At 70.4% G+C, this 115,343-nt stretch carries 94 protein-coding genes, 1 tRNA gene and 6 pseudogenes (2 of these 101 only partly in view); 67 read left to right on the forward strand and 34 right to left on the reverse strand.

The window, feature by feature from the left end; all coding sequences use genetic code 11:
• The 4 genes in view from OG689_RS42125 to OG689_RS42140 are tightly spaced (at most 27 nt apart) and all read left to right on the forward strand, a layout consistent with a single transcriptional unit that may run on beyond the window.
• Positions 1 to 535, forward strand: partial view of a hypothetical protein gene (locus OG689_RS42125; protein WP_266328590.1) — the final stretch only. Its footprint begins 704 nt before the window's first position; 535 of the gene's 1,239 nt are visible here — the last part of the coding sequence; its start codon lies beyond the left edge, outside the window; the stop codon is at positions 533 to 535.
• A gap of 2 nt (positions 536 to 537) precedes the next feature.
• Positions 538 to 1,260 carry a creatininase family protein gene (locus OG689_RS42130; RefSeq protein ID WP_266328592.1) on the forward strand — a complete coding sequence of 241 codons (723 nt, stop codon included), beginning with the start codon at positions 538 to 540 and terminating at the stop codon, positions 1,258 to 1,260.
• A gap of 23 nt (positions 1,261 to 1,283) precedes the next feature.
• Positions 1,284 to 2,612, forward strand: a complete 1,329-nt coding sequence (locus tag OG689_RS42135; RefSeq protein WP_266328594.1) for a hypothetical protein — start codon at positions 1,284 to 1,286, stop codon at positions 2,610 to 2,612.
• 27 nt (positions 2,613 to 2,639) lie between these two features.
• On the forward strand, positions 2,640 to 3,353 hold the full coding sequence (locus OG689_RS42140; RefSeq protein ID WP_266328596.1) for a 2'-5' RNA ligase family protein: 714 nt from the start codon (positions 2,640 to 2,642) through the stop codon (positions 3,351 to 3,353).
• Positions 3,354 to 3,415: 62 nt separating this feature from the next.
• On the opposite strand, the gene OG689_RS42145 is transcribed toward OG689_RS42140, so the two are convergent.
• The 4 genes from OG689_RS42145 to OG689_RS42160 all read right to left on the reverse strand — a co-directional run bounded on the left by OG689_RS42145 (position 3,416) and on the right by OG689_RS42160 (position 7,305).
• On the reverse strand, positions 3,416 to 4,423 hold the full coding sequence (locus OG689_RS42145) for an aldo/keto reductase (RefSeq protein WP_266328598.1): 1,008 nt from the start codon (positions 4,421 to 4,423) through the stop codon (positions 3,416 to 3,418).
• Positions 4,420 to 4,917 (reverse strand): ATP-binding protein, encoded by a 498-nt coding sequence (locus tag OG689_RS42150; protein WP_266328600.1) that lies wholly within the window; start codon positions 4,915 to 4,917, stop codon positions 4,420 to 4,422. Before OG689_RS42150 ends, OG689_RS42145 begins: the two co-directional genes overlap by 4 nt.
• A 663-nt stretch (positions 4,918 to 5,580) precedes the next feature.
• Positions 5,581 to 6,066, reverse strand: a complete 486-nt coding sequence (locus OG689_RS42155) for a hypothetical protein (RefSeq protein ID WP_266328602.1) — start codon at positions 6,064 to 6,066, stop codon at positions 5,581 to 5,583.
• 15 nt (positions 6,067 to 6,081) lie between these two features.
• Positions 6,082 to 7,305: a helix-turn-helix transcriptional regulator gene (locus tag OG689_RS42160; protein WP_266328604.1), complete on the reverse strand. Its 1,224-nt coding sequence runs from the start codon at positions 7,303 to 7,305 to the stop codon at positions 6,082 to 6,084.
• 247 nt (positions 7,306 to 7,552) lie between these two features.
• Here OG689_RS42160 and OG689_RS42165 point away from each other — a divergent pair, with 247 nt between their 5' ends.
• The 23 genes and pseudogenes from OG689_RS42165 to OG689_RS42275 all read left to right on the forward strand — a co-directional run bounded on the left by OG689_RS42165 (position 7,553) and on the right by OG689_RS42275 (position 29,450).
• Positions 7,553 to 8,167, forward strand: coding sequence for a hypothetical protein (locus OG689_RS42165; protein WP_266328606.1), 615 nt, complete (start codon positions 7,553 to 7,555; stop codon positions 8,165 to 8,167).
• The gene (locus tag OG689_RS42170; protein WP_266328608.1) at positions 8,164 to 9,609 is read left to right on the forward strand and encodes an ATP-binding protein; all 1,446 of its coding nucleotides are present in this window, start codon (positions 8,164 to 8,166) and stop codon (positions 9,607 to 9,609) included. Before OG689_RS42165 ends, OG689_RS42170 begins: the two co-directional genes overlap by 4 nt.
• Positions 9,602 to 10,033, forward strand: a complete 432-nt coding sequence (locus OG689_RS42175) for a roadblock/LC7 domain-containing protein (RefSeq protein WP_266328610.1) — start codon at positions 9,602 to 9,604, stop codon at positions 10,031 to 10,033. Before OG689_RS42170 ends, OG689_RS42175 begins: the two co-directional genes overlap by 8 nt.
• A 46-nt stretch (positions 10,034 to 10,079) precedes the next feature.
• Positions 10,080 to 10,409, forward strand: a complete 330-nt coding sequence (locus OG689_RS42180) for a DUF742 domain-containing protein (protein ID WP_266328612.1) — start codon at positions 10,080 to 10,082, stop codon at positions 10,407 to 10,409.
• 7 nt (positions 10,410 to 10,416) lie between these two features.
• Positions 10,417 to 10,992: an ATP/GTP-binding protein gene (locus OG689_RS42185; RefSeq protein WP_323189408.1), complete on the forward strand. Its 576-nt coding sequence runs from the start codon at positions 10,417 to 10,419 to the stop codon at positions 10,990 to 10,992.
• Between the two features lie 10 nt (positions 10,993 to 11,002).
• Positions 11,003 to 11,602 (forward strand): GAF domain-containing protein, encoded by a 600-nt coding sequence (locus OG689_RS42190; RefSeq protein WP_266328616.1) that lies wholly within the window; start codon positions 11,003 to 11,005, stop codon positions 11,600 to 11,602.
• Between the two features lie 105 nt (positions 11,603 to 11,707).
• Positions 11,708 to 13,054 (forward strand): acyl-CoA dehydrogenase family protein, encoded by a 1,347-nt coding sequence (locus OG689_RS42195; protein WP_323189409.1) that lies wholly within the window; start codon positions 11,708 to 11,710, stop codon positions 13,052 to 13,054.
• An 11-nt stretch (positions 13,055 to 13,065) separates the two neighbouring features.
• A complete protein-coding gene (locus OG689_RS44980; protein WP_323189410.1) occupies positions 13,066 to 13,704 on the forward strand; it encodes a DUF5999 family protein in 639 nt (212 codons plus the stop codon).
• On the forward strand, positions 13,701 to 14,636 hold the full coding sequence (locus tag OG689_RS42205) for an SAM-dependent methyltransferase (protein ID WP_266328618.1): 936 nt from the start codon (positions 13,701 to 13,703) through the stop codon (positions 14,634 to 14,636). The genes OG689_RS44980 and OG689_RS42205 overlap by 4 nt, the downstream gene beginning before the upstream one ends.
• Positions 14,633 to 15,349 (forward strand): hypothetical protein, encoded by a 717-nt coding sequence (locus OG689_RS42210; protein ID WP_266328620.1) that lies wholly within the window; start codon positions 14,633 to 14,635, stop codon positions 15,347 to 15,349. The genes OG689_RS42205 and OG689_RS42210 overlap by 4 nt, the downstream gene beginning before the upstream one ends.
• The gene (locus OG689_RS42215) at positions 15,346 to 16,113 is read left to right on the forward strand and encodes a Scr1 family TA system antitoxin-like transcriptional regulator (RefSeq protein WP_266328622.1); all 768 of its coding nucleotides are present in this window, start codon (positions 15,346 to 15,348) and stop codon (positions 16,111 to 16,113) included. Before OG689_RS42210 ends, OG689_RS42215 begins: the two co-directional genes overlap by 4 nt.
• Before the next feature lie 135 nt (positions 16,114 to 16,248).
• Positions 16,249 to 18,099 (forward strand): annotated as a pseudogene (locus tag OG689_RS42220) (glycoside hydrolase family 15 protein); the annotation flags it as partial.
• A gap of 332 nt (positions 18,100 to 18,431) precedes the next feature.
• Positions 18,432 to 18,968 carry a hypothetical protein gene (locus tag OG689_RS42225; protein WP_266328624.1) on the forward strand — a complete coding sequence of 179 codons (537 nt, stop codon included), beginning with the start codon at positions 18,432 to 18,434 and terminating at the stop codon, positions 18,966 to 18,968.
• Positions 18,965 to 20,074, forward strand: coding sequence for a hypothetical protein (locus OG689_RS42230; RefSeq protein ID WP_266328626.1), 1,110 nt, complete (start codon positions 18,965 to 18,967; stop codon positions 20,072 to 20,074). Before OG689_RS42225 ends, OG689_RS42230 begins: the two co-directional genes overlap by 4 nt.
• 417 nt (positions 20,075 to 20,491) lie before the next feature.
• Complete coding sequence (locus tag OG689_RS42235) at positions 20,492 to 21,484, forward strand: hypothetical protein (RefSeq protein WP_266328628.1); 993 nt, start codon at positions 20,492 to 20,494, stop codon at positions 21,482 to 21,484.
• Between the two features lie 375 nt (positions 21,485 to 21,859).
• On the forward strand, positions 21,860 to 22,600 hold the full coding sequence (locus OG689_RS42240; protein WP_266328630.1) for a GNAT family N-acetyltransferase: 741 nt from the start codon (positions 21,860 to 21,862) through the stop codon (positions 22,598 to 22,600).
• A 43-nt stretch (positions 22,601 to 22,643) separates the two neighbouring features.
• Positions 22,644 to 23,252, forward strand: coding sequence for a hypothetical protein (locus OG689_RS42245; protein WP_266328632.1), 609 nt, complete (start codon positions 22,644 to 22,646; stop codon positions 23,250 to 23,252).
• A gap of 12 nt (positions 23,253 to 23,264) precedes the next feature.
• Positions 23,265 to 24,149, forward strand: a complete 885-nt coding sequence (locus OG689_RS42250; protein ID WP_266328634.1) for a hypothetical protein — start codon at positions 23,265 to 23,267, stop codon at positions 24,147 to 24,149.
• Complete coding sequence (locus tag OG689_RS42255; RefSeq protein ID WP_266328636.1) at positions 24,142 to 24,606, forward strand: hypothetical protein; 465 nt, start codon at positions 24,142 to 24,144, stop codon at positions 24,604 to 24,606. Before OG689_RS42250 ends, OG689_RS42255 begins: the two co-directional genes overlap by 8 nt.
• The gene (locus OG689_RS42260; RefSeq protein WP_266328638.1) at positions 24,603 to 25,388 is read left to right on the forward strand and encodes a class I SAM-dependent methyltransferase; all 786 of its coding nucleotides are present in this window, start codon (positions 24,603 to 24,605) and stop codon (positions 25,386 to 25,388) included. The genes OG689_RS42255 and OG689_RS42260 overlap by 4 nt, the downstream gene beginning before the upstream one ends.
• Positions 25,385 to 27,328: a phosphoribosyltransferase gene (locus tag OG689_RS42265; RefSeq protein ID WP_266328640.1), complete on the forward strand. Its 1,944-nt coding sequence runs from the start codon at positions 25,385 to 25,387 to the stop codon at positions 27,326 to 27,328. Before OG689_RS42260 ends, OG689_RS42265 begins: the two co-directional genes overlap by 4 nt.
• Positions 27,328 to 27,939 carry an HAD hydrolase-like protein gene (locus OG689_RS42270; RefSeq protein WP_266328642.1) on the forward strand — a complete coding sequence of 204 codons (612 nt, stop codon included), beginning with the start codon at positions 27,328 to 27,330 and terminating at the stop codon, positions 27,937 to 27,939. The genes OG689_RS42265 and OG689_RS42270 overlap by 1 nt, the downstream gene beginning before the upstream one ends.
• Before the next feature lie 140 nt (positions 27,940 to 28,079).
• The gene (locus tag OG689_RS42275; protein ID WP_266328644.1) at positions 28,080 to 29,450 is read left to right on the forward strand and encodes a hypothetical protein; all 1,371 of its coding nucleotides are present in this window, start codon (positions 28,080 to 28,082) and stop codon (positions 29,448 to 29,450) included.
• An 89-nt stretch (positions 29,451 to 29,539) separates the two neighbouring features.
• Here the strand turns inward: OG689_RS42275 and OG689_RS42280 are convergent, their stop codons facing one another.
• On the reverse strand, positions 29,540 to 30,886 hold the full coding sequence (locus OG689_RS42280) for a helix-turn-helix transcriptional regulator (RefSeq protein WP_266328646.1): 1,347 nt from the start codon (positions 30,884 to 30,886) through the stop codon (positions 29,540 to 29,542).
• A gap of 684 nt (positions 30,887 to 31,570) precedes the next feature.
• Here OG689_RS42280 and OG689_RS42285 point away from each other — a divergent pair.
• Positions 31,571 to 33,760, forward strand: coding sequence for a radical SAM protein (locus OG689_RS42285; protein WP_266328648.1), 2,190 nt, complete (start codon positions 31,571 to 31,573; stop codon positions 33,758 to 33,760).
• 53 nt (positions 33,761 to 33,813) lie between these two features.
• Here OG689_RS42285 and OG689_RS42290 read toward each other — a convergent pair whose 3' ends face one another.
• Positions 33,814 to 34,419: a hypothetical protein gene (locus tag OG689_RS42290; RefSeq protein WP_266328649.1), complete on the reverse strand. Its 606-nt coding sequence runs from the start codon at positions 34,417 to 34,419 to the stop codon at positions 33,814 to 33,816.
• 84 nt (positions 34,420 to 34,503) lie between these two features.
• Here OG689_RS42290 and OG689_RS42295 point away from each other — a divergent pair, with 84 nt between their 5' ends.
• The 9 genes and pseudogenes from OG689_RS42295 to OG689_RS42335 form a co-directional block, all read left to right on the forward strand.
• A complete protein-coding gene (locus OG689_RS42295; RefSeq protein ID WP_266328651.1) occupies positions 34,504 to 35,571 on the forward strand; it encodes an aldo/keto reductase in 1,068 nt (355 codons plus the stop codon).
• Positions 35,568 to 36,392 (forward strand): endonuclease/exonuclease/phosphatase family protein, encoded by an 825-nt coding sequence (locus tag OG689_RS42300; RefSeq protein WP_266328653.1) that lies wholly within the window; start codon positions 35,568 to 35,570, stop codon positions 36,390 to 36,392. Before OG689_RS42295 ends, OG689_RS42300 begins: the two co-directional genes overlap by 4 nt.
• Positions 36,389 to 37,573, forward strand: coding sequence for a hypothetical protein (locus OG689_RS42305; protein ID WP_266328655.1), 1,185 nt, complete (start codon positions 36,389 to 36,391; stop codon positions 37,571 to 37,573). Before OG689_RS42300 ends, OG689_RS42305 begins: the two co-directional genes overlap by 4 nt.
• Positions 37,574 to 37,593: 20 nt before the next feature.
• Positions 37,594 to 38,205 (forward strand): ATP-binding protein, encoded by a 612-nt coding sequence (locus tag OG689_RS42310; RefSeq protein WP_266328657.1) that lies wholly within the window; start codon positions 37,594 to 37,596, stop codon positions 38,203 to 38,205.
• A complete protein-coding gene (locus OG689_RS42315) occupies positions 38,202 to 40,121 on the forward strand; it encodes a PEP/pyruvate-binding domain-containing protein (protein ID WP_266328659.1) in 1,920 nt (639 codons plus the stop codon). The genes OG689_RS42310 and OG689_RS42315 overlap by 4 nt, the downstream gene beginning before the upstream one ends.
• Before the next feature lie 57 nt (positions 40,122 to 40,178).
• Complete coding sequence (locus tag OG689_RS42320) at positions 40,179 to 40,694, forward strand: NUDIX hydrolase (protein WP_266328661.1); 516 nt, start codon at positions 40,179 to 40,181, stop codon at positions 40,692 to 40,694.
• 279 nt (positions 40,695 to 40,973) lie between these two features.
• Positions 40,974 to 41,405, forward strand: coding sequence for a hypothetical protein (locus tag OG689_RS42325; protein ID WP_266328663.1), 432 nt, complete (start codon positions 40,974 to 40,976; stop codon positions 41,403 to 41,405).
• A gap of 325 nt (positions 41,406 to 41,730) precedes the next feature.
• Positions 41,731 to 42,900 carry a hypothetical protein gene (locus tag OG689_RS42330; protein ID WP_266328665.1) on the forward strand — a complete coding sequence of 390 codons (1,170 nt, stop codon included), beginning with the start codon at positions 41,731 to 41,733 and terminating at the stop codon, positions 42,898 to 42,900.
• Between the two features lie 403 nt (positions 42,901 to 43,303).
• Positions 43,304 to 44,137, forward strand: a pseudogene (locus OG689_RS42335) (NUDIX domain-containing protein); the annotation flags it as partial.
• 557 nt (positions 44,138 to 44,694) lie between these two features.
• Here OG689_RS42335 and OG689_RS42340 read toward each other — a convergent pair.
• The gene (locus OG689_RS42340) at positions 44,695 to 45,957 is read right to left on the reverse strand and encodes an ISL3 family transposase (RefSeq protein ID WP_266328667.1); all 1,263 of its coding nucleotides are present in this window, start codon (positions 45,955 to 45,957) and stop codon (positions 44,695 to 44,697) included.
• Here OG689_RS42340 and OG689_RS42345 point away from each other — a divergent pair.
• From OG689_RS42345 to OG689_RS42355, 3 genes are all read left to right on the forward strand, one after another.
• Positions 45,947 to 46,339, forward strand: coding sequence for an isochorismatase family protein (locus tag OG689_RS42345; protein WP_266328669.1), 393 nt, complete (start codon positions 45,947 to 45,949; stop codon positions 46,337 to 46,339). The genes OG689_RS42340 and OG689_RS42345 overlap by 11 nt on opposite strands.
• On the forward strand, positions 46,336 to 47,703 hold the full coding sequence (locus OG689_RS42350; RefSeq protein ID WP_266328671.1) for an MFS transporter: 1,368 nt from the start codon (positions 46,336 to 46,338) through the stop codon (positions 47,701 to 47,703). The genes OG689_RS42345 and OG689_RS42350 overlap by 4 nt, the downstream gene beginning before the upstream one ends.
• A 213-nt stretch (positions 47,704 to 47,916) precedes the next feature.
• Positions 47,917 to 48,117, forward strand: a complete 201-nt coding sequence (locus tag OG689_RS42355) for a methyltransferase domain-containing protein (protein WP_266328903.1) — start codon at positions 47,917 to 47,919, stop codon at positions 48,115 to 48,117.
• 448 nt (positions 48,118 to 48,565) lie between these two features.
• Here the strand turns inward: OG689_RS42355 and OG689_RS42360 are convergent, their stop codons facing one another.
• On the reverse strand, positions 48,566 to 49,111 hold the full coding sequence (locus tag OG689_RS42360) for a hypothetical protein (RefSeq protein WP_266328673.1): 546 nt from the start codon (positions 49,109 to 49,111) through the stop codon (positions 48,566 to 48,568).
• A gap of 2,021 nt (positions 49,112 to 51,132) precedes the next feature.
• On the opposite strand from OG689_RS42360, the gene OG689_RS42365 reads away from it, so the two are divergent.
• The gene (locus tag OG689_RS42365; RefSeq protein ID WP_266328675.1) at positions 51,133 to 52,038 is read left to right on the forward strand and encodes a hypothetical protein; all 906 of its coding nucleotides are present in this window, start codon (positions 51,133 to 51,135) and stop codon (positions 52,036 to 52,038) included.
• 178 nt (positions 52,039 to 52,216) lie between these two features.
• Here OG689_RS42365 and OG689_RS42370 read toward each other — a convergent pair whose 3' ends face one another.
• The 3 genes from OG689_RS42370 to OG689_RS42380 form a co-directional block, all read right to left on the reverse strand.
• A complete protein-coding gene (locus OG689_RS42370) occupies positions 52,217 to 52,801 on the reverse strand; it encodes a hypothetical protein (RefSeq protein WP_266328677.1) in 585 nt (194 codons plus the stop codon).
• 540 nt (positions 52,802 to 53,341) lie between these two features.
• A complete protein-coding gene (locus OG689_RS42375) occupies positions 53,342 to 53,983 on the reverse strand; it encodes a hypothetical protein (protein ID WP_266328679.1) in 642 nt (213 codons plus the stop codon).
• Positions 53,984 to 54,164: 181 nt separating this feature from the next.
• The gene (locus OG689_RS42380; protein WP_266328681.1) at positions 54,165 to 54,650 is read right to left on the reverse strand and encodes a hypothetical protein; all 486 of its coding nucleotides are present in this window, start codon (positions 54,648 to 54,650) and stop codon (positions 54,165 to 54,167) included.
• Between the two features lie 163 nt (positions 54,651 to 54,813).
• Between OG689_RS42380 and OG689_RS42385 the strand changes: the two genes are divergently transcribed.
• Both OG689_RS42385 and OG689_RS42390 read left to right on the forward strand, forming a co-directional pair.
• Positions 54,814 to 54,887: transfer RNA gene (locus OG689_RS42385), tRNA-Met, on the forward strand.
• A gap of 183 nt (positions 54,888 to 55,070) precedes the next feature.
• Positions 55,071 to 55,883 carry a hypothetical protein gene (locus tag OG689_RS42390; RefSeq protein ID WP_266328683.1) on the forward strand — a complete coding sequence of 271 codons (813 nt, stop codon included), beginning with the start codon at positions 55,071 to 55,073 and terminating at the stop codon, positions 55,881 to 55,883.
• Between the two features lie 911 nt (positions 55,884 to 56,794).
• Here OG689_RS42390 and OG689_RS42395 read toward each other — a convergent pair.
• Entirely contained in the window at positions 56,795 to 58,207 is a 1,413-nt protein-coding gene (locus OG689_RS42395) for an NF041680 family putative transposase (protein ID WP_266317147.1), read from the reverse strand.
• A 277-nt stretch (positions 58,208 to 58,484) separates the two neighbouring features.
• Between OG689_RS42395 and OG689_RS42400 the strand changes: the two genes are divergently transcribed.
• Together OG689_RS42400 and OG689_RS42405 are read left to right on the forward strand one after the other, a co-directional pair.
• On the forward strand, positions 58,485 to 59,336 hold the full coding sequence (locus OG689_RS42400; protein ID WP_266276092.1) for an IS5 family transposase: 852 nt from the start codon (positions 58,485 to 58,487) through the stop codon (positions 59,334 to 59,336).
• 182 nt (positions 59,337 to 59,518) lie between these two features.
• Entirely contained in the window at positions 59,519 to 60,931 is a 1,413-nt protein-coding gene (locus tag OG689_RS42405; RefSeq protein ID WP_266317147.1) for an NF041680 family putative transposase, read from the forward strand.
• A gap of 8 nt (positions 60,932 to 60,939) precedes the next feature.
• On the opposite strand, the pseudogene OG689_RS42410 reads toward OG689_RS42405, so the two are convergent.
• The 3 genes and pseudogenes from OG689_RS42410 to OG689_RS42420 form a co-directional block, all read right to left on the reverse strand.
• Positions 60,940 to 61,719, reverse strand: a pseudogene (locus tag OG689_RS42410) (lysine--tRNA ligase); the annotation flags it as partial.
• Positions 61,720 to 62,032: 313 nt separating this feature from the next.
• Positions 62,033 to 62,401, reverse strand: a complete 369-nt coding sequence (locus tag OG689_RS44985; protein WP_323189412.1) for an ATP-binding domain-containing protein — start codon at positions 62,399 to 62,401, stop codon at positions 62,033 to 62,035.
• Positions 62,381 to 62,533, reverse strand: a pseudogene (locus OG689_RS42420) (transposase); the annotation flags it as partial. The pseudogene OG689_RS42420 and the gene OG689_RS44985, both read right to left, overlap by 21 nt.
• A 227-nt stretch (positions 62,534 to 62,760) precedes the next feature.
• Between OG689_RS42420 and OG689_RS42425 the strand changes: the two are divergent.
• Positions 62,761 to 63,369 (forward strand): TetR/AcrR family transcriptional regulator, encoded by a 609-nt coding sequence (locus tag OG689_RS42425; RefSeq protein ID WP_266328685.1) that lies wholly within the window; start codon positions 62,761 to 62,763, stop codon positions 63,367 to 63,369.
• Between the two features lie 69 nt (positions 63,370 to 63,438).
• Here OG689_RS42425 and OG689_RS42430 read toward each other — a convergent pair whose 3' ends face one another.
• The 5 genes from OG689_RS42430 to OG689_RS42450 form a co-directional block, all read right to left on the reverse strand.
• On the reverse strand, positions 63,439 to 64,227 hold the full coding sequence (locus OG689_RS42430; protein ID WP_266328687.1) for an antibiotic biosynthesis monooxygenase: 789 nt from the start codon (positions 64,225 to 64,227) through the stop codon (positions 63,439 to 63,441).
• 2 nt (positions 64,228 to 64,229) lie between these two features.
• Entirely contained in the window at positions 64,230 to 65,501 is a 1,272-nt protein-coding gene (locus OG689_RS42435; RefSeq protein ID WP_266328689.1) for an amidohydrolase family protein, read from the reverse strand.
• A 26-nt stretch (positions 65,502 to 65,527) separates the two neighbouring features.
• The gene (locus OG689_RS42440; protein ID WP_266328691.1) at positions 65,528 to 67,015 is read right to left on the reverse strand and encodes an FAD-dependent monooxygenase; all 1,488 of its coding nucleotides are present in this window, start codon (positions 67,013 to 67,015) and stop codon (positions 65,528 to 65,530) included.
• 145 nt (positions 67,016 to 67,160) lie between these two features.
• Positions 67,161 to 67,517 carry a nuclear transport factor 2 family protein gene (locus tag OG689_RS42445; RefSeq protein ID WP_266328693.1) on the reverse strand — a complete coding sequence of 119 codons (357 nt, stop codon included), beginning with the start codon at positions 67,515 to 67,517 and terminating at the stop codon, positions 67,161 to 67,163.
• Between the two features lie 39 nt (positions 67,518 to 67,556).
• Positions 67,557 to 68,297, reverse strand: a complete 741-nt coding sequence (locus OG689_RS42450) for an SDR family oxidoreductase (RefSeq protein WP_266328695.1) — start codon at positions 68,295 to 68,297, stop codon at positions 67,557 to 67,559.
• A 144-nt stretch (positions 68,298 to 68,441) separates the two neighbouring features.
• On the opposite strand from OG689_RS42450, the gene OG689_RS42455 reads away from it, so the two are divergent.
• Complete coding sequence (locus OG689_RS42455) at positions 68,442 to 69,284, forward strand: helix-turn-helix transcriptional regulator (RefSeq protein WP_266328697.1); 843 nt, start codon at positions 68,442 to 68,444, stop codon at positions 69,282 to 69,284.
• Here the strand turns inward: OG689_RS42455 and OG689_RS42460 are convergent.
• On the reverse strand, positions 69,261 to 70,325 hold the full coding sequence (locus OG689_RS42460) for an aldo/keto reductase (protein WP_266328699.1): 1,065 nt from the start codon (positions 70,323 to 70,325) through the stop codon (positions 69,261 to 69,263). The genes OG689_RS42455 and OG689_RS42460 overlap by 24 nt on opposite strands.
• A 256-nt stretch (positions 70,326 to 70,581) precedes the next feature.
• On the opposite strand from OG689_RS42460, the gene OG689_RS42465 reads away from it, so the two are divergent.
• From OG689_RS42465 to OG689_RS42475, 3 genes are all read left to right on the forward strand, one after another.
• Complete coding sequence (locus OG689_RS42465) at positions 70,582 to 70,914, forward strand: EthD domain-containing protein (protein ID WP_266328701.1); 333 nt, start codon at positions 70,582 to 70,584, stop codon at positions 70,912 to 70,914.
• Positions 70,915 to 72,770: 1,856 nt separating this feature from the next.
• Positions 72,771 to 72,956: a hypothetical protein gene (locus OG689_RS42470; RefSeq protein WP_266328703.1), complete on the forward strand. Its 186-nt coding sequence runs from the start codon at positions 72,771 to 72,773 to the stop codon at positions 72,954 to 72,956.
• Between the two features lie 243 nt (positions 72,957 to 73,199).
• The gene (locus OG689_RS42475; protein WP_266328705.1) at positions 73,200 to 73,574 is read left to right on the forward strand and encodes a hypothetical protein; all 375 of its coding nucleotides are present in this window, start codon (positions 73,200 to 73,202) and stop codon (positions 73,572 to 73,574) included.
• Between the two features lie 98 nt (positions 73,575 to 73,672).
• Here the strand turns inward: OG689_RS42475 and OG689_RS42480 are convergent, their stop codons facing one another.
• Positions 73,673 to 74,446, reverse strand: coding sequence for a hypothetical protein (locus tag OG689_RS42480; RefSeq protein ID WP_266328707.1), 774 nt, complete (start codon positions 74,444 to 74,446; stop codon positions 73,673 to 73,675).
• A 1,409-nt stretch (positions 74,447 to 75,855) separates the two neighbouring features.
• Between OG689_RS42480 and OG689_RS42485 the strand changes: the two genes are divergently transcribed.
• A complete protein-coding gene (locus OG689_RS42485; RefSeq protein ID WP_266328709.1) occupies positions 75,856 to 76,707 on the forward strand; it encodes an SDR family oxidoreductase in 852 nt (283 codons plus the stop codon).
• Positions 76,708 to 76,754: 47 nt separating this feature from the next.
• Here OG689_RS42485 and OG689_RS42490 read toward each other — a convergent pair whose 3' ends face one another.
• Entirely contained in the window at positions 76,755 to 77,996 is a 1,242-nt protein-coding gene (locus OG689_RS42490; protein ID WP_266328711.1) for a pyridoxal phosphate-dependent aminotransferase family protein, read from the reverse strand.
• Positions 77,997 to 78,355: 359 nt separating this feature from the next.
• Here OG689_RS42490 and OG689_RS42495 point away from each other — a divergent pair, with 359 nt between their 5' ends.
• Together OG689_RS42495 and OG689_RS42500 are read left to right on the forward strand one after the other, a co-directional pair.
• Positions 78,356 to 78,511 (forward strand): hypothetical protein, encoded by a 156-nt coding sequence (locus OG689_RS42495; protein ID WP_266328713.1) that lies wholly within the window; start codon positions 78,356 to 78,358, stop codon positions 78,509 to 78,511.
• 496 nt (positions 78,512 to 79,007) lie between these two features.
• Positions 79,008 to 79,163, forward strand: coding sequence for a hypothetical protein (locus OG689_RS42500; RefSeq protein WP_266328715.1), 156 nt, complete (start codon positions 79,008 to 79,010; stop codon positions 79,161 to 79,163).
• 1,380 nt (positions 79,164 to 80,543) lie between these two features.
• Here OG689_RS42500 and OG689_RS42505 read toward each other — a convergent pair.
• The 4 genes from OG689_RS42505 to OG689_RS42520 form a co-directional block, all read right to left on the reverse strand.
• Positions 80,544 to 80,693, reverse strand: a complete 150-nt coding sequence (locus tag OG689_RS42505; protein ID WP_266328717.1) for a hypothetical protein — start codon at positions 80,691 to 80,693, stop codon at positions 80,544 to 80,546.
• A gap of 446 nt (positions 80,694 to 81,139) precedes the next feature.
• Entirely contained in the window at positions 81,140 to 81,868 is a 729-nt protein-coding gene (locus tag OG689_RS42510) for a hypothetical protein (protein WP_266328719.1), read from the reverse strand.
• Between the two features lie 590 nt (positions 81,869 to 82,458).
• On the reverse strand, positions 82,459 to 83,292 hold the full coding sequence (locus tag OG689_RS42515; protein WP_266328720.1) for a YhjD/YihY/BrkB family envelope integrity protein: 834 nt from the start codon (positions 83,290 to 83,292) through the stop codon (positions 82,459 to 82,461).
• A 35-nt stretch (positions 83,293 to 83,327) separates the two neighbouring features.
• Positions 83,328 to 83,765, reverse strand: a complete 438-nt coding sequence (locus OG689_RS42520; protein WP_266328721.1) for a DUF1206 domain-containing protein — start codon at positions 83,763 to 83,765, stop codon at positions 83,328 to 83,330.
• 140 nt (positions 83,766 to 83,905) lie between these two features.
• Between OG689_RS42520 and OG689_RS42525 the strand changes: the two genes are divergently transcribed.
• Positions 83,906 to 84,271: a four-helix bundle copper-binding protein gene (locus tag OG689_RS42525; protein WP_266328722.1), complete on the forward strand. Its 366-nt coding sequence runs from the start codon at positions 83,906 to 83,908 to the stop codon at positions 84,269 to 84,271.
• Between the two features lie 386 nt (positions 84,272 to 84,657).
• Here the strand turns inward: OG689_RS42525 and OG689_RS42530 are convergent, their stop codons facing one another.
• On the reverse strand, positions 84,658 to 84,969 hold the full coding sequence (locus OG689_RS42530; RefSeq protein ID WP_266328724.1) for a hypothetical protein: 312 nt from the start codon (positions 84,967 to 84,969) through the stop codon (positions 84,658 to 84,660).
• A gap of 287 nt (positions 84,970 to 85,256) precedes the next feature.
• Positions 85,257 to 85,601, reverse strand: a complete 345-nt coding sequence (locus OG689_RS42535) for an STAS domain-containing protein (RefSeq protein ID WP_266328726.1) — start codon at positions 85,599 to 85,601, stop codon at positions 85,257 to 85,259.
• A gap of 819 nt (positions 85,602 to 86,420) precedes the next feature.
• On the opposite strand from OG689_RS42535, the gene OG689_RS42540 reads away from it, so the two are divergent.
• The 5 genes and pseudogenes from OG689_RS42540 to OG689_RS42560 all read left to right on the forward strand — a co-directional run bounded on the left by OG689_RS42540 (position 86,421) and on the right by OG689_RS42560 (position 92,691).
• On the forward strand, positions 86,421 to 87,572 hold the full coding sequence (locus tag OG689_RS42540) for a pentapeptide repeat-containing protein (RefSeq protein ID WP_266328728.1): 1,152 nt from the start codon (positions 86,421 to 86,423) through the stop codon (positions 87,570 to 87,572).
• Between the two features lie 285 nt (positions 87,573 to 87,857).
• Positions 87,858 to 88,040 carry a hypothetical protein gene (locus OG689_RS42545; RefSeq protein ID WP_266328730.1) on the forward strand — a complete coding sequence of 61 codons (183 nt, stop codon included), beginning with the start codon at positions 87,858 to 87,860 and terminating at the stop codon, positions 88,038 to 88,040.
• A 362-nt stretch (positions 88,041 to 88,402) separates the two neighbouring features.
• On the forward strand, positions 88,403 to 88,546 hold the full coding sequence (locus tag OG689_RS42550) for a hypothetical protein (RefSeq protein WP_266328732.1): 144 nt from the start codon (positions 88,403 to 88,405) through the stop codon (positions 88,544 to 88,546).
• A gap of 62 nt (positions 88,547 to 88,608) precedes the next feature.
• On the forward strand, positions 88,609 to 89,205 hold the full coding sequence (locus OG689_RS42555; RefSeq protein ID WP_266328734.1) for a hypothetical protein: 597 nt from the start codon (positions 88,609 to 88,611) through the stop codon (positions 89,203 to 89,205).
• 2,132 nt (positions 89,206 to 91,337) lie between these two features.
• A pseudogene (locus OG689_RS42560) lies at positions 91,338 to 92,691 on the forward strand (IS110 family transposase).
• Between the two features lie 85 nt (positions 92,692 to 92,776).
• On the opposite strand, the gene OG689_RS42565 reads toward OG689_RS42560, so the two are convergent.
• Entirely contained in the window at positions 92,777 to 93,505 is a 729-nt protein-coding gene (locus OG689_RS42565; protein ID WP_266328735.1) for a DUF429 domain-containing protein, read from the reverse strand.
• Between the two features lie 1,876 nt (positions 93,506 to 95,381).
• Here OG689_RS42565 and OG689_RS42570 point away from each other — a divergent pair.
• The gene (locus tag OG689_RS42570) at positions 95,382 to 96,131 is read left to right on the forward strand and encodes a transposase (protein ID WP_266328054.1); all 750 of its coding nucleotides are present in this window, start codon (positions 95,382 to 95,384) and stop codon (positions 96,129 to 96,131) included.
• A gap of 821 nt (positions 96,132 to 96,952) precedes the next feature.
• Here OG689_RS42570 and OG689_RS42575 read toward each other — a convergent pair.
• From OG689_RS42575 to OG689_RS42585, 3 genes are all read right to left on the reverse strand, one after another.
• A complete protein-coding gene (locus tag OG689_RS42575) occupies positions 96,953 to 97,357 on the reverse strand; it encodes a hypothetical protein (protein ID WP_266328737.1) in 405 nt (134 codons plus the stop codon).
• A gap of 706 nt (positions 97,358 to 98,063) precedes the next feature.
• The gene (locus OG689_RS42580; protein ID WP_266328739.1) at positions 98,064 to 98,417 is read right to left on the reverse strand and encodes a hypothetical protein; all 354 of its coding nucleotides are present in this window, start codon (positions 98,415 to 98,417) and stop codon (positions 98,064 to 98,066) included.
• A gap of 386 nt (positions 98,418 to 98,803) precedes the next feature.
• Positions 98,804 to 100,042 (reverse strand): RNA-guided endonuclease TnpB family protein, encoded by a 1,239-nt coding sequence (locus OG689_RS42585; protein ID WP_266328901.1) that lies wholly within the window; start codon positions 100,040 to 100,042, stop codon positions 98,804 to 98,806.
• 25 nt (positions 100,043 to 100,067) lie between these two features.
• Between OG689_RS42585 and tnpA the strand changes: the two are divergent.
• From tnpA to OG689_RS42615, 6 genes and pseudogenes are all read left to right on the forward strand, one after another.
• A pseudogene (gene tnpA / locus OG689_RS42590) lies at positions 100,068 to 100,513 on the forward strand (IS200/IS605 family transposase).
• Positions 100,514 to 100,935: 422 nt separating this feature from the next.
• Entirely contained in the window at positions 100,936 to 101,148 is a 213-nt protein-coding gene (locus OG689_RS42595) for a hypothetical protein (RefSeq protein ID WP_266328741.1), read from the forward strand.
• Positions 101,149 to 101,343: 195 nt separating this feature from the next.
• Positions 101,344 to 109,344: a hypothetical protein gene (locus tag OG689_RS42600; protein ID WP_266328743.1), complete on the forward strand. Its 8,001-nt coding sequence runs from the start codon at positions 101,344 to 101,346 to the stop codon at positions 109,342 to 109,344.
• Between the two features lie 889 nt (positions 109,345 to 110,233).
• Positions 110,234 to 111,499: a group II intron reverse transcriptase/maturase gene (ltrA, locus tag OG689_RS42605; protein WP_266328745.1), complete on the forward strand. Its 1,266-nt coding sequence runs from the start codon at positions 110,234 to 110,236 to the stop codon at positions 111,497 to 111,499.
• Positions 111,500 to 112,033: 534 nt separating this feature from the next.
• Positions 112,034 to 112,252: a hypothetical protein gene (locus OG689_RS42610; protein WP_323189411.1), complete on the forward strand. Its 219-nt coding sequence runs from the start codon at positions 112,034 to 112,036 to the stop codon at positions 112,250 to 112,252.
• A 195-nt stretch (positions 112,253 to 112,447) separates the two neighbouring features.
• Positions 112,448 to 112,912 (forward strand): transposase family protein, encoded by a 465-nt coding sequence (locus tag OG689_RS42615; protein ID WP_266328747.1) that lies wholly within the window; start codon positions 112,448 to 112,450, stop codon positions 112,910 to 112,912.
• Between the two features lie 33 nt (positions 112,913 to 112,945).
• On the opposite strand, the gene ltrA (OG689_RS42620) is transcribed toward OG689_RS42615, so the two are convergent.
• The gene (gene ltrA, locus OG689_RS42620) at positions 112,946 to 114,211 is read right to left on the reverse strand and encodes a group II intron reverse transcriptase/maturase (protein WP_266328749.1); all 1,266 of its coding nucleotides are present in this window, start codon (positions 114,209 to 114,211) and stop codon (positions 112,946 to 112,948) included.
• A 462-nt stretch (positions 114,212 to 114,673) separates the two neighbouring features.
• On the opposite strand from ltrA (OG689_RS42620), the gene OG689_RS42625 reads away from it, so the two are divergent.
• A protein-coding gene (locus OG689_RS42625; RefSeq protein ID WP_266328751.1) for an ISAs1 family transposase crosses the window boundary here: on the forward strand, positions 114,674 to 115,343 show its 5' portion. The gene runs 113 nt beyond the window's last position; 670 of the gene's 783 nt are visible here — the first part of the coding sequence; its start codon is at positions 114,674 to 114,676; the stop codon falls past the right edge of the window.

Here is a 115,343-nt window from a genome sequence, read left to right on the forward strand (position 1 = left end):
CGCCGTCGATATGGGCCGCGGCGGCCCCCGCGACCGGGCCCTGTCCGCACTCAGACTGGCCCAGGCTTTCGCCTTGGCCGGGAACGCCACAGGGAGCGAGAAGGCTCTGCGGGATGCCTCCCGGCTGGTGGACGAGGCCGACGACTTCGGAGCCGACGACGACCCGGGCACCATCGGCCGCCACTGCCAGCAGGCCTACGTCCAAGCCCATCGGGGTCACTGCCTCCTGCTCCTGGGCAACTACGCACAGGCGGCGCGGATGCTGGAGGACACGCTCGGCTCCTGGCCCCAGGAACTTCGCCAGGACGAGCAGCTGACCCGGGCCTGGCTGGCGCTGGCCTACGCCGGCAGCGGCCGTGTTGCCGAGGCCAGCACAACCGGCGCCGAACTCCTCGCGCTGAACGCCTCCCACGGATCGGTCCGCGTCGTTCGCCACCTGCGTCAGCTGGACCGATCCCTTGCCTCACACTCCGGTCCTCCGGCCGAAGTCACGACCTTCCGCACCGCAATGGCCGCCCTGGCCCCCAGGATGTGAACATGAACCTCCTTCCCCCCACCACGATGACCGATGTCGCCAATCAGGCACCGGCCGTCGCCGTGCTCCCCGTCGGCAGTTTCGAGCAGCACGGTGCCCACCTTCCGCTGGCCACTGACACGCTGGTCGCCAACGGCATCGCCAACGCCGTGGCCTCCGCCTACCGGCTACTTCTCCTGCCACCCGTCTCCATGGCCTGCTCCCACGAGCACGCGGCCTGGCCTGGGACCGTGAGTATCAGCGCGAGCACCCTGATCGCGGTCGTGACCGACACCGCCCGTTCCCTGGAGCGCTCCGGAATTCACAAGCTCGTCATCGTCAACGGCCACGGCGGCAACTACGTTCTCTCCAACATCGTCCAGGAGGCGAACGTCGACGGACCGCGGATGGCACTCTTCCCCCGCGGCCAGGACTGGCAGGCCGCGAGGGAGGCCGCCGGGCTGGAGAGCAGCGCCCACGACGACATGCACGCGGGCGAGATCGAGACCTCGCTGCTCCTGCACCTGTGCCCCGACATGGTGCGGGACGGATTCGAGAAGGCCGACCACGTGGCGGACCGACCGCACCTGCTGGTGCACGGGATGGCGCCGTACACCGAGAGCGGAGTCGTGGGCCGGCCCTCCCTCGGGACCGCCGTCAAAGGAGGCGCCGTACTGGACGCCCTGACCGCCGCCTTCACCGAAACGCTCGGCGCGCTCATGGCACCCCGATCCGCCCGGCACTGACCTTCGAAGAGCGGAACACTCAGATGACCATCAGGAAGGTCCCCCGGATCCGGCAGCTGGCCGCCGAGGCCGGGTGGAACAGCTTCGAGAAGTTCAGCACCCACTACGCCCTGGCCGCGAAGCGGGCCGCCGCCCAGGAGGGAAACCGCCGACTGGCCTCGGAGACTGTCCCGCGCCGCAGCTACGACCGGTGGATCAACGTCGGGCTCAAGACCGCGCCGCGCGACGCGGCGGCCCTCGTCCTCACCCACATGTTCGGCATGCCGCCCGAACGACTGTTCGCCCTCGTCGAGGACACCACCCCCGCAGGCTTCGACTTCGCCGATGCCGGGCACGCCCAGGCGCCCGGCCTGGAGTTCGACGACCCCCTGGACGTCATCAGCCAGGCCCGCGACCTGGCCGCCTCCAGCGTCCCGGAAACCGTGCTCGAAACCAGCCGCTCCGCGATCGCCAGCATCGTCGCCCGGTACGAGACCTTCGGCCCCCAGCACCTGGCAGGCGAGGTCCGGATCCTCCGCCAGATGCTGCACAGCCTCCTCCGGGGCCCGAGCGCACCCCCCCAGCGGATGGAACTGTTCCGGCTCACCGGGCAAGCCGCCGGCCTCTTGGGCTACATGGCCGTCAACGCGGGGCAGCCCGACGCCTCGCGGGCCTACAGCACCGAAGCCGAGCTCCTGGCCGCCGCCGTCGGTGACACCGAGCTGCGCATGTGGGCTCTGGGGACCCAGTCGCTGGCCCTCTACTACCACGGCCGTTACCGCGAGGCGGACGACGCGGCCAGCGCGGGCGTCGCCCTGGCCCCGGACAACGGCCAGGCGATCCGATTGCTGGTGAACGGACGATCCCGGGCCCTTGCCAGGATGGGCCGCGCCGCGGAAGCCGAGGCGGCCATAGGCCGAGCCCTCGAGCTGTCGGACCGGTGCACCGTTCCCGACGGCCTCACCTCCTGCATCAGCTTCGAGCCGTACTCCCTCGCGCGGACCCTCGCGAACGCCATCACAGCCCACCTCTCCCTCGGCCGGCCGGCCGCGGTGTTCGGCTACGCCCGCCAGATCTCCCCTCTCGTGGGTCAGTCCCAGTCGGACTGGAGCCGCGCCCTCGTCGGCCTGGACGTGGCCACCGCCCACCTCGTCGACGATTCACCCGACGTCGAGCAAGCGATGCACCTCGGAACGCGGGCCTTGAAGGCCGGCTCCTCCACGCCGATCACCTCCGTCTGGAAGCGCGCCCGGGAGCTGTACCAGCAGGCTGAACCCTGGCGGGGCGACAAGGCCGTAGGGGACTATGCGGAGGAACTTCACCAGTGGCGCTCCCGTCCCCTGGCCGGCCAGATCACCGGCGGCGCCCTCTGATGCCCGACGCCGTCACCAAGAGGACATGTGGACCTGCTCACCGCCAACGCCCGATCCTTCCCCGCCGACCCCCCGCCCGCCGACAACGCCCACGCCATCACCCGCACCGACTGGCAGGCGTTCGCGGCCCTCACCCGTATGAAGGACCACTGGGACCGCCCGGGCTGGGAGGACCCGCACCGGCGGGTCTACTACTGGATGCTCACCTTCGACGGCCATGGCGACCTGCTCGATCTCACCCGCCGCTGCCAGCGCCCCCTGGAGCCGCTCGGCCTCGACCTCATCCCCGCCGCCGGCCTGCACGTCACCATGCTCCGCATCGGGGACCGCCGCCTGGTGGACCGGCCCGTGCTGCGGGACCTGGCCGCCACCGTCGAGGGACTGGGCGTGCGCACCTTCACCCTGCACGCCCATCCCATCGCGGGATCCCGCGGCGCGATCCGATACTCCCTCTCCCCGTGGACGCCCCTCGTCCGCCTCCACGCAGCACTCACCCGGGCAGGCCGACACCACGGCGTCCCGGGTGGGGCCGACACCGCCAGCTTCCGTCCCCACCTCGGCATCGCCTACAACCACGCCGAGCGCGACGCCCAACCGGTGATCGAGGCCGCCTCGCACCTGCGCCAGCTGCCGCCCCTGCCCCTGACGGTCTCAACTATCGACCTCGTCGAACTGCGCCGCGAAGGCAGGCGCTACCGGTGGGACACCATCCGTACGATCCCCCTTGTGACTGCTCTCTGACGCGTGAGCATGCCGGTGCCCCAGCACTTGGCGCGGCGCTGGGGCACGGTGAGGCCGACTGATCAGGCCAAGACCTTGAGAGCTCTGGGCGCCGAGGCTGAAGTTAGCTCCTCGCGCAGGCCTCGGAAGACCGCCCCGGCGAACTCAAGATCGTCGGCACACGACGGCGCGGCCGTCAGGTTGTCGAAGTTCTCCGCGAGCTGGCGCTCGCTGCTGAAGCCGGCGACCACCGCTGAGTGCGGTGCCTGCGCGAGGCAGTACTGCAGGGCAGCGCGGGCGACCAGCGCCGGGTCGTCACCCAGCCTCGATCGCAACCGCGCCAGGCCGGCCGCGACCACGGCCCGCGCCGCCGGGTCCATCCCCACCTCGACTCCCACGCGATCCCGGCCGGCGAGGACGCCACCGGCGAACGGTGCGAAAAGGAGCAGACCGATACCGTGTTGTGCGGTGAACGAGAAGAGGTCTTCGCCGTCGAGCGTCACGGCGGGGGTCAGCGCGTTGAAGCGAGCCAGGACGACGTCGGGGTTCACCAGGCGCAGCAGCTGGAGGAAGCGTCCGGCCAGGGCTTCCGAGGCCGGCTTGCCGGGGCAGGGGTGGGGTCCGCGCAGCCCGATGGCGCCGATCATGCCCAGTTCGCGCAGGGTGTGCATCTGGTCGATCGCGGGGCCGAGATAGCGGTCGTTGTCTCCGAAGTCGAAGCTGGGCAGGACGTAGAGGTCCATGCGCTCCACGCCGAGGTTCTCGATGCTCTGTTCGAGCTGGTGGCGCAGGTGAGGGCCCGCGTAGGGGTGCGGAGCGGAGCCTCGGTGGCCGACCTTGCTGCTGACCTTCAGGTCGGCCGCGGGGTATCGGCGCAGAACCTGCCCGATGAGGCGCTCGGCGCGGCCATCACCGTAGGTGTCGGCCGTGTCGAACAGATCTGCGCCTCGTTCGACCGCCGTGTGAAGGGCGGCGGTCCACTCGGCGTCGCTGACGGCGGGTTCGGAGCCGATGCGGCGGCTGCCGACCACGAGCGGTCGGGTGGTCAGGCCGGGGGCCAAGCGGCGCCGGTCCAGATCGAGGATGGTCACGAGGCTACGGCCTGGGGGTAGGCGATGGTCGCCCGGACGGCCTTGCCGCCCGGGCACCGCCGCACGTCCCATGACGTCGACATCTCCTCGACCAACAGCAGTCCCCTGCCGCCCTCGCCGATGGCGGCCAGTACTGCGTCCACGCTCCACCCCTCCATGTCGTTGTTGCGGGTCACGGCCCGCTTGGCGCAGCGCAGCAGGCTCTCGACGCTGTCGCCGCGATCGCGCACCTCGACGGTGAATCCGTGGTCGTACAGGTCCATCACGAGGTCGACCAGCCCACAGCCGTGGGTGGCGGCGTTGGTGACGAGTTCAACGGTGACCACCAAGGCGTTGTCGAGAATCTCCGGCCTGGCGCAGGCCAGGAAGCTGCGGGCCGCGCGCCGCGCGCCGGCGGGAAGCTCATCGCCGAGGTCCGAACCCGCAACCCTGCGGTGCGCCAACCGGCGCCCGAGTCGGAACTGGTCGTGAACGCTGCTTGCTGCGTCGGTCACCTTCGCCTCCTTAGGCGGTTGGCTGGCCGCTCGGTGGCAGACCTCGGAGCCTCTCCCAGGTTGGTGGACCCCAGGCGGCGTATCCAGGCCGCCGCTACGCCACTTCATGGCCACTTGCGCTCCGCGACGGGCTCGCGGCGGGTCCTGAGGGCCGGGCAAATCGCCATGAATGCATCAGCGGCGGTGAGGGGGCTCGTGCCGCCGAGGGCTACATGTGGCGGAGAAGTGGCGTAGCGGCGGCCTGGTGGTGCCAGCGGCTCGAGGTCACGGTTGAGATCCGGCTCCGACGGCGCTCAGCACCGCGGCCGGACTGAGACCCAGAGCTCCACTGACACCGCAGAGAACGGAGTCGACCACATGCGCACGTTCAGGCAACCACTGCTCAGCCGTCGCCGTCGTCCGTCGGCTGTCGTTCCCGGGTTCCACTGGTGGGTCGAGGATCTTCGCGGCCCGAGTCCACTCCTCCCCTTTCCGGGCCGTGCGCCCGTGGGCAGATGGGGCGGGGTGATCGTGGCGCCCGTGTCAGCTCACGATGCGCGACAACTGCGGTCGGCGGTACACGTTTTCGTCCTGCATGCCGAGGTCGAGATTTGGATCTGGGGTCGGGCCCCCCAGTATGCCGCCCGGCCCGGCCTTGATCGGACGAACCGTGGAAGCTGCGGTTCAGCTGGCGGCCGGCCGGGTCGCTCCCTCCGGCCAGATGACCTTGACCGGCACTCCGATGCTTGTGGCGTAGGCGACTACGTCGGCGGTGCCGCCGTACCCGCGTGCCGGCTCGCCGTCCCAGACCGCCAGGAGAACGTCGGACTGCGCCACGAGGATCTCGCTGGCCGCCATGTGAGCCTGGTCAGTGGACTCGGGCAGGCCGGTCTCCTCGACCTCGAATGCCTGAGCCAGGAGGCGGTCATAGTCGGCGTGATGCCACTGGGGCAAGTCGGTGCGGTAGCTGCGGGCAGGGATGACGACCGCGAGGCGGCCGTGGTGGGCCAGGACAAGGTCAGCCGCCCACGAGTCGGGGCCGTCGGCGAGGCAGGTGACGAGAACGAGCTCTCCACCGCCGTGGGCGGCGATGGCCTGGTCGAGGAGTTCGGTGATCCGCTGTCGCAGGGGTTCGTCCAGGCCGCGGTGACCGGTGATGCCGATTCGCATGATGTTCGGGTTCCTCTACAGGTAGACGTCGTGGAGCCGGTCGTCGAAGGCCCGCACAACGGCCGGAGTGCTGGTGGGGACCGTGCGGCGTACGGTGCGGGCGCGTTCGACGATGCGCCCCGACTGGTAGGCCAGGCCGGTGTCGACCGCCTGGGTGGCAAGGGCGAACCCGCTGTCGAGTCGTCCCACGCTCAGATGGGCCTGGGCGAGGTCGAGCAGGGCAAGGGCGCGTTGCTTGACGTGGGCGCCGGCCAGGATGGCGGAGCTGTTGGCGAGGGTCCACGACGGCCGCTCGAGCCGGGCGCCGCAGGCCGCGCGGATCGCGTCGACCTTGGCTTCATCGAAGGCGAACACCCATGGCCAGGGCGGCGGTTGGTCATCGGTGAGGGTGCTCGCGATTCGGGCGCTGTGGCGCAGTGCCTCGTCGCACGTGTCGGCGTCGCCGTCGATCGCGTGCCCCAAGGCTTCGGTGCCGTAGAGCCAGGCGTCGGCGACGGGTGGTGCTTGGTGGCCGAGGAGCCGGCGGGCCTTGGCCGCCAGTGTCAGGCATCCGGGCGCGTTGCCGGAGTGGGCCTCGAACTGGGCGAGGCTGCCGACCTGGTAGGCCGTCAGCAGGTCGTTTCCGCTGGCGCGGGCCGCTTCGATCGAGCGGCCGTAGTTGGCGCGGGCCGACCCGTGGTCGCCCATGTCCCAGGCGAGCCATCCGGTGAAGCTCGCCGTCTCGCTGGCGACCCCCGCAAGCGCGCGCCGCTGGTCCGGTACGGCGCCGGCCGACACCGCGTGGATCAGACGCAGATGGGTCCGCGCCGACTCCACGAGGTCTCGTGCGGGCGTACTGGCGTCCAGGCGCCGGAAGGCGCTGGTGGTCACCCGCAGTGCCGCGGCCTGGGTGCCACTCTCGCCTGGCTGGAAGAGCGGTGCGGTGGCAAGGGCCGCCGCTCCCGTGAGGAAGGTCCTGCGCTGCACCGTCGGTCCCTCCTGTCCTGCGTAGCTCTCCGCGAGGCCGACCAGGCGCAGCGGAATCTCCAGCTGCGTGGCGACCCGGCGCAGAAGGTCCATCGGGTAGGACCTGTCGCCCCGGTTCTCCAGCTGACGCGAGAGTGTGGACTGGTTGGTGCCGCACAGTTCGGCGAGCGTCCGCTGCGACAGGCGCTGCTGCTCCCGTGCCTCCCGGATCACCATCCCGTAGTTCCCGGCCCGTGCTGCGGCCAGGGCTGCCGTCGTCGGCCTCCACGCCACCTTCGTCCTCCCCGGAACTGTATGGACCGCCGAGGGCGAACCACCTCGCGCGATGCGGCCGGGGCATCACGTGATGCCCGAACCGCATCAACGATGGTGCCACGTCTGTCATCGCCCGTTGACTGAGCGTCAAGAACGAAGATCCTTACCCGGCACGCAGGCTCCCCGAAGCACCTGCCCGAGCTACCCAATCACACCCGTCTCGTCGGCCACGGCGAGTTCTTCCACCACGATCCCTGGGGGGACGATGAGCAACACCTGGGTCCAGAGGGGCCGTACGCGTCGTGGCCTGCTGTCGCGTCTCGGCGGCCGGCTGCCGAGCTACCCGCCGGGCTCGCCCGGCGGCCGCCACCGGCACAGCGCGGATGCCGCTTCCGGTCCGGTCCGGGTACGGGCGACCGCCGTCCACGCCGCGGTGCCGGTGGCGGACCCTTGGCACGAGGTCACCCTCGACACCGTGCTCCGCGAGACCCTGGTCCGCCTCGCGAAGGCCGTGGAGCGCAAGGACCATGCGCTCACCCGGTCCGGCCACTACGCGGCTGGCGAGGCGGTGGTCGTGGACGCCCGTCACGCTGTCATCGAGCTGCTCGCGCTGGTCGGCGAGCACGGGTGGCCGACCCTTGCCAGGGTGGGGCGCGATGGATGCGACGCCGCGCTGGTGATCGCCTACCACGCCCGCACCGACGAGAAAACCCGGATGCTGCCCGCGCTGGCCCGGGCCGCCGCCAGCGGCGGAGTTCCGGAGTCTCACCTGGTGGACCTCAGCGTCCTGATCTCCCTCGCCTCGGGCGCAGCGCTGTACGACCCGACCGGCACCGACCTGGGTACGAGCCGCCTCGAAGCTGCGAGCACGGCGCGATGACCTCCTACGACCGGCCGGGCGGCCCGAACGGCAGCCGCCACCGCAAGGCCCCACCCTCCGGCACTCCCGCCACCGGCATGAGGTCGCGGCTGACCCGCCTGGCCCTGGTGCCCGCGGCCACGATGACGGTGCTCGGCGCGACGGCCTGCGCCGTCCCCTTGCTGACCAGCTCTCCGGTCCTGGACGCGGCGGCTCCCGCAGGGTTTGCCCTGGGGGCCGTGGTCGTCCTGGCGGCAGCCGGGCGCGCGGCCCGCACGCTGGCCCTCCAAGCGGACGCGACCAGCAACTCCCGGGAGGAGGCGGAGCAGAAGATCGCTCATCTGACCCGGCAGCTGCAGGACGCGCGGGCCGCGGCGGTACGGGCCGAGGGCGATCACCTGGTCAGTGTGCTGCTCAACCTGGCCCGGCGGATCCAGGCCCTGGTCTCCAGGGAGCTCGACGAGCTGGACGCGCTGGAGCTGGAGGTGGAGGACCCCGAGCTGCTGGCGTCACTGTTTCGGGTGGATCACCTCGTCACGCGCTCCAGGCGCCATGTGGAGAGCCTCGCGGTGCTCTGCGGCGCGGTCCCGCGACGCGCCCACGGCCCGGTGCTGCTGTCCACGGTTCTCCGCCAGGCGGTGGCCGAGATCGAGCACTACAGGCGCGTGCGGATCGTGGCCCCGGTCGAGTGCACGGTGCACGGCCACGCCGTCGCGGACGTCGTCCACCTGCTGGCCGAGCTGTTCGAGAACGCCACCAGGTTCTCGCCGCCCGACCAGCAGGTCACCGTGCGGGTCAGGGAAGCGAGCGCCGGCCTGGTGGTGGAGGTCGACGACCACGGCCTGGGGATCCCGCCGGAGCGGCTCGCCCAGGTGGAGCGCGTTCTGGCGGCCCCCGACGACGCGCCCCTGGGTGAGCAGTTGCGCGACGGTCGCATCGGTCTGCTCGTCGTCGCCCGGCTCGCCCGTCGGCACGATGTCCTGGTCCGGCTGCAGCCCAACTTCTACGGCGGAACGCAGGCTCTGGTCCTGCTGCCGTACGCCCTGCTGCAGATCGGTCCGGGGACCGCCGCCGTCACGCCTCAATTGACGCCACAGCCCGCCGTCCTCACGGCCCCGGTGACCTACCGCGCCCCGGCCGGCGCCGGAATCGCAGCGGGGCACCGCCCGCCCGGCCACCCCATCGACGCGGCACCCGCCCCAGCCGCCAGGCCGTGGCCCGCCGGTGTGCCGCAGGCCCTCCCGGCGGGCGCGCCGCCCGTTGCCGACGGCGCCAGACCCGCCCTGCCACGGCGGGTCGGCACCCACCTCGCTCCCCAGCTGTACCGGCAGCCCGCGAGCGCGGAAGACGCCGTGGTGGTGCCGGACACCGGTTTGATGGCCCGCTTCGCAGACGGTGTCCGCCGTGCCACGCCCGATCCCCTCCAAGCCCACACCTCTCTCCCCAGGAGTTTCGATGAGTGACGCCTTCCCCCGCCGGTCCACTGACCTCGACTGGCTGCTGGCCCAGTTCATCGCCGAGACCCCGAACGCCAGGTCGGCCGTGGTGGCGTCCACCGACGGCGTGCGCAAGCACACCCACGGCCTGAGCGACGATGACAGCGACCGGATCGCCGTCGTCGTCACCGGTCTCGTCTCCGTCAGCAGGGGTGTGGGCCAGCTGGCGGGCCCCGCATCGGGCCCGGTCGCCCAGGTGATCGTCCAGTTCCAGGGCTGCTACCTGTTCGTGGTCGCGGCCGGGGCCGGCACCGTGCTCGGGGTGGTCGCCGACGCCGCGGCCGATCCGGGTCAGATCGGCAACGCCATGACGCTGCTGGTCAGGAGCATCGAGCCGTTCCTCACCACGCCGGCCCGGAGCCCTCGCGCCTCCGCCGGCACCCCCGGGTGAGGTGACGATGCGCCCCGCCGACCCGGCGCCCTGGATGGTCGAGGCCGTGAGTGGCCCTCGGCCCTACGTCGTCACCGGCGGCCGTACCCACTCCACCCACGACCTCGACCTCGCCTCACTGGTCAAGGCCAGCCGGGCCGGACACGGCATGACGCTGGAGAGCGAACACGAGCACGCGTTCACGCTGTGCCTGCACGGGCCGGTGTCAGTGGCGGAGTTGGCTGCGCGGATGCGTCTTCCGGTGCAGGTCGTGAAGGTCCTGCTGTCCGACCTGCTGTCCGCGGGCGCCATGGTGCCGGCGATGCCGACTGTCACCGTCAACCCGGCCGACCCCATCCTCCTGGAGGCACTCCTTGCCGGCCTACGAGCGCTCTGACGACGCGTTGACCCCGTTGAAGATCGTCGTCGCCGGCGGCTTCGGGGTCGGCAAGACCACCATGGTCGGCGCCGTCAGCGAGATCGAACCGCTCACCACCGAGGAGACCCTGACGACCGCCAGCGCCAGCCTGGACCGCCTCGACGGCATCGACCGCAAGACGACGACCACCGTCACCATGGACTTCGGCCGGATCACCTTCCCTGCCCACGGCCTGGTGCTGCTGCTGTTCGGGACACCGGGCCAGGAGCGGTTCTGGTTCATGTGGGACGACCTCGCCAACGGCGCCGTGGGCGCGATCGTCCTCGTCGACACCCGCCGCCTCCAGGACGCCTTCTCCGCTGTCGAGTTCTTCGAGCGGCGGGCCACCCCCTTCGTCATCGCCGTCAACCAGTTCGACGGCGCCCACCGCTACACGCCGCAGGAAGTCCGCGAGGCCCTTGGCCTTCGGGCGGACACCCCGGTTTTGACCTGCGACGCCCGGTCCGTGGAGTCGGCCCGCTCGGTCCTCACCTCCTTGGTCGGCCACGCCCAGCGGCTCGCCGTCCCGCACCACCCCCTGCCGTCCGCCTCACCCGCATAGGGAACTCGCCTTGACGACATTCGACTTCGCCGCCGGCCACCAACCGCTCACCCCCGACGATCCCGACCTTGACCGCCGCCGCGCACGACTGAAGGCCCTCGGCCTCGGAGATGACCAGCCCCGTCCGGACCTCGACCGCCTTGCCCGGGAGCTCGCCCGCACGGCAGCCGACCTCGTCGGCATCACCACCGCCCCCTACGCCATGGTCAATCTCATCACCGGCCACCAGTTCTTCGCCGGACTGTACGAACCCGCCCCGGCCGCAGGCGGCGTCGGACCCCAGGCGGCCACTCCGGCGAGCAGCGTCGGGCGGGTCATGTCCCGCGACCACGGGTACTGCCCGCACACCCTCAACCGGCTCCACCCCCTGATCCTGGACGACGTGTGCGCCTCCCCGCGATTCGACTCCAACCCGGTCGCCGACCTGCTCGGCATCCGCACCTACATGGGAGCCCCGCTGGTTGACGAGGAGTCGGGCACCGTCCTGGGAACGGTGTGCGTCGTCGACACCCAGCCGCGCCCGTGGGGCCGTCCCGGGCTGGCCCTCATCAAGGACTTCCGCGACCAGGCGATGGCCCGCATCCGCCAGGCCGGCCACCACACCTGGTAGCGCCCGCCGACCATGCAAGAGCGCCGGAAGAGCGGCCCGCACGTCCACGCAGCCCCAGTCCACAGACGCTGACCGCACGACCGGCCGAAGCGAAAGGAGCACAGAGTGACCACCGACCGTCACGCAGATTTGCGCCGCACCGTGGAGGAGTTCGCCCGGCAGGAGGTCGCCCCGCGCATCGCGGCGATGGAGCACGGCCAGGCCGTGGACGCCGAACTCGCCGCTCTGATCGCCGGCCAGGGCTGGGTCGGCGCGACCATCGCCCCTTCCTGGGGCGGCATGGGCGCCGGGCACGAGGCCAAGACGGTCATCATCGAGGAACTCTCCCGCGTCAGCGGCGCAGCGGGCGCGATCGTGCAGGCGTCCCAGCTCGGCGCCGCGAAGATCATTCACTTCGGGAGCCCGGAGCAGCAGCGGACCTGGCTGCCGGCGATAGCCGCAGGGGACGTGCTGCCCACGATCGCGGTGACCGAGAGAGTATCCGGCGGTCATGTCCTCGGGATGCAGTCCACGGCCCGGCGCACCGGGAGCTCCTGGGTGCTGGACGGGGAGAAGGTGTTCGTCGGCAACTCGCACGTCGGACACTTGCACGGTGTCGTCGTCCGCACCGGCAAGGGCCCGAAGGACCTCACCGCCTTCCTCGTGGAGTCGGATCGGCCCGGTGTGTCCGTGCTGCCGCATCCGTCGGTTCTCGGGCTGCACGGGTTCAGCTTCGGCACCGTCCGCCTCGACCGGGTGAAGGTTCCGGCATCGGCCGTCGTGAGCGACGTGGGTGGCGGCCTGGCGGTCGCCTACTCCTCCAGCGTGCTCTACGGGCGCCCGAACCTGACGGCGGTGGCCCTCGGCCTGCACCGCGCCGTCGTCGAACGCGCCGTCACCGAAGCTACCAACCGCACCCGCTACGGCGGACACCTCGGTGACCTCGCGGTGGTCCAGCACAAGATCGGCCAGATGGCGTCGAGGCTCGCCGCCGCCCGCGCCCTCGCCTACGGGGCTGCCGCCATGCTCGACCGCGGGCAGCCCTGCGACGGCGAGCTGATGGCAGCCAAACACCAGGGCATCGAGTTGCTACTGGACTCCGTGCGCCAGGCCATGGAGATCCATGCGGCCGCCGGACTCGACGCCGCTGGCGAGATGGCCCGGCTGATGCGGGACAGCTGGTGCATCAACCCCCCCGGCCGGGACCGGCGACATACAGGTACACCGCCTGGCCGAGCAACTCCTCCACCCGGGACGCCACCTGGACTGGTCGCAACGACTGGCCGGCGCCCTGCGCCTGCCGCCGGCTGCGGAGGACCACGTCGATGCGGTCCGGACCCGCATCTCCTGAACCGTCTCATGACGACGAGCCCGCCCGGTACCTGGCTGCGGCCACACCGTCCTACTTCTGCCGTACCCAACGCAGTGGGCGACCTCGCGCCCGATCCGCCCCGATGCCACCCGACCGCCTAACCGGAGCACCCGTGCCAACAACCGACCTCTTCAGCGCCCCGCCCGCGGCAGCGGGCCCCGCCTGGCCCATCGCCGTTCTGGTCGGCCGCCGGCTGGCTGCCACCGCCGCGCAGGAGGACCGCGACGGCCGGCCGGTCGCGGTCACCCGGTACGAGGACGGATCCTGGACGGCCGTCCACGGCCCCGGTCACCCGCCGCTCGCCCTGCTCGCAGCGGGCGCCGTCCCAGAAGGCCTCGCCCTGTTCGGCTCCCTCACCGTAGCCGGGCAGGAAGTGGAGGCCGTCGAAAGCCGCGGCCCGGAGTGGGTCGCTCGCGCCTGTCATTGGAACGGCTACGCCCTCGTCGTTATGTGCCCCGCCGACGACCCGAGGATCCCGCACCTCGCCCCGATCCTGGTCGCCGCGCCCGCCAGCGCACCCAGCCCGTGCACACCCGATCCGGAGAGCGCCGTGACCTGCACCCACAGACCAAAATGCCCCGCATCCGAGGAGCCCGACGCCGGTGCCGCCGCGATCATCGCCAGCCACCCTGGTCAGGGCTGGTGTGTTAACGGCGTCCTGCTCTTCGACGACACCGGTGCGGTACTGCCCGACGGGCACGTCCAGCCGCCCGCGGGTATGGGCGCGCGCCGTTCGGAGAGTGCCGCATGACCCGACCCGGCAAGACCCGCCCCGAGGCCGTACGCCGGCCGGCCGGCCATGCCCCGGCGCCGCGATCGGCCGGCATCGTACAGATCGAGGAACCGCTGCGGGAAACCGTCGCCCCGGCCGAGCCGTGGAACAGCCCATGGGACTGGCCGTGGCTGCCCCAGGCCGCCGCCGCGCAGCTGCGCACGGACGTCGCCGCCTCGGCCCGGGTCACGAGCGTGGTCCTTGGCGGAAAGGACCACGTCGGCATCGACCGGGACGTCGCCCACCGCCTGCTCGAGGCCGACCCCGACTGGGCAGGGACCGCCGAGTCCGCCAGACGGGCCGTACTCGGCATGGCGGCCGCGGTTGCCGGCCTGGGCGTCGGCCAGTTCGTGGACCTGGGCTGTGGCCTGGCCACCGGAACGTCCGACAGCGCCCTCGCGCCGCTGCACACTGCTGTCCTTGCGGCCCGCCCTGCCGCACGCATCCTGTACGCGGACCAGGACCCGATGGTGCTGGCCCACGCCCGAGCCCTTCTTCGGATCCCCGCGCCCGCATCCGTCGGGCACCTGCAGGTCGATCTCGCCGACCCCGCCGCACTCCTGGCGGCGCTGCGCGAGGAGACGAACCTGGAATGGAGCAGCCCGGTGGCGGCGGTCCTGTCCGACGTCCTCCACGAGCTGACGGACACCCAAGCCCGTCGACTGCTGGCGACGCTGCTCGAGGGCCTGCCGCCCGGCAGCGTCCTGCTGCTCACCCACCGGGCCCCGGGCACGGGCGGGAGCGCAGTGGCGCTCGCCGACGCACACACCGAGGCGGGTCTGGCGTGGCACCCGCGCAACGACGAGCAGGTCGCAGCCGTGACCGGTGGCTGGCAGCCCCTGCCACAGGTCGGTCCCGTTCGGTGCGCCGGCTTCACCACCGCGGTCCTCACCAACAGGCGGCCCGCATGACCGCCACCAGCACGGCCGTCCCCGGCACGAACGATGCGAAGCCGACGGCTGCCGCCCGCGTAGCGGGCCCCCAGGTGCCGACGGTCACCCGCTGGAGCGGCGAACTGCTCGACCCGAGCCTGATCGTCGACACCGGCCCGGACGGCGCCCGGCTGGCCTACCGGGAGGAGACACAGGCCGACCGTGTGAACGGCGTGCTGGTGCTGCGCTTCACCGGCAAACCGGGCCAGGGCCAGCCGCTTTGGAACGCCAGCCACCCGGGCCGTCAAACCCGAGCGATGGGCGGCTTGCTGTGCCGCGTGTGCGGGGCGCCGGCCGATCGGACCGAGGACGGTGTGCTGTGGCTGCTCCCTCACCCCACAACACCGGGCGGGCGGCGGCGCACCCTGGACCCCTGCTGGCCGGAGGGCGCGGTCGTCGAGCACCCGCCGATCTGCGCCCCGCACGCCCTCTCTTCTCCGCGCCTGTGCCGTGCACTGGACGGCGCGCTGCTCCTACGGGTGGCCAACGCCCCCGTGTACGGCTTGGCGGGCCTGCGCTTCGACACCGGGGAGGGCGGACCGCAAGCGCCAGTGCGTGGGCAGTTCGCCCTCGATTCGGCGGAGCTGCGCTGGGTGGCTGCCACCCACCTGCTGCGCACCCTCACCGGCTGCACCCGCATGTCCGAGGAGCACCTGCGCGTCGAACTCGCCCGCCGCGGGGAGGAACGGTGACTCGTACCCAGGTGGGCGCGGCGGCCCGCGTCGCAGAGCTGTGGTTGCACGGCCTCGCGGACGCCCCGGTGGCGCCGCAGCACATCGAGGACCTTGCGGACCGGGCGGGCCTGCCCGCCGGGCACCCAGACCGGCGCGCGTTCCTCGCGATGGCCGACCACGGTCACAAACGAGCATCAAGGACGCGGGCGGTGGCCGTCGACACCGGTGAGGGGCGACAGGACCGGTTGCAGGCACTGGCCGGGCACGCCGTACGGGTGCGCTCGGCAGGCACGCTGGTGCCGTGCGGGCTGCGTACCGCCCGGTACGCGGGCCTTATCGGGGCCACCGAAGCCGGTAGCCGCCTTGCCCCGCCGTGCGGGAGCCGGGTCAAGCACCGGGGGCAGGTGGCGCTGGACGAGTCCGCCCTCCACCAGTCCTACGGCAACCCAGCAGTGGTCGCCGACCAGTTCGGCAGCCTGACCGTAATGGCCCACGCCGGGCAGCTGAGCGTCACGATCGTGCCGACCCGCAACCCTCGTCACGCGGTGTGCGTCACCCACCTCGCGTTCGCGGACGGCGGGCAGCCCCTGATCGCCGTGGAGCACCCCGAGCGAGTTGCCTACCTCCTTCCGGAGAGCGGTCTCGGGCTGCGGGCAAGGGCCGTTCTTCGCCGCTGGCTTGGACAAGGGCAGGGTCCGGCCGACTCCATGCGTCAGCTGATGGTGGCCCGCAGCGTCCTCGGATCGGTGCGACAGCGGCCTACCACCGGGCCCGGCCCCTGACCTACTGGTGCACCTTCCCGAACGCCACGACCACCCCGAGCTTTCCACCACCCACCCTTGAGACCAGGACGACCCATGCCCACCATCCCCACCCAGGCCGCTACCCCCGCTTCGCCCGACTGCGCGAGCACCGACCTGCCCGCCTGGCGGAGCCCGCGCCTGGAAGACCTCGCCCACCTTGGTGACCTGCGCGCGAGCGTCCACATCGACCCGCACGGCCGTGTGCTGTGGGGCGCCGGGCCCCGCCCCGACTCCCCGGCCGTCTTCGCCGCACTTCTCGGGACCCCCGCCCACGGCCACTGGAGCGTGCAGCCCGCCACCGGGCCGACACTGGCCGTGCGGCACACCTACGACCCAGACGGCGCCCCCGTGCTGGTGCAGGAGTGGGCGACGGAGGGCGGCCGGCTGCGGGTGACCAGCTTCATGCCGCCCTACACCGCCAGTGACACGGCGGGGCCGCGGCTGATCCGGATCGCCGAAGCACTCGAAGGGCAGGTGCAGGTCCGCTCGGTGCTGGCGCCGCGCCCCGACTACGGCGCGACCGTGCCGCTGATGGCTGCCGGCCCCGACCGGGAAGGCACCCACCGCCGCTTCGTCGCCTCGGCCGGCCCGGCCGCACTGGTGCTGGACGTCCGCCACCCCGCCGCCGCGGGCGTAAACGAGGAACCGACCCGGGTTGCCGCCGCCACCGCGGTCACCGACCTGGTCCTGCGGCAGGGCGAGCAGCTCACCCTCAGTCTGACCTGGAGCGGGGAACAGCACAGCGGCCAGCCGCTTCCCGACCCGCGCGCCGAACTGGCGCGCACCCGCGCGTTCTGGACCGCCTGGACGACGACCCTCATCGCGCGCGGCCCATACGCGCGCGAGGCCATCGCTGCGGCGGTGCAGATCAAGGCCCTCACCTACGCCCCGACCGGAGCGATCATCGCCGCCCCCACCACCTCCCTGCCCGAGGAAGTCGGCGGCGAACGTAACTGGGACTACCGCTACTGCTGGCCGCGCGACGCCGCCCTCATGTGCATGAGCTTGCTACGCCTGGGCCGCACGGCCGAGGTGGAGGACTGGCTCCGCTGGCTGGCCCGCGCGGTCGGCGCCGACGCCCGGCAGATGCGCGTGATCTACCGGGTCGACGGGACGCACGACCTCACGGAGCAGACCCTGAACCACCTGCCCGGCTACGCGAACTCGACGCCGGTACGCATCGGCAACGGCGCCGCCGGCCAGCTGCAGCTCGACGTGTACGGCGAGGTCCTCGACCTGATCTGGCACGCCCACCAGGCGGGAATCCACCTCACCAGGCCGGTCACCGCACTGTGGACGCAGTTGGTCACCCACCTGGAAGAGCTGTGGGAGCAGCCGGACGCCGGGATCTGGGAGGTCCGCGGCCCGCAGCGTCACTTCGTCCACTCGAAGGTGATGTGCTGGGTGGCGCTCGACCGGGCAGTTCGCCTGGCCCAGGCCGGTGCCGCCAGCGTGCCGCAGGAGACCGTCGCCCGGTGGGCCGCCACCCGCGACGCCGTCCACGCCCAGGTCTGCGAGCAGGGATACGACAGCGAGCGCAACACGTTCACCCAGTACTACGACGGCGCAGACCTGGACGCCGCGCTGCTGCTGATTCCCCGGATCGGGTTCCTGCCGCCGGACGACAAGCGGGTGATCGGCACCATAGAGGCCATCCAGCGTGAGCTCACCACCACCGGCGGGTTCCTCCTGCGCTACCCGGGTGCCGGCCGCCACGGCGAGCACCAGGTCGACGGCCTGGCCGGGCACGAAGGCGCGTTCCTGCTCTGCGGATTCTGGGAGGTCGACGCCCTGGCGATGATCGGCCGCCGCAAGGAGGCCATCACGCGATACGAGCGCCTCCTCGCCCTGCGCGGCACCACCGGGCTGCTGGCCGAGGAATGGGACTCAACCGCCGGACGCCTGCTCGGCAACCTGCCCCAGGGCTTCACACTCGCCGCGCTGGCCGACACTGCTCTGCTGCTTGCCGACCTGACGACCAGGCCCACTCTGCCCAGTGTGGGATCCCGTTCGGCGTGTCCAGATCTCATTTCCAATGTCCACGCAGGGGCGGAATCGACACCGGTCCGGGAGCCCGCAGGTGAAACGTCTGCTTCCGCCCCCGGCGCAGTGCGCGGACCGAAGAAGTGGACACGGCAGTGGGACGAAGGCCTGCGGACAGCTGGTGGATCAGCTGTGGAATCTGCTGGTCCGAGCGATGCCGGTGGACAGCCCGATGCGGAACCTACACCCAGCCAGCGGACCCCGGCCGACGCCAAGACGGGCGTGGGCGCCACCCACCAGGTCGTGGCGCTGTCATGACCTGCACCACCCACACCCCGGCCGCCGACGTTCCCCCGTCCCTGCCCGCGCTGCCCGCCCTCGACAAGGACAGCTGGCAGCTGGTGCGCTTCGTCCTGACACCGGGCCGGCTCAAGGACCGCGCTCAGCTGGTCGGTCTGACTTCCGCGCAAATCGCGGGCGCCGCCAACCGGGTGTGCGACCTGCTAGGCGCGCTGCACCTGCCGCAGGCCGGCGCGATGGTCGCCGCACACCGCCGATTCACCAGCGCGGACCTCGCCTTGCCCAACCTGCGCGGCCCGCTGCACCTGGCGCCTCGCCGACGGCGCGCACTGGAACTGCTGATCTCCGGGCTGGAGGAGGAACAGATCGCCGAGCGCCTTGAGGTGTCGCGGGACACCGCCCGGGGCTACCTCACCGACGTGGTGGCCGAGCTCGGAGGCCCCCGCCGGCCCCAGGCGGCGTTCACCGCGATCGCCTCCGGCACCCTGGCCCTGTCGGCGATCTCCCCGCTCTACCCGGACGTACGACTGGCCCCCGGAGCAACTCAATGACGGACAACCCGACGACGGTCGAACCGGACAGGGCCGACACCGCGCACTACCGCATCCGCGCCGCGCTGCTTCTTCTCACCCCTGAGGGCCGGATCGTGCTCGTACCGACGCCCTCGCCGGACGGCAGCACGCGCCCGGCACTGCCCGGCGGGATCGTCCCCACCGGCGTTGTGCCCAAGACGGTGGCCGCCCGACGCACTGCCGAAGCGACGAACCTGATCGGGCTGACGGCCGGTCGGCAGCTGGCCGTCTCGCTTCAGCCGGGCGGCGCCGGTCAGGTGGGCGAGGCCCTGATCGTCCACGACCACCCTGTACTCAGCGGTGCGCAGGTCGCGGCACTCACGGCCGATGCCGGCAACCGGGCCACCGCCGTGCTGGTCGCGCCTTGGGAGCTGGAGAGGAGCATTCCGGGCGAGGCACGGGAGATCCTGGCCGCGCTGGCCGCCCGGATCGAGGACATCACAGCGTTCCTGGAGTACGGGCACCCCACGATGGCCGCCGAGGTGGACCTGCCCCGTCTCCTCGCTACCCCGCCCAGGCCAACCGTGGGCACCTGGTGTCCCGGCCCCGCAGCCGATGCACACACCGTCACCGGTGTCGGCGGCTGGCTACTGACCCCGGACGGGCGGGCCGTGCTGGTTCACGACCCTGCCACCGGCCACGCCCGCCTGCCAGGCGGACCGGTCGACAGCACCGATCCGACAACTGCCCTCACCCGTGCGGGCGCTCTGCTCGGACTCCACATCGACCCGGTCCGAACCAGGCTCCTCGGCCATCACCACAGCGAAGCCCGGATCGCCACCGTCGTCACCCACATTGGAGCGCAGCCCAAGCAACCCGGCCCGACCCGCCTCGCACGGATCCTGGCCACCCCTGCGCAGGTACAGGAGCTGTGTCCGGGGCAGGTGGCCGACCGTGAGTTGGAAGCGCTGGTGAGCGCTGCAGCCCAGCTGGAAGTGCCGACAGCCCTGCGGCGCCCCGTCACGCTGGTGCCCAACATCGGCATCATGCCGGGGAGGGGGGCTCGTAGCCTCAGCGGTGACGGGCCGCCCGGAGCGGCGGTCGTGAACAGTCCCGACGCCGCCCAGCGCAACCGGGCGGGGTAAGGCAGGTGGCCGATTCCCTTCAGGGGGCCGCCGTGCTGGACGCCCGCGACCTCCGAGTCGTGGCGCTCGCCACGACGATGGCGCAGCTGCTGCGACTGTTCTGCGACCACTTCCAGGACGTAGACGCCCTGATCGGCTCCGACGAAGGCCGACTGCCCCAGGTCACCACGACCGTGTTCGGGGTCCAGGCGGAGGACGGAGCTGCGCAGACGGCCATCCACCGTTTGTGCTCCGACTCGCCCGAAGCAGTCGTGGGTCGTCAACGAGCCGGCCGGACCGGAGGGCGTGCGCGCTGCCCCGGTGGCCGGACCCCACGGGTGCGTACCAGCGGATGCTCTCCAGCGCGCGATCCGCCTGACGCACACCGGGCTCGCCGCCGTTCCCGCTGCCACCCCCTACTCGACGAAGGACGTCTCCTTGCCCACCCGCACCACCTCCGGCACCGACCAGGTCCACTCCCTTCAGACTGTCGTTGTCCTTACCGCTCCGGACGGCCGGGTGGCCCTTCGTCCGGCCGGCGAGCACCTCGAACCGTTCGCCATGCCCGTCAAGAGCGGGGAGAGCCCGCACGACGCGGCCGTGCGTGCGCTGCTCGCACCGACCGGACACGACGCGGTGCCTGGCCGGTTGTTGGCCGTCGACTGGACCGCTCCCGCGCCGGAGACCACGGGCAGTGCGGAGATCGTCCACCTCTACGGGGGAGAGTCGACTGCTGCTCGACATGCCGAACTCGAGGCGGGTGGCCAGGCTCGGTTCGTCGCGCCGGGCGACCTGGACAAGGTCCTTCCCCCGCGATGGTCACGCCGGCTGCTGGCTGCTCTGCACGCCCGCGTGGAGGGCACCGTCACCGAGCTCGAACACGGCAGGCCGCGCCATCCTGGCGCGCTCGACCGCCACAGCGTCCTGGCCACCCGCACCGTGGCCGCGGAGGGCCGATGGATGCTCGGCTACAGCTGGGACGGAACACCGACGCACGTCCGGGGCTGGCTTTTCGCACCGGACGGCCGGGTCCTGCTGCTCCACGACCCGGCCACCGGCCGCACCGGTCTGCCCGGCGGAGCAGGAGGGGAGGATCCGATGATGGCACTGGGAGCAGTGGCCGCGACCACTGCCCAGGCGACGCTCAGTCAGGACCGCGAGGTCTTCGGGCACCACCTGATCGGCGACGAGGCAACGGCGAGCGTGGCGGCGAGGCTGAGGGTCGTCGGTCCACTGGTCCCGGCACCCTGCGCGCCGATGCCGATCCGGCTGCTTGCCGCTCCTGAGCAGGCCCGCGAGTTGGTGCCGGATGCAGCGGTGACGCACTTCGAGCTCCAGGCCGTGATGCACCTGGCGCACTCGGAGTTCGAGCTCCCCGCCGCCGACCGTCGTCCGGTCACCGAGATCCCCTCCACCGGTGGCGTCCTGTGAGATCCCTCATCGCGCGTCCACACGCCGCGGCCCGGCCGTGACCAGCACGGCGCCCTGCACCAGTGACTGGGCGGCCATTACCCGCTACGGGCGTCTTCCCTACCGCCCGGCCCGCCGTCTACCCCTGGTCGAGCCCCAGTCCTGTCCCGCCGTCCCTACGAAGAAGGAGTGTGGTGCGCGATGAGCAATCACCACGTCGGTCGGCGTCCTTCCCCGCTCAGTGCCGCACCAGTTCCCCCGGGCACCGTCCCAGTCGATCCGTGTCGAATTGGCCTCGTCGATGGGCTGGAGGATCGCCTGTGTGAGGAGCTCGCGGTCCTCGCCCAGAGGTGTATCGCCGGTTTCAGCGACGACCGTCCGGTTAGCTCCTCGCTGGTGCGGTCCAGGCTGGCCAACGCGCTGACCGGGGAGCCTCCGGTGTTGGCGGTGGCGCGGGACGGCCAGCAGATGGTCGGCTGGTGCGCGGTGCGCCGCCCCGAGCCGGGTGAGAGGCGGGCACGCCTCTGGGGCCCCGTCGTCGCCCCTTCGGTCCGCCGGGCCGGCCTGGGCACGGTTCTGCTGAACACGATGGTTGACGCAGCCCCGTGGCCGATGGTGACCACGGACGTGCCAGCGGACCGGGAGGGCGCCGCCGACTTCTTCACCCGGTCCGGCTGGAAGCAGCTCGACACCATCACCGTGCTGCATGGGACACCGGCCGCAGGTGCCTTCGACGCCGTCACCGCCGAAAGCGTCGAGGACCTGGACACCTACGTGGCGGCATCAGCCTTCCGGCTCGGCCACCATGAGCCGGCGTTCGCCGGGGCCACGCTGCGGCGGTGGCGCGACGACGCCCGGTTCCTGCTTCAGAACCTGCTGCTGGACCCACCCACCGGCTCGCTGCTCCTGGCACTGGCCCAGCGCAACGCAGTGGGCAGTGAACTGCTGCTCGCCGACGTGTGGGCCGGCGGTCAGGGGGTCCGCCGACTGCTGATCACCGCGGCGCACACGGCAGCAGCAGCCCAACACCTGGCCACCGTGCGGGCGGTGACCAGGCAGGACCCGGCCGACTTCGTTGCCTGTGGTATGCGCATCACCGGCCGCTGCCTCACCTTCACCCTTCCCCGCGAACTCTGACCTGCGCATTGCCGGACCCGAACCCACCCGACAGGAGGGCCCCGTGCCCGCATCCGTGAAACACTCGCTCGTCCACGCGGTCGACGTCGTCGCCAGCGCGGACGAGGCCCGTCACCTGACCGCAGACTTGGCCGCCCGCCTCGAGGCCAGCCCCGACGTGCGCAGCGTGCAGTGGGACGAGGTGTCGGCGTCGTGGCTGTGCACGCTCGCCGACGGCGGCCGCGGGCGGGTGGCGCTGGCCACCCCGGCGGACGCGGCAGCCGCCGTCCAGCACACGCACCGTCTCATCGCCACCTTCGAACAGGGCGCGCCGGCCGAGGCGCAGGCCTTCTTCTCGGTCGCACGGCACCTGCCGTTCACCACCACGGAGATCGCCGCGGCCGTCTGCGAGCTGCCGCTCACCAGCCGCCTGGCCGAGCGTTGGCCGGACAAGCCGCTGGCCGACGTCGGCGTACTGTTGACGATCCACCACATGCGCGACTTCCTGGTCCTGGTCGAGAGCCTGCTCGCCCTCGGGGTGGACCCGGCACACATGACGGTGATCGACAAGGAGTACCCCTACGCTCACACCCACCGCGTGGACGCTCACCTCGTCCACCGCCATGGCGTCGCCGTGTGGCGCTACCGGGACCTGCGGGCAGGGATCGAGTAGCACATCGCCCGCGTGTCCGCCGCAGGCAAGCAGAGCGTGGTCATGGACGACGGCGGCTACGTCCTTCCCGTCGTGCTGCGCGATCTCCCCGGGCAGGCCTCGCACTTCACCGGGCTGGTGGAGCAGACGACCTCCGGCATCCGGAAGGTGGATGGCTTCGAGCTGCCGCTGCCGCTGTTCAGCGTGGCCGAGAGCGACATGAAGGGGATGATCGAGTCCTACGGCATCGCCGACTCGGCGGTCCGCAACACGCTGCAGCTGCTGCCGGACGAGAAGTTCGAGGGCCAGGCCGCCCTCGTGCTCGGCTTCGGCCGGATCGGCCACGAGGTGGCCCGGGTCCTGGAGAGCCGGCGGATGCGGGTCGCGGTGTTCGACTCCGACATCACCCGACTGGTTGCCGCGCACGAGGAGGGCTTCCTGACCGGCCGCTCACTCGAGGCCCTCGTGGAGGCCCACCGGCCGCGGCTGGTGGTCGGCTGTGTCGGTGCCCGTAGCTTCGGCCTCGCGCAGGCCCGGCTCCTGCCCCCGCGATCGTTCCTGGTCAGCACCACCAGCAGGAACTACGAGTTCGGCCTGGACGAGCTGCGCGAGGGCAGCATCACAGTGACGGACCGGGGCGTGCTCGGCACCAGCTACCAGCTGGCCGATGGCCCGGACGTCCTCGTCCTCGGGCACGGCATGCCGATCAACTTCCATTACGCCGAGTCCCTGTCCAACAGGTACGTCGACCTGGTCCTGGCCGGGTTGGCGGTCGGCGCCGTCGCCCTGGCCGGCGGCGACGCGCGGCTGCAGCCCGGACACAACCTGGCCGCGACCAACCAGCTCCTCGCCGAGTCCGGCATCGTCGACGACTACTACCGGCTCTACGGCCCGGCCGCCGGCAGCGGTCGTGGCTGAGCGGATCTTCACCCTCGACGACCTGACCGGCGCCCGCTCGGTGTGCGGATGCCTGACCTGCCGCCTCAGCTCCGTGTTCGCCGGCCATCTCAGCGCCCTGCGCACCGGTTACCCCGGCACCGTCACCATGCTGGGCCACCGCACAGCCGCCCCCGGAGCGAGCGCCGTGCCGCACTTCCTCACCGTGCTGCTGGGCGAGGTGGCCGCGGACGTCGTGGTGTGGGAGGAGATGCGCCCCGACCAGCTGACGGCCTGGCTCCCGCAGGCCGATGCCCGTGAACGGGTGCCGCAGCTGGCCGGCCGGATCCCGCGCCTGGTCGCCATCCGCCAGGCCATCCGCGCGGGCACATTCGCCCCTTCGGGACCCGCGGGTGCCGCCCTGGCCGACGGCCGCTACCCATCGTTCCTCTACCTCGCCCAGTACTGGCCCACCCTGACGAAGGAGTTCACACCATGACCACCGATCCCTCCACCGACTTCGCCGCCGTCCAGACCGGCTACGCCGCCTATTCCAGCGGCGGCCGCGGCCGCCTGCGGCACGACATCACCGCACGCCGGGTCCTCGACGAGCTCGGCGACCGCTGCGCCCACGTCCTGGACGTCGGGTGCGGCGACGGGGAGATGGTGCTGCGCCTGGCGGCCGCCGGGCACCGGGTCGTCGGCGTGGAGAAGTCCCCGGGCATGCTCGCCGCCGCGAGCGGGCGCGTCGCGGCCGCTCCTGACCTTGCCGGGCGGGTGACGCTCCTTGAGGGGGCCATCGGCAACCTGCCCTTCGCCGACGGCTCGTTCGACGCGGTGGTCTGCCACGGCGTCGTGATGTACCTGCCCGACTCCGCGGCCCCCGTCGCCGACCTTGCACGGCTCGTCGCCGCCGACGGCATCCTCAGCGTCCTGACGAAGAACAGCTTGGCCGTGGGCGTGCGGGAGGCCCTGACCGGCCGGTACGCCAGGGCCCGGGCTCAGATCGAGAGCGGGCAGGCCGCCAGCGTCGGCAACCTCGGCATCACCACGCGAGGGGACACCCCCGCCCACCTGGACGACCTCGTCCGGGCCGACGGGCTCACGCCGTTGCCCTGGCAGGGCGTGCGGATCTTCCATGACCACCGCACCGACTGGACGCCCACCGAGACGGAGTACCAGGAGGCGCTCGAGACGGAGTGGGCCGCTTCCAGCCGCAGCCCCTACCGCGAGCTGGGCCGCCTGGTGCACGCCGTGGCCCGCCGCGAGGGCGCCGCGTGAGCGTGCCGACGGCCATCAGGCCGCTCACCATCAGCCGTCTCGCCCGGGACCTCGCGTCCCGGGCGGGGCGCCCCATGCCGGCCCTGCGCTGCTACGAGTCGCTGGCCGCCCTGTGGATCCGCTGCCGCGACACCGGCCAGCCCGGCGCGAAGGCACTGCACGAGGCGACCTGCCTGGCCGCTCGGCGGCTCGCCGACGGCGAGGACACCCTCCTCGCGCCCGCCGCCGGCCGCCTGCCCCACTGGCTCCGCTCCGACCGGTCCATCGTGCGGCTGCCTGCGTCCCTGGCCGTCCAGGGAGTGGAGTGGCGGGACGCCACCGCCCTGGCCCAGACCTGGCTGGACACCCGGCCCGGCTCCGGTCCGGTCCTCGTGGCGGGCGTGCGCACCGGCGGCGCGTACCTGGCCCCGCTGGTCGCCGCCCACCTGGAGGCGGCCGGCGTGGACGTGGAGGTGATCGGTGTCCGACCCGGCGAGCACCACGAGGCTGGCCACCGGCGGGTGCTGCTGGTGGACGACCCGCCGCTGACCTGTCGCACGCTGCTGGCTCTCGCCCGGGAACTGCCCGGGGCCGAGGTCCTGGTGCCGGTGTTCGACACCGACGACGTGCAGCGGCTGCGGCAGGCGGGGATCGCGGTCACCGTGCTGCCGCGCGAGAAGTGGCAGTCGACCCGCCGCCTGGAACCCGATGCCCTGTCCACCTACCTTCAGGCTCACGCCGAGTGGCCCGGCGCGGACCGGCCGCTCGTCCTGGAAGCCCTCGTGCCCGGGCGGGAGAACTCCGCCCTGGCCCCGTGGCCGGGTGTGCGCCGCCGCTCGCCCGCCCGGGCCGCAGTCCGGCTGCGGACACCCGGCGGAATCCGGCACACGGGAGTCGCGGCATGGGTGCCGCCCGGGATCTTCGGCGACGCCGCCCGCGCTGCGGCGACAGCCCTGCGGAGCCCGCTGGTTCCCCTCACGCTCGCCGTGGCGCCCGCGCTCGTGGTCAGCGAGGATCTCACCCCCACGGCCCCGCTCGGCCCGCAGCCGGGGCCCGGCCGACTGGAGGAGGCGATGGACTACGTCCTCGCCCGTGCCGGCCAGCTCCCGGTGGAGCCCGCCGCACCCGGCGGGCCGATCCCTGCGGTCCTGCTCGCGGTGGCCGAGGCTTTGACCGGCACGGACGGCACCGGGCCGGCCACGCTGCTGCACGACCTGCTGTCCGTCCTCCCGGCGGCGCTGCCCGACAACCGGTGCGAGGCGGAGAAGTGGTGCCTCGACCAGGCGGGACGGCTCCGCAAGACCGGGCACCTTGCCCACGCCTACCGCCGCGACAACGAGTTGCTGAACCCGCTGATCGACCTGGCCGCGCTCACCGTCACGTTCGGCAGCACCCTGGACGCCGTCGCCGAGAGCCTCGCCCGACGCCTGCCCGACGAACAGCCCTGGCACGCGGCGCTCGCCGTGGCCCTGCTGTGCCACGGCACGGCCCGCGGCAAGCAGCTCCCGCGGACCTACAACGCGCACCGCGCGGCCGAGACCGCCAGGGAGGCCTACCGGCTGCAGCGCGCCATGTCCAAGGCAGCCGCTCTCCTCCAGCACATCCTGAACGACACCTCGGCCGCCGCGCGGGCGACTGTGCCGGTCGTGCACCGGTGGGCGCGGCCGCCCGCGGCGCTGATGCAGCCGCGGCTGCCCTTCGGCGGCACTGCCGCACCCCAGGCGAGGCCCGGTCCCACAGGTGAGGAGACGCAGCTGACGCTGAAGGCCGTCGAGCGGTGGGCCCAGGGCCGGTTCCAGCCGGTGCGGGAGGGGGACGTGCTGCTGCTCGCCCCGCTGGGCGCACCGCCGGCCTGGCCCCAGGCCCGCGCCGAGCTTCAGGAGCTGCCGCGACTGCTGCCCCGCCCCGGGCTGCTCGCCTGGTGCGGCGTGCCCGTCGTGTCCCTGGGCGAGGTGCGCTGATGCTCGTCTTCGACTTCGACGGTGTGCTGCACGACTCCCGCGAGCGGGCGTGGCGTTGCTACCAGGGCGCCCGCAGCGAGATGGAGCTGTGGGACCTTCCCGACCTGGCCGGCCCGGGTGACCTGCCCGTCGTCTACCAGGGTGTGCTGAGCACCTCGCTGACCCGCTGGATCGCCTTCGAGACCGCGGAGCGGTTCTGGAAGCGCCATGCCGAGCTGACGGCCCAAGCCGCTGCCGGAGAGCCGCACGGCGTCATCGCGGAGCTGATGGCACCTCTGGCCGAACTGGCCGCCGGGCCGGGGTATGCGGTAGTCACCGGAAGCCACCGCAGCAGCGTCCTCGCCCTGCTCGGCCGTGACCTGCCCGCCCAGGCGATGCCCCGCATGCTGCTCACCCGGGACGAGCAGGGCAGCAAGAGCGACAAGCTCCGGCTCCTGCGCGACCGGTACGGGGCGACGGCATACATCGGTGACACCGGCAGCGACGTCCGCCACGCCCACGCGGTCGGTCTGACCGCGATCGCCGTCGCCTACGGCTACGCCGGCCGCGAGGACCTGCTCGCTCCCCGGCCGGAGCACCTGCTGGCCACCCCGGCCGACCTGGCCGCCTGATGCCGGGGACAGGCCCTGCGGTGACACCCGGTCGGGGGGCACGGCGCCTTTCGTTGACGACGTCAGCTGCACCTCCTGTGCGCAGGCCCGCGGACGACCGAGCCCTCCAGGCCCACCCGGACATGAACGGAGAGCACTGCATGCAGTCCCACGGAGCGACGCCCAACGGGCGGCTCGACGCGCTCGTCGCTGAGGCGCCGATCTCACGCAAGGAGCTGGCCAGGAGAGTCAACGAGAAGTCACCCGCGTCCGGTCGCCGAACCGCCTACACCCATACGAACGTCGGGCGGTGGATCGACGGCGCGGAGCCCAGGACCGAGGCTGTCGCCAGGCGGATCGTGGAGGTGCTCAGTGAATGTCTGGGCCGGGTTGTCACCCTTGAGGATGCAGGCTTCCGTGGTTCGCCCCATCCGGCCGCCGACATCGGGTTGAGTTTCCCTCAGGACCGCCAGGCCGCGCTTGAGGGCGCCATGAACTGCTGGAGCACCGTGCACCGTCGCGATCTCATCCGTATGCCGGGTGCCGCTGCCTTCGCGCTGCCGACGATGCGGTGGCTGGCACGGCCGGCTGACGAACCGTCGGACCACTCCGGCGGCACACGGGTGGGCCGACGCGATGTCGACCAGCTGTGGGCCGCCGCGGCCGAGGCTCAGGTCTGGGACTCCCGGCACGGGGGCGGCGACTGGCGCTCCAGCCAGGTACTGGCCTGCCTGCAGGGGGCGGCTCCCCTCCTCCGGGGGACCTACAGCGCCGAGACGGGACAGGCCCTGCACGCCGCCTTGGCCGAGCTGTCGCGTGTGGTGGGCTGGGCGGCGATGGACGCGGGACACCGCGGCGCGGCCGACCCACTGCTGATCCAGTCCTTGCGGCTTGCCCGGTCCGCCGGCGATGTCGAGCTGGGGAGCTACGTTCTGGCCACCATGGCTCTGTCGGCGCTCTTGGGAGGGCGCCCGGCGGAAGCATCCGAGATGGCGTCCGCTGCCTACGAGCGGGGGCGAGGGCACGCCGCGCCGAGGGTGCTGGCCTTCTGCGCCCTTGCCGAGTCCCGCGCGCTTGCGCGGCAGGGTGACGGCGCGGGCGCCGGGGCGGCGCTCGCGCGCTGCGAGAGCCTGCTGTCCGGGATCCGGCCCGGTACGTACGACCCTTCGTGGATCTCCTACATGACGTGGGAACGGCTTGCGACGGACAGCATCGAGATCCATCGGGACCTGGGTCTCACCCGTGCCGCGAGGACCTGGGCGAAGCCCGCCAGCGGCATGGAAGTGGACCGCTTCACCCGCGCGGTCGGCATCCAGGCCGCCGTGGTGGCCAGCACCTACGCGATCGACCACGAACTGGAGGCGGCCGTCGCCGACGGGCACCGGTCGGTGGACATCCTCAGCCAGGTGCGGTCGCCGCGGGCCCACAGCTACCTCTACGACCTGTTGGACCGGCTCGGACAGTGGCAGGACGACGCCGGAGTACGGGCCCTCGGACGCCGGGTGAGAACCGAGCTTCCGTCCGTGGCCTGAACGGCCGCGACTGTTGCGCCCGGGCCCGGTCACCGGGTCCGGGCGCAACAGTGCGACGTGGCAGCGGGAACGGGGTGTTGCTCGGTGCCTCAGCCCTGAACGCCGATCCGACGGGCGAACTCCCGCGCGCCGGCGGGCGGCAAGGGCGCGTACGCCAGCTCGGCAGCCAGAGCGCGAAGCGCCGGACGCCGGACTTCCTCAGGCGCGACGCGCTCCACGAACTGCAGCGCCGACAGGGTCCGGGGGCCGTCGTTCAGGGCGCGCCACATGCGGGCGGTGTCGGTACCGAGCCGGGCCCGCCGCTCGGCGGTCGGCAGCGCTACCGGGTCGATGCGCACGGCGTAGCGGACGGCCAGGTCCGGTGTGCCGAGCACGGTGTGCACGCCCACCTGGTACAGGTCGACCTGGGCGGGGGTCGCCTCGACGGTGAAGAGGCGCTGCGAGGGAACGTCGGCCGGGAGCCGGTGGACCGCCTCGGCCGCGCCCGTCATCAGATCGTGGGCGCTGCTGGCGTCGTGGTTGCACGCGGCGGTGTAGGCCGCGGTCATCAGCAAGGTCGCGGCAACGGCCCGGGCCGCAGGGTCCGCCTGGGCGTCGAGGTCGCCAGCGGTGCGCCGCAGCAGGTCCACGGCGGCGGCCGGGCGGCCGGCCCGTCGCATGGTGATCGCGAGCACGCGGACCGCCTCGCCGGTGACGACCGGGTCGCCGCTCTGGCGGGCCGCCTGCAGGGACCGGTCCGCGGTCGCCCAGGCCAGCTCGCTGTGGGACTTGGCGGCAAGCTCGGTGGCCAGCACGTAGCCGCGTGCCGCGATCGCGTGGGCGACCTCGCGCGAGCGGCCCGTGGTCGTGGCGCGATGGGCCTCGGCGGCGGCGATCAGCTCCGGCAGTCCCGCACCGAGCTCGTGGTAGCGGGCCGCGGTGTAGTGCGCGCGGGCTGCGGCGAGTTCCCGGTGCAGCACCTCGAGGGGCAGCGGTGCCGCTGCCGGCGCTGCTGGCGCGAAGAGGAGACGTTCGAGATCGGCGGCCGTGTCGTATGGGCTGCTCTCCTGGCTGGCCGCTTCCGCGGTGCGTGGCAGGGCGAGCGTGGCGGAGACGGCGGCCATCCCGGCCAGTAACTTTCTGCGGCGCATGGCGTCCTCCTCGTCCGTCGCACTGTTCGCCACCATAGCGCCGCGAGGGGTTTTCGTGGCGCGATGGGCCGTCAACACCCGTGCCAGGGTGTGAAGTCCCAGGTCGGAGAGGTCGAGCGCCAGTACGGACACGATGCGGTCGAGCGATTCGACCGTGGGACGCAGGGTGCCGGCTTCGATCCGGCTCACCGCGGAGGCGGAGTACCCGCATCGCGTGCCGAGTGCGCGCTGGGTCCAGCGGTTGGCGGCCCTGGCTGCTCGCATGGCTGCACCGAGCAGGCGGTACTCCTCGGTCGCGGCATCCATGCACCCTCCAACTCGCCGTAATCACAAGGCTACTGAGCGGGTGGGCCGGGCGGGGCCGTTCACCGATTTTGCGGGCTCCGCACACGGTGTGCGGGTTGGAGGCGAACATCTTCTCCCACCGGTGGCAGGTGGCTTTCATGGAACACGAAGGCGATGGCCGCCACGCGAACCGTGCGGCGGCCAAGCGGAACCGCCACAGCCATGTGAGCGGGAAAGAGCCCCCGAAAGAGCCCTGTTCAGCGCGGCCGGTTCGGTGTGTCCTAGTGCCTCCCCCCGACGGCGCTCCACTGCGCGTCGCACCCCCCTTTCGTCCCGATCAGCGGCCTTGCCCTGCCCTCGGCCCGGCATGCACGCGTCCGTACCTCGTGTCCTGAGGAGAAGGCATTGGCACACAACCGCAGCAATCCGCAGCGCCGGCCCGGATCGGGCTCGGCCGGCGGCGGCCCTCTGCCGCCGCACGACAGCGGGAGAAGCCGGTGCCTGGCAGCCACGAGATCCGCGCAGCCGCCCGACGACACCCCGGTCGCACGAGCGGGCAAGGGCCGCTTCCTGCCCGCGCCCTGACTGTCACGCACGGCGCCGCCGTGCAGCGCCGCAATGAATCGGCGCAGCACGTTCCTGTCCCCTCCCCACGCTGCTGCCGGTGCCCCGGCACCGAGACGGTTCCACAACCCAGGAGGAACGATGTCCAACACCCAAGGGCCCAGCCGGCGGCAGCCGTTACCGCACCGGCCGACGCCCGGCCCGCTGTCCGACACGCTGACGCCCCTGCTGGAGGCCGTCGCGCCGGGCGCCGACCTTCGCGCGGCTGCGGTCGGGGCATGCCGGACCCGGCCCAACGAGCTGCGCCGGCACCTGGAGGCCCACCTCGGCGACCTCGCCGGCCGCGTGCGCGTCACCGGCACCCTGGATCGCCGTCTCGTCCTCCTCGAGCGCCCCGACGGCCGCTGGGCCGTCGCCGACCTCTCCGGCCAGGCCCATGACAGCCGCCACTGGCCCGACTGGCTGACCGGTCACATCGACCTCGACGACCCCGAGTCGTGGCTCTCGCTCGCTGACCTGGACGAGTACGCCGTCGAGCGGCTGTCGCGGCCCCGGCTGCTGCTGGCCGCGCTCTACCACCCCGAGTTCTTCCCTCTGCCGCGGTTCCCTCTCGGGATCAGCGACGTCGCCCGCGGGTCGCGCTCCACCCTCATGGGCACCACCGACCTGATGGACATGCAGCTCGGTGTGGAGCTGCCCGACCTGTTCAAGGAGATCGCCGACAACACCCCCGACATCCTCGGCATCTCCGCGACGTTCGGGCAGCACGACCTGATGGTGGAGGTGCTGCAGGCCGCCTACACGCTGCCGGAGCCTCCGCTGGTCGTGGCCGGCGGCAGCCTCACCGCCCGCAACGAGAAGCAGCTCCTGGAGGCCTACCCGAAGCTGCTCATCGCCCGCGGGGCGGGCGCACCGACGATCCGCGGCGTCCTCGCACACTGGCACGGCGACATCACCCGCGAGGAGATCCCGGGCATCGGGTACCAGGGAGCCGCCCGCGGCGCGGGCACGCTGGGAATCCGCCGCACCGCCCGGCCGGTCGCGGCCCGCAGCGAGGAGAGCGACCTGCTGCCAGAGCTCGACCTGCTGGACGCCACCCTCTCCTGCCACGGCGTCGCCCAGGCCGAGTGCTCGAAGGGCTGCGTCAGCGCGTGCTCCTTCTGCCCCCGCGACCACAAGGGCAAGTGGGCGGGGGCGAACGCCGACATGCTCCCGTGGTTCCTGCACGAGGTCTCCCTGGTCTTCGAGCGCCACTCCGACACCAGCCGGGTCCTGTACGTGGTGGACGAGGAGTTCGTCGGCCGCGGAGCGGACGCCGTACCCAGAGCACTGGCGGTGGCCGGCACGATCCACGACGCCGGATTCCAGTGGGAGACCAGCTGCCGCATCGAGCAGGTGGTGCACACCGACCACGACGAGGACTGGCACGTGGAGCGGGCGGCCATGTGGCGCGGGCTGGTCGAGCGGGGCCTGCGCCGGTGCCTGTTCGGAGTGGAGTCCGGCGTCGACTCCGTCCTGGAACGCTTCAACAAGGAGACGACCGCCGAGCAGAACGCACTGGCGATCCGGACCCTGTCCGCGCTCGGCGTCCCCACCCGGTACACCTACATCACCTTCGACCACCTCATGACGCTGGAGGAACTGCGGGCGACCCACGCCTTCCAGGGCCGCACCGACCTTCTGCTGCGCCCCCTGCCGCACCTGTCGGTCGAGGAGATCGTCGCCGGTGTGCGCGACGAGGCGTTCGTCGCCGAACACACCACCGGCCGGCCGCTCCACGAGGGCATCTCCTACATGCTCGTCTCCATGGAGTGCCTGATCGGCGCCGCCTACACGCGCATGGTCGAGGCCCGGGGCCTGGCGGGTGCGGTCAGGCCGTCGATGGGCCGCCAGGACGCCGACTTCGCGGACTGGCGGATCGGCATCGCCTCCGAGTGGGCGCAGCTGTGGGTGGACCGCAACTTCGCCTTCGACTACACGCTCAAGTCGCTGGAGAAAGTGCTGGAGCGGGGCGCGGCGTGGGGGGCTGTGCGCGCCGCCCGGGTGGTTCTGAAGGACGCGGCGTACACGGTACTGGGGCACATGCTGGCGGCGGTCGAGGACACCCCGCCGGAGCTGGGCGTGGACGGCGGCGTGGTCCTGCGGGACAGGCTCCGGGCGGCGCTGGACGCGGAGATCGCGGGCCTGGCCTCGCGGGCGCAGGAGGCGGTGGCGGCTGCGGTGGCGGTGCTGCCCGGCGACCGGGCCGAGCTTCTGCGGGCGGAGCACGCCCGCTGGGCGGGCAACGGCGACTGGGCGCTGATCAACGCGGCCGATCCGTGCGGGACCTGACGCGGGTAGGCCGCCCCCGGCGCAGGGGGCGGCCCACCCGGGGGCGGTGCGGGTCAGATGCCGGCCTTCTCCGGGATCGGCACCCAGTTGAACTCGGGGCAGAACCGGGCGTAGGTGACCAGCTTCCACTTCGCGTAGTCGGTGAGGCGGCCCTGCTCGCGCAGCAGGTGCTTGACCCACAGGTGGCAGATGCGCTCCTCCTCGGTCATCGCCTCCGCGATCTGGTCGAGCATCCGGCAGGCCACCAGGAAGTCCTCGTCCGTCAACGCGGACAGGTCGACCTCGACGCCCTCCAGGGTGAAGGAGAAGACGAGCCGGGTCGTGGAGAAGGACGTCCTGCGCTCGCCGAGGAACGTCGTCCGGTCGGCGAGGACCTGCTTCAGGTTCTCCCGGTCGGCGACCGGGAAGCCGATGCCGAGGTCCAGGTCGGAGGTCTCCAGGTTGAGGCGGGTGCCGAGCGAGCCGACGTCGCGCGGCTCGCGTCCGGTCCACTCGCGGATCAGGCCGGCGGCCCGCTCGCGCAGCTCCAGCAGCCGGGCATCGTGAACGCGCATCGAGGCGTAGAACGCCTCGGCCCGCGCGTACTCGGCGGGGGTGAAGTCTGCGGGGGTCGCCCATCCGGCGGCCAGGATCGGGTTCAAATCAAGTTCGGTGCTCACGCGCCACACCATAGTCACCTTCGTCATGGTTTGTGACGGAATCTCACGGAAGAGGTAGAACGAATGCAGGGTGTAGAAAGCCGTTTGCTCGCGCGGAAGTTGACGGTCAACCCGGTGGCGATCGGTTGCTGGGCGATCGGCGGTCCCGGTCACAACCTCGGACTGCCGATGGGCTGGGCGAACGCGGACGACCGCGAGTCACTGCTCGGACTGCGCCGCGCGCACCAGCTCGGCGCGAACCTGTTCGACACCGCCGACGTGTACGGCCACGGCCACTCCGAGAGGCTGATCGGCCGGTTCCTGGCCGGCGTCGAGCGTGACAGCGTTGTCATCTCCAGCAAGGTCGGGTACTTCGCCGGCACCGCGGAGCACGCCTACGAGCCCGGGCACATGCGCCACCAGCTGGAGACGACCCTGCGCAACCTGGGCACCGACTACCTGGACATCTACTTCCTCCACACCAACTCCTTCGGCGAGCAGGACCGCTACCTGGACGGCGCCGTCGAGCAGATGCATGCCTTCCGCCGCCAGGGCCTGATCAGGGCCGTCGGGATGCGCGGCCCGCACCGCCTGGCCACCGACCGCCTCACCGTCCCCAAGCAGCAGCGGGAAAACAAGCACGCGCGGTTCCGCCAGCTGTTCGAGATCATCGGCCCGGACTACCTGTCGGTGCGCTTCAACGCCCTGACCCCCCTCGCGGGCGACGGCCAGCAGGACCTGTTCGCCTTTGCCGCCGAGCGCGGCGTGTCGGTGCTGGCGAACAAGCCCCTCGCGCAGGGGCTGCTGCTGGGCAAGTACGACCCCGAGCGGCCGCCGGCCTTCGGCGAGGGCGACATCCGCGGGCGCAAGGCGTGGTTCACCGAGCCGTTCCTGCGGATCCTCCAGCATGGCCTTGAGCCGCTGCGCCAGCGCTTCGGCCCCTCGTCGGCGGACCTCGCCCGCGTCGCGATCCGCTACGTTCTCCAGCACGCCGACAACTGCGCCGTGTTGACCGGATTCACCACCGCCGAGCAGGTCGAGAAGAACCTGCTGTGCCTGGGCGATGAGCTGTCCGGCGACGACATGGCGTTCATCCGGGAGACCTGCGGGCGCATCCAGCAGCAGCTGGACGCCGCCGGAGAGGTCTTCCTCGACGAACTGGAGAAGCCATGACGGGCCAGGCCTCACTGTTCACCCACCGCACGGCCGGGCACGAGCCGGCCACCGACCGGCTGCGGCTGGTGACGTGGAACGTCCAGCACGCAGCACCCGCCCGCACCGTTCGCCAGGTCGACTGGCTGGCCGGCCAGGAGAGCACCGACGTCGTCGTCCTCACCGAGGTCTCCGGCGGGAGCAGCGGCGACGTGCTGGTGCAGGAGCTGAGCGACGCCGGCTACCGGGCCGTGATCGCGCCGTGGGGCGGTGACGACTACCGCACCGTCATCGCCTCCCGCCACGCCACCGTCGCCGCCGGGCCGTCCCCGGTGGACTTCCTGCCCCACCGCTTCCCCACCGCCGCCCTCACCCTCGCCGGCACCCCGATCACCGTGGCGGGTCTGTACGTGCCCTCCCGCGGGCCCAAGGAGCGGCGCAACGAGGACAAACGGGCCTTCCAGAACGCGGTGAGCGCCGCACTGCCGGCCCTCGCCGCCCGCGGCGGCCTGGTCGCGGTCCTCGGCGACCTCAACGTCGTGGAGCCCGGCCACATCCCGCACCACAGCCTGTACGGGAGGTGGGAGTACGACTTCTACACCTCCTTCGCCGCCGCGGGCTTCACCGACGCCTTCCGCGCCCTGCACCCGGAGGAGGTCGAGCACAGCTGGTTCGGGCGCCGATCCGGTGACGGCTACCGCTTCGACCACGCCCTGGTCACCGCCGCGCACAGCGCGCGGATCCGCACCTGCCGCTACCTGCACGAACCGCGCGAGAGCGGCCTGAGCGACCACTCCGCCATGGAACTGCTCGTCGACCTGCCACAGGAGAGCGCACCATGACCGCACCCGTCACCGCCATCGACCCCGCGTCCCTGCCCTCCGGCCGCCGCACCGAGGTGGTACTCCTCGTCGGCCCCAGCGCACTGCGCCACGAGGCGGCCGGCCCCAGCCGCGGGGAGCTGGTGGCCGCCACCTGGCGCACCCAGGCCGAACCGGACCGCAACACCCTCACCCTCACCGCCGACAACGCTGCCGCCTCCTACTACCGGATCGGAGCGGAGGGCAGCCGCGGCAACAACGCCGGCGCGACGCTCGCCCGCATCGTCCGGGCCTGCGAGGGCCTGGGCGACCTCGCGCCGCTGTTCCTCCTCGTGGCCCGGCCCGACGGCACCTGGCAGCCCTTCACCCAGCTCTCCTTCGGCCCTGAGCTGGTGTTCCTGCGCCTGGACGGCTCCCCGCTCCACGGGGAGTGGGCCAGCGCCCCCACCGTCACCGCGTGGACCGACGACCTCGCCGCGCGCCACCGCGCCCACGGCCCGCGCCTGAACAACCACCAGCGGTGGTTCACCAACGCCCGCCCCGACACGGAGATCGAGCAGAAGTTCACCCTCAACGGCAACCCGGACATCTGGCGCCTGGCCGTCGAAACCCGTGACCTCATCCACGCCGGCGACCTTCCCGGCTTCATCCTCGAGCCCGGCGGCGGCTTCGAGCAGTGGGATTTCCTCAACCACCTGCACGCCATCGACACCCCGCCGGCCGAGCAGGGCCACATCGCCTACATCCCCGCCGTGAACGGCACCTGGATCAGCCGCCGCAAGTGGGGCAGCGACCAGGCCGAGCGGCGCGAAGTCCTCACCGACGGCCTCGACCTCGGCACCGACCCCAACCTGCGGCAGGTCATCGCCGACCAGCACGGCGTCGACGTCGCCTGGTCCGCCACCTACCGCCGGGTCCGATTCAACGTCCTCATGGAGGACGCCCGCACCGGCCACGTCTTCTCCGTCATGTTCGACCGCTGCACCGTCCAGGACCGCCCCGACATCCCCGCGCTGCACCAGGTCGAGGTCGAGTACGTGCGAAGCCGCACCCTCACCCCCGCCGGACCCGACGACGGCCTCATGGAGGGCTTCGAGCGCCTCACCGACTGGACTAGGGCGTGGCTGAAGAGCCGCGAGATCCGTTGTACCGAGCACCACCTGTCCAAGGCGACGTGGCTGCGCCAGCACACCGCCCACTGACCACCCAGGAGCCCGCACCGATGTCCCGTCCCTCCCTCGCCCTGTACGGCCTCACCGGGTCCGGCAAGTCCACCATCAGCGCCCTGTTCGCCGAGAACCTCGCGCGTCGCGGTCTCAGCGTCGAGGTCGTCAAGATCGCCCGGCCGCTCTACCGAACGCAGGCCCACCTCTATCAGGTGGCCGGCCGCGAGATCGGCACATGGGAGCCCGACCAGGAACTGCTGTGCGAGCTCGCCCGCCAGTTCCGGCGCATCAACCCCGACTTCCTGGTCGAGGACTTCCTGGCCCGGGCCGACGCCAGCACCGCGCAGGTCGTCATCAACGACGACCTGCGCGACGCGGCCACCGACTACCCCCGCATGGCGGCCGCCGGATTCGACTTCGTCCGCATCGCCTGCGACGACCAGGTGCGCCTGCAGCGCCTCGCGGCCCGACCGGACCGCACCCAGTCGCCCGAGACGGACGCCACCTGGGGCTACGACCAGATCATCCCGACGTGGACCCTCGACAACTCCGGCGACGACCCCCGCAGCGCACAGCAGCAGGTGGACGAGATCGTCACCAAGTGGCTCGCGGGACCCGCCTCCGACCTCCACCTGCTCTCGGACCCGACCGGAGACGAATCCTCATGACGACCATGCGTGTCGCCGCCCTCCCCTCGGCCGCGGACTGCGCGGCCGAGGCCGTCGGCAACAAGTTCGCCGCACTGAACGCCGCCGCAGCAGCCGGATCCGCCGACATCCCGCCCGCCTGCTGCGTCCCGGTGGACTGGTTCACCGAGGCGCTCGGCACCGACCGGCTGCGCCGCCTGCCCACGCTCTTCACCGACCTCACCACCACCGTCGGACACGACCTCGTCGGCGCCCAGCGCGAACTCGCCAGCATCCTCGACGGCCTCGCCCTCACCCCGCGCATGCGCACCATCGTCGCCGGTTTCGTCGCCCAGCTCGACGGCCCCGTAGCCGTACGCTCCTCCACCACCGTCGAGGACGGTCCCGCCAGCAGCCACGCCGGCCTCTACAACTCGTTCCTGCACCTGAGCACCCTCGCCGACGTCGAGCAGGCCATCCTCGCCTGCTGGCGCTCCTTCTACGCCCTCCCAGCCGTCCTCGGCCGCCTGCGCGCCCACGACTCCGACCCCACACCGCGGATGGCCGTCATCATCCAGGCCATGGCCGACGCCCGCCTCTCCGGCATCGCCTTCACCCAACCCGGCGGGACCGTGACCGTCGAGGCCGTCTCCGGCACCGCCGAACACCTCGCCGACGGAGCCGAGGCCGGCACCACCGTCGACGTCGCACCGCACAGCACCGCACCCGAGCCGTACCACTCGGTCGCAGCCCTCGCCCGCAGCCTCAAGGCGCTCTTCCGGGGCGACGTCGATATCGAATGGGCCTGGGACGGCAGCACCACCCAGCTCCTGCAGGTCCGGCCCCTCACCGCCCACCTGCACCGCGCACAGCCCACCGGACCCGTGTGCGCAAGCGCCAGCCTCTACTTCACCGACACCCTCCCCGCAGGACTCGTCCTCGGCGACCTCGCCGACGTCTACCTCGCCATCACCGCCAAGCGCTCCCGGCCCTACCGCATGGCCCGCGCCGCCGACGTCGCCGTCCGCGACGGCTGGATCCTCAGCATCAACGGAGCAGCGCTCACCGACCCCGCGCTGCGCCCGGCCTGGCTGACCGACCTGGCTGGCGACGTCGTGGTCGACCTCGGACGCGACCTGCGCCAGAACATCCTCCCCGCCGCCGCCCTCCTGGACTTCCTCACCGCCGCATGGGGCACCGCCACCGACCCGCTCACCGTGCACGCCGTGATCGTCCGGCCGTTCGTCCGCGGCCTCGTCGGCGCGGTCGCCCACCGGCTCGAGGACGGAACGACCGTCATCGACCACTCCTCGGACGGCCTGCTCGACATCAACCGGGGCATGGCCGGCGTCGAGCAGATCCTGTGCCCGCCAACCACCGACGAACACGCGTGGAACACCCTCGAACCGCCCGCGCCCTGGACGGCCCGCACGCTGCAGACCGTCGCCGCGTTCACCGGCGTGCTGGACGCCGACATGCCCGGCGTCTACAGCGAGTGGGTCCTCACGCCCGACGGCCCGCAGTTCGTGGACCACACCGAGCCCGGCGCCGATCACGACACCGTCGTACCGACCGCCGGCCACGTCCTCAGCCCGGGAGCCGCCACCGGACCGCTGCTGCGCATCTCCGACAGCGACGACCTCACCCGGTTCACCGTCGCGCCCCTCGTCAGCATGCGCTCCGTCGCCGATGCCCCCGCCAGCGACTACGTCAGCGGCCTCATCACCGTAGTCCGGGCCATGCCCGGCAAGCCCGTCGTCTACGCCCGCCGCCCGTACGCGATCCTGTCCGTCCTCCTCGACGACGTCGCCGGCATGGTGTTCGAAGGCGGCTCGCGGCTGTGCCACCTGGCAATCCTGCTGCGCGAGGCCGGCATCCCCGCCGCCGTCCTCGGCACCCCCCTGCCCGACGAAGCGACCGTCGCCGTCCTCGATGACGGAACCGTCCACACCCGCTGACCCGCGCCACCAGACCGACACCTGCCCGGCGGACGCCGGCGGGCATAGCCTCGGCCGATGGACACTCACCTCCCGGGGTACGGGGCCGACCCGGCGTTCGGCCCCGTACCCCTGCACCAGTACCTGGCCGCCCTCCCCGACTGGAAGGCCTGGGCCGCCCTCCACATCCACGACGAGGACGGCCGGATCCTGCTGCTCCACGCCACCGGGAACCGGGGCTGGCAGCACCCCGGCGGGCACACCGAGCATGACGAAGTACCCCACGAGACCGCCGAACGCGAAACCCTGGAGGAGACCGGCCACAAGATCACCGCGCTGGCGCCCCTCGCCGTGGTCGTCACCCCGCCCAGCCATGACCGGCCAGGACGCTTCGGCATCGTCTTCGACGGCGGCACCATGCCGACCGAACACGCAGCACACATCAGCCTCGACCCCGACGAACACGACGACGCCCGCTTCGCCACCCTCGACCAGTGGCGCCACCTCCTGCCCCCGGACCGTTACGCCCGCCTTCAGGCCTACGACGACGCACGGCGCACCGGCCGCACGGTGTACCTCTCGGTTCCGGACTGACACCTGAACGCAGTCCCAGCCAACTTCCGACCTTCACCCATCCACCAGGCGGCGCCCTGCCGACACGGGTGCACGCCGCCAACCGACACGCCGACCCTGTCCCCCCGACGGGCGAATCTCCGCTGAGCCGCCCGCCACCGGGCGGCACCGACACTAGGGTGGTCGAATGAGTTCCCAAGTTCCGCTGAAAGAAAGGGCGTTGAGACCGGAGCGGATCGCCCGTATCAGGCGCGAGGTGAAGTCTGCCCTGGCTTCGACGCGGTCGCGTTCACCGTCCAGGTGTCCGCCGACCTGCCGCACCCGGAACTCAAGGCCCGCACCGCCGACGCCCTGCACCAGTACCTTCCCGTCACCGGCCCGGCAGCCCTCGACGCTCTGCCGCGGTCCTTGCAGGCCACTCCGGAGGCCGCCGGCGCGACCACCGACTTCGGCCTGTACATCTACGCCCCGCACTCCGCCCACGTCGCCACCCACCACCTCCACCCGGAGCGGCTCGACCAGGCCTTCGCCGCGCTCGCTGCCATCACCCCGTACTTCTCCGCCGAGGACACCGTCCGCGCCTTCCTCAACACCCATCCCGGGCGGACACTGGCCGCCGACTGGGCCGGTGCCGCCGACCACCGGGTGCGGCGTGTGGCCAGCGAGGCCACCCGCCCGCACCTGCCCTGTCCGTCGGCACCGATCTGGCCGTCGACACCACCCATCCGCTGAAGTCCCGCGGCACAGCCGCCCTCGCACCGGGCAGTTACCACCTCGCACTCCAGATCAACGGCCGACGCCATCCCCCGGCGCTGCTCCGCTTCACCGGCGACCGGACCGGCTGATCCAGACGGCCGGGCCACGCCCACACTGATCCGCCCTGGGGACGGCCCTGCCACGCCCGCACCCTGCGCCGACCACCGCCCGAGTAGGAGCTCCGCTTGCCACCCGCCGACTCGATCACCGCGACCACCCTCGCCCGCCTGCAACAGCATGCTGGCGAACGCGACCGGCTCCAGCCGTCAGGGTGGAACCAGGCGCTCGAGGTGGACGGCCGGTGACCGAGAAGACCAGCGTCCCGGCCCCGCGGGCTTCGGAGGCCGATGCCCGATCCGCCTTCGCCGCCGCGCTTGCCCGGGAGCCCGGCGTGCACGACCCCGTGGTCGTCGCGGCGCTGGCCCGAGTGCCCCGGCATCTGCTGATGCCGCGCCTGTTCGCGCCGCTCGGCAGCGTCCGACCCGTCCGGCGCTGGAGGCTCGTCGACTTCGCGGACGAGCCCGAGCAGCACCTCGCCGTCTGCTACGGGATGGACCAGGTCGTCGTGCAGCTCGACTGTCGGCCGCCGGGCCCGCTCCTGGCCGGGAGCGAGCACGTCGGCGTCCCGACCGGGCAGAGTTCGGGCGCCGGGCTGCTAGCCCTCACCCTCCAGGACGTCCGCCTCGGGTCGGGCGACCGGTTTCTGGAGATCGGGGCGTGCACCGGCTACCTGAGCGCGGTCGCCGCCGAACTGACGGGACGGCAGGCGACCGGGGTGGAGATCGACCGGGAGCTGGCCCGCGACGCCGCACCGCGCCTGGCCGCGATCAGCGCCGGGGTGCGGCTCGTGGTCCGTGACGGGCTGCGCGGACTGCCTGAAGGCCCGTGGGACGCGATCACCGCCTCGTTCGCCGTCCGGCGCATCCCCGCCGCCTGGCTGCACCACCTCGCCCCGGGCGGCCGGCTGCGCACCACCATCACCACTGGTGCGCCCGGCTGGCACGCCACCGCCCTCGTCCACCGCGACGAGGCGGGAACGATGTCCGGGCGGCTCGCCTCAGAGCTGTGGGGACATGTACCGGACCGGGCCCGCGGGTTCATCCCGCTGCCGGCCGCACCGGCCGAGAGCGGCCGAAGCCGTTCCGCCGTGCTGGTGCCGCCCGCGCCGGCCGAGCGTGGATTCTGGGTCGCGCTCGCGCACGTCCTGCCTGGGGGCCGGAGGCACTGGGACGCTCCCGGCTTCGACGACGAGGTGGTGCTGGTTGCGACCGACGGGTCGCGGGCCGCCGTCGCGCGGGACGGGACGCGTGCCGTCGAGTGGGGGCCGCGGAACCTGTGGCGGGAGGCCGAGGAGATCCACGCGCGCTGGACGGCGGCCGGCCGCCCGGTTGAGTACCGGCTGGAGTTCACCGACGGCGTCCAGCGGGCGGTCGGCGGGCCGGGGCTGAGCTGGGAGATACCCACGACCTGACCGGCCCCCGCTCCCGTGCTCGGCAGGTGCCCCGGATCCCGGAGTGCCGACCGAACGCCACCGCGTCCGCCCTGCGCACCGGCCGAGAGGAGCGGTGCATGAGTGCCGGAAACGGCTGCCGGGCCGGGAACGGGGCGAGTGTCAGACCCTCCTGGCATCGTCACCCAATGAACTCGAATGGATACCAGACGTGATGAATGGGGGTGCGCCCAGCACCCGGACCGCAGAGAACCCGCGACCACCTCCGCACGGTCGGCTGCTCGCCGACACGCCCATCCCGAGAGGTTTCACCGTGCCCCCCGCTCGCAGCCACATCCGCGACCTCGTCCAGACCTACCTGGAACGCCACCCCGGCGAACGCGCCAACCTGACACCGCTGCTGGCGTCCCTGGACGGCGCACCGATGCCCACGAGCCGGGCGACCCTGCCCGCGCACATCACCTGCAGCGCGGTCGTAATCCGGCCCGACGGCCGGGTCCTGCACATCCACCACAAGGCCACCGGCCTGGTCATCTGCCCCGGCGGCCACGTCGAGGAGGCAGACGAGAGCCTGCTCGCAACCGCCCTGCGCGAGGTCCGGGAGGAGGCCGGCATCGCGCCGGGCGACCTGTGCCTGACCCCGCAGACTCTCGGCGTCCCGGTCGACATCGACATCAACGACATCGACCCCAACCCGGACAAGGGCGAAGGCGCGCACCAGCACTACGACTTCCGGTTCGCCTTCTGCCTCGTCGCCGAACAAGCCGAGGTCGCACTGCAGGCCGAGGAGGTCACCGGAGCCGAGTGGCGCCCCCTCGACCAGGTCGCCTCCCCCTCACTGCGCGCGAAGCTGCGCGCCGCCGGGATCGACGGCCGGGCGGAGCCGGTCAACGCCTCCGTCCTGATCCACGACGGCGCGGGCCACTACCTCTTCCACCTGCGCGACAACTACCCGGGCCGCATCTGGGCCCCGGGCGAGTGGTCGCTTCCGGGCGGCGGACGCGAGCCACAGGACACCACGCTGACGGACACCCTGCTGCGCGAACTCGCCGAAGAGGCCCCCGGCCTCGAACTCACCGACCTCGAGCCCTTCGCGGTGGAACAGGCCACCGGCGTCGACGGGCTGTGCCTGCCCGTTCAGATCCACACCGCCCGCTGGAGCGGCGACCCCGACTCCGTGTGCTTGAACGAGGGCGTCATGCTGCGCTGGTTCGAGCCGGACATGCTGCACAGGCTGCTGCTGCGCCCCTCCACGGCCGAGCTGGTGCGCCGTCACGCCGCCCAGCACCCGGCCGCCGGCAGTTTTGGCCGCGCCGGTTCTGATGGCCGCCCACGCCGCCGGGCCGGCGGCGTACGCGTGAGCGCTCTGACCACGGCCGACACCCCCGTCCTGCTGCACGACTGGTCGATCCCTCAGCGCGAGTACGACCGGCAGGAGGAACGTTGGGGCCGCCGGCACGCCTACACCCGGCTCGACCCGGTCCGCACCGCGCTGGTGGTGATCGACATGGTGCCGTTCTTCGACGGGCCGTACGCGCGTGGCGTGATCCCGCAGATCCAGGTCCTGGCGGGAGCTCTGCGCGAGTGCGGCGGCCTCGTGGCCTGGGTGCTGCCGGGACCCGGCGGCCCGAGCGCGGCCCGGGAGGAGTTCTACGGCCCCCAGGTCGCGGAGCTGTACCGGACCTCCGGCGGCAGCGGCCCGCTCGCCGGGCGCCTGTGGCCGCAGTTCGCCGTGGACGAAGAGCGCGACCTGATTGTGGAGAAGGCCGTATCCAGTGCCTTTTTCCGGCTCTTGTGCTGGACCTGTGGGTCGGGTCATGCGAGTTGGCGTCGGGGCAGGGTGGGGCGGTTGCCGCCGAGGCAGAGCATGACGAGGGCGATGACGGCCTCGGCGGAACGGAAGCCGAAGCCTCGGCGGATGATCAAGCGGGTCTTGGTGTTCGTCGACTCGATCAGGCCGTTGGACAGCTTCTCGATGATCGCGTGGAGGATGGCCTCGTAGTGGCGCTTGATCTTGCGAGCGAGGTCGGTGAAGGCCGGAAGGCGGCACCGGGCGGCCCAGGACAGCCATCGGTCCAGGGCCTTCACCGCGGCCTGGACGCCCTCCTCGGCGGCGATCCGGTAGATCGTGCGCAGGCCCTCCTTCAGCAGGTAGGCGCGGTGCAGGCGGGGGTCGTTGGTCGCGATCCAGGCGAGTTTGACCTGCTGGCGGGGCGTGAGGTCCTCGGGGTTCTTCCACAACGCGTGGCGTGAGTGCTTGAGGCGGCGGGCGAGTTCGGGGTCGGCGGCCTCGCGTCGTGCCCGGTTCCACGCGGAGCGGCGTTCCTCGTCCAGGGCCTCGGTGGCCCAGGCCACGACGTGGAACGGGTCCATGGCGCGTACCGCGTTGGGAGCGCGCTCGGCGACCACGTCGGCGATCCACTCGGCGCCGTCGGCGCTGATGTGGGTGAGCCCGTGCGCGCGGTCGGCGCCCAGCACGTCGAAGAAGGAGCGCAGTACGTCCTTGCCGTGGCCGTCCGCCATCCACACCACCCGTCGGGAGTCGTGGTCGACCACGACGGTCATGTACTTCTGCCCGCGCCGGTAGGAGATCTCGTCGATGCCGACACGCCGCAGGCCGGCGAGCCGGTCGATCCCGGCGTCGGCGTCGGCCTGGTGGCGGGTGATGATCGCGCCGACCGTGCGCCAGGCAGTCCGCATCAGCTGGGCAGTGGCCGCCTTGGAGCATTCGGTGGCCATCCAGGCGACTTGCTGATCGAAGTCGCGGGTGAGCCCGGCGTCGTGGCGGGCCCAGGGGACGGCGGCGACCACCACCCCGTGCCGCCGGCAGGTCACCCGGGGCGCGTCGGCCTCCAGGTAGAGCTTGAGGCCGGCAGCGTCCAGGTGACGCCAGCGCCGACGCCCCGCACCGGCGTCGAACCCCGGACAGCGGCTCCCACAGATCCCGCAACGGCGACGCGCCCGAGACCTCGGCCGGACCGCGACCACGATGACCTGCGCATCTACCTCGAACCGCACGTCCTCCGGCACCGCCTGCTCGCATCCGACCAGCGCGTTCAATACCGTGGTGAACCGCACGCCGTTCTCCCTGCGCAAACCGATCTCGGGCCTCAACACCTCAAGATCTGCACAGGGGACGGCGTGTACTGCGTCAGGCGCTCCTCAGCGACCCACAGATGGAGCACAAGAGCCCTTTTTCCCCGGCTTCTGCCCGCTGCCCGATCTGCTGGCCGAGCGCGGCATCGACACTGTGGTGGTGTGCGGTGTCGTCACCGACGTGTGCGTGGCCGGGTCGGCGCGCGACGCCTCCACCCTGGGCCTGCGGGTGATCGTGGTGGCCGACGGTACGGCCGCCGGCAGCGACGAGGTTCACAACGCCACCTTGCGGACCCTCTACCGGTCCTTCGGCGACGTCCGGCCCACTTCGGAGGTCCTCGACCTGATCCTGGCGGGCCGGTGACCGTGCCTTCGGCCGGCCAGCGCTTTGAGAAGGGAGCCCGGCCGGGCGGCTCGGGCACGCTGTGGCGGCAGGCGGACTTCCGTAACTACGCCCTGGGGCAGGGGATCTCGGTTGCCGGCAGCGGGGTGACGCTGGTGGCCGTCCCGGTCGTCGCCGCGCTGCAGCTGCACGCCTCCACCGTGCAGGTGGCCGGGCTGGCGGCGGCCGGACGCCTGCCCCCGTTGTTGTTCACTCTGCACGCCGGCGTGCTGGTCGACCGGTGGCCCAAGCGGCCGATCGTCATCGGCTGTGAGCTGGCCAGCGGCGCCGTGCTGGCCAGCGTGCCGCTGGTGTCGTTGGTCACCGAGCCGTCCCTGGCCCAGCTGTACGTGGTGACCTTCCTGGTCGCCTCTCTCCAGGTCCTGGGCAGCACGGCGTCCACCGCCTTCGTGCCGCAGCTGGTGGAGCGCCACCAGCTGGTGGAGGCCAACACCAGGCTGGGAACCGGGAACTCGCTGGCGGACACGACCGGCTCGAACCTGGGCGGGCTGCTGGTCGGCCTCCTCGGCGGCGCCCGCGCCATCGCCGCCGACTCCCTCTCCTACCTACTCTCCGCGCTGCTGCTGATGCGCATCACCACCCCGGAGCCCGCCCGGACCGAACCCGAGCAGCCAGCCAGCATGTTCGCCGACATCCGCGCAGGCCTCACCTACACCCTGCGCACACCGCTGGTCCGCGCCGCCGTACTGTCCAACTGCGTCAACGCCAGCGTGATGGCCGCCTGCGCGGCCTTGTGGAGCCTGTTCCTGCTACGCAACCTCGGATGGCCGCCCACCATGCTGGGCCTGGTCATGGGAGCAGGCGGCATCGGCGGAGTGATCGGCGGCATCACCGGCCGCCACCTGGCCGCCCGCTTCGGCCCCGGCCGCGTCATCGTCACGGCCCTGGCCCTGTCCCCGGTGTGCCAGCTCCCGCTGCTCCTGGCCCGGCCCGGCGTCATGGGCCAGTGGGCCATCGCAGCGGCGATGGTCGTCCAGACCGGGTGCGCGGTGGCCAGCGGCGGGCTCCTCCGCAGTATCCGCCAGCTGATCGCCCCGCCCGAGCTGCAAGGCCGGGCTCAGTCCAGCGGCATGTGGCTGGCGTTCGGGCTGCGCCCGCTGGCCGCGCTGCTGGCCGGCGTCCTGGGCGCCGCGATCGGTCTGCGCCCGACCCTGGCCGTGATCACCTGTCTGCTGGCCGTGCCAGCGTGGATGCTGTGGCGTTCCCCCATCCGTCACCTCACCTCCCTGGCCACCGCCACCGGCGTCGGACCTGCGACCGCGCTCCCCGCGCAGTCCGCATCCTCTCTGGAATCCGCCGCCGAGCCCGGCGCTCCCGCGCCCTGACTTGCTGTCACCTTCGCCTGGACCGAGCGACCTGAACCGACCTGGAGCCCCGAACATGCCCCTCTTCCCTGATGCCGCGAGCGCCTACCGCATTTTCCGGCCCGGCCGCCCTCGACACCTCGCTGCGTACCCTGCCGACCGCCCCGGAGGCCGCGAGGGTGCCCTGTTGGACGAGCGGTTCGCTCTCCCGACGCTGTAGAGCTGGCGGTAGACATGTGCCGCGACGGTCGGATCACCGAGGTAGTCGGCCTGGGCGGCCGGATCGTCACCGTGGACCTCGATCCGGACGTGGTGAACCGCACCCGGCGCCTCGCCGCCGAGGCTGGCGTCGGCACTGTGGTGGCTGTTCACGGCGACGGTGCGCCCGCCGCCCCGGTGCCCCGGGGCGGGTTCGACGCGGTCATCGTTACCTAGACGAGTAGGTCCGTGCCGTGGTCAGCTCGTCGGCGGCGAGGAAGGGAGTGAGGTCCGCTGGTCGGCTGGCGATCGACGGGAGCAGGACAGGCCCGTGGGCAGAGAAGGGAAGCAGCACGGCAAGATTGTCGTGACTCGGGCAGGGCGGAGCGGCTTCGGCTCGCCGCTGCGCCCCGTCGAGATTCATCGGACCTGGACCTGAGTCCTCGGTCAGGTGATCGAGACAGTGCGTCGAGACCCTGGGGTAGCCGGGGCGTCCGAGGTAGGACGGGCACCAGCCAGCGTCCGGCTGAGGGGGCCAGCGCCTGATGGGCCCAGCACTGAGCGACAGACCAGATCGGTGCGCGCCCGGCCGAGGGCGGAGGTCGCCCTACGGCGGTTCCGGGTCAGGGCTGCGGTTGCCCTCGAAGCCAGTGGAGGAAGGCGGATGCCTGGGCCTGACCGAGGGTCACGGTGAGCTCTTGGGCGCTGTCTCCCGGCTCGACGAGGACTCCGGCGGGGGGATGCGCGGATGTGGCGCCGACGGTGAGCAGCCAGGTGCCGAGCAGAGCGAGTACCCGGACGTGGCGGACGTGGCGGACTTGCTGCCGAGCACGAGGACGACGGTCAGGGCTTCGTGGTCCAGATCCAGGTCGGTGTGGCATTCGGGGGCGTAGCTGCGTACCCGCTCGTACAGGGCGGTGAGGTCGGGGAAGTCGCTCTTGAAGGCGTCGGCGTTCGCCTGGGCCGTTGCGACGCGGTTGGCGTACGCCACCAGGAGCCTTTCGGCGGCACTGTGCAGCTCCGCCGACGGGATATCGGTGAGAGCTTCGACGGTGAGGGGGCTGTCCGAGCCGGGCGGGAGGGATCCGAGGTGGAAGGTGTGGTGAACGGCGGATCCGTCCGGCTGTGCCAGGGTGAGGATGGTGATGTTGAGCGTGGCTTCGAGCTGGATCTTCCAGCCTTCGGGGAGGTCGAGGTGGCGGCTGGCGGGTGCGGGATGGTCGGGCGACATGAGGTATCTCCGGTGTTCGGGTGGCGTCAGGGTGTCCTGAGTGGGAGCGCGGCGGGCTCGGCTGGGGCTCGCGGCGGGGTTGGGGTTTGCGGATCTACTCGTCGGAGTCGGAGAACTTCGGCATGGTCGTGATGCAGCCGGCCGGGATCGAGGTGTGCCCCAGCCACTCGACGCCGAGGTCGATCCGATCGCCGTGGCGATCGGATCAAGGGCAAGGAGCTCGACCGCTTGCCGTGATAGATCACGAGCCGGGCGTGGACTGCGCCGCGAACAAAGGTGCAGGCCGGCGTCGAAGATGAGAGTGGTGCGGGCGGCTCGATAATGCCCAGGTCAGAGACTCGCGTCGCGGCGCCACAGCCTTTCGTCGGCGCGCTTCGCTTCGCGGCGCCGCGCGCGGCGCTCACGTCGCCTGCCCGCCTACGTTTCGCGCGACTCGACCAGCGCCTCGCCGACCTGCTGGCCAGGGTCGGCACCCAGGGTGGCATGGTGCTGGTCACCGGTGACGCGGGCGGGTAGTTGGTCTGGCTGGACCGCTGCGTCATCACCTTCGTGGGCTCGCTGGCGTTCCACCTCGACGTGCGGGGCGGGTCGGGAGCCCGTCGCACCATCAGTTCCGGCGCGCCCCAACGGAAGGCAATCATACATCTTCAAAAAGAGTTAGGCAATGTTGGGTGCCAGCTGATCCCTGCACCGCGTTGCTGATCGGCCAGCGTGGAGCTTCGTGACTGCCGACAGGGCGCGCGGTATTCCAGCCACCAGCGCTGTCCGGGGCCGGCGGCAGCGGAGCAAGTCGTCAGCCTTGCCGGGGCGGGTGCCATGGCCATGAGAGATGCGCTTTCTCACCCTGGTAGGCAGACGCTCATGAGCGCCCGGCACTCTCAGCGTCGTGCGGATACCAGCAGGAAGCGGCTGTGCTGAGGTCCCTGGTACAGGAGCGCGGCCCAGCCCCGCTCGAGCAACCGCTGGGCACACTCGGACAGCCGTGCTTCGGCCTCCAGCCGGGCCGCACCCACTGCTGGCCCGCGCCACTCAACCCGGACCTCGCCAGGCTGGCCGGACGCGATGACCCGGTACCCGGTCTGCGTCCTGCGGCCAGCCCCATCTGTCGCGGATGGCGGGAAGCCCGCAGCCTCGAGAGCCAACGCCACAGCCCACACAGGCCGAGCGAGCTCCCACGGAGCCGGAAGACCGAAGTCCTCGATGCCGGCGCTGCCGGAAAGACGACGGACGTCGACAAGTCCCGTCCACGCCCGAGCAACAGCAGCCGCCCTGCTGGCCTGACCCTCTGGGGCGTAGGCCTCCTCGTCCCCCGTTGCCGCGGTGAACGTGCCGGGCGCAGCGGTCGGCACGTCCACCGAGGAACTGGCGGAACCGGCGCCGCCAGCCTGAGTCCGGAGCCAGTCGCGGACCGCGAGCCCGTCCGCCGTCAAGTAGGTCGCCCGGATCCGTCCGTGCACAACCGCGAGTCCTTTGCCTGCCAGAGCCCTTCGGATGCCCGCCGTGCCTCCTACCTCGCCGGTTCTTGGATCGGAAGCAAGCACCTCTCGTTGCTGAGGTCCGGTCAGCTCAGCAGCCCGCTCAGCCACTGACTTCTCCACCCGAGCTCCATTCCGTCCAACTGCCGGTGCACGAGCCCGATCCACCCGTCGCGGGGGGACTCGGAGATCCTCAGGTCGCGTGCAACAACAGCACTGGCAGCGCAGATTCGTGCCTGTGACTCTACCGCCGCGAGAGGTGGACGCCCCGGACACGGCGGCGACGGCTCGGTTGCCCGACCGCACGCAGACGAACGCCGCTCCCGGCTGACCAGTCCCACGGGCAGCGGGGTGGCCCAGGATGTCTCGCCGGGCCTTCCGCCCACGAAGGCCAGAAGAGAGCGCGCGCCGAGACGCGCGGTCCGCTCCCGGGCGGTGCCCGAAGACCGTCTGCTGATGAAGTCACCCGATCCATGTCACACGGTCGCCGATTTCGACACCTCTATTGGACGTACGCCGCCACTGGCTCGAGATGAGGACTTCACCGTGACCCGCACCCTTGCACCGCACCCGGCCGACCGCACCGTTCGCTCCATCGCTTCGACGTACCGTCAGCTCGACGCATTCATCCTCATGTCCACCGACTCGGACCACGCTCGCAAGCTGGCGGCCCGCGCCATCCTGGCGCGCCCCGACGCCCTCCCGGTCCTGCAGGGCGCGGCGCGGACGGCCGGTACCCGAGCCGCGGTCCTCGACATCGCCCGAACCGACATCGAGGACCGCTTCGAGGAGGCCTGGCCCCAGCGGGCGGACGAATGGATGGAGCGGCTGGGCGCCACATGGCAGGAGTCCGCGCGGTTCTGCGCCGATGTCGCCTGGAGCGCCCGCCAGAGCGGCAGCAGCGTGCTCCTTCACGTCACCGCCGCCCAGGCGCTCCAGCGCGGAGTGGCCGCCATCGCGGCGCGAACGCGCCTGCACCTGTATGCCGTGGCCCTGCGATACGACTTCCGCTGCCGCTCACTGGAGGAACTCCTGAGCGCGCAGCCACTCCAGGACCTGGACCCGTTCAGCCGCTCCCTGCACGTATTCGCGCTGCTCGGCCAGTCCGACCCGAGGGGCCTCGGGCTCATCGACCAAGTCCTCGCCGACGCCGAGGACGACGTGAAGGTCACCCATGCTCTGCTCCACGGACTCTGGCTGGGCGAGGACCTACCCGGACAGCCGCAGCGGATCCTCGACCTGCTGGACCGCCCGGCCTTCGCCGCCCGGCCCGACGCCATCGCCCTCTACCGCAAGGCACGGGCACTACGGCGCCTGCTCCGTCATGACGAGGCCCTGGCCGCGATCGACGAGGCGATGGAGTGCCTGCCGGTCAGCACGGACGCCGCCGTCCACAGCGACCTGGTCCGCGAGCGCGTACTGATCATCGCCGCGCGCGAGCAGGCCTCATAGCGGCCCTCGGGCCATGCCACCAGCCGACCCGTGCGGGCCGAGCGGACGCCGATGTTGCAGCTGCGGACATCATGACCGCCGGTCGGCGGCAGGTGCCACCGGGTCCCCGACGGCCGGGCAAGACGGTTGGCACGCCATGCCAACGAGTGATCAGTTCGCCGGCTGCAGACTGCCCGCGCTACAAGGCGCAGATGAGGACGGGCTGGCCGGACGGCAGGCGACCGCGCCGGTCCAGGCCGACGGCGGTCCGGCGGGCCGGCCGGAGGTGGTCCACCCCGGCGGAGGCGCTCACCAGCGCCGCATCCGGGTCGCCGCCGCTGTCGACGGTCAACCGCACCGACAGGCGCTCGCAGTCGTCATCCACGCCGAGTTCCCAGACCGGCACACCCATCGTGTCCAGCGTCCGGGCCCACGGGCCGAGAGCGCGGAGCGTCGTGACGGCCTCAGCGGTCGACGTTGTCCGGGAGGAGCCGCTGGGGCGCAGCGCGGGGTGAGTACCGGCGACCAGGAGTGCGCCGTTGGCCAGTTCAGCGCTGACGGTGTAGGTGGAGGCGGATGCACCCAGGTTGGATTCGACCGGTCTGGCGCCCGTGGCGGCCGCCAGACGGTCGATGCCCGAGCGCTGATCGTCAGCCGGCACGCCTGGGGCGAAGGTGACCTGGATATCCCGGCTGCTGACCGCGATGTGGAGAGGCGCCAGGGGGCCGGCTGTGTCCAGCACGCGGGCGGCGCTGTCCAGGAGATCGGCGAGATCGGGTCGCATGGCTGCCATTGTCGCGGCCGGAGTGAGGTCCTCGCCAAGGCTTCGCCGAATATCCGTCTGACGTGGACATTTCCGAGACCTGGTGGTCGAAGGGCCGCTGCCGCTGAGGCTGTGGCGCGGCCGGACGGGAGAGGCCGCAGTGCTGGGTCCAGGTTGAACGGGGAGCGGGGCGGCCCTCGGCGCACCTGCGACGCAGGTGTCCTGGCCGGGTACGACCTGTGCCGGCCGGGGGACGAGTCGTTCGGCGGGCGTCGTGGACACCCGCCGACGGTATGCCGAGGTACTGGGCGAGCGCTCCCGCAGTGGTGACGCTCGCTGGCACTCCCCTGGCCTGCTGTGCCGCAGGTGCAGGAGGCCCGCTGTCTCCCGTTCCCTGGCAGCATCCCTCGGGCCGGCCATCGAGAGGCTGACCTGCTTGAGGGACCTCTCGTGGATCTCAGGGGAGCGGACTCCGGACGCGGCTCGACCCACCGACGGCTGACGCGCCTGCCCGTGTGCTGCCGCCCTACGCCACTCCTCCTCCAGGACCTGCGCCAGCAGCTACGAGGCCCCGGTGGCAGCAGCCTGCGTTGCGATCGTCTGCTGCTGACGGGAGGGGAGCATCGCGGCGCGCCACGAGGTCTCCAGATCGGCGACGGCCTTGAGATACACATCGAGGTCGGCCCGAGTCCCGGTGCTCAGACGGGCAACCCTGGCCGCCTCGAACACCTCGATGAACCGCTGAGTCTGAGCCTCGCTGACGTCGGCGAGCAACGGGGACTCGAGGATGGCAAGGACGTCGCTCTCCCACGATCCGACCTCCTCCCGCACGGCGTCGTGCCGGGCAACGGCATCGTGGCGCTGTGCCTGGCGATCACGGCGCCGCCGGAGCATGGTCGTTGCCTGGAGCACGGCCCAGCCGGTTCCGGCCGCTGTCAGCAGGCCGCCGATGAAGGTGCCCACCCAGGTCAACAGCGTGGAGGCGTCCGGTCCTGGCACGGGCGGGGGGATCTCGGTCGGCGCAGCTGCCATGAGGTGCAAGGCCCGCTTGCCGACGAGAAGCACTGCTGCTGCCGCGACCAGGGGAAGGACAGCGAGGAGCGGGCTGCGCTGGTCCTTCAGCAGCTTGACGGAGAGAATGATTGCGGTTACCGGGACCGCGAACGTTGCGATCTCGTGGATCCAGTCGGCGATGTCCGTCACGGCTAGCTCCCTGCGTCGTCTGGTGTTGGCCCCTGGCTGCCGGGGGCTCGTCGTTGCTGGTTGTTGATGCACCCGCGGGCAGTCAGCAGATACCCATGGTGGCTGTGGCCTGGTGGGAAGGTGACCTTGGCCCGTCTCAGCGGACGTCGCTGAGTGGGGAGCCGTCCAGGAGAGCGGACACTCATCGGTGCTTCAGCCTCCCGATGCCGCAGCTGAGCTGACGACCGGTGGAGTCCACCACGCGGACACTGGGCTGGGACATGCCGTACGGCAGGACTGGCCGGGTGATGCTGACGATGAAGCCGCTCTCCATCCGGGGCAGGCCTCCGTGATCCCAGGCGACCCGGTCCTCGGGGCGGAACACCACGCCGTCCCACCGGGTGGCCAGTGGGATCTGCTGCCCGTCGCACAGTTCCGGGGTGGCAGCCTCCTTGATGCCGTCCAGCATGACCAGGGAGTCGATGGCGACGGTGACCTCCCGGATCGGGCCGAGGCGGTGCATGTATGCCACTGAGGCGTCGTACTCGCCGTGGTCGAGCGCCACCGCCGCAACTACGCGGTCAACGTGCCCGTGGAGTTCGGAGAGTGTGCCGCGCGCGGCCTCACCGGTCTCAGGGTTGGTCAGAGCGACTGTGAAGCCGGGTCGGTGGATCTGCCCGTCAGGCATGACGACGGTGTCCAGGACAGTGGCGCGGTGCGGGCGTGAGCGGTCGGGACGCATCGAAAGCCTTCCAGGAGAAGGAGCAAGTGCCGTTAGGCTACATTTATAAATACCCTTATGCAATATCGGTCAGGAGTGTGCCCACGATGGCGTAGGGTTAACTCACCGACGCGGGGTGGAGCAGCTCGGTAGCTCGCTGGGCTCATAACCCAGAGGTCGCAGGTTCAAATCCTGTCCCCGCTACTCGACAGCCGGCCCCGACGCATCCGCGTCGGGGCCGGCGTCATTCCCGGCACCCTGCGTCAGCCCGACCCTCGGAGGACAGCCCAGCCCCGCAGGCCCCCAGCCGGCGGAGCGCGAACCGGTCAGCACCCGCACAAGGGAAACCCTTCGCGCCGGCTCGACGCCCATCGCTACCCTTCACAGATGGTCACAAATAGGGATGAAGAGAAGACCCTTCGCGATCTGCTGCGCTTCCTGGATCGCGTAGCGCCCCTGGCCGAACGGACGGCCACCGAGTGGTCCGGCTGGACCGTCCACCCCCGTAGCGCGCTGGCGGGTGACGACGCGAAGTCCACTCCCTTCCAGCTCTCGCACGGCGCGAGGCTCGCCCTGGTCGTGGCCGTCGACCACCTCCAAGCGCTGCGCTCCTCGCTCATCAGGGAGCGCCCGGGCAACCGAATCGAAGTTCCGATCCATACCCATGCCCAGTTCACCCTGATCCGGGCAGCGCTAGAGAACGCCGCCCGCGCCGTCTGGCTGCTCGGGCCGACGACTCGGCTTGACCGCGTGAAGCGCAGGCTCGCCCTTCAATATGCGGACTACCTCAACGGCGAGAAGTGGAGCCCACTCCTTGGGCAGTCGGCCAATCCGGCCGCAGCCGGGCGCAGACAGCAGATCGACGCTCTGCTGATCGCCGCCGGCGTACCGGAAGCCGAAGTGCGGCGGACGCGTCAGGGGCCCACTTACAAGGACATCGTCCGGTCGGCCGGGGAACTCACGCCCCTGGGCGCCGACCGGGTGCACCTGTTCTGGAGCGTCTGCAGCTCCCTCGCCCACGGCGATCTCTCAGGCACCCTCATGACCCTGGATCGAGAGATCACCAACACGGACGGCGGGATTGCTCTCGCCCAGCTCAACGGTTCGGTCCAGGCCATGTCCGCCATGGCCAAGACCGCCCTGGAGATGGCCGGCCGCGGCTTCGACCTCTACGTCGTCCGGGCCGCAGCCCCGTACTGAACGGATAGCACAGCCACTGATGGTCGGCCGCCGAGGGGCAAGCCACGCGCTCGGAGAGGTGCCCTGGCAGACTGACGACCATGATCAATGATCGCCGGCCCCTCGGGATGCCATTCTCAGAACCCGCCAACGAGACGCCGCTCGCCGTGCCCGCTGCACGTCGGCTTCCCGTCGAGCGGGCAGTGTTTCAAGAGCCGCCTGCGCCCGAGGCTTCGACTGCTGCTGGCCGCCGCACCCTCGCGGAGGGCGGGCTCGTTCCCGGCACCGGGGCCGAGAGCTGAGCTCCACCCGGCCGGGTGACCTCGCCAGGTGCCCGGCCGGGTGGGACGGCACCACGGATCGGAACCGCGGAGCGCGCCGAGATCTTGCCAGAGCATGCTCGCCGCCTCAACTCCGGTCCCCTCTGTCGGCCTGCCGAATCAACGCCCCACGGCATGCCGCGAAATGGAAGGTTGCGGAGCTCACCGCGACCTGCGGACACCACATCCAGGCCACAGACCTCCGCGAAGGCCAGCCAACGGCCACCGCGTCGATGATCTGACCTGCCCCGACGCGCGGCGCGACCTCAGCGGTGCGAGACCCGACTCGGCGCGCAGCACACGTCACACCGCCCAGACGGGCGAAACTGCCCGTGACAGCCGGAGGGCGAACGCAGAGGTGCGCCTCGCAGTGCGTATCACTGTTACTCAGAATCACAGTGATACGCACAACGCGGCGCACTTCTGCGTTCGCCCGAGCCGATCCGCTCTGCGACCTGGCACCCGGCAGCCAGCCCCTACGAACGTGGAGACCACTGGCCCCCACGTCTCCTGGTATCTGCAGAGCCAGCGAAGCGCAGCTCCCACATCGCCGCACGGCGGCGGGGTGGAGCCAACCAGACCCCACCCCGTCACCAGCGTCTTAGCTTGAATTTAAAGGTTGCCCCTCGGCGTTCCGGTCGAGGGGTTGTCCTTTTTGCTCTGGTTTTTGCCGACGGGATGGCGGGGTGCGGGGGCTGAGGTGCTGCCGGTGGGGCGGCCTGGGCCGGGGCGGGTGGCTTTCGGCGGGTTCGCGGGAGTGCCGACAATCCGGCGGATCCGGTGATAGCCGCGGCGGACCCTGGCCGGGGTGAGGCGGCCGGGGTCGAGGGGTTTCTCCCAGGGGCGGCGGAGGTCCTCGGCGAGGGGACGGGCGAGGCGGAGTTGCGTGTGGGCGGCCACGAGGAGCCAGGCCCACCGATCGGCCTGTTCGGGGTGGCGGAGGCGGGGCCGGGTGAGGCCGAGAGTCTGCTTGAGGAAGCGGAACGTGTGCTCGAGGTCGAATCGCCGCAGGAAGATACGCCACAGCCGGTCGACATCGTGGGCAGTCGCGTCGGGGACCGAATGCCACAGCCACAACGGCTTCGGGTCCCGGTTGCCTGGCAGGTGCTCGACCACCAGGTGAACCAACGTGCCTTCGACGATGGGAAGTTCGCCCTCGTGGCCGGTCCAGCCGCCCTGGCGGCGTTCCAGCTTCGGGTGCAGGCGCCCCCAGCAGCGGGCGGTCACGGCGCCGAACCGGTCATGGCGGGTGGCCGACTCCTGGACCGGATCCGGATGCGTGGCCGAGTGGGCGAGGCGGAACTCCTCCCCGTGGCGGGGCTGCCGGCCGGGCCACGGTCCCTTGCGGCGGCCGGCCGGGTGGTGCATCACGCGATCGGAGCGGATCCGGCCGAGCAGCCGCACCGGCTCCTCGCGCAGCAACCAGGTCAGGCGCACGATGTCGTAGCCGGAGTCCAGGACGAACAGCACCTCGGGGTCGCCGTCGCGCCACTGCCCGGCCTCACGAAGCCGTTCCAGCAGGTCGCGGATCTGGGCGGCGGTGACCGCCGTAGGATCGTCGCCAGGCCCGATACGGACCGCGTCGAGCACCCCGGTCCAGGACGAGCGGCCGCCGCCCAGCGCGGCGGCGACCTGGTACGGCCAGCCTGGAATCGTCTGCCGGACGCCGTCGCACCGGCAGGGCCGGTAGCAGTGCAGGCGGGCCGGCGAGCACTCCGCGTCAGGCCTCGGCCAGGGCGTCACGTCCACCGCGATCGACAGTTGCCGATCCGCCCCGCGCGGCAACTCAAGCGCGGCCAGAGCCAGCCGCAGTCGTCCGACATCGATCCGGCCGTTCGCCAGAGCGTCGTACATCGCCCCGTGGCCGCGCCGGTGCACCGACTCCAGGCTCAACTCCGGCAGCGACACCACCGGCCCGTCCGCACACAGCACCGCGTCCACCAGCTCGAACAACGCGTCCGCGCGGCGCGGCAACGCACCGAACAACTCCATCCGAAAGGAGGACAGTTCGACCAAACCCGACATCTGCACAGCCGCATGGACCACACTGGACACCGACGACCTCCGACCCGTTGTGAGACTCGACATCACACAGCGTGAACCAGAGGTCGTCGCCATTTCCGGCGAATCCCCATGTGGGTGAACAGATCGGGCATCAGGCGATCACGGAAGGTTAAAACTCAAGTTAAGACCGACCGGCAATAGGCAGTCGCTGTCGCACGTAAGGCGGGGTGGATGCAGTACGGGCACGGGTCCACGTGATCATGGAGTTCTCTACGCTCAGTGATCACGAAGGACGGCCGTGCCCGCGCTGCCATCTTGCCTGCTCGAACCCCTCTGGGACCAGTTCGCTGCACTCTTGCCTGCCCGGGAAGCGTTCGTCGCGAACCATCCGCTGGGCTGCCACCGCCGCCGGATCGCTGACCGGACGGTCTTCGAGCACATCGTGCTCGCGCTGGTCCACGGCTCCGGCTACGAGCGCGTCTCCACCCCTGGATGCTCCGACCGCACGATCAGGCGGCGTGTCAAAGAGTGGGCCGAGCAAGGGATTTCCGAATCTGTGCACGCTCTCGCGCTCGAGGCCTACGACCGGATGATCGGCCTCGGTCTGGGCGAGATCTCGGTGGATGGCTGCATCACCAAGGCCCCGTCCGGCGGTGACAAGGCCGGGCGCTCGCCGGTCGACCGGGGCAAGCAGGGTCTGAAGCGCTCCGTCGCCACCGACGCCTGCGGCGTCCCGCTCGGGATCGTCTCCGACGGGGCCAACCGGCACGACTCGCCCCTGCTCGGCCCGACCCTGGACGCCGCCAAGGACCAGGTCGGCGCGCTGCCGGAAGCCGTCAACGTCAACCTCGACCGCGGCTACGACAGCGCCAAGTCCCGTTCGCTGATAGCCCAGTTGGGCTTCACCGCGGAGATCGCCCGCAAGGGCGTGCCCGCCCCGATCCAGGCCGGCAAGCGCTGGGTGGTCGAGCGCACGCACTCGTGGATGAACGACTACGGCAAGCTCCGGCGCTGCACCGAGAGGAGCGGCAGCGTCGTGGACTTCTACCTCTACCTCGCCGCCGCCCTCGTCACGCTCCGCATGCTGATCCGCCGGGCAACGAGCCGCTACCGCTGGGACGGCCGGCCCACCACCCGACGCCTCAAGTGATCCATTTGCCGGTCGGTCTTAACTTGAGTTTTAACCTTCCGTGATCGCCTGATGCCCGATCTGTTCACCCACATGGGGATTCGCCGGAAATGGCGACGACCTCTGGTTCACGCTGTGTGATGTCGAGTCTCACAACGGGTCGGAGGTCGTCGGTGTCCAGTGTGGTCCATGCGGCTGTGCAGATGTCGGGTTTGGTCGAACTGTCCTCCTTTCGGATGGAGTTGTTCGGTGCGTTGCCGCGCCGCGCGGACGCGTTGTTCGAGCTGGTGGACGCGGTGCTGTGTGCGGACGGGCCGGTGGTGTCGCTGCCGGAGTTGAGCCTGGAGTCGGTGCACCGGCGCGGCCACGGGGCGATGTACGACGCTCTGGCGAACGGCCGGATCGATGTCGGACGACTGCGGCTGGCTCTGGCCGCGCTTGAGTTGCCGCGCGGGGCGGATCGGCAACTGTCGATCGCGGTGGACGTGACGCCCTGGCCGAGGCCTGACGCGGAGTGCTCGCCGGCCCGCCTGCACTGCTACCGGCCCTGCCGGTGCGACGGCGTCCGGCAGACGATTCCAGGCTGGCCGTACCAGGTCGCCGCCGCGCTGGGCGGCGGCCGCTCGTCCTGGACCGGGGTGCTCGACGCGGTCCGTATCGGGCCTGGCGACGATCCTACGGCGGTCACCGCCGCCCAGATCCGCGACCTGCTGGAACGGCTTCGTGAGGCCGGGCAGTGGCGCGACGGCGACCCCGAGGTGCTGTTCGTCCTGGACTCCGGCTACGACATCGTGCGCCTGACCTGGTTGCTGCGCGAGGAGCCGGTGCGGCTGCTCGGCCGGATCCGCTCCGATCGCGTGATGCACCACCCGGCCGGCCGCCGCAAGGGACCGTGGCCCGGCCGGCAGCCCCGCCACGGGGAGGAGTTCCGCCTCGCCCACTCGGCCACGCATCCGGATCCGGTCCAGGAGTCGGCCACCCGCCATGACCGGTTCGGCGCCGTGACCGCCCGCTGCTGGGGGCGCCTGCACCCGAAGCTGGAACGCCGCCAGGGCGGCTGGACCGGCCACGAGGGCGAACTTCCCATCGTCGAAGGCACGTTGGTTCACCTGGTGGTCGAGCACCTGCCAGGCAACCGGGACCCGAAGCCGTTGTGGCTGTGGCATTCGGTCCCCGACGCGACTGCCCACGATGTCGACCGGCTGTGGCGTATCTTCCTGCGGCGATTCGACCTCGAGCACACGTTCCGCTTCCTCAAGCAGACTCTCGGCCTCACCCGGCCCCGCCTCCGCCACCCCGAACAGGCCGATCGGTGGGCCTGGCTCCTCGTGGCCGCCCACACGCAACTCCGCCTCGCCCGTCCCCTCGCCGAGGACCTCCGCCGCCCCTGGGAGAAACCCCTCGACCCCGGCCGCCTCACCCCGGCCAGGGTCCGCCGCGGCTATCACCGGATCCGCCGGATTGTCGGCACTCCCGCGAACCCGCCGAAAGCCACCCGCCCCGGCCCAGGCCGCCCCACCGGCAGCACCTCAGCCCCCGCACCCCGCCATCCCGTCGGCAAAAACCAGAGCAAAAAGGACAACCCCTCGACCGGAACGCCGAGGGGCAACCTTTAAATTCAAGCTTAAGCCACCGTCAGCAACGACCGGATCCGATCCGCCCCCAACGCCAGCAGCAGCGTCGGCAACCGAGGACCGGTATCCCGGCCCACCAACAGCTCGTACAGCAGGACGAACAGCTCCCGCTGCGCCACCTTCAACTCGGGCGACGCGGGCGCGTCCAGCGGCAGGCCGGCCTGCAGCTTCGGCACGCCGTACACCAGGCCCGTCAAGCCGGGCAGCGACCAGTGCGCCTCCAGATCCTCGAGCAGGAGCTTGATCGCCTCCCGCTGCGCCGACGACAACTGGTCCAGCCGCTCGCGGTCCGGCTCGCTACGCACCTGGGTGCGTTCCTCGATGGGGACGTAGCCGTTCACCCACGCCTGCGCGCGGTCCAGGCGCGGCCGGGCGTCGTCCAGCGAGGCCAGCGGCTCGTCCCCGGCGAAGTCCCGCAGAATCCGCAGGGTCTGCTCCGGGCTCCCGGCGGCGATGTCCGCCACCGAGGCGAGCGTGCGGAACGGCAGCGCCCGCGGCGTGGCCGGCAGCCGCCCGGCCGCCGCGCCGACGGAGCGCTCGCGTACCGCGACATCGAGGTCCGTGGCCGTGCCGGCCTCCACCTTCCGTGCCAGTGCGTCCCACTCGTCGTAGAGCCGCAGGATCTCCTGGTCGAACGCCACCGTGATCGACTGCCCTGGCTGGCGACGCCCGTACAGCCACCGCATCACCGGCGCTTCCAGGATCCCCAGGGCCTCCGCCGGTGTGGGCGCCCCGCCGGCCGAGCCGGACATCTTCGACATCCCGCTGATGGTTGCGCTGATCAGGGCCGTTGCTATGACGACGGTGGTCAACTTGCGAGGCAAGACCGCTCCTTGGAGAAGGGTTCGAGATCGAGCCTCGCCAATCTGTCATACCGTCAGATTGGAGATGTCTGGTTTTCGTGAAGATCTCAGAGTGTGGTCTACCTCCTCCTGCGAGTCAGAGAACATGATCTTGCGAAGCCTTCGGCGGCCGTCAGCGCATGGGAAGCGATTTCGCCACCGACGGGGGCGGACCGGCAGGTTCGCCGAGCGGCACCGGGCATCGTGCTCCGACCCAGAGTGCGGACCATCCCTCGCAACTTCAATGCAACAGGGAGGTCTGACCGTCGGTTGCGCGCAGCGGTCTGGGGAGCAGGGCCGTTCCCTCGATGGCGTCGCGCAGACGGGCGGCGAGGGCGCTGTTGCGGGCCGGCTCGGGGCGTTTGACGGCGAGTTCGAGTGCGGCGGGTTCGCCGACGAGTACGAGCATCTGCTTGGCGCGGGTGACGGCGGTGTAGAGGAGGTTGCGGCGTAGCAGAGTATAGGCGCTGCCGGTGGTGGTGACTCGATGGTGGTGACGTTGGTGTCGCCGAGTCGGTGGCTCAGCAGGGCGGCGTTCCAGCCACGGCGGCCGTCTGCTGTGGGACGACTTCGAACGAACCCTCGCCTGGTAGAGCAGCGCGTTGACGATCTCCCGCATCTCGTAGCGGCCCTCATGTCCGCTGACGGAGGGGTGCTGGGCCTTCCACGCGGTGATCACCGGCTCGACCAGCGCCCAGCGTTCGTCGGATAAGTCGCTCTTGTAGGGCTTGCGGTCACTCACACAGCCACCTCAGCACGCCGCCGGCCCGGCGACCTGCCGTAGCCGGCAACGTCACACCATCAAGTGACGGCAGAACGGACATCAACTCTCATTCCGCCCTCTAAGGGCACCCGGGCCTACGACATTCACGCCTGAGTAGCGGTCTCCCGCTCAGAGGCCGTTCCGTCGCTGCTGTACTCCCTCGCGCGCCCAGAACGGAAACCATCGTTCTCGTTTAGGGTGGGAGGATGCCTCGCCTGACGGACGAGCGCCGGGAAGAGCGGCGCCGTCACATCCTCACCAGTGCCTGGACCTGCTTCTCCGCCAACGGTTTCCACGCCACGTCCATGGACGACGTGATCGCCGCGACCGGCATGTCCTCCAGCGCCGTCTACCGGTACTTCCGCAGCAAGGACGACCTCATCGACGCCGCCGCGGACGAGGCCATGACCCTCGTGCGGAGCCTCTTCGACGGACTGCTGGCCCAGAGCCCCACCGCGTCACCGGCGCAGGTGGTCGCGGCGATGGTGGGTGAGGTCCGGGACCGGGACGCCCAAGCGGAGTACGACCTCACGCGGATCGCCATCCAGTCGTGGGGCGAGGCCCTGCGCAGGCCGGGCCTGGAAGAACGCACCCGGGCCTTCTACCTCGGTGTGCGCGGTCAGCTGGAGGAGCTGGCCCGGCGCTGGCGCGAGGAGGGCCAGGTCCCCGCGGACGCCGATCCCGAGGGGATCGCGACGGTGCTGATGACCCTCATGCCGGGGCTCCTCGTCGGCCGACACCTGGTGGCACCCGTGTCCGCCGAGCACCTCATCGCAGGCTTGTCTTCCCTCGGCTCGGCCTCCTGGAACGGCTGACGTGCCGGTGGGGCTTCCCTTCGCGGTACGCCCCACCGACACGTGGTGCCGGGCCCGGCCGGGCCCGGCTCAAGGGCAGGGGTTCAGCAGTTCCGTCTCGGGGAGTCCGTCGACGAGGCCGGCCGCAGCCTCGCGGAAAGCCGTCGTGTGCGCGGTGTTCCGGTGCGCGGCCAGCGCGGCAGCGTCGGTCCACTCCTCGTAGACCACGAAAGTGTCCGGGGCATCCTGGGCTCGGTGCACGCGGTAGGCGAGGCAGCCCTCCTCCTGACGGGTGGCGCATGCCAGGGCTTCCAGCAGAGATGCCATCACGGCAACACCGTCAGGCAGGGCCCGCAGCCGGGCGACGGCGCACACGGTCCCCTCTCCCTTGGCCGTGCCATCGGTGGGTCCGGTGCTCAGCCAGGGGGAGTCGTACTCGATGCGCGAGCGGTCGAGCCCGTGGGGCTCGGTCGTGTAGAGCCGCAGGCGCAGCCCGTCCGGATCGGGTACGACCAGCACCCAGCCCACCAGCGCGACGACCGGCGGTGAGTGGCGGACCCCCAGGCCGTCCAGGTGCGCGATCCATTCGTCCACGGCGGCGCGGTCCTCGACGGCCAGGGTGAGGAGCTCGTTCCCGTCCAGGGCGCGGGCCGTCGCCGGGTCCAGGCGCAGCTCCAGTCGGCAGGGCAGGTGGGGGACGTCGAGGGCGACGGAGAACAGGGTGCCGTCGGGGCGGCGGTGGTCCAGCTCGGCCACGCGGTGGGCGCCCAGCACGGCGCCGTACCAGCGGGCGCTACGCTCCAGGTCGCTGACGCACAGCTTGAGGTGGTGGAGGCCCTGGTGTGCCGGGGCCTTCGACGTGGTCGTCAGGGTGCTCATGGTCAGACCAGCCCGTCTGTGAGGAGCGCGGCCTCGCGGTTGACGGGGACGCCGCGCCGCCACAGGGCGGCGATGTCCCGTACCGCCGTGATGTCGGTGAGGGGGTTGCCCTCGACCAGCAGGAGGTCGGCACGGAGCCCGGCGGCGACGCGCCCGCGGTCGTACAGGCCGAAGGCGTCGGCAGGGGCGGCGGTTGCGGCCGTGAGTGCCTGGGCCGGTGTGAGTCCGGCCGCGACGAGGAGGGCCAGTTCGCCGTGGTAGCTGATGCCGTGCGTGGTGGGGTGGCCGGCGCCGCCCGTGCCGTCGGTGCCGGCCAGCAGGGGCACCCCGGCCCGGAACATCCGCAGCGCGACGTCGGCCGCGTACCCGGCGTCGACCGAGACCGGCCCCACCCGCACCTCGCCCTCGCCCGGGCCTTCGGTCCGCATGCGCTCGATCTCCTTGAGCCACTGCGGGTCGGCGTAGGGCCGCAACCGCGGGTCGTCAATGAGGGCGTACTCGGCCGGGCTGTCGGTGGTACCGGTCAGCGAGGTCAGCGTAGGTACGACGAACATGCCCCGGGCCGCGGCGTCTTCCACGAGGGCGTCGTCGGAGGGCCCGTCGGCGGGGGCGTGGGCGAGGCCGTCGACGCCGCAGTCGATCGCGAGGCGGGCCGAGCGGCGGGTGAGGGTGTGGGCGGCGGTGCGCAGCCCTTGCTCGTGTGCGGCCCGGACCAGCGCGCGGATCGTCTCGGGGGACAGGACGGGCATCGGTGTCCCGATCGCGGTGCCGTCCTCGATGAAGATCTTGAGGTGGTCCGCCCCGTCGGCCACGCGTGCCGCGACGAAGGCGTCGGCGTCCTCGGGGCCGGTGACAGTGGGGAAGGGGGCCATCAGGCCGAGTTCGACCAACTGGCTCGGGTGGCCGCCGGGTGCGGTGGCTCCGGTGGTCGCGATGCGCAGGTCGGCCAGGGCGTCGCGCTCGCGCGCGGCCTCCCGAACCGCGCGGGCGACCGAGGGCGTACCGCCCATGTCGATCTCGGTGGTGATCCCGAAGAGGAGTGCCCGCCGCAGCTGTTCGGTGTCGGTCGTGTGGGTGTGGGCGTCGATCAGCCCGGGCAGCAGGGTGCGGCCGCTGCCGTCGACGACGGTTGCTCCGGCCGGTGTACCGAGGGCGGGGCCGACGGCGACGATCACGGGACCGTCGATGAGGACGTCCTGGGGTGCGTGGAGCTTGGTGCCGTCGAAGACGGCGACGTTGCGGATGAGGGTGGGGGCGGAAGCAGAAGTCGACATGTCCTTGTCTCCTTTGAACAGCCGGGTCATCGGGTGGACGGAACGGGCAGGGGCAGGTGCTGGGCCAGTCGGCTGAGCACTTCGGCCGGTTCGGCCGGTACTCCGCGCGCGGCGAGGTAGCCGTCGGGGCGGACCAGCAGGGGGGTGCGCAGTTCGGGTACGTGGCACACGGACAGGACGCCCTCCCGCTGCCGTCCGTCCTTCGGTTCGCTGCGGTCGGGCAGGGCCAGCGTCCAGCGCAGGCCCGCCTGCGGGACGGTCAGGGGCGAGACCCGGTCTCCCACCTGCGGGGAGTCGCGGTTGGGTTCACGCGCGTAACTGATGTCGAGCTGGGCGAGTTTGGCGGCGACCCAGTCGACGATCCCCGGCGTGGCCGAGGCTGCGGCGAGGAGGTCGTTGCGGCGCTGCCCGGCGGCCGGGTCCCGGAGGGTGGCGATCTTGGTGAACTGGCTGGTGAAGGCGACCAGTTCGGATGCGACCGGGTGCCGCTCGTCGTGGTAACTGTCCAGCAGTTCGGCGGGGGCCGCGCCGGTGAGGACGGCGTGCAGCTTCCAGGCGAGGTTCCCGGCGTCCTGGATGCCGGTGTTCATGCCCTGCCCGCCGGCCGGGCTGTGGGTGTGCGCGGCGTCCCCGGCCAGGAAGACGGGGCCGGCCCGGAACCGCTCGGCGACCCGTTCCTGGACGCGGTACGTGGACGTGTTCACCACCTCCGCCACGCGGATGCGCCCTGCCAGCGGCCCGCGTTCGGAGATCAGCCGCTCGATGTCGGCGGCGCGGGGCGCGGCCGACCCCGGCGCGGCGGGAGTCACGATGCGGTGCTGCCCGTCGGCGAGCGGAGAAAGGAGCAGCATCCCGGCGGAGGAGAGGAAGAAGGTGGTGCCGTCCTCCCCGAGGCCGCTCGCACCGGCGTCCAGACGGACGTCGGCCAGAGCGAACAACTGCTCCGGCGCCTCTCCGGGAAAACCGATCCCGGCAGCTGTCCGCACGGCGCTGTGCAGACCGTCGCACCCCACCAGATAGCGCGCGGAGACCGATCTCAACGAGCCTTCCGGATCGGCGATCACGGCGGTGACCCCGGGAAAGTCGGGCGTGAAGCCGAGGAACCTGTGACCGCGGTGTACCCCGCCGCCGCCCAGCTTCCCCAGTCGTCGGAGCAGGTGCTCTTCCGTCGTTTGCTGGGAGGAGAGCAGGACGTAGGGGTAGGGCGTGTCCAGATTGCCGTAGGAGGCGTGCAGCAGAGTGTGTTCCCGGTCGTGGACGCGGAACCCGCGCCCCCGTTCGCCGGCCGCGACGAGGTGTTCGGCGACGCCGATCCGGTCCAGGTATTCGAGGGAGCGGGGCTGGAGCGCTGCCGCTCTGCTGCCGGTCTGCACACCGGTGTCGCGGTCGATGAGGACGTGGTCCACGCCCAGCTGCTGCAGGCTCGCGGCCAGGGTCAGCCCTACGGGACCGGCACCGACGATCAGAACGTCCGTGTGCGGCGGGAGGGGAGTGGTGATGGGCGACGCAGGCATGACGCCTCCTCGTCGTGCGGGATTCCCCGCGAAATCCGCAGGAGACCCGCCACATCAAAGAGAAACGAGCGTTTTCGTTTCACCGTGAAGCTAGCACTGGAGGAGGCATAACGCAAACGTGCGTTTCCGTTTGGCGTGGCGGGTGTCAGACCTCGTTGTTCCACATGCGGAACACCGCGCACTTTCCGTGGCTGTCGAAGGTGACGGTCCACAGGTTGGCGAAGGTCCCCAGCTCCGTGTAGCGCCCGGTGCCCTCGACGGCTGCGGTGTCCCCGTTGATCGTGAGGAGGGACCACTCGAATTCCCAGCCCCCTTCCTGCCACCCGGCCCGGCCGCGCCACCCCTCGACGATCGCCTCGCGGCCGATCCAGTCCGTCCCGTACGGCCACTCGTGATACTCGGCCTCCGGGGTGAAGAGGGCTGCGATGTCCTTGCGGCTGCTGGAGGCCCAGGCCCGCACATACCCCTCGACCCACGCTTCCACCTGCTGCTTCGTCACCATGACGTGTCTCCGAACGACGTGTCTCTGTGGTCCGTCGGCTCAGCCCTGGGCGGTGGGTCGCACGACGATCTCGCTGACGTCGACCTCGAAGGGCTGGCTGATCGCGTAGTCGATCGCCGCGCCGATGGCGTCAGCGGGCATCGCGATCTTCAACATGTCCTTGGTGGCCTCGCGCACCGCCGTGTCGCTGATGCCCTCGGCCAGCTCGCTCCTGGTCAGTCCGGGGCTGATCACGGTCACCCGCAGGTCGCGGCTCTCCTGTCGCAGACCCTCGGACAGGGCCCGGACCGCGAACTTGGTCGCGCTGTAGACGGCGGCGGTCGGGTCGACGCGGTGCCCCGAGACGGAGGCGATGTTCACGATGTGGCCGGAGCCCTGCGCGCGCATGACGGGGAGCACGGCGGCGATGCCGTGCAGCACGCCGCGCACGTTCACGTCGATCATGCGGTTCCACTCGTCGATCCTGAGGGCGGCCAGCGGAGATAGCGGCATCACGCCCGCGTTGTTCACCAGGACGTCGATGCGGCCGTACCGGTCCTGCACGGCGTCGACGAAGGCCTGCACGCTGTCCCGGCTGGTCACGTCCAGCTCCCGGTGGTGGGCCTCCCCGCCGTTGCCGCGGATGTCCTCGGCGAGGGCGGCAATACGGTCCGTGCGGCGGGCGCCGAGCATCACCCGGTGCCCCGACGCGGCCAACCTCCGGGCCGTCGCCTCACCGATCCCACTGCTCGCACCGGTGACCAGTACGACCTTGCCCACCAGAACGGACGGAACGGTCATGAGAACCCCTTCGATCAAGCCGGCCGAGGCCGGACCGGGTGGTCGTCCACCCACCCTCCGATCCTGGAGGTGATCGCCCCGGGCAGGCAGGGCGAGGCTTCCTGGGTGCGCCACTCCCAGGAACGCACCCCGTACGATCGAGTCATGAGCGGGTACGAACTCGGCGATTTCCTGCAAGCGCGGCGCTCCCGCCTGAAGCCAGCAGAAGTGGGCCTGCCGACCTACGGACACCGCAGGGTCGCCGGACTCCGGCGCGAGGAAGTCGCTGTGCTGGCCGGAGTCAGCGCCGACTACTACACCCGGCTGGAACAGGGGCGCGAACGCAACCCCTCGGGCCAGGTCATCGACGCCATCTCGCGGGCACTGCGCCTGAACACCGACGCCCTCTGGCACGCCTACCGCCTCGCCGGCCTCCTGCCGATGATCGAGGCCGCCGACGAGTCGGACGAAGTGGACCCGGCCCTGCTCCGGCTCATGGAGACCTTCCCCACCGCGGTCGCGTACGTCATCAACCGCCGCCTCGAAGTGCTCGCGGCCAATGCCCTGGCCGATGCCCTCCTCTCGCCACTCGCCGACCGCCGCCAAGTACTGCGTTCCCTCTTCCTGGACCCCGCGGCCCGCGAGCTCTACGCGGACTGGCGCAGCGTCGCGAAATGCTCGGTCGAAGCCCTGCGCCTGGCTGCCGGACACCATCCGGACGATCCCCGGATGACCACCACGGTCAAGGAACTGCGCAGCAGCAGCAACGAGTTCGAGCAGATGTGGCGCAGTCACGGCGTCAGTTCACTCGGCCTCAGGCCCAAGACCTTCAACCACCCGGCCGTGGGCCGGTTCACCCTCACGTACCAGTCCTTCGACGTCCAGAGCACCCCCGGTCAGCACCTCTTGATCGGCACTGCCGAGCCGGGCAGCGCGGACGCCGACGCCCTCGCCCTCCTCGGCTCCTCGATGTCGGTGCTCGCATCAGGACCGTCGGAACGCCACTGACGTGACACCGTTGACCGTGGCGTCACCTTGCAGGAAGCCGATCCCGACCCCTTCGGTGAACGCGTGTGGATAGTTGAGTTCCGGCCTGGTCAGTGCGCTCAACTCGGCGAGTTGGGAAGGGTCCAGGGTCACGGCCGCCGATGCCAGGTTGTTCTCCAACTGGTCGAGGGTCCGAGCTCCGACCAGCACCGAGGTGACGGGGTCCTGTTGGCGCACCCACGCCAGGGCGACGGCCGCGACCGTCGTACCCAAATCCCCGGCGATGCGCTCCAGCACGTCCAGGAGTACAAACGTCCCCTCGGTCAGCAGCGGGGCCGCGTAGCCGGCGCGCCCGGAGCCCGGAGCGGTGGTGCGGGTGCGGGAGTACTTCCCCGACAGCACCCCGGAGGCGAGCGGGCTCCAGGGGGTGACGCCCAGCCCGAACGCGCGGGCGGCGCCAAACTGCTCGCCCTCCACGGTACGGGCCAGCAACGAGTACTCCACCTGGAGCGCGGCCACGGATTCCCAGCCCCGCAGCCGGGCGGTCGTCGCGGCCTGGGCCACCCACCACGCGGGCGTGTTCGACAGCCCGACGGCACGGACCTTGCCCGTGCGGACCAGGTCGTTCAGGGTCGACAGCGTCTCCTCCAGGGGAGTGTGCCGGTCCCACATGTGCATCCAGTACACGTCCACGTAGTCGGTGCGCAGCCGCCGCAGCGACGCGTCCAGCTGCGCGAGTACGGCCTTGCGCCCGGCACCGCCCGCGTTCGGATTGGGAGGGTCCATGGTGCCGCCGAATTTGGTGGCCAGCACCACGCGGTCGCGGACCCCGGGCCGCCCCGCGAAGTACGCGCCGAGCGTCTCCTCCGACGCCCCGCCGTTGTACTGGTTCGCGGTGTCGATGAAGTTCCCGCCCACCTCCAGATAACGGTCGATGATCGCGAAAGAATCCTCCTGCGACGACCCCCAGCTCCCGTCGCCGAACGTCATCGCGCCCAGCGCCAGCGGACTCACCCGCAGCCCCGAACAGCCGAGCGTGACGTACGAACCCAACAACGCCATGACCGTGCCACCTCCTCTTGCGCTTCCACGGCCGGAACCTGCCGGTACACCGCCACCAGGAGAATCGCCCCCGCACCGCATCCGTGGAAGGCCACGCCAGAGGGGGTACCGCACTCCTAGGAACATGACTCCCCGACGCACCACCGCACCCTCGCCCACTCCGGAGACAACCACTGAAGCCGACCGAACTTCGGGCAGCCCAGCCCCTGGCGCGATGGCATGATCACAACCACACCGGCACCCGAAGGGATCTTCCGTGATCACCCTGCTGACCGTCATCCGAAAGAAGCCCGAGGTCTCCGCGGAGGAGTTCCGGCACTTCATGAGGCACGAGTACGGGCCGACGTACCAGGCACTCCCGCAGACCCGCGCCTATGTGCAGTACCACCTCACGGACCTCGCCGCGGACGGGGTGGAGGACCCGATCGACGCGATCGTCCAGATCAGCTTCGAATCCGAGGAAGCCATGGCCGAGGCGCTGGCGACCGACGCGTACAAGCAGGCCCACAAGCTGCGCGAACACTACATGCGCGAGACTTCCGCGGGCATCCACTCCGCCCGTGTCGACGACATCGTCACTTTCGTGTAATCGGGGGCACGCGGTGCCAGGGAACCCGTCCGACCGCTGGTCCTGCAATGCCTGGAGGTGGCCCCTCGGCGGGTGGCCCTGCGCGTCCAGGGCCACGACCGAGCCGTCCGGCATCGCGGCGATCGATCGGGTTGCGGGAGGGACCGGGTTCGCGGGGACGCCGGTGAGCCGGCCGGTCTCCAGGTTCGCGGCCCGAAGCGTCCCGCTCGCGTCCGCGAGCAGCACGTACCCAGCGTGCGCGCCCCGGGTGAGGGCCGCAGCAACGAGCGGCGGGCCCGCGGGCGCAAGCCAGGTCGCCCATTGCACGCGCCAAGTCCCGGGCCCATCGAGTGCGGCGGCCGCGGCCGGGTCGTGGTCGAGCAACCGCGTCCGCAGGACCGCCGCGCGCACCGTGGCGTCCGGGGCGTCGATAAGCGCGGGTCCGGCGGCACGCCACGCGGCTGCGTAGCGGCCGTCGGGGTGGGCGGCGAAAACGGCGGTAACAGCCGCCGGGTCGGCGTGGACCAGGAAGTGCAGGTCCGTCAGCAGGGTGGCCGCGCTGCCCGCCTGCACCGCGTGGTGCAGGAGCAGCCCGAGGAACTCCGGGTCAGCAGCAGGCAGATCCGGCGTACCCGCGGGCGTGCGGGGCACGACGGCGGCCAGCGCCCGCATCGCGGCGCCGTGGTCCGGCTCCGGTGCGCCGACGGTCACGGCCTCGCGCAGCGGACCTGCGGGCAGCCACCAGGTGTCCTCGGTGGCGCTGTGGGCCGGCAGCAGGCGTACCGCCCGCTCGACATCGGCGGGCGCGGCCAGCGCGGACCATTGCGCGCGGTTGAGCGGGCGGGGTGCTGCAGCGAGGGCGCGCAAGGCGGGCCGCAGCTCGTCCGGCGGTGCTGCCCACCAGGCAGCTGCCACTCCCCCCCGTTACCTTTTTCGTGGCCCCGCCGACGGCCGCCTGGGCGGGAGTGCGTGCGGCGAGCCGCGCAAGGGACGGGTTGGGGAACACGGTGTCCGCGTCAAGAATGAAGTGCGGGGCGAGGGTGCGGTACCAGCGGGTGAAGCCAGCGGGGTCCGTCCACTGCGGCTGGTCGAGGGCGAGCAGCGCCGGCGCGGGGACGTCTGCCGGGGCGCAGAGCCCCGCGGTGGGGTCCGCGGGATCCGCCACGATCCGGACGTGAGGCAGGGCCAGCAGCCGCGACAGCAGTTCGGTGATCCGGTCGGGCTCGCAGGCGAGGTTCAGGTCCCAGAGCAGCAGCAGGCAGGGCCGGACGTCCGGGCGCAGATCCGCCACCAGACCCGTGGGGGTGGTCGAAGCCAGCCCCAGGCGGCCGGTGAGCAGCCAGCTGGCGCTCTCTCCCGTCAGACCCGCGGCGGACAGGGCCGCAACCCGGCGCCCGCCGGCCGGGCCGTCCGGCGCGCTGCACGCCGTCGCCAGCCAGCTCAGCAGATGCGACTTCCCACTGCCCGGGCCACCGGACACCCGACACCACCGCGGAGCCCGGTCGTCGCCCAGCCAACCGAGCAGGGCGCGCCCGGTCGGCCACCTCCCGGCCCGCAGCGGCGGCAACCAACCATCGACACTCATTACATGAACCCCCGTCACGACCCGTGTCAGTCTGGAAGCGGGTCACTTCGGACAGTCGTCGGCGAACAGCCGCGACGTCTTGCTCACCGAGGTCTGAACGCGATGTTGACGGTCCGGGTGGTCGTCGGTGTGATCTCCCGTGATCCCGCCAACTGTGTGAATCTGGCCGAGCATCGGCCCGGCACTGTGCCAGGGTGCTGCTTGACGTACTGAACGGCGGATCCGGCCGGTTACCTTCTGGTGCGGGACAGCGGATGGGCACACCGCGGAGTGGGCGCCGCCGACGCTTCGGGTGTACCACCGCTTCGCCGAGCCTCGGTTCCTCCTCTGCCGGGAGGGCGTCTTCAAAGCGAAGTGGGCCTACGCCGCGACCCTGCCGGACGTGATGGGCCTGCTCGCCCAGCGGGCTCCGGCGGTGCAGGCCCTCGCTCTGACCGGCACCTGCCGGCCCAGGCCGGAACAACGGTTCCGAGGGTGACGAACGAGGAGTAGAAGATGTCGTTCACCGCCGTGCACCGGGAACACGGCCTGCTGGACTCCACCGATCCCGGGCTGGGCAGCGGATGGGCGGGGGAGGCGATCCAACCGGGTCCAGCCCCGTGTACCGCTCGGCTGTCCGGAGTGCAGGCACGCTCTCCACGGGAAGCTCTCTCCCCCCACCAAGGCGGCTGTGTCACTTCGCCCATGACCCGGGCGCCCCGCGGTGCAACCCATGTCCCGCATGTCCCACACACCCCGTCACCCTGGCGACGGGCACCCCACCGAAGCGAGGATCCAGAAGATCACCGGCATCCTCATCGGCGCCGCCGTCACTGCCCTGACCGCCGTCCTGCCCACCGCCAACACGACGGGCCACCCACGCAGCCAAGGACCAACCGCCGCCCCACCCGCAGCCGCCGCAAGCCAGGCCGCCGCCGACAACGAGAACCAGCAAGAGGAGGAGACCCCCGCAGGACGAGAACTCCACGGCCATCAGCACCCGACCGGCCAGAACGACGCTCCCGCCCCCAAAACACAGTTTCGGTCCGGCGTCTGGGAGGAGAAGGCGCTGAAGGCCGTCATTCTGCAGGTGATGGCCTGCGGGCCGTCGGAGTGACAGACGTTGGCACGGACGCCCCCTCCTCGCCGCTTGATCAAGCAACCCGGCTAACCTACGCTGTCACAGCACTGCATTCACGAAGTCGCACTGGAATACTAAACGGATCCAAGCAGGAAGACCCGCCTATTGGGGTCCGACTGGCTGGCGGGCGGCAGCGCTCTGCCGCACGCGGACTCAACCATGCCCCTCTGAGTGGCCTGGGCATTTCCGGTTGGGGCGACCATCGTCACGCCGTTGAGGTACCAGATGTAGTGGCCGCGTTGGCGGTCACCGAAGTTTACCCGCAGTCGGCCGTGGAAATTCTGATGCTGCGTGCCCACCGTTGCGCGTACCTGGCGTCCGGGGTTGACGCTTACAGTGAAGCGGTTTTCCGCAGTGAACTGCGTACCCCAGGTTCTGCTCGCCTGGAATCCAATGTCGAAGAAGAGCGCCTTGATGGAGAATTCTGCCCCGCCACCGACCGTCCAGCTGGCGAACTTGGTGGTCGTGGATCCTATTTGATTGGTGATTGCCGCAGTCGCCCCGGGGGAACAGTTCTTCAGAGTGTCCCCAACGTAGTTCCATACAGTGTATTTCCCCGACGGGAAGCTCGTTTCCTCGAACGTGCAGCTGTGGTTCTTGATGAGTTTTTCGGCGAAATCGAGCAGCTTCTGAGGATCGCCGGGCAGGCCGGGGGCTGCGCCTTCCGCATGCAGATGGGCGTTGAGGGCGCCGAGATTGTTGGAGCAGATGTCTTGGAGTTCCTGCTGGGTGAACCCTCCAGCAGCCTGGGCAGGCGAAGCCAGCGTGGCTCCGCCGACCAATAGGCTTAGGGTTGTGCCCGCGATGGCCGCAGATCTCGCTGTACGGGACAGTCGGTTTCCATTCATCTTGCGTATCCTCTCGATTCCAGTCGGCTGCTGAACTCCCTGAGGGACGGAACGGGTGCTGATGTTTTCACGTGCCACTGATCGCCCCCAAGGGGCGGCCAGCAGTGGTACGTTCCCTTAAGAGTAAAGAGCTCGGTGCTGTTCGTAGCCGACCTGGTGGGCCAGGCTTGGCCCGTTTCACCCCTAATTTGTAGTTCCGCTGCGAAGCCGACGCGGTGGTATTAGAGTCGACGCCAGCATCTGTATAGACATCCGCCAGATAGCCAGTTCTCTCCGTATCTCGCATCCCAGGACCTCGGCGTAGTCGAATGATGTCCGGTTCGGGATCACGTCAGCCCGAGGAACTGAAGGGGGTGGCTGGGGACGCGGGGCAGTCGGGGCTGGGGGCGAGCATGGAGGCGATCCTGGCAGGGCCTCGGGAGTCGGTCCAGCAGGCCAACGCGCTGCGGGTCTTGGAGCTGGCCAGCGTTCCCACTCCGACTGTGGCCGCTCTCCACAACTCCCGCTGGACCGCTGGCTACCGTCTGAGTGCCGCCCCTTGTCCGGCCTGCGGGGGTCCATTACTGGATGGATGTGGCATGGGAAGGTTTCGGCTCCTCGAAGGAGGTGAGACTGAGCCCGCAGTACCATCACGACGATGCGGAGGCGGCTGCGCATTCGCGGGAAGCAGCCACACTCGCCCGCCGCGCATCGGGCGTCCTGTCGGGGGCTGGCTTCCTTCTCTCGCCGCGTCCCAGCACGAAGGCCGGCCACTAGCCTCAGCTAAGGTCCGCCTTCCAACCTCAATTCGCTCTGACGTCGGTGTCCGCACTCGGGTCCGGTAGAGCACTGGACGGTTCGTCACCCTTGTGGGTGGCGGCCTTCCGGCTCGGCGGGTGTGAGCCCTGGCTGGTCCAGCCTTCTAAGGTAGGTGGCACACCCCGCCCCGGCTGGGCGCTGGGCCCACCTACTGTAATTGTCCCATTCCGGCCTTGACGGTCCCTCACCCGACGGGCAGCGGCACTCCCTCTGGCGCTCCTGGCGACCTCACGGGCCTATCCCTTGCCGGCTGATTGGGCCGCCCGCCCCAATCCGGCGGAGCCAGCGGGCCTAATTATCCCACTGCGGCCTTGACGGTCCCTCATCTGCTGAGAGTCTTGGCCCTCGCCTCGGCGCCGTCGCGCGAGGCCGACTCCTTGAGGAGACCCCCTTGCATTCCCTGAAGCGAATTGCCGGCACTGCCGCTGCTGCCCTCGCCCTGGCTGCAGGAGGTATCGCCCTGGCCCCCGCCGCATCGGCAGCAACACCGCAGTCATGCAGCACCCAGGACGGCGGAAGGCGTTACCGTGGTTTTTGGCGCTGACGTCCAGTTGAGCCGCCTCCAGGCCAGTGGGCGACGTGGTTCGAGGCGGCACAGCCAGGAGGCCGGGATGCGGATGGGACGCGGTATCGGGCGGGCCGAACGATGTTCGCTGGTGGACCTGGCGTCGTCGCACGTGATCATTACCGGTGGCTCCAGCGGAATCGGCCTCGCGACGGCCCGGCTGCTGGCCGGACGCGGCGCAAGATTGTCCCTGATCGCCCGGGGCGGCAGTGGTCTGGACGTTGCTGCCGCCGAATTGCGGGGGTGTGGCGCGAGTGTGGCTGTGGCCCGGGCCGATGTTGCGGACCGTGCTGCCCTGGGGGCGGCGGTGGCCGGGTTGGTGGCGCATCACGGGCCCTGTGACGTGCTGATCACTTGTGCCGGAGCTACCCGGCCGGGATATTTTTTGGACCTTCCGGAGGAGGCCTTCCGGCAGATGATGGAGGTCAACTACTTCGGCACGCTGTACGCGGTGCGCGAGGTGGCGCCCGGCATGGTCCAGCGGCGGCGGGGAAGCGTGGTGGCGGTTTCGTCGGCCGCGGGCCTGCTCGGTGTCTTCGGGTACAGCGCGTACGGCCCGGCAAAGTTCGCGGTGCGGGGACTGATGGAATCGGTGCGCGCCGAACTCACCCCGTACGGTGTCCATGTCGGTGTGGTGTTCCCGCCGGACGTGGACACGCCCATGCTGGCCGAGGAAGTCCTGAGCAGGCCGGCGGAGACCAATGCGGTCAGCGGCACGGTCGGGCCGATCGGGGCCGAGGTGGTTGCCGCCGCTATCGTCAGCGGTATCGACCGTCGGACGTTCACCATCTGTCCGGACAGGTCGACCTGGGCGCTGGCTCGGCTGGGGAGCCTGCTGGTGCCTGTGCTCAACCGCCACTTCGACCGGAAGGTCTCCGCGCTACGCAGCCTCGGGTGAGTCGGCCGGGGCGCGCGGCCCGGCCGGCTCACCCACCCAACCCGTTGTCAGCGGCAGGGGCGAACGGCTTCGAAAGCGGCGACCGCCCGGGCCACGTGCTCGTCCTCGTGGGTGGCCATCCAACTGGTGCGCAGGCGCGGCGACGCGGCAGGGGAGATCACGGCATTGGTGTAGACGCCGAGGTCCATCAGCCGGCGCCAGGTGGTGAACACCTCGGCGTCACCAGGCATCATCACCGGGACGATCGGGGAACTGCTGACCCCGGTGTCGTAGCCGATGGCGGACAGGGCTCGTCGGATTCCGTCGGCGGTCTCCAGGACGCGCTTGGGCCGCCAGGTCTCCTCACGCATGATTCTGACGATCTCCAGGGCCGCAGCCGCGTCGGCCGGGCCCAGGCCGGAGGAAAAGATGACCCCCCTGGCGTGGTGGCGCAGGTACTGGATGAGGCTGTCGCTGCCGAGTATCACGCCTCCGGAGGACCCGATTCCCTTGCCGAAGCTGATCGTCATCAGGTCGACGTCGTCCGTCAGCCCGAAGTGGGCAGGGGTGCCGCGGCCGTCGGCGAGGACAGCGGCGCCGTGTGAGTCGTCCACCAGGAGCGTGGTGTCATACCGCTTGCAGACCTCGACGATGTCGGGCAGGACGCAGATGTCGCCCTCCATCGAGTAGACGCCGTCGACGATGACGAGGGTTTCCGAGTCCGCCGGGCAGGAAGCGAGCTTGCGGTCCAGGTCCTCGGCGTCGTTGTGGCGAAACCAGCGCAGCGCCGCGTCCGCCGAGCGGCTGAGGCGGATCCCGTCGATGAGCGACGCATGGGCTTGCTGGTCCACCAGGGCGATGCGCTTGGGGTCGCCCACCCCCCTCTGGAGGAGCGTACCGACCGCCGCCAGGTTGGTCTGGTAGCCGGTACCCACCACCAGGGCGGCTGGCTTGCCGAAGAAGTCGGCGAGTTCGCTCTCAAGTTCCTCGATCAGCTTCGAACTGCCGTTGAGGAGCCGGCTCCCGGTGAATGACGTGCCGTAGTCGTCGATGGCGGTCCGGGCAGCCAGGCGGACCCGTGGATCCACAGAGAGCCCGAGATAGCTGTTTGACCCGCACATCAGGTACTCGGCGCCATCCAGCTGGACCGTGGGACCGCCGTGGGCCTCGAAGGCCGTATAGTACGCATACAGTCCGAGGTTCTTCAGCTCGGCATGCCGAGTAAATGAAGCGCACTTATCGAGAAGACTCATGTATTCACCGGGGAAGTTGTAGTCGTAGCCAAAGTGAAATCTCAGCACCGAAGTCATCGGGTGACAGCGCTGGACGAAGTACCTCCGCGCCATGACCGACAGCGGTCAATGCTCTCGGATCAATTTTCCGACAGCGATTTTCGGCCCGAGACTACAGCCCGACGGGATGTCGATATACAATTTAGGCCCCTATGAGGCAGAACGTCCTGAGCCCCCAGCCCTAACTCTGGGCCTGTTCCGCCATCTCGAGCGGCTGATTCCACAGGGCCGGAGGCGGCGGTGTCTTGGCCCGTCGCCCACCCGGGGACGGGATACCGACCATTACAAGCACTGTCCCTGCCGGCTGCACCCGCCCTGGACGGCAACGAGAACAGCCCGCCCGCCGCCCACCGCGCTCCGAGGACCGTCGGCCGCGGGTGAACGACATCGTCCACGGCCGCGGCCCGTTCGCGCACGTGGACATGCCCGCCAATACCGCCCAGGCCGCCATGCGGACCTGCGGCCTGGAGGCCTGGGCGGTCGTGGACGACGACGGCTACAGCTTCGGTCTCCTCCCGCGGGAACGGGTCTGACGCATCCGGGGAAGGAACATCCCCGCAGGCAGCGTCCCTGGAATTCGCTGGACGCCATGACGTCGCTGAACTGCACCAGACCAGACCGGCGAATGCCGGGGGCTCCACGGCCGACCGGTTATCCCACCCGTGGCCGGTACGGCCTCACCGCGGCGTTCCCATGACGGCGACTCTGTCCCCGGACGCGTAGGTTCGTTGCGGGCTGGGTTCGCGGCGGGCGTTCGGTTCGGGCCATGGGAGACGGGGCGGGCGCCTCGGGGACCAGCGAGGCGTCGGTACGGGGTGGAAGAGAACTGCCGGGCGCAGGCTCCATGGCGTGTACAGGACCCAGGCGACGCCGTACGTTCCGGGGCTCCAGCGGACGCGGCCGGCCCGGCCGGACGGCAGGCGCCGCCAGGCTCTCAGCAGCCCTTCCCTGGCGATTCGACGTGTTGAAGCCGTAAGGGGTGGGCAGATGAGTGAGCGGCGGCGGCGACCCCGCGAGGGGTCGAACCCAGTGAGCACGCTTGACCACACCGCGCAGGGAGAAGGCGCCGCGCTGCTCGGCGCGGCCAGCCTCGACTATTCGCATATTGCGGTCCATATGCGGCTTCTCACCCAAAAAGGGCCGACATGTCAGGTTGAGCTGCCGCCGGTGCGGAACCATTCCTGAGCATGTGGAGCAAAGCGGCCCGACTTGTGTGACAGGTGCCTCCCGGAAATCCCGAGGAAGTTGTGGAAAAGGTCAAATTCCTGCCACCCGGCCACGATGGCAGGCCTATCAATGTCTAGTTCTCCTGTGGAGGGGAGCGGAAGATCGAGGCCTGCTGCCCGCGGCTCTGCCGGAATTGGCCTGGACGGAGGTGGCGCCGAAGTCGGCGTGTCGGCGGGCGAGATCGGCGGCCATGTACATGTAGGTGTCACGATCGGAGGCAAGTCCTACGGCGTCGGCGGTGAGATCGGACTCAAGGCAGAGCTGGGTCTGCAGTGGGGGCCCACAAGCACCATCCAACTGCCTCTCATCACGATCAGTGGCCCCAATCCCTTGGCCGGGTGACATCGTTCACTGCAGGCGCCGTCAGTGACCTGCTGACGCCGCCGGCGCGGGCCAAAGCCTGCTCCGGCAGAGCACCGCCACAGCGGGCGAACATGTGGTCGATGTGCCCATGCTCTCGGCCCGGGCCCGACTGACGGCCGCCAGCGGCACAATCACGAACATCACAGTCAGGCGTACACGGCCTCCAACGACCGAGCACACGACAGTTACGGACGAAGATGCCGGTCTCGAACAGCGACGGGGCCATCCGGCCGTGGGGATTCCGGTGCGCCAGCAGCGGTCGAAGCAGAAGCGGCCCCGACACCTGACGCCGGGACGGTCGAAGCCCCTCCCCCAGGTCGGCTCGCCGTCACCTGCTGCTCCCCCACCTGCTTGTCCTCGGGTATCAGGCCCAGGGCCTGCAGAAGTCGGCGGCAGTCGTCCGCGTCGTGGGCGTAGGAGGCCACCACCGAAAGCGCCTTGCGCGCCACTGGGCCTGGCACCTGCAGCATCTCGCCTGCCACCGGCTCCACGGTGTCGATGAGCGTCTGTAGGTCACGGGATCGGGCCATGGACAACACCCCCTGGCGATCACCCTCGGTCGGTTGACCCTCCAGCCTACGACTCTTTTTTCAAGCTGTCGGGACCTGGCACCCGACCGGTCGACGCAGCGGGGGGACTGCACGTTCGAGTACTTCTTCGGCCTCGGGCCGTCCACCCTGCTCAAGCACCCCCGCAACCCCTGACCGACCCCCTGCCAGGAGCCAGCGTCGGCTACGCGAGAGCGCGGGTGCGGCGGGCGGTGGCGCGTAGCCGGCGGGCGGCGATCAGGTCTGCAAGGCAGCGGCGCGGTAGGCCTGCCCCGCCCACCGACCCACATGTCGTGTTGTACCGATCCCCCCGAACCCGCGCCCGGCAACCCGGCACCCGGCAACCCACCTCGGACACGATCAGTGACCATCGCCCGCACGGCCGGCGGACCGCCCCCTGATGGTTCCTGCGCGGCGCAGCGCGCCTTCATCCGCCCGAGGGGTGGCCGTGGCTGTCCTCCCAGGCGACGGCCCGCATCAGCTGCTCTTCGTCCAGGCCGGTCATTGCGACCACCCGCTCGTACAGCTCCTCCTCGTCCAGCGGTCCGAGCAGGCGCACCGCCGGGTACGGTGCCACTCTCGGCCCGACCACCCAGCTCCAGCACGACGGTGATGATCCGCCGGACCTCGACGGGCTTCTCCTCGGGCGCCCAGCGGCCGTTGTGCACGTCCGCTTCGATCGGGCACAACAGGTCGGCCATGATCTTGATGCGGCCCCGATGCGGCCCGCTGGAGCGGCAGCCGATGAGGTGGAGCCAGTCCGCGCCGTCATAGCTGGTAGCAACGGCAGCTTGGTCGATGCGGTCGCCGAGTGCATCGCCGCCGGCGGCCCAGCGGCAGTGGACGTGGAAGCCGACGCCCGGGCCCACGAGGACGGGTACGGGCCGTTCGACTTCATCCCGGAGATCACCCACCGCTTCGCCGAAGGCCGCGAGGGCACGGTGCGGCTGCGAGCGTTCGTGGAGGTAAACCGGGGCACGATGGGCGCCGAGCGGCTGACGTCCAAGCTCAACGCCCACACCGCTACTGGGAGACGAAAATGCTCCCACCGGGGATGCGGGCGGGCACCACCGAGGCCGAACAGGGCGGCCGGGCACCTTCCTGCTGCTTCGCGGCGACGCCCTCTGGGTACGGCGCCATGCCGCCGAGTCCCTCGCCCTCTCCGATGACCGGACTGAGATCGATCCGATCGACCTCTGGTCGGTCAGGGCGGGTCGCCAGTAGGGTCAGGGCGGCCTGTATGTCGCTCGGTGCCTTTACCCGAGGCGTGCCCGCGCTGCTTGCCCAGGGGGAACGCTCGCGGACGAAGCCCGCGAGAAGCTGGACGATGGTGTCGTGGTCCTTCTCGGAGTCCCGCATGATCCGCTGGAGAGCGTAGACGCCGGCTAACTGCGCGGTTGCAGAATCCTCATCGGTCAGCAGGCCAACCGCCTTCACATACCGCTCGGTGACCTGTCCCTCCCTGGGCCTGGTCAGCTCCTCCTGGGCCCGGTCCTTGCCCCGGGTGTGCGCGAGCGTCGCCTGGGTGGTTCGGAGTGTCTTCGCTGTGAAGAACAGGCCGCCGATCCCGGCCGCCGCGACGACAAGAGCGGTACGGAAGCCGGACACCACCGTCGACTGCGGGGCGTCGAGCTTTCTGTCCGTCCGGGAGAACTCCACGTTGTCCAAGAGCCACGGCCCGCGCCACAGCAGCACGAACACCACGCCGGCCAGCCCCACCGGAGCCAGTGCAATCGCCGCCCGCTTCCCCATTTGCGCCAACCGTTCCCTGTAGTCACTACTGCCCCTCCGTCTTCCGGTGGCCGCCGGTAGGGGCGACCACCGGGCGATACCGACACCGCCGATCCACCGGACAATCCATCCCTGGTGCGGCTTCTGACACAGCTGCCGGTGGGTCAGTCGGTGCGGCGGGGGCTGGGGTGCCCGGGTGCCCGGGTGCCCGATGGGGCCGGTGGCGGCGGGCGGGGCAGGCAGGGGGTTCGGCATGTCTGAGCGTCGCAGTCGTCGTCGTAGTCGTGCCCGGGTCCTGGGTCTGCCGGTCGATCTGCTGGCGGCGGGGGCCGCGGCGGAGGTTCGTCCGGCACGGTCGGCGCCGGGTCCTGCTGCGCCGTCGGGGCCGCCGGGGATGGGCGGCGCCGTCGGGGCTGGGAGGGCTGGGAGGGCGTCCGGTGGCTCCGGGGGGCTGCTGTGCGGTCGTGCGCAGCGTGAGGTGCGCGAGGGTGGGGGCGCGTGGAACAGCCGCTCCCCCGTGGCGGTGCCAGCGAGGAAGTACGTCGTAGTGAGAATGCGAATGGTGAGCTGGCGTCATACCGGGTGGAGATGCCGGATGCATGGTCCAGGCCTCACCTTCGTCGCCTCAGTGCACCTGCCACGCGGGGATATTCGTCGTGGATCAGACGGCCGACCATCGCGCCGCCGTACACCATGGCGCCGACGCCGACCAGCCAGGACTGGATGACCAGGACGGTCCCGATCGGCCCGTAGGCGAGGGTGTTGGTGGCGATCAGTGGCGAGAAGACGAGCCGGGAGAAGACCCTCAGGCCGAGCAGGCCGACCGTCGTCGCCACGGCGCCGGGCAGCAGGGCGCTCCAGTGGACCCGTCCGCCGAGCAGCATCCGCTGCGACCACCAGAGGAACAGGACGGCGCTCAGCACCGAGGCGACGCCGCCGGCCGGGGTCTGCCGCCACAGGGGGGTGGCGGCGAACAGGAGGAGGAGCCCGATGAGGCTGGCGAGCCACACGATGTGCCGCCACCTGGCCCACCAGCGGGCCGGTGGCAGGCCCCAGATCTTCTCGTAGGTGGTCTGCACCGCCGCTCCGAAGGACAGGCCGAAGACGGCGAGGGCGGCGAGGCTGAACACCGTCGTGGTCCGCAGTGTCTGGCCGGGCAGTGCGATCAGCTGCTCGACCTTCCTCCTGGAAGGCGCCGACACGCCGAGCCCGTCACCCAGCCACTGGGCGAAACCCTGCCCGTTCGCCGGATCGGCCGCCGAGATCACGATCAGCAGCGGCACGAGGGTGAGGAACCCGAGCGCCGCAAAGCCCAGCGACCGCTGCCACAGTTCGAGAGCGCTGCCCCGCCTCCATCCGCGCCCGGCCGGCGAACGGCCGACCCTGCGACGCAGCCGCCCGAACAGGGACGAGCGGCCCTCGGGATCGCGGGGCTTCATCGGCATGGATGTTGAGTACCACGATCGATGCCGTCGCTGTGTCAACGGCGCGGCGAGCGGCCGACCGGGCTTCGGTGGGCCGGCCGCAGCGGTGGCGGATCGGGGTCGGGGCCCCTTTCGGAGGATTGTGGATCGGCGCGCTCTCGGTGTTGCGCGGGCGGGCCCCGGGTGTGTACTCCCGTGCCCGGAACGAGGTCGGTTGCTCTGCCGGCACACCTGTCGTCATCGCGTGGGCGGGTCTGATTGTTCAGGAGTTTTGTGCCAGCGGGCTTCGCAGAAGGAGTAGAGGCCGAACAGCAGGAAGCCGATCGTGCGGCGATCAGCAGCACGGGCCCGGGTGTGTCCGCGAACCAGCGCAGCGTCTCATCCAAGCCCTTGGCCTTGCTGGGGTCGAACTTCACGGCGGCCAGCAAGATGAACAGGCCAGCCACCGCCGCGGCGGCGCCGCACGCCACGCCGCCGACGATGCCCAGCAGCACAACGGGTTCCGGAGGGCGATCTTGTGCCCCCGCGGTGCGCGGGCGCTGTGGCTGGGCGTGGGGTCGGGGCATTAGTCGCACCGCCCAATAGTCTCATTTTGGGCAAATCGCCCCGCGAGGTTCGAAAGAAGGAGTGCGCCATGAAGTCGATGGAACTGAGCCCGGAGATGCACAAGGGCATCGAGGCGTGCCTGGCCTGCTACACCCGCTGCGAGGAGACGATGAGCTACTGCCTGGAGCAGGGCGGTGCCTACGCCGACTCCAAGCTCATGCGCGCGCTCATGGACTGCGCGGAGACGACCCGCATGTGCGCGCAGATGGCCATGCGCATGTCCGCGATGACCCCCGACATGTGCGCCATGACCGCCCGAGCCTGCGAGATGTGCGCCGAGGCCTGTATGAGCATGCCGGGCGACGACGTGCTCAAGAAGTGCGCCGAGGCGTGTCGCGCCTGCGCGGCTTCCTGTCGAGCCATGGCACAGACCATGGCGAAGGCCACGGCCTGACCTACGGCCGGCGGCGCGTGATCCCGGACAGGTAGCACGCTCCGGAGAACGCGCCGACCGGACATCGGGCGGGGAGAGCGACACCTGATGCCGCCCCCACGGGTACTGTCGGCCGATCCCGCGAGGTCGCGGGGTCGGCCCTCGGCGGCTCCCTGCCCGGCGTCAGTGGCGTTCGAGCCGGGGGCGAGCTTGCTGCCCGCGAAGGCGCCCGGGTCGTAGAGGCACCGGGTCCGGCACCGCCCTGCGGATGCGCCACGGGGGATGGCGGCATCCGCAGGACGGGATGAGTGTGCGCCGGGGTAGGCGTACACCGCTTCCAACGACCCGGCGCCATCGCGGTCACGGGCGCGAAGGTGCCGTCGCTTCTGCGGTTCCGAGTGACGGCGTCATCGGGCCGTGAGGTTGCCGCTGCGGTAACAGCCGACGGAGCAGAACCGGTCTCGTCGCCTGACACCGGGATGGTCGAAGGGACGCCCGCAGCCCACGCAGGCACGGCTCGCCGCCGCCCGCTGCTCCTCCCCCACCTGTTCCTCCTCGGGTATCAGGCCCAGGGCCCGCAGGAGTCGGCGGCAATCGTCCGCGTCGCGGGCGTAGGAGGCCACCACCACGATCGCCCTGCGCGCCACCGGCACCGGCATCATCCCGGCCACCGGCTCCACGGTGTCGGTGAGCGTTCGAAGGTCTCGGGAACGAGCCATGGACAGCACCCCCTGGCGAGCGGTTCCGGTCGGGTAACCCTCCAGCATACGACTCGCCCCGCCGGGGCCCGCCGCACACCCTCGCCGATCGGGCCACCCATCAGCCTGCGCCACAGTCACCCACTCCACCGCACCCACAGCAGGTTGCCCCCGGAGAACACGCAGGTGGCAGGCGATCGGCACGCGCGGCCAGCATCCCTGGAACGCCGACGCCATGACGTAGCCGCACCGGACCGGCTAACGCCCCGCCCTCCACGGCCGACCGATCCTCCCAACCGACTGGTGGGTCAGCCGGCACGGTGGGGTCGGTCGACGGGGATCATCCGGTCGGTTCCGGTGATCTCCAACACCCTGGCCACGGCGTGGGTGGGGTGGGCCAGGTGGAGGGTCACGCCTTGGCGGCCGGCCTCGGTCCGGGCGAGCAGCAGGGCGTCGATGCCGGTGGAGTCGCAGAAGGTGACGGCCGCAAGGTCGATCACCAGCTTCGGGGACGCCGGGCGGCTGGCGAGGGCGCGATGGATCGCGGTGTGCAGGATCGGGGCACCGGCGAGGTCGAGTTCGCCAGCGGCCTCGACGACCGGGCCGATGGGGGTGTCGCGGACGGTCGCGGTGAAGGGGGGCCCGATGGTCACACGCTTCCCTTCGATGTACGGAGTCGGTCGGGTCGGGTGGACACGACCACCGTACGGCGCGACGGGGAAGCTCCCATGGGGGATGGGGGGGTGTCGTTCACCGACCCGGGTGCCCGATGGGGCCGGGGCGGCGTGTCGCGGGCGCAGCGGGGCGGTGGAGCGGGCGGGAGCGGGCAGGGTGTTCGGCATGTCTGAGCGTCGTAACCGTCGTCGTAGTCGTGCCCGGCTCCTGGGTCTGTCCATCGATCTGGTGGGGCGCCGCGCCGTGCCGGAGGATCGCCCGGGACGGCCGGTACCGGCTCCTGCGCCGGCCCGTACGGCCCCGCCGGGAGTGGGCGGCGACGCCGGGACCGGGGTGAGCGTGGTGGCCTCTGGGGGCTGCTGTGCGGTCGTGCGCAGCCGTGAGGTGCGTGAGGGTGGTGGCGTGATCGTGTGGACGCGGCACGCCCCGGGGTGCCCGGTCTGGTCGGCCCGCTGAGTGGCGGGCCAGCCCCACCGGTGGCGGGTGTTCGTCGCCCTGGTCGTCGTTGGCGAGCGTTGCCGTGACGGCCGAAGGTCCCGTCCGCCGTGCGGCGGACGGGACCGTTGCGGTGATGTGTCAGAGCCGGCCGCGGTAGCTGCTGCTCTCGGTGCCGCGCTTCTCGATGAAGTGCGTCACACCAGTAGCCAACAAGCCCAAATGAGATGACTTCTTAGCCTGCCACGTGAGCTGCCGCTCTTGACCGTGCCGGCTGGCACCCGAGCGCGCCCGGGCTCCGTACAGGTGCTCCTTCGGTGCAGCGCGCGGGGGCACTCCCCCGCCCGGGTAGGCAACACTCTGTGGCGGACAACGAGAACATCAGCTGGTACGACCGCCGAGGCTGGGTTGCCTTCTGGTATGTCCTGGCGCCGATCGTCGCAATCGGGGCGGTCGGCGCAGCCATTTGGCAAGTCCCGTGGTGGATCGACGACCACTACCTGAAAGATTCCTTGACACCGGCCCAGGCCACCACCGTGACGGGGGTGCGGACCGCTCTGCTCGCGATGGCCGCCGCCGGCGTGGCCGCGGTTGGTCTGGTGTTCACCCGCCGGACTCTGCACCAGGTTCGGGAGGGGCAGGTCACCGACCGGTACCTCAGGGCCATCAGCCAGATCGCCTCAGACAAGCCTATGGAACAGCTCGGTGGCATCTATGCCCTGGAGCGGATCATGCGCGACTCGAAGAGGGACCACGCCACCGTCGTGGAGGTCCTCGCCGCGTTCGTCCGCGCGCACGCTCCCGCCACGCAACCGTCCGCTCAGGACTGGCTGCGCCGCCGCTCCGAGCGACTGACTGGGCCGCTGCACCGGTGGTGGCTGCACAGGCAGTTGCACGAGGGTGGAGTCCCAGCAGGTGCGCCTCGTCTACCCGAACCGGTTCAGGCGGCTCTGACCGTGCTCGGCCGGCGGCCGGAGAACGACGATGAGCCGTTCTGGATCAACCTCGCCCGAACTGATCTACGTGGCGCGGAACTGCCCGGAGCCCGCCTGGGAAACGCCTTTCTGGAGGGGGCAAACCTGAGCGGGGCCCACCTGGAGAAGGCAACACTGGTCCATGCCCACCTGGAGGAGGCAATTCTGGACGGGGCTCATCTGGAGGAGGCGAACATGGTCGAGATCCACCTGGAGAGGGCGGACCTGGGCAAAGCCCACCTGGAGGGGGCGATCCTGATCTCAGCCCACCTGGACGGCGCCCGTCTGGACGGGGCTCATCTGGACGATGCCCATCTGCAAGTGGCTCATCTGGACGGGGCTCATCTGGAGGGCACCCTCCTGGACGGCGCCCACTTGGACGGCACGCAGCTAAAGAGGGCGCTGTCCCTGACTGTTGACCAACTGGTGCTGGCCAGGCCCTGCGAGAGGACGGACTTGCCGACCGAGCTCGCTACGGATGATCGAGTGCGGGCGCGAATCACCACGGTGGAACATGAAATGCGAGAGCAATCGACGTGACTCTGGCCTCGCCCCCGGACCTGGCTGCGCGCCCGGCACGACCGCGCGCCGCCTCCCCCGCCCGCGACCGCGACCGCGAGACCACCACCCACCAGGGGGCCGGCGACCGCCAGAGCCGCCGCCCCATGCCGGGGCTCGACGACCGCTGACCCCGCGATCACCTCAGCGCCGAAGGGAGGGCCTCACCATCTCTCCCCTCCCGGCGGCCCGCGCTTGCCCCCAGCCGCGACGGGCATACGCCCACCCGAACAAGCCCCCGACCACCCCGCCGGAACAGGAGAGACGATGAGCGTCGGACCCGAACTCGAAACGGCGCTGCGCGGCATCGCCGAAGCCGTCCAATACCGCGACGACCACGTCCTGCGCCGCCTGCTGGCCCGCCTCGCCGAACAAGCCACGATCGACGACCTCTACGCCCTGCGCGACGCACTCCCCCGCCTGCGCACCTCCGCCAGCACCACCCACTAACCCCATCACCCGGCCAACGGGTCAGCCCCGCGCGAGTGACCGCGGGACGGCAGCGGCGCCCGCCGGGTGATGGCCCAAGGCGTGCGTCTCGGCTGCCGGCGGGCGCCTGCCGCAGACGCTACCGGCCGCCAGCCGCAGGACACCGGCGGCGCGGCGGACGGCCGGGGCGCTCTCGGATCTCAGACGGTGTGTCCAGAACGGCAGATCGGTTGCGCCGGGAGGGAGAAGAATAGTCGGCATACGAACGCTGGGCGTACCAACTCCGGGACCGCCCGGACATCGAGGATATCGAGGCCCTGGCCGAGGAGGAGGGCCGGCCCCTGCAGGTCCTGACCCGCAGGCGTGAGGGCTCCGGCGCCCTGGTGGACGCGTACGTCCTGCAGAGAGTCGATGCGCAACTGCACACCGCTGTTTACAGCTGGGGGCTGACCGGGGATTCAGGGCTGGTGACGGACTACCTGCTGGAGCTTCTGGCTGAGGTCTGCCCCGCCAGCGGCGCCTGGTGAGCGGCCTGGCAGGGGACGGCGCGTCCCGTAACCGGCAGGGTGCAACCGTGGTTGCATCGGGCATGACCGACGTGACCTGCCTCCCCGCCTCCATGGCGGTGCGCGACAACAACGGGGGCGAGGTGGGCCGGGCGGTGCGCGAGGTGCTGGCCGAGGCTGGCGCAGTCGGGGAGCGGGCTGCCACATGGGTCGAGGCGCTGGCGGTGCGGCAGAGCGACGGTGCGCACCGGCGGGTGTTGGAGATGTTCGCCGGGGCGGTGCGGCGGGTGCTGGGTCGCGAGATCGTGCCGGGCGGGAGCGGCGAGGTGAGCTGCGGGCTGCGCTATCGCCTGGATGCCTACGTGGTCCTGGGCGCTGCCGGCACCGGGGGCGTCCCGGACCTGACCGGCGCGGAGCAGCTGGCCCTGCTCGCCGTGGGTGCCGTCGCCACAACCGCGCCGAGCACCGTCGTGGGCGACGTCGAAGCTGACCTGCCGCGTTGTGTGCGGTCATCGACCGGGCTCTTGCCTCCGTCTGGGTGTCGATGCCCGTATGAGGGGCGGGGCGCCCTGATCGGTTGCGCAGTACGGGTCGCCGGCGTCGTCCGTGAGGTGTGCCAGGGCATCGGCGACGGTGGCCGCACTGTCCTTGCGTTCCTGGGGGGGTGCGCGGCGCGGTGACCGCGAGACGTAGGACCAACTGCGCGTGCGGGGCGTCGTCGGCGGGTTGTTCGGCGCGCAGCAGGGCGGTGTACGGGGTTGCGGGGTCGCTCTTGCGGGCCAGACGGGCGCGCTTGGCCCGGGTGGACTGGTGCTTGGGCATGGTGCTCTCGAATCCTGGCGGGTCGCCCACGCACCCCGCCCGGCGATGGCACGGTGAGATCAGCACGGGCCCCGGGAGACCTTGGTCGAACAGTGGCCTCCCCGGCGTGGGACGGAGTGGAGCAGCGACGGGCGGCGGTGCGCGTCCAGCCGGGGAGGAGCCTCTCGCCTGGTGGGATGGTCGCGTCGGGCTTCGGCGGTGCTGTGGGGCTGCCGCGGGCCAGGTGCGGGGCCTCGCGAGGCGTCGGCCCGGTGACGCCGGGGGATGCGGATCGGCAGCCCCGGGCTGGTTTGACTTCCTCACCGCCCTAAAGTGCGGTGAGGAAGTCAAGTTCTGTCCCTGTCGGCGACCGGGGTCAACGTCACAACGGCGACCGAAGGCAGCTGTCTTCGATGCGGCCGGGCGGCACGACCGATGCCTGGCTCCGTGTCGTGGGGAGGGTGCGCCCACGACCCTCGACCTTGTCAACGCGCCGACCGGATGGGCTCCCCAGGGCCCAGCTGCCGGATATCGGACTGGCACGGTGCTGCGCCGCCACCGAGGGGGTGTGGGACGGCACAGCACCGTTGACGCCCGAGGGGTGCGCCACGGTGGGGCAAGAATGCCTCACCAGCAACACGTGACATAGAGCCTGCCACCGCCGGCTTCGACGGTTGCCGCCTCTTCGGCGGCGCCCGGATCCGCTGTCCCATGTCTGGGGAAGTTGACCAGTACTTCCCTTGCTGCGAACCCTAGCCACCCCTCTCACGGCATGACAGGCCCAAGCGCGCGGGCCCACAAGGGCTGAATCTCCGGACCCAGCCCGATCGACACCGCGAGGCTGAACCGTGTCGTCTCCCATGCGGCGCAGCGGACCTGCTTCTTACCGGCCCCGGGCTGGCGTGAACGGGTCTCGGGGTCAGCGAGGTTCTCCTCGCTGACACCCGGGCTCCTGTCGGTGGCTTCCTACGGCTGTACATTCCGCCGCCGATCTCCGCTCCGAATCGCTCTGGGTCCTGAGGCCGTGAGGGACTCCGATTCCGCCGTGGTTCCCGTTCCGCCGCGGGATCCCCCATGTCCGAGACCGTCCTGAGCCCGAAGAGATCGAGTCGGCCCGCACCTACATCGAGATCCCCTCGGGCTCCCGATGGACCGGGTGGACCTGCAAGGGCCGAGCTCGCCGAAGCCGTCGACTGCTGGTTCCGCAAGGTGAGCTTAGGCCCCTGCACGAGACCGTCACCGAGCAGCCGCGAGCCACTCGTGAATATTGGAGGTCGGACGGTGGAAGGCCCAGCAGGTAGGAGCGGCAACACAGGAGACGGGACCCGGGTCCGGCGAGCGACCGGAATCGTGGCGCCCGCCGGGCCTGGGCGAGCGAACCTCGGGACCCTCTCCCTACGGTTCGCGCGGCGACCTCGCCCGACGGCCGCGTGGTACCCCCTGCCTTACTCCAGCCTACGGCCCGGCCCCGGCGGCGGAGTAGGTGCGTCGCGATGTCCATCCAGCCCTTGGTATGCCGGCGACTGCCAGGCCCGCAGGAGCGGCAGGGCATCAGCACCACAGGTGTACAGACCCGCCGGGATCAGGGGTAGACGGCGCATGCCCTCGGACCGTCGAGGGGCACATGCGGCACCGTCCTGCGGATACCGACCGGGGGAAGTGCGGCACCGCAGGACGGAATGAGTGTGCGCCGTGGGCGTACACAACTTTCAACGACGGACCGGCATCGCGGTCACGACCGCACCCCCCCGTTATGTTTTTCGCGGTCCTGCAAGAGGGCCGCTGGCCTCCGGGCCCGGCATGACTGTGTCCCCCTGTCGAAGAGATGACCTGGGGGGGGTGGTGTCACCGGGCCCGGGAGGTGCCGTCGGAAACGCTGATGAGAGGTCCGGCCACCGCCCGGTCCGGCGCAATGCCGGACGGCCCGCGGGCGACAGGTCTGCATAACGTGGATGCGCGCGTACGACACCACCACCAAGGCCGGCCCGTCCGACTCCCCTGGAAGGGTGCGATGTTCAACACCGAAGACGTGGGCGTGTTCCTCGGCCCGGACGTCGGCAAGACCGCTCACCACGGCCACGGCCTGACCCCCGCAGGCAAGAAGGTCTTCGACAAACCGCTGCCCAACAGCGAGCCGAAACTGCGGGCCGTCCTCGAGAAACTGACCGCGAAGTTCGGCACCGTCCTGGTGATCGTGGACCAGCCCGCCTCCATCGGCGCGCTGCCGCTGACCGTCGCCCGCGACGCCGGCTGCCAAGTCGCCTACCTTCCCGGCCTCGCCATGCGGCGAATCGCCGATCTCTACCCCGGCGAGGCGAAGACCGACGCCAAGGACGCCGCCGTGATCGCGGACGCGGCCCGCACCATGCCGCACACCCTGCGCTCGCTGGAACTCACCGACGAGATCACCGCCGAGCTCACCGTCCTGACCGGGTTCGACCAGGACCTCGCCGCCGAGGCCACCCGCACCTCCAACCGGATACGCGGCCTGCTCACCCAGTTCCACCCGTCACTGGAGCGCGTGCTCGGACCACGGCTCGACCATCAGGCCGTCACCTGGCTCCTGGAGCGCCACGGATCCCCGGCCGCCCTGAGAAAAGCCGGACGCCGCAGACTGGTCGAACTGATCCGCCCCAAAGCCCCGCGCATGGCCCAGCGATTGAGCCCTTTCAGCTGCTGCTCGGCAGGGTGGAGCCGCATCCGCCGTTGACGGCCACCCGGACCAGCGGGATCGCGGTCGGGCGTGCCGGCTGCCGCCTCGGCTCCGTCACCCGATCGGTGGCCGCTCTGAAAGAGCTCATTGATCGACGACGTCTTCGACGCCCTCGACGAACAGACCGTCGTCGTCCCCGGCACCGGCACACTCGACGTGGTTGTCCCGTCCCTGGCCCGATCGCTCGCGGCCGTCCAGGAACAGCGCCGGGCCCTGGAAGCCCAGATCAACACCCTGCTGGAGGCCCACCCTTCACCCGGTCCTGACCTCGATGCCCGGCGTCGGCGTCAGGACCGCCGCCGTCCTGCTGGTCACCGTCGGCGACGGCACCAGCTTCCCCACCGCCGCCCACCTCGCCTCATACGCCGGCCTCGCGCCCACGACCAAGTCCTCGGGCACCTCCATCCACGGAGAACACGCACCCCGAGGAGGAAACCGGCAGCTCAAACGCGCCATGTTCCTCTCGGCCTTCGCCTGCATGAACGCCGACCCCGCCTCCCGCACCTACTACGACCGGCAACGAGCCCGCGGAAAGACCCACACCCAGGCACTCCTCCGCCTCGCCCGCCAACGCATCAGCGTCCTGTTCGCCATGCTCCGAGACGGCACCCTCTACGAGTCCCGAACCCCAGCCGTCACCCTCGCCGCATGACCACCCCAAACAGCACCAAAACCGGCACCACGTCCTTGACGAAGCACATAGAGGCCCCCCCGAGTCCGGTCTGTCGAACCTGGGTCTACGGGAGCTTGGTGAGGCTGCCGATCTCAGGCAGGTGGATCCAGCCCTCAAGGGCTGCGAAATCGGCATGCTCGGCCGGCGGCAGGCCTGTCAGGCCCTTGTATGCCGCGCGGACGTTCAGGCTGGCGATCAACGCGTCGAAGGCGTGCTCGTTCCGGTCGTAGGCATCGCGCACAGGATCCTCGCAGTGCAGCCAGGGCGCGGCCGCGAGGAGGTCCGCCATGGAGCGTTGAGCGTCGAGACCCCAGCGAACGCGGGCGGCTCTGGGATAGACCTCGGCGATGTTCCCGGATCCGGTGCGGTCCACACGCCGGCCTCGGGCGGCGAGTGCGTCCGCGAGGTGCGCCCACCGGGACGCGGCCGCGCCGAGTTTGTCGAACGACACTGACAGAGGTGGGTGCCCCGGCCTGAGCGCCTCCCAGACGACCAGGTCGGTGTGGCGCAGCCGAAGCCTCGCCCGGTACTCGGCACTGCCCTGACCTCGTCCCGGCCACGGCTGGTGCCCGCCGTGTGCGGCCATGGCCCGTACGAACTCGGTCGGCCAACCGAAGGGGCAGTCGATACCGGCACGGTCGTCCTCACCAAGCTCCTGCAGCAGGCACAGGAGGTCCTTGTCCGTGCACTTCAGGCGAGGGGCGAATAACACCGCGCCCTCTTCGGTCCACTTGATCACGGAAGCGGCCGTCGTCGCCAACCCGGCCGCCAAGTCAATCCCCACGGTTCTCATCGCGCCATGATGACCGAGCGGTCCAAGCGGTAACAGGCCCAATTCTCGGCTGCACGGACTCGACAACATGACGGGCACCCGCGCCTGTCCGGTCTGCGACACCCAGCTATCGGCGGAGAGGACCGTCCGTCAGGTCTACTGCACCGCCCTGTGCCGCGGGGAGGCCGAACGCCGCCGCGACCGGACCCCACACCGGCCGCAACGCATGCCGCACCTCCGCCACCCACCACGGCTGCCCAGGAGGAAGCCCAGGAGAAGGCCCAGATAAACGAAGCCCGATGCGAGGGGGTTCTCGCCTCGGATCAGGTCTCCGCCGACGTTTGGTACCTGGACGCCCCTCGACCAGCCGTTACAGCACCGGCGGCGCCTGCGTCGGACCTCCTGCTTCACAGGCACAAGAAGCAGGGAACGCGCCAGATGGCGGATGTTTCTCACCCGGAAGAATCACAAGATGGTGCGCGAACCGACAGATCCTCGAGACTCCCCGGCCCAGTAACCCACTCCTCAAGGCAGTGGCACCGTGACCATCACCACCTCCCGCACAACGGGCACAACGGGGTCCATGGCCGCGCCTCACCTCCGAGCCGACCTCCCTGGGGTGCAACCGGACAGCGTTGCAGACCGGAACGACGGCATCGCCACGCAAACCCAGGACTCGCACCGACACGTCTGGTACAGCGACGTGAGGCCCTCCCGTATGGGGGTCCAGGTCCGGGACTGGTGCGTCTGTTGCGGCCAGCCGCAGGGCATGCAGGGCCGTTGACAGGCACAGTGAAGTCAGTGCGGCGACGTACCCGGCCCTGCCGGAGAGCTCGACGTGCCGCCCGGCCGGGGCCAGGGCGGCAGCCGGAAGGCATGTTGTGTTCCGTCCGTAGCAATTGATCCTGCGCCCATGGGCATGCAGCCCGAGACCCCTGATAATTCATCTATTTGGCCGATGCATTGACGAAGACAAGAAGGCACTGGCGGTTTTTCACCCAATGCATTCCGATCGCGGACGGGGGCACGGAAGGCCGAGTCTCGACTGAGACGGTGCGGCTGCTTCCGATGCTCATGAGTCTCAGTTTAAGACGTCGGCCCGGTACGTCACCCCAGCTGGAGGCGCTGACAGGGTGTCCCTAGTTCGCGAACTACCAGAATCATCAGGAGAGGCCATGGCCATGCGTTCCATTGAGCGTCTCGCAGGCATCCTATCGGAATCGCTGCTCTCATTGCAGGGAGCCTGACGATTGCCCCAACGGCTTCGGCGACAGTCGACCAAAAGACATGTACTACCTATGACCTCTGCCTCCAGCAGTACAGCAACGGAAATATTTCATATAAAATCCCTGAAAACATGGGCTCTGCCGCTTTCTATGATTTCAACCTGAATTGCAGCGACGGGCGGTATGGTGACGACGGGCACTTCTGGGGATACTCCGGTTATACCTATACCTATTTCTTCGCCGTCGGACGAAGTCCTGGCGCCAAGGAGGGGTGTACAACTATTCCGGCTCCCCGCCCATATGGAATTGGACTAGCGTCCTGAAGAACCAACCACCCGTGCATGGCCAGCCGCACTCCCGGTGTGCCGACTCTCGGGACTGACGGGGGTGCGGCCCCATCTTCGAGCAGGCGGCCACCACACCGCTGACTTAACGGCCAATCAAGACCGTCATGCTCCCCGTACCGCGAACGAGCCCAGGCTCCCCAGCGCCGCGGCCGCTGACCAACCTCGGTGCTTCATCACGCCACTGTTGATCGGTGACTGAGCCTTTTCAGAGCGGCCACCGATCGGGTGACGGCCGGGCGGTCGTGGACGAGGGAAGAACGGACAGGGCTCCCAGGTAGTTGAGCGAGACATCTGACGTCTCAACTCTTCTACCGGGGAGCCCTGGTGGTCACCTATCCTGCCGCACTGGACCTGCCGCACGCGCTCGTTGAGTGGGTCACCATGCTGATCGTCACCCGGGAGGGTGACCGCCGGTGCAAGCTCCGCCCCTCACAGCGCGCGCTGGTCGCACTGGTGTACCCGCGCAAGCACGACACCCTCGCGCAGATCGCTGCCGGCTTCCGGATCAGCGTCGGCACCGCCCACGCCTATGTCCACCAGGTCATCGACCTCCTCGCCCGCCAGGCACCCGGCCTGACCCAGGCCCTGCGCGAGGCGGACGCCGAGTACGTCCTGGTCGACGGCACCCTCGCCGAGTGCGACCGCGTCGGCGACGGCCGCGCCGACTACTCGGGCAAGCACCGCCGCCACGGTGTGAACCTGCAGGTCATCACCGGTCCTCACGGAAGGCTCGTGTGGATCTCCCGGCCCCTGCCCGGCCGCACCCACGACCTGACCGCAGCCCGTCGCCACCGCATCGTGAAGACCTGCGTCCGGCTCCGCATCCCCGCCCTGGCCGACATGGCCTACACCGGCGCGGGCGGCACGTTCGCCGTCCCGACCAGACGCCCACCCCGCGGCGAGCTCACCGCCGGGCAGAGGTCAGTCAACCGGGCCCACGCCCGACTGCGGTACCCCGTCGAACGCGGCGTCGCCACCGTCAAACGCTGGCGCATCTTCCACTACGCCCGCTGCAGCCCCAACCGCCTCACGTCAGCAGCCAAAGCCGTCCTCACCCTGGAGAAGCAACGCTGAAAAGGCTCACTGTTTGTCACGGCACGGGAAAGGTGCCCTGCCACCTGCGATGATCCGGGCCTGTCTAGGGCCAGATCGTCGGCGGGGTGGGGGCACCCTTCACGTGCAGGGTAGCGAGTGGGCGCGGGGTTTGGCGATGTCGGGGGACGGCAAGGGGCAGATCGGGCATGTCGGCGGGGTGCGCCTGCGGCTGCTCGCCGAGCGGCAGGCCGTCCCCGCCAACGCCTCGGGGGGGCTGCGGCCCCCTCACGCTGCGCGGTCTGGACACCGGCGAGATGACCCTCGCCCCGCACAGACCCGCCGACCCCGATCAGCCATGGTGGCCGCGGCACTGGCACGCTTCCAGCATGTGCCAGAGCGCCAGGCAGAGCACCGCGCCCATCACTGGGCCGCCCACTGCGGAGAGTCCCAGGGACGGCGCTTGCCCGGTGGGGACCGCAGCAGGCTGAGGGCGGGCCTTCTGAGCGCCCGACGATCTCGCCAGCCACTCTCGCACCGGGGCGGATCGGCCTGCCTGGCCATCGGGGTTGTTGGTCGCCAGGTTCGGGCGCCGACAGGGGCAGCCTTCCCGGTCGGCGCGGCTATTCGTCCGTCGCCGCGTGGTCATAGGGAATACGGCCGACGAGTGCCGCTGCACGTCCGACCTCCGGGACCTCGACCCGTCTTCGGTGGTCGACCGTGCTGTACCAGCCGCGGACGGGATGCCGTGCGCGATGATCCCGCGGTACCGGCCAGCAGCGACGCCGGCCAGCTCGGATGGATCTCTCGCAAGCCGGACCTCCCGGGTCACGGACCGGCACGCCACATCGGCGTCCGGTCCCTCATCGCCCCGGGCCAGGACCAGACGGATGGTCGCGGCTGTCCTGCCAGGCGAGCGCCCGCATCAGCTGCTCCTCGTCGAGACCGGTCATCGCCACCACCCGCTCGTACATTTCTTCCTCTTCCAGCGGGCCGAGCATCTGTACTGCCCGGGTGATCTGCCCGGCCCATAGTTCCTCGGGAACGAAGACGCGGCGCTGATAGGCCGCGGCGAGCTGCGCCAAGTGCGGCTCACCGCACGCGCGCAGCAGCCGCTCGCCGTCGAAACGCTGGTCCACGGCCACTGCGGACGAGTCCGGAACCCGCAGGACCGCCTGGTCCCGCGCCGGGGCCAGCGTCCCGCACACGTCGCACAGCTCCGGCACGTCGCCGGAACCGGTCCCCGCGGTGCCGTCGGAGCGGTCCATGCCTCCGGTGTACGCCCCCGGCCCTGTCCCCGCGAGCTGGAGCTAGGTGGAGCCAGGCGAAGAGCACCGGTGCCGGCGACGGTCTGTACCGCGGTGGCACGGTCGGTCGGTGAGTCGCCGCCGAGCATCAGCCCGGTCATGGCGTGGTTGAAAGCCGGGTTGCCGGACAGGCCCCGGTACACCTTCGCCGCCGCGCGCTCCGCCAGCAGGCGTGCGGCCTCGCGGACGGCCGACATCACCGGTGTGAGGCGGTGCTCGTCGCGGTACACGCCGAGCACCAGGTTCAGGCGCCCCTCACGCGAGTCCACCTCGAGTTCGGCGGCCACCGCCCACAGTGGGTCGATCGGCGAGGGGGGAAGCACCTCAAGCATCAGGGCACACCTTGGAGGAGAGACGGTATTGGGAGAAGGGGCGGCAGCATGAGACGAAATCAAGGGCGGTGGGTGTGGGCACGAGAGCAGTGCGCATGGGTTCAGGCATCGGTCGACGCCTTCGGCGCGCGGCGCCGGCCAGCGAGCACGACGCCGCGGGTGATGAGCGGGACGCCGGCCATCACGGCCGGGGTCACGGTCTCGCCCAGCAGCGGCACGACAAGCAGTGAGCTCTTTCAGAGCGGCCACCGATCGGGTGACGGAGCCGAGGCGGCAGCCGGCACGCTCGACCGTGATCTCGCTGGCCCAGGTGGACGTCAACGGCGGACGCGGCCTCACCTTGCCGAGGAGCAGCTGAAAGGGCTCAGTGCGGCGGCGACCGGGCTGAGGCTGCCAGTCACGGCGCAGCGCTCGGCTCCGGGTCGGCGGATCGCGAGAGCGTAGAGCGACCCCGCACACAGTCCGACGCCGAGGCCCTGGAGAATGACGAACAGGGCGAGGTCGCCGGGGGCGGCGTGCAGGAGGTTGATGGGCAGTACGCCGGTGGTGACGAGCAGCGTTAGCAGGGCGAAGGACGGTGCGCACAGTAGGCCGATCGTGCCGATCGGGTCGAGTCGGGTCTCGCGCAGGCCCATGGTGCAGAGCGCCCACGGGCCACCCGCCACCAGGAGCAGGCCGCAGCCAGCCAAGTGTGCAGTCGTCGACCGGAAACAGGTGGGGCATCACGAGAGCGAACGCTCCGGCGGTGTTGAGGGCGAGTCCGGTGTGCTGAAGGGCGCGGGGCGTGCCGGTTCCGTTGGCGGCCATCAGCGCCGCCACGAACAGCGGGACGGTACCGGGTATCAGCGCGCCGACGAAGGCGGCGGAGGTGAGCTTTTTTGCCGCCCGCCATCGCGGCGAGGAAGAACGGCACGCCCGCACCGCAGACGATCTTGAGCGCGGTGACGGTGGGCACGACCGTCACCTGCCGGCGGCGCCGCCAAGGTGCCGGTGCCAGGAGCAGGACCGGCGCACCGAAGCGCAGCAGCCCGGCATCTGCCGGCAGAAGCATGGCACTGTTGACTTCCTCACCGCCCTAACGTGCGGTGATTCCCTCCACGCTGCGCGCGGATGGCGCGGCGCTCAGGCGGGTTCCTGCTTCACTGCGTGGTGCCGGGAGGAGTCCCGGTCTTACCTGCGCTCCACAGGCTGAGACCGCAAGTCCTGCGGCCTTGGCGACGTTGACCGCCGCGTTGACATCCCGGTCGAGCCGGCCGCCGCATCCCTGGCACTGCCGGACGCGGACGTCCAAGGGCTTGGGTCCGCCCTTGACGCCGCAGTTCGAGCAGACCTGCGAGGTCGGCTCGAAGCGGCCGATGCGCAGGAAGGTGCGCCCGTACCGGGCGGCCTTGTACTCCAGCATGGTGACGAACGCGGACCATCCGGCATCGTGGACGGGCCTGGCCAAGTTGGTGCGGGCGAGTCCCTTGACCGCCAGGTCCTCAACGGCGACCGCTTGGTTTTCGCGGATCACCCTCGTCGAGAGCCGGTGGTGGAACTCGCGCCGCGCGTCGGCGACCTTGGCGTGTGCCTCGGCGACCTTGAGCCGGGCCTTACCCCGGTTGTTGCTGCCCTTGGCCTTGCGGCTCAGGGACTGCTGCGCGCGCTTCAACTTCTTCTCGGCCCGGCGCAGGAACTTCGGGCTGTCGATCTTCGTGCCGTCGGACAGGATCGCGACGTGCGTCAGGCCCAGGTCGATCCCGACCACCGCGTCCGTGTCGGGCATGCGGGTCAGGTCGGTGTCCGGGTCGCTCTCCACCACGAACGAGCAGAAGTACCGCCCTGCGGCGTCCTTGACCACGGTCACCGTGGACGGCTCCGACGGCAGCACGCGGGACCACTTCACCCGCACGTCGCCGACCTTCGGCAACGACAGGTCACCGCCCGACGTGATCTTCCACCGGGCATTGGCGGTGAACCTGACGGCCTGCCGATTGTCCTTGCGGCTCTTGAAGCGGGGCGCGCCCGTACGCGGGCGCTTGCCCTTCAACCCGTCGAAGAAGTTCCGGTACGCGGTGTCCAGGTCCCGCAGCGACTGCTGCAGGACCACGGCGGACAACTCCCCGGGCCATTCGCGATCGGGGGTCTTCTTCGCCTCGGTGATCAGCGCCTTCGACAGGTCACCGGTCCTCGGGAACGGCAACCCGTCCGCACGGGCGGTCTCACGAGCCCGCAAGGCGTCGTTGTACACCACCCGCGCACACCCGAACGCACGCGTCGGCGCAGAACGCTGAGACCCGTTCGGGTAGAGGCGGAAGGAGTACCGAAGCCGCACGATGATCACCGTACCGTGTTGGTTCATGGCTGAGTATCAGAACATCAGAACAGGCAGGCACTGCGCGTTCGTTCTCCACGCGCACTCGGTCTTCGTGACGAAGTACCGGCACAAGGTGTTCACCGACCGGCACCTGACGCGCCTCGAAGAGATCATGCGCAGCGTCCGCGCGGACTTCGAGGTGGAGTTGGCCGAGTCCAACGGCGAGAACAACCACGTCCACCTGCTGGTCGACTTCCCGCCGAAGGCCGCCCTGTCGAAGCTGGTCAACAGCCTCAAGGGCGTCAGCTCCCGCCGGATGCGCCCGGGGGCACCTCCCGGCCGCAGGCTGGGGGAGAGTACCCCGAACTGGTTCGCCACCACTGGCGCGCACAGCGCCTGAGGTCCGGCTCCTACTTCGCCGGATCGGTCGCCGGCGCTCCCCAGTCGACAGTCCGCCAGTACATCGAACAGCAGAACCGGCCTGCCTAGCTGAGGTCCACCGCGCGAGAGGGTGCTCCGACCCCGGTCAGAGCACCACTCAGAATCGCTTCACCACCGGACTGAAGCCCGGCGCACCGCGATCAGATCCGGTAGCAGGACCCCGCGGTCCAGGATATGCGGCCCATCCCCGCGGGCGCTGGGAGCAGTTGACGTACGGGGTGGCGTTCCCGGGGGGCGGCAGAGATCATCCCGCGAGCGCTGAGCCACCTGTCACGGGATTCTGCTGACAGTTCAGCGCCTTGGGCTTTTGGGCCTGTGGGCCCTGTCCGTGCCTCAGACAGGTGGTTAGCGTTTTGGCTGGCTGTCGGCGTCTCGGATGCGCCACGTCATGGGGGGTGGTGCGGGCGGTGGCGTCGGGTTGCATGTCAGTGGACAGTGCAGTGCTGGGTGCCCAAGGCGATGTGCGACGTGTGTATGAGCAGTTCTGTGACTCGTTGGCCGCGATGGGTTCGCCGTGGGGCGAGGGGGACGAGTATGCCGAGGCTTTTGCCGGTTGGTATGTGGGGGCGAGCAGGCAGTTGGCGGAGAGTCTGAAGTTGGTGGCCGATCAGGTGGGTGAGGCGGGGGCGTCGGCGGGTCGGGCGTCGGTGAACTATGTGAAGAACGAGCGATCGGTGGGTTGAGGGGTGTCGCTTGATCTTCCGCCGGAGTTGCGGGTGGTTGCGAAGTATTTGGTGGGGGTGTGGCCGTCGGCGGATGAGGATGCTCTGCGGCGGTTGGCGGGTGTGCATGAGCGGGCTGTCGTGGATGCGGCGGAGCTGGGGCGGGCGTTGGCGTGGCAGTCGGCGGGTGTGCGGGGGTGGGAGGGGGATGCGCGTGTGGCGCATGACGCGATGATGGAGCGGGTGTTCCGGGAGTCGGGGATCGCGGATTTCGTGGATGCGGCGGAGCGGCTTTCGCGTGGGGTGCGGGAGACCGCTGCGCAGGTGGAGAAGGCGAAGTACCAGGCCATGATCATCGGTGCGTGGCTGGCGGCGTCGATCGCGTGGGCGTTGGCGGTGGCGCCGTTCACCGCGGGAGCGTCGCTGGGGTGGCTGGCGGGGGTGGAGGCGCTCGCGCAGGAGCTGCTGGCCCAGGTCGGGGTGTGGTTGGTGCGGGGTGTGGTGGCGGCGGGTGCGGGTGCGCTGTTCATGGTGACGGCGGACGGGCTGGCGCAGGGCATCGTGATGGGCAAGGGTCACAGTGACCATTTCGATGTGGGGTCGCTGTTCATCTCGGGTGGGATCGGTGCCCTGGCGGGTCTGCTGGGGCTGGGTGTGGTGACGGCGGCGGCGAAGGGGGAGGTTGCTGCGCGGGGCGCGCTGGCGGGTGCGGGTGCGAGTGATGCGGCCGGGGTGGTTGAGCGGTCGGTGGTCCTGGGCGCGGGGGAGGGCGCGTCTGCGGGCGCGGGGCGGTCGGCGTCTGTGGGTGGGGAGGCCGGTCGTGAGGTTGCGGAGGAAGCGCCGATCCTGCCGAAGTGGACGATGAGTCTGCCGGGGCAGATGGTCTTGCAGGGAGAGACGAGCGTGGTGGCGGACGTGGGGTTCCGGGCGGTGCAGGGGACGCCGGTGACGGACACGCCCGATGCGTTCTTCCAGGGCGCGGCGGGGGCGTTGGGTGCGCGTCATGGCGGGGCTCATGTGGGGGAGGTGCCGAAGGGTCTGAAGGCGGCGCTGGCGCGGCTGCCGAAGAGCGGCGAGGGCGGGGGGCGGTTCGAGCCGTTCGTGGCGGTGCCGGACTCGGGTGCGGGGTTCCCGCTGTTGGACGGTCTGCGGTTGGAGGAGACGTCGGGCGGCGCCCTGTGGGCGCGTCCGGAGTCGGCCGGCGGGGGGCCGTGGGATGCGGCGTTCGGGTCCGCGGTCCGCACGATGGGCGGCGGGCAGGACGGTCCGCGGCTGGTGGTGGGGACCCCCGACATGGCGCCGGGCGGGGTGGTGCGGCAGCTGGAGTCGGTGTGGGGCGCGCTCCAGCAGGCGCCGCGTACGTCGGCTGCGCTGCCGCGCGAGATCGTCCTCGCCGCCCCCGTCACCGCGCACGAGATGCCCGCGTTGGAACGCTTCGTCGCCACCCACAACGTCGGGGTGACCATCCCGGAGGGGCGGGTGCTCGCGGGCGCGGACGGCGCCCTGTTCGTCACCGGTGCCGACGCCGTGGTCGGCGCCAGGCCGGGTGACCAGAGCTTCGGGCAGTGGGTACAGGTGACCCCGACACAGACCGTCGACCGCACCCCCACCGCCCCCACTGCATCAGTCGGCACCACGACCGTGAAGACCGTCCCGGACGCCACCACCGCCACCGCACCCACACACGTCACCGCGCACGCGGTGCCGCCCTTGGCCGCCTCCGTCCCCATCGGGAGCACCACCGTGGAGGGCGGCTCCCGACCCGTGGTGGGCCCCACCTCGGGCACGGGCCCCGACACGCATGTGGTGCGGTCCGCAGGAGACGCCGATCAGACGCTTCCGGACGCGGTCACCGCAACTGCCACCGGGGGGACCTCACCCATCCCCATACCGGAAACCGGCACGCCCCCTCAGAACGCCGAAACCGATGTGCACACCGACGCCGGCCAGACGTTGCCCGACACCACCACCGCCACCACCACTGCCGCCGCCGGTGCCGGTGCCGGTGCCGCGCAGACGGTGCAGCAGCACGCGGCGGGGCCGACCGAGCAGAAGGGGCCGGACCATGGTGTCGTGTCCGGCACCGAGCCGACCGGTGGTGCCCTGGCCGAGGGCGCTGTCCACTCTTTCGCGGGTACGGGTGCTGACGCGCAGACGGTGCAGCAGCACGCGGCGGGGCCGACCGAGCAGATGGGGTCGGATCATGATGCCGCGCCCGGCACCGGTTCGGTCGCCGCCGCGCCCACTGCCGCCACCGTGCACCCGGATCCGGTGTCCGACCCGTCCGGGTTCGCGACTCCCGACGCGAGTGCCGATACGGTTCCCGTTTCCTCGGCGAGCGGCGGCCCCACCGGCGCCCTCCCCGACTCCACCGGCGCTCCCACCACCCACACCACCGCAGCGGTTCCGACGGCGGGGATTCAGGCACGGCCGGTGGGTGCGGTGCTGGACTCCCCCCGCTGGGAGCAGGCACTGTCCGGCCCCGGCGGCACACTCCCCACCGGCCCGAACAGCCAGCTCGGCCCGGTCACCGCGACCCGGATCCCCGCCGGCATCCTCCTGCACAGCGCCACGGAGGATCCCGCCTTCGCGTCCATCGCCCGCTCGCTGGCACCCGATCCAGCCCGGCTGACCGTCATCGTCTCGGACTCCGTCGCCGCCGGCGCCCTGCACACCCTCGTCGCCGGCCTGTCCCCACAGGCCCGCGAACACCTGCGTCTGGTCATGCCCGACGACGGCAGGCGCCACGCCATCAAGCTCCTGCAGTCCCTGCCCGACGTCCGAGAGGTCGTCGCCGCCGGCCCCGTCACCCTCGCCGAGACCGGCCACGCCCACGCCCACATCACCACCGACCCCGACACCGGCCGCACCACCGCCAACGAAGGCCAATGGCTCAGCATCACCCGAAACGACACCCGCACCACCACCGCCCCGCAGCGCCTCTTCCTGGCCGAACCCCTCGGCGCACTCCACCCCTCCCCCGGCTGGGACCAGATCCTCAGCGAAGGTATGCGCCAAAGGGTACTCCCCGGAACCGAGCGGATTCCCGCCGGCCTGCTCCTGTCCGGCCCCGCTCCTTCCTTCGACGCCGCGCGCTTGCTCCCCGACCCCGCCCGTGCCACCATCGCAGTCCATGGGGACCCCGCCAGTCCACAGGTCCAGAAGCGGGTCGAAACGCTCGTCAAGGACCTCGCCGTCCTGCCCGGCACCCGCACCCTGCGCCTCGCCTGGAACGACGCGGCCACCTCAGGCGGCGCGACCTTCCTGCAACACCTCGCCGACCGCCACAAGGTCGACATCACCGCACCCGCAGGCCGGCTCGTCGTCCTGGACAGCGGCGCCACCATGGTCGTCGGCGGCGGCCAGTGGACCCGCTTCCGCCCAAAGCAGCCCTCCCACAACGAAGGCCCGCTGTTCCCCGCCCCTGCCTGGGACACCGCCGTCCAGAACCTCGCCTACGCTGGCCAGGTCCACCGCATCCCCGCCGGGCTCCACCTCGACACCCCCGACCAGCCCACCACACCCACCACCGCGCACGCCCTGAGCACCCTCATCCCCACCGCCCGGGGCCCCGTCATCGCCATCACCGCCGACCCCACCCACACCACGACCCGCACCGCCCTCGACCACCTCTTACGGAACCTCACCCGCCAACCCGACCGGCCCGACCTGGTCCACCTCCTCCTCACCCACCCCCAGGCCGACCAGATCCGCCCCGGCCAGCCCGGCGCGGAAGCCACCCACCTCTACCTCCAACACCTCGCCGACACCCACCACCTGCGCCTCGACATCGCTCAAGGCGCCTGGACCCCCACCCCACACGGCACCCTCCGCCCCACCAACCCCCACACCACCCAAGAAATCACCCCCGCCTGGCACCGCTACCGCCCCACTACCCGAACACCCCACCCCAACCCCGTCACCGTCCTCCACAACCCGCAGACCGCCAACGTCTACCGGCCCACCGCAGACCGCCCAGACCTCATCACGGCCCTCGCCCCCGACACAGTTGCCGACTCTGCCTCCGGGGCAGCCCCGCAGGCCATGTCTGTGAAGAAGACCGCAGCAACCAGGGTCACGCCGAGGAGCGGGCCGTCAGAGAGCAACGATGTCCCGACGCAGGGGATCGTGGAGAAGGTGCTGGGCAAGCTCCCGGCCCGGGTGCTGGATGACGTGCGGGCGGTCCTGGCCGAGTACGGGGTCGTTGAGCCGCAGCAAGCTCTGGTCGACCAGTTGGGGTTTGTGTGGCACCGTAAGGGGCCAGAGGCTGCGAAGGCGCTGGCCCGGCAGGCTGTCGTGGATCTGGCTACCGATCCCGCCCGGCCTGGTACGGTCCGTCCTGCTGGCCAGGTTGGGGAGGGCGTGGTTCGCGAACCGCTGCCGCCTGAGTCGAACCTGATGGCCGATGCCTTCGGTGGAACCGCACTGTTTCACAAGGACGATCTTGACCTGCTCGCCCGAGCGGTGAAGGAACGGCCGATGGCCGAGGTCCGGCAGCAATTCGAGGCACGCCCGTTGCAGGAGCAGGCCCTTCTGCGTGCCGCCGCCGAACCGCTTCTGACGGTCCGCCCCGTCATCGGTCAGGACGAGCATTCCAGGCGTTCCCGAGCGTTGCACAGGGACGTGTGGATCCGGCTGGCCGAGGCCCTCGCCGACGGGCCCGACACTGCGGCCGCCCTCGCCGCCAGGCTGGGCCTGACACAGACCGGCCGTCTCCCCGGCGGCGTACGCTGGGATAACAGTTCGGACGACGAGGACGCGCTGGCCAGGCGCTGGGCGTTGCCGAGCCAGCGGGGCATAAACATACGTGACGTGCTCTCAAACCTCCAGGGCCGCCTCGAGCCCGGGCCCGGGCCGAGTTTCCGCAATGGCAGGCGTCCGGCGCTCGCCGGCTACCAGCACGTCGCCGGACGCGACCTGGTGCCCGAACGGCGTCCAGGCACGCTGCTGGGCACCGACTTTGGTGAAGGTGCCGGGCTGCGCTGGCCCGTGAACCCCGTCACGGCGGCTCGCGGCTGGTCGGTTCGGCTTGTGGACCGCCCGTTCGGTCTCTTCGCTGCCGGGCTCCGCCGCTACGGGGCCGGCGACCTGCGGCTCCCCCACCTCGGGGACCGGCTGGCCAGTCATCAGGAGATTGCCCACTGGGTCCGTGGAGACGGATGGCGTCCCGGCCAGGCCGTGCAGTTCGTTTGGTCCGAGACGGAACATCCGCTCGGCCCGGCCGACGAACGGTTGCTGAACGACATCGCCGGCACACTGCAAACCATTGTCTACGCCCCTGAAGGGGCTGCCTCGTTCGACAGCCGCGCACGGGATGTCATCGCCACCACGGCCGCGGACGGCGCCCGCTCGCTATGGCGCCGCTTCGGTCCGCCTAGCCTCCACACCGCGGTTGGCTCCTACCGGACCGACAGGTACGGCCGCCTGGTCGCCGCAGGCAGGCCCGCCTTCGCGCTCATCGGAGGAGGCGTCGCGATCTCCCCCGCCCCGATCCCGTCCCAGCACGGGCTCGCACCCAGTCAGCTCGTTTACGACATCGTCCTCGTCCTGGGCAAGGACGGAACTCCGCAGGTCGAACTGGACGACGGAGTCTTCGGCAACGCCGACCCTGGTGACATCCTGCGGGTGATCCGCGAACGCACCGCCCTTGCCGAGCCCGAGCTGGCACCCAGGGGCTGGAAGGCGGATGTATGGTCCGGGCAGCCGGTGAGGCTGCTCGTCGACACCCCCGAGCGCGGACCGAGGTACGAAAATTTCACAGCCTGGGTCGAAAACCTGCGCATCCTCCTCACCGAGCAGCGCCCGCAGTTCACGCCCACCGAAGGGCAAACGGAGAGCGAGATACCGGCTCCCCCGGTCGACGTATACGTGCCCGAGCCCGGGGCCGATTTCGCACTCCTTGGACCCGTCGACAAGGCCGAGGTCGTGGTCCGCTGGCAGGACGGCCGCCCCGACGACAGTTGGAGGCCCTCGTGGGTGCGGGTGGGCTCGGAACGCCGGACGGACCCGGCGCCAGCTCTGTTCGACACCGACGAGTCCGGCAAGCTAAAGCAGGCCGACGCCCTGATTGTCCCCTTCTCCAGGACCGGCGTTCTGCTGGAAGAGGCCCCTTGGCTGATCCGCCACCCCGGTCTCCAACCGATCGAACTGACCGTCAACCCGGACGGCCGACTCGCCATCCACAGCCCCTCCAGCAAGCTGCAGATCATCGAGGCCGCCGGACTGGCCGCCATGTTGCGGGCCAACAGCGGAGACAATCAATTCGGGCGCACCAGCCTGCGGAGCGGCGCAGATGACCTCCAGATCCTGCTGCGGCCCGTTGGAAGGGATGACTGGGCGGGCGCGAGCGACGAGGCGGCAAAGAGGAAGCTGACGCAAGAACTGACCACGCTCGCAAAGATCCTGGGCGTCGACGTTTACCACCGCATTCCCGGCCCGGTCAAGCGCTCCCCCAATGTCGGCTCATTCATTGCGGAGGGCCCTGTCGCGGAATGGCACCGCGCCGAGGGCCGCGGCGCCCCGCCCCGCTTCGAGACGAACTCCTACGGTGCACTGGTGCCGGGGACTTCCCGCCGCATCGAACACCTGAGCAAGGTCGGACTCGGGGCGAGTGACATACACGTAGGACGCTTCCCAGGTGGGCTCTCGCTGAACCCGGCCGCCTGGAGCGGGGAGAACACCCGCGGGCTGCCGCTGAAGCAACCGGACGCGACCGTATGGGAGAAGGCGGCCACCGACAACAACTTCCTCGTCGTCGCCACCGGCGAACCCGACGCGGTGTGGCTCGCCGCCGCCACCCAGGGGCGGTGGCTGACCGCCGGACCGCAGGCCCTGATCCAAATTCTGGACGAGTCCGGCTGGGACAGGCTCACCCCGCTCCTGTTGGCGGTGGACGGGTTGGCAAATACGTTTCTTACGGGCGTCCACTTCGGGCAGGCACTCGCGGACAGCACCGGCGTCACGGTCCATGCACCGACCGGAAAGGTGGACTGGGACGCCGTAGCAACCATGAGCCGGTTGACGAAGCGAGCGGAGCAAGACCCGCTGCCCCTGCTCCGAGACGGCGAGTGGATCCCCTACACCCCGCAGCCCAGGCTCACCCTGGACGAGGTCAGGAATTATCTGGCCGGCCTGCCCAGCAGCAGCACACTCCTGTCCCGCGCCCGACTGATCCTCAACACCTTCGACGACTCCCTCACCCACGCCCCGGGTCAGGACGCCGTGCAGCGTGTCGCCCACGCCCTGAGCCTCCACGGCCCCGCCGAAGCCGAACGCCTCGCGGCTCAGCTCGTCGCCCCGGTGTTCGCGGCTCTGGACATCCCAGCCCGTGCCGACATCGCAGCATGGGTGGCGGCCAGGCTCGCAACCGGTCGCCCCCTTCCCGTCTCGATGAGCCCGCACGCCGAACCTGGGCAGGTCGTGGTGCGCTTCCCGGCCGCCGCCGCCTCATGGCCGGTTGCGAGTGCTTTCCCCACTGTGTTCACCCAGTTCCTCAAGTTCCATCGCAACGCCTCATCGGCACACGCCACAGCTATCATCACCCGACCCGAACTCTTCGCCATAACACGGTTGCGGACAACCAACATCGCAGGCCGCGCAACGATGTACGTTGCGCATGTCACCCAGGTACCGCAACCGGTGCCGACCCGCCCGAACCCCGCCCTGCTGGAACCTGTCGATCGTGAACTTCTGGCCGCACTCGGCAACCAGCCGCCCCTCGCCGAGGCCCTTGTAGGGCATCGCTCCGGCGGCGGCACCAGCGGTGCCATGCCGCACCAGGGCCCGGTCGTCGACACCCGGCGCCCCGCCCCCGAAACCCCTGATGACGCCCTGGAGCGGCAGCCAACAGCTCAAGGCACCAGCAGAAATGACGGCATGCTGAATCCGGCCCAGCATCGACGATTGCAACACGATCTGCTCGGACTTCCCTCGATGGACAGAATTCGCCACACCCTCGGAAAGGTTCCCGAGCGCAAATACAGGAACCTAATGTCTCAGATCGACAGGTTGGTTCCAGCGCCGGTTCTTTTCGGAACCGACCCCGCCACCAACCTGGAACGCGAATTGCACGAAGAGGACAGACAGAGAGTGGCTTTCATATTCCAGCGGGACGGCAAGGAAGCCGCCAAGCGCCTGGCAACGAACCTCGCTGCATTGCCGCGCCCCGGCCTTCGCAGGGGGCAGGGGCGCGGACAGCTACCACCTCAATGGGAGTGAGACCGATGATGCCCTCGACGAATTTCATTATTCTCAGCCCCACAACACCCGCGACGACGAAGATCTGCTTCACGGGGCCGACATGAGGAATCCTGACAGAATATTCAACAAAGAGTTTCAATCGCGAGATTCAGAATCAGACGCGACTCTCAGCTTGACTCTGTCGGGTTGTGTCCTGAACACGAAGTGGAGCTGCATGCAGGAGAGCTTCGCAAAGTGATGCTGTGTGGAAGATGAAGGTGCTTGGCCCTTCGGAGTCGCCCTGCGGGGGGAGGCTTCAAACCGCCTCATGCTGCATTGGCTGATTGTGTCCTGAACGTGAAAGGGAGCTGGTCGTAGGACGGTTTCTGGAATCGATGCTGTGCGAGAGATGAAGGTATGGCCCTTCGGAGCCGCCCTGCGGAGGGAGGCTTCAAACCGCCTCATGCTGCGCTAGCTAATGACTGCCGTGGTGAGCGATTGAGGAAAAGGCGTCGTAAGAGACGTCAGGTGGGGATCGGGAAGACGAACGCAAGTGAATCGTTGCTGAAGTGTCGTTAAGCAGACAGATGACATCAAAACCGGGGTCTTTGGCTAGCTCCGGGATGAGCCTGGCGGGTGTCCGCTTATTGGCCAGGTGGTGTCCGGCATGTAGACGACGTGAGCCCGGTCTGCCGCTTTCGCATGGAACAGGAGAAGGCGTGCCCCGATACTGCCCTTCCCGACAGGGGAGGGCGAGAGGGAGTGTCCCAAGCGGCAGACACCGTAAGGGATCGAGTACCGATGCGGGGTGCGCTGGCGGACCGGCTCATAGTAGTGATGAAGCTCCTGTAATGGGAGTGGAGCGAAGGAGCCGGGCCATTCGTGACGTTGTTTGTCTAGACAACCGGGTTTTCCCGGGAGGAACTACATGGACGCGTTGAAGTCATCAGGTAAGCCGTTTGATATTTCGAAGCGGGAAGTATGGGAGGCATACGAGGGAGTCAGGGCAAACAGAGGCGCGCCTGGTGTGGACAGTCAGTCCATTGAGGGCTTCGAGAAGGATCTTAAGGGTAACCTTTATAAGATCTGGAACAGGATGTCGTCAGGGACGTACTTTCCTCCGCCGGTGCGTGCGGTCGAGATCCCCAAGACGTCGCCGGGAGGCGGTGTGAGGATCTTGGGTGTGCCCACGGTGGCCGACAGAATTGCCCAGACCGTAGTGGCCAGGCATCTCATGGAACGGGTTGATCCCGTATTTCATGAGGACTCCTATGGTTACCGGCCGGGGCGGTCGGCATTGGATGCGGTGGAGCGCTGCCGTGAGCGTTGTTGGAAGAGGGATTGGGTCATTGATCTCGATGTCCAGAAGTTCTTCGACAGCGTCCGGTGGGATCTCATCGTCAAAGCCGTGGAAGCGCACACTGATGCCGGTTGGGTGGTTCTGTATGTGAAGCGGTGGCTCCAAGCACCGCTGCAACTGCCTGACGGCACCTTGCAGGTACGAGACCGGGGAACCCCACAGGGCTCAGCGGTCTCACCCGTGCTGGCGAACCTGTTCATGCACTATGCGTTCGATATATGGCTGGCGCGGAAGTGGCCGGGCATCACTTTCGAGCGCTATGCCGACGATGCAGTCGTGCACTGCGTGTCGGAGCGTCAGGCCCGCGAAGTGCTGGCCGCGCTGATGGTCAGGATGGAGGAGGTCGGGCTGCGACTGCATCCCGACAAAACCAAGATCGTGTATTGCCGAGACGGGAAACGCCACCGGCCTTTCGGGCAGACGGAGTTCACCTTCCTCGGGTACACGTTTCGCGCACGCGAGAGCCGGAACAAGCACGGGCGGCGGTCCACGTCGTTCGAGCCGGCGATCAGCAAGGAAGCTCTGAAGAGGATCAGTGCGGAATTCAGAAGTTGGCGGCTCCACACTCGGTCCGACCTTTCCTTCGTAGAACTCGCGCGACGGATCAATCCGATCGTGCGGGGCTGGATGCAGTACTTCGGCCGGTTCTACCGGTCGGCACTGACACCCCTCTTGATGCGCATCAATGCCTACTTGGTGCGCTGGATCCGCCAGAAGTACAAGAAGCTCGCGGCGCTACGGAAAGCACTCCGGAAGATGTGGGAGATCGCCGAACGGTATCCCCGCATGTTCGCGCAATGGAAATGGACTACCATCGCGTCCTCGTCCTGGTGATCAGAATGGCAAGAGCCGTGTAAAGGGAGACCTTTAAGCACGGTTCTGTGAGAGCCGGGGGGTGAGATTCCCCCCGGCTACTCGGCAGACCGTTGTGGTGAACGATGAGGAAAAGGCGTCGTAAGAGGCGTCAGGTGGGGATCGGGAAGACGAACGCGAGTGAATCGTTGCTGAAGTGTCGAAAGAGTTGAGACGACATCAAAACCGGGGTTTACCGGTAGCTTCGGGAAGAGCCTGGCGGGTGCCCGCCTACTGGCCAGGTGGTGTCCGGCATGCAGACGACGTGAGCCCGATCTGCCGCTTCCACATGGAACAGGAGAAGGCATGCCCCGATACTGTCCGCCCTGGTAGGGGCTGGCGATAGGGAGTGTCCCCGGCGGTGGAAGCCGTGAGGGATCGAGTATCGGCGCGGGGCGCGCTGGCGGACCGGCCCGTAGTAGTGACGAAGCCCCTGTAATCGGGGTGGAGCGAAGGGGCCGGGCTATTCGTGACGTTGTGTATCCGGACAACCGGACGTTCTCCGGGAGGAACTTGATGGACACGTTGAAGTCACCGGCCAAACCGTTCGACATCTCGAAGCGGCAGGTCTGGGAGGCATACGAGGGAGTGAAGGCGAACAAAGGCGCGCCGGGAGTGGACGGACAGTCCATCGAGGAGTTCGAGAAGGATCTGAAGGGCAATCTGTACAAGATCTGGAATCGAATGTCGTCGGGGACGTACTTTCCGCCCAGGGCTGATTCAAAGTCTTGCTGATCATGTGGATGCCCAGGTCACGGCGGTGTGATGGGGCGGCGGCGGGCCGTTGCCTATGCATCGAGGCTCCGGTTGGTGGGGTGACCTTGCCAGTCGCCCTGAACCGGAGCCTCGATGTGCCGCCAGTCTGCCATGCCCTGTCCTGTCCGTTCGTCTGCGCGTCAACTCGGCGACAGCACAGGCTTGGTGGATCGGTTGGCGTTGCTGCCGGACCCTCGTGACCCGCGCGGTCTGCGTCACCCGTTGGTGGGCGTGCTGCTGGTCGCGGCCGGCGCGGTGTTGGCCGGGGCGCGTTCCTTCCGGGCGATCGGGCAGTGGGCTGCCGCCGCGCCGCAGCACACCCTGGCCCGACTCGGCGCCCGGGCCGTCGGCGTCTTCGGCGTGTCCCTGGCGCCCAGTACGTCGACGATCCGCCGGGTGGTCGGGGCGGTCTGTCCGGGCGGCCTGGCCGATCTGACCGGCACTGGCACCGCCGGGGCGACCACGCTCGCGGTCGACGGCAAGAGCGCCCGCGGCTCACGCACCGATGATGCGCCCGCCGCACACCTGCTCGCCGCGATGACCGGCACCGGCCGGACCGTGACCCAACTGCGGGTACCGGACAAGAGTCGAGTAGCCGGGGGGAATTTCGCCCCCCGGCTCTCACAGAACCGTGCGTAAAGATCTCCCTTTACACGGCTCTTGCCATCCTGATCACCAGGCCGAAGACGCTGCGGTGGTCATCTTCCAGTGCGCGAACATGCGGGGGTACCGCTTGGCGATCTCCCGCATCTTCTGAAGAGCCTTGTGCAGCGCCGCGAGCCGCTTGTACTTCTTGCGGATCCAGCGCACCAAGTAGGCGTTGATGCGTTGCAGGAGGGGGATCAGGGCCGATCGGTAGAACCGGCCGTAGTAGTTGATCCAACCCGCCACGATCGGGTTGATCCGTCGGGCGAGCTCGACGAAGGAGAGGTCGGACCGTCTGTGGAGTCGCCAGCTGCGCACTTCCCCACTGATCCTCTTCAGGGCGTCCTTGCTGATCGCAGGCTCGAAGGACAGGAATTGCCTGCCGTGCTTGTCCTGCGACTTGCGCGCGCGGAACGTGTACCCAAGGAAGGTGAACTCCGTATGCTCGTACGAGCCCCGGCGTTTGCCGTCCTGGCAGTGCACGATCCTGGTCTTGTCGGGATGCAGTCGCAGCCCGACTTCCTCCATCCTGTCCGCGAGCGCGGCCAGCACTTGGCGGGCCTGATGCTCCGAGACGCAGTGCACGACCGCGTCGTCGGCATAGCGTTCGAACGTGACGGCGGGGAACTCCCGGTTCATCCACAGATCGAACGCGTAGTGCATGAACAGGTTCGCGAGCACGGGCGAGACCGCTGAGCCCTGCGGGGTTCCACGGTCGCGCTTCTGCAAGGTGCCGTCGGGCAGTTGCAGCGGCGCTTGGAGCCACCGCTTGACATACAGAATCACCCAGACGGCGTCGGTGTGCGCTTCCACGGCCTTGACGATGAGGTCCCACCGGACGCTGTCGAAGAACTTCTCGATGTCGAGCTCGACCACCCATTCCTTCCTCCAGCAGCGTTCCCGGCAGCGCTCCACCGCCTCCAGCGCCGACCGCCCAGGCCGGTAGCCGTAGGAATCCTCATGGAACACGGGCTCGACCCGGTCCATGAGGTGCCTGGCCACCACGGTCTGGGCGACTCTGTCGGCCACCGTGGGCACGCCCAAGATCCTCACGCCGCCGCCCGGCGACGACTTGGGGATCTCCACCGCGCGCACCGGAGGCGGAAAGTACGTCCCTGACGACATGCGATTCCAGATCTTGTACAGATTGTTCTTCAGATCCTTCTCGAAGTCCTCGATGGACTGCCTGTCCACACCTGGTGCACCTTTGTTCACCTTCACTCCCTCGTATGCCTCCCACACCTCCCGCTTCGAGATATCAAACGGCTTGGCCGATGACTTCAACGTGTCCATATAGTTCCTCCCGGAGAGCATCCGGTTGCCTAGATACACAACGTCACGAATAGCCCGACCCCTTCGCTCCACCTCCATTACAGAGGTTTCATCACTACTACGAGCCGGTCCGCCGGCGCACCTCGTGTCGGTACTCGATCCCTCACGGTTTCAGCCGCTTGGGACACTCCCTTTCGCCGCCCCTACCAGGGTGGACAGTGCCGAGGAGCGCCTTCTCCTGTTCCGTACGGAAGCGGCAGATCAGGCTCACGTCGTCTTCATGCCGGACACCGCCTGGCCAATAGACGGGCACCCGCCAGGCTCATCCCGGGCCTCATTCGACGTCCCGGTTTTGATGTCGTCTAAGATCTTTCGACACTTCAGCAACGATTCACTTGCGTTCGTCTTCCGGATCCCCACCTGACGCCTCTTACGGCGCCTTTTCCTCAATCGCTCACCACGACAGTCTTCAACTAACGCGGCATGAGGTGGTTTGAAGCCTCCCCCCGCAGGGCGGCTCCGAAGGGCCAATCACCTTCATCTTCCGTACAGCATTACTTCAAGGCAGCTTTCCTACAACCAGCTCCTCTACGTATTCAGGACACACCGAACGAAATCACCTGCTTCGCCACCCTGCTGGAGCCGTTCGACCTGGCCGGGGTGGTCGTGACCGCCGACGCACTGCACACCCAGCGCGCCCACGCCCGCTTCCTGGTCGAGGAGAAGGAGGCCCACTACCTGCTGGTGGTGAAGGCCAACCAGCCCGGCCTGCAGCGCGCGCTGCGCTCACTGCCCTGGACCCGGGTCACCGCCCGGCACTACCAGCGCGGATCCGGACACGGCCGCCGCGAGACCAGGGTGACACGCATGCTGACCGTCACCGACCTGGGGCTGGACTTCCCCTACGCCGTCCAGGCCGCGAAGATCACCCGCTACCGCACCGACCTCAAGAGCGGGAAACGGACCAGACAGACCGTCTACGCGCTCACCAACCTGTCCCACCTGCAGGCCTCACCAAAGCGGATCGGCGAACTCGCCCGCTCGCAGTGGACCATCGAAAACAGGCTCCACTTCGTACGCGACACCGCGTTCGGCGAGGACGCCTCCCAGGTCCGCACCGGCCACGGCCCGGAGAACATGGCCACCCTGCGCA

Origin of the sequence: Kitasatospora sp. NBC_00240, from assembly GCF_026342405.1 — a bacterium.
In the GTDB taxonomy this organism is placed as follows: domain Bacteria; phylum Actinomycetota; class Actinomycetes; order Streptomycetales; family Streptomycetaceae; genus Kitasatospora.

Excerpts from the sequence above, each read along its gene's own strand:
- OG689_RS42225 (WP_266328624.1), top strand. The coding sequence starts at position 18,432 with ATGACCTGCACCACCCACACCCCGGCCGCCGACGTTCCCCCGTCCCTG.
- OG689_RS42445 (WP_266328693.1), bottom strand. The coding sequence starts at position 67,517 with ATGGTGACGAAGCAGCAGGTGGAAGCGTGGGTCGAGGGGTATGTGCGG.
- OG689_RS42380 (WP_266328681.1), bottom strand. The coding sequence starts at position 54,650 with ATGCCTGACGGGCAGATCCACCGACCCGGCTTCACAGTCGCTCTGACC.
- OG689_RS42320 (WP_266328661.1), top strand. The coding sequence starts at position 40,179 with ATGGACACTCACCTCCCGGGGTACGGGGCCGACCCGGCGTTCGGCCCC.
- OG689_RS42435 (WP_266328689.1), bottom strand. The coding sequence starts at position 65,501 with ATGTCGACTTCTGCTTCCGCCCCCACCCTCATCCGCAACGTCGCCGTC.
- OG689_RS42485 (WP_266328709.1), top strand. The coding sequence starts at position 75,856 with ATGCGGATGGGACGCGGTATCGGGCGGGCCGAACGATGTTCGCTGGTG.
- OG689_RS42610 (WP_323189411.1), top strand. The coding sequence starts at position 112,034 with ATGGACACGTTGAAGTCACCGGCCAAACCGTTCGACATCTCGAAGCGG.
- OG689_RS42525 (WP_266328722.1), top strand. The coding sequence starts at position 83,906 with ATGAAGTCGATGGAACTGAGCCCGGAGATGCACAAGGGCATCGAGGCG.
- OG689_RS42515 (WP_266328720.1), bottom strand. The coding sequence starts at position 83,292 with ATGCCGATGAAGCCCCGCGATCCCGAGGGCCGCTCGTCCCTGTTCGGG.
- OG689_RS42270 (WP_266328642.1), top strand. The coding sequence starts at position 27,328 with ATGCTCGTCTTCGACTTCGACGGTGTGCTGCACGACTCCCGCGAGCGG.
- OG689_RS42165 (WP_266328606.1), top strand. The coding sequence starts at position 7,553 with ATGAGCAACACCTGGGTCCAGAGGGGCCGTACGCGTCGTGGCCTGCTG.
- OG689_RS42530 (WP_266328724.1), bottom strand. The coding sequence starts at position 84,969 with ATGGCTCGTTCCCGAGACCTTCGAACGCTCACCGACACCGTGGAGCCG.
- OG689_RS42170 (WP_266328608.1), top strand. The coding sequence starts at position 8,164 with ATGACCTCCTACGACCGGCCGGGCGGCCCGAACGGCAGCCGCCACCGC.
- OG689_RS42210 (WP_266328620.1), top strand. The coding sequence starts at position 14,633 with ATGACCGCCACCAGCACGGCCGTCCCCGGCACGAACGATGCGAAGCCG.
- OG689_RS42305 (WP_266328655.1), top strand. The coding sequence starts at position 36,389 with ATGACCGCACCCGTCACCGCCATCGACCCCGCGTCCCTGCCCTCCGGC.
- OG689_RS42285 (WP_266328648.1), top strand. The coding sequence starts at position 31,571 with ATGTCCAACACCCAAGGGCCCAGCCGGCGGCAGCCGTTACCGCACCGG.
- OG689_RS42425 (WP_266328685.1), top strand. The coding sequence starts at position 62,761 with ATGCCTCGCCTGACGGACGAGCGCCGGGAAGAGCGGCGCCGTCACATC.
- OG689_RS42360 (WP_266328673.1), bottom strand. The coding sequence starts at position 49,111 with ATGTCGCCCGACCATCCCGCACCCGCCAGCCGCCACCTCGACCTCCCC.
- OG689_RS42390 (WP_266328683.1), top strand. The coding sequence starts at position 55,071 with ATGGTCACAAATAGGGATGAAGAGAAGACCCTTCGCGATCTGCTGCGC.
- OG689_RS42575 (WP_266328737.1), bottom strand. The coding sequence starts at position 97,357 with ATGGACCGCTCCGACGGCACCGCGGGGACCGGTTCCGGCGACGTGCCG.
- ltrA (WP_266328745.1), top strand. The coding sequence starts at position 110,234 with ATGGACGCGTTGAAGTCATCAGGTAAGCCGTTTGATATTTCGAAGCGG.
- OG689_RS42555 (WP_266328734.1), top strand. The coding sequence starts at position 88,609 with ATGACCGACGTGACCTGCCTCCCCGCCTCCATGGCGGTGCGCGACAAC.
- OG689_RS42280 (WP_266328646.1), bottom strand. The coding sequence starts at position 30,886 with ATGGATGCCGCGACCGAGGAGTACCGCCTGCTCGGTGCAGCCATGCGA.
- OG689_RS42440 (WP_266328691.1), bottom strand. The coding sequence starts at position 67,015 with ATGCCTGCGTCGCCCATCACCACTCCCCTCCCGCCGCACACGGACGTT.
- OG689_RS42545 (WP_266328730.1), top strand. The coding sequence starts at position 87,858 with ATGAGCGTCGGACCCGAACTCGAAACGGCGCTGCGCGGCATCGCCGAA.
- OG689_RS42430 (WP_266328687.1), bottom strand. The coding sequence starts at position 64,227 with ATGAGCACCCTGACGACCACGTCGAAGGCCCCGGCACACCAGGGCCTC.
- OG689_RS42510 (WP_266328719.1), bottom strand. The coding sequence starts at position 81,868 with ATGGGGAAGCGGGCGGCGATTGCACTGGCTCCGGTGGGGCTGGCCGGC.
- OG689_RS42460 (WP_266328699.1), bottom strand. The coding sequence starts at position 70,325 with ATGGCGTTGTTGGGTTCGTACGTCACGCTCGGCTGTTCGGGGCTGCGG.
- OG689_RS42310 (WP_266328657.1), top strand. The coding sequence starts at position 37,594 with ATGTCCCGTCCCTCCCTCGCCCTGTACGGCCTCACCGGGTCCGGCAAG.
- OG689_RS42455 (WP_266328697.1), top strand. The coding sequence starts at position 68,442 with ATGAGCGGGTACGAACTCGGCGATTTCCTGCAAGCGCGGCGCTCCCGC.
- OG689_RS42370 (WP_266328677.1), bottom strand. The coding sequence starts at position 52,801 with ATGCGACCCGATCTCGCCGATCTCCTGGACAGCGCCGCCCGCGTGCTG.
- OG689_RS42155 (WP_266328602.1), bottom strand. The coding sequence starts at position 6,066 with ATGCGAATCGGCATCACCGGTCACCGCGGCCTGGACGAACCCCTGCGA.
- OG689_RS42275 (WP_266328644.1), top strand. The coding sequence starts at position 28,080 with ATGCAGTCCCACGGAGCGACGCCCAACGGGCGGCTCGACGCGCTCGTC.
- OG689_RS42130 (WP_266328592.1), top strand. The coding sequence starts at position 538 with ATGAACCTCCTTCCCCCCACCACGATGACCGATGTCGCCAATCAGGCA.
- ltrA (WP_266328749.1), bottom strand. The coding sequence starts at position 114,211 with ATGGACACGTTGAAGTCATCGGCCAAGCCGTTTGATATCTCGAAGCGG.
- OG689_RS42565 (WP_266328735.1), bottom strand. The coding sequence starts at position 93,505 with ATGAGAACCGTGGGGATTGACTTGGCGGCCGGGTTGGCGACGACGGCC.
- OG689_RS42490 (WP_266328711.1), bottom strand. The coding sequence starts at position 77,996 with ATGACTTCGGTGCTGAGATTTCACTTTGGCTACGACTACAACTTCCCC.
- OG689_RS42175 (WP_266328610.1), top strand. The coding sequence starts at position 9,602 with ATGAGTGACGCCTTCCCCCGCCGGTCCACTGACCTCGACTGGCTGCTG.
- OG689_RS42395 (WP_266317147.1), bottom strand. The coding sequence starts at position 58,207 with ATGTCGGGTTTGGTCGAACTGTCCTCCTTTCGGATGGAGTTGTTCGGT.
- OG689_RS42230 (WP_266328626.1), top strand. The coding sequence starts at position 18,965 with ATGACGGACAACCCGACGACGGTCGAACCGGACAGGGCCGACACCGCG.
- OG689_RS42475 (WP_266328705.1), top strand. The coding sequence starts at position 73,200 with ATGTCCCACACACCCCGTCACCCTGGCGACGGGCACCCCACCGAAGCG.
- OG689_RS42300 (WP_266328653.1), top strand. The coding sequence starts at position 35,568 with ATGACGGGCCAGGCCTCACTGTTCACCCACCGCACGGCCGGGCACGAG.
- OG689_RS42135 (WP_266328594.1), top strand. The coding sequence starts at position 1,284 with ATGACCATCAGGAAGGTCCCCCGGATCCGGCAGCTGGCCGCCGAGGCC.
- OG689_RS42405 (WP_266317147.1), top strand. The coding sequence starts at position 59,519 with ATGTCGGGTTTGGTCGAACTGTCCTCCTTTCGGATGGAGTTGTTCGGT.
- OG689_RS42205 (WP_266328618.1), top strand. The coding sequence starts at position 13,701 with ATGACCCGACCCGGCAAGACCCGCCCCGAGGCCGTACGCCGGCCGGCC.
- OG689_RS42315 (WP_266328659.1), top strand. The coding sequence starts at position 38,202 with ATGACGACCATGCGTGTCGCCGCCCTCCCCTCGGCCGCGGACTGCGCG.
- OG689_RS42355 (WP_266328903.1), top strand. The coding sequence starts at position 47,917 with ATGTGCCGCGACGGTCGGATCACCGAGGTAGTCGGCCTGGGCGGCCGG.
- OG689_RS42260 (WP_266328638.1), top strand. The coding sequence starts at position 24,603 with ATGACCACCGATCCCTCCACCGACTTCGCCGCCGTCCAGACCGGCTAC.
- OG689_RS42480 (WP_266328707.1), bottom strand. The coding sequence starts at position 74,446 with ATGAATGGAAACCGACTGTCCCGTACAGCGAGATCTGCGGCCATCGCG.
- OG689_RS42450 (WP_266328695.1), bottom strand. The coding sequence starts at position 68,297 with ATGACCGTTCCGTCCGTTCTGGTGGGCAAGGTCGTACTGGTCACCGGT.